General features: G+C 61.1%; 105 protein-coding genes, 1 tRNA gene and 1 riboswitch (2 of these 107 running past the window's edge). Of the genes, 49 read left to right on the forward strand and 57 right to left on the reverse strand.

Annotated features, from left to right (window positions below; genetic code table 11):
- Positions 1–629, forward strand: partial view of an SPFH domain-containing protein gene (locus tag B9A97_RS01160; protein ID WP_084363135.1) — the 3' portion only. It extends 394 nt beyond the left edge of the window; only the last 629 of its 1,023 coding nucleotides appear in the window; its start codon lies beyond the left edge, outside the window; its stop codon occupies positions 627–629.
- Between the two features lie 3 nt (positions 630–632).
- Positions 633–1,100 (forward strand): NfeD family protein, encoded by a 468-nt coding sequence (locus B9A97_RS01165; protein WP_084363136.1) that lies wholly within the window; start codon positions 633–635, stop codon positions 1,098–1,100.
- Between the two features lie 9 nt (positions 1,101–1,109).
- On the opposite strand, the gene B9A97_RS01170 is transcribed toward B9A97_RS01165, so the two are convergent.
- Positions 1,110–2,105: a KpsF/GutQ family sugar-phosphate isomerase gene (locus tag B9A97_RS01170; protein WP_084363137.1), complete on the reverse strand. Its 996-nt coding sequence runs from the start codon at positions 2,103–2,105 to the stop codon at positions 1,110–1,112.
- Between the two features lie 168 nt (positions 2,106–2,273).
- On the opposite strand from B9A97_RS01170, the gene B9A97_RS01175 reads away from it, so the two are divergent.
- Positions 2,274–3,854, forward strand: coding sequence for an outer membrane beta-barrel protein (locus B9A97_RS01175; protein ID WP_084363138.1), 1,581 nt, complete (start codon positions 2,274–2,276; stop codon positions 3,852–3,854).
- Between the two features lie 2 nt (positions 3,855–3,856).
- On the opposite strand, the gene galU is transcribed toward B9A97_RS01175, so the two are convergent.
- Positions 3,857–4,744 carry a UTP--glucose-1-phosphate uridylyltransferase GalU gene (galU, locus tag B9A97_RS01180; RefSeq protein WP_084363139.1) on the reverse strand — a complete coding sequence of 296 codons (888 nt, stop codon included), beginning with the start codon at positions 4,742–4,744 and terminating at the stop codon, positions 3,857–3,859.
- Between the two features lie 227 nt (positions 4,745–4,971).
- Between galU and B9A97_RS01185 the strand changes: the two genes are divergently transcribed.
- Positions 4,972–6,183, forward strand: a complete 1,212-nt coding sequence (locus B9A97_RS01185) for a lytic murein transglycosylase (RefSeq protein ID WP_084363140.1) — start codon at positions 4,972–4,974, stop codon at positions 6,181–6,183.
- 155 nt (positions 6,184–6,338) lie between these two features.
- Positions 6,339–7,502, forward strand: coding sequence for an SGNH/GDSL hydrolase family protein (locus tag B9A97_RS01190; protein ID WP_084363476.1), 1,164 nt, complete (start codon positions 6,339–6,341; stop codon positions 7,500–7,502).
- 77 nt (positions 7,503–7,579) lie between these two features.
- On the opposite strand, the gene B9A97_RS01195 is transcribed toward B9A97_RS01190, so the two are convergent.
- The 5 genes from B9A97_RS01195 to gltB are packed head-to-tail and all read right to left on the reverse strand — an operon-like array spanning position 7,580 to position 14,668.
- The gene (locus B9A97_RS01195; RefSeq protein WP_084363141.1) at positions 7,580–9,034 is read right to left on the reverse strand and encodes a glutamate synthase subunit beta; all 1,455 of its coding nucleotides are present in this window, start codon (positions 9,032–9,034) and stop codon (positions 7,580–7,582) included.
- 11 nt (positions 9,035–9,045) lie between these two features.
- On the reverse strand, positions 9,046–9,207 hold the full coding sequence (locus B9A97_RS29685; RefSeq protein WP_179145180.1) for a hypothetical protein: 162 nt from the start codon (positions 9,205–9,207) through the stop codon (positions 9,046–9,048).
- A complete protein-coding gene (locus B9A97_RS01200; protein WP_084363142.1) occupies positions 9,204–9,620 on the reverse strand; it encodes a type II toxin-antitoxin system VapC family toxin in 417 nt (138 codons plus the stop codon). The genes B9A97_RS29685 and B9A97_RS01200 overlap by 4 nt, the downstream gene beginning before the upstream one ends.
- The gene (locus B9A97_RS01205) at positions 9,617–9,886 is read right to left on the reverse strand and encodes an antitoxin (RefSeq protein WP_244564078.1); all 270 of its coding nucleotides are present in this window, start codon (positions 9,884–9,886) and stop codon (positions 9,617–9,619) included. The genes B9A97_RS01200 and B9A97_RS01205 overlap by 4 nt, the downstream gene beginning before the upstream one ends.
- Before the next feature lie 57 nt (positions 9,887–9,943).
- On the reverse strand, positions 9,944–14,668 hold the full coding sequence (gene gltB, locus B9A97_RS01210) for a glutamate synthase large subunit (protein WP_084363144.1): 4,725 nt from the start codon (positions 14,666–14,668) through the stop codon (positions 9,944–9,946).
- 536 nt (positions 14,669–15,204) lie between these two features.
- Between gltB and B9A97_RS01215 the strand changes: the two genes are divergently transcribed.
- Positions 15,205–16,254, forward strand: a complete 1,050-nt coding sequence (locus B9A97_RS01215) for a threonine aldolase family protein (protein ID WP_084363145.1) — start codon at positions 15,205–15,207, stop codon at positions 16,252–16,254.
- 63 nt (positions 16,255–16,317) lie between these two features.
- On the opposite strand, the gene B9A97_RS01220 is transcribed toward B9A97_RS01215, so the two are convergent.
- Complete coding sequence (locus tag B9A97_RS01220) at positions 16,318–16,785, reverse strand: Hsp20 family protein (protein WP_084363146.1); 468 nt, start codon at positions 16,783–16,785, stop codon at positions 16,318–16,320.
- Positions 16,786–17,056: 271 nt separating this feature from the next.
- Here B9A97_RS01220 and B9A97_RS01225 point away from each other — a divergent pair, with 271 nt between their 5' ends.
- Positions 17,057–18,001 carry an alpha/beta fold hydrolase gene (locus B9A97_RS01225; protein ID WP_084363147.1) on the forward strand — a complete coding sequence of 315 codons (945 nt, stop codon included), beginning with the start codon at positions 17,057–17,059 and terminating at the stop codon, positions 17,999–18,001.
- Positions 18,002–18,010: 9 nt separating this feature from the next.
- Here B9A97_RS01225 and hisN read toward each other — a convergent pair whose 3' ends face one another.
- Both hisN and B9A97_RS01235 read right to left on the reverse strand, forming a co-directional pair.
- Positions 18,011–18,787 (reverse strand): histidinol-phosphatase, encoded by a 777-nt coding sequence (gene hisN, locus B9A97_RS01230; protein ID WP_084363148.1) that lies wholly within the window; start codon positions 18,785–18,787, stop codon positions 18,011–18,013.
- 283 nt (positions 18,788–19,070) lie between these two features.
- Positions 19,071–19,955 (reverse strand): N-formylglutamate amidohydrolase, encoded by an 885-nt coding sequence (locus B9A97_RS01235; RefSeq protein WP_084363149.1) that lies wholly within the window; start codon positions 19,953–19,955, stop codon positions 19,071–19,073.
- Between the two features lie 190 nt (positions 19,956–20,145).
- Here B9A97_RS01235 and cpdR1 point away from each other — a divergent pair, with 190 nt between their 5' ends.
- On the forward strand, positions 20,146–20,508 hold the full coding sequence (cpdR1, locus tag B9A97_RS01240; RefSeq protein ID WP_084363150.1) for a response regulator CpdR1: 363 nt from the start codon (positions 20,146–20,148) through the stop codon (positions 20,506–20,508).
- Between the two features lie 93 nt (positions 20,509–20,601).
- A tRNA-Val gene (locus B9A97_RS01245) sits at positions 20,602–20,676 on the forward strand.
- 60 nt (positions 20,677–20,736) lie between these two features.
- Here B9A97_RS01245 and B9A97_RS01250 read toward each other — a convergent pair.
- The 5 genes from B9A97_RS01250 to B9A97_RS01270 all read right to left on the reverse strand — a co-directional run bounded on the left by B9A97_RS01250 (position 20,737) and on the right by B9A97_RS01270 (position 25,503).
- Complete coding sequence (locus B9A97_RS01250) at positions 20,737–21,747, reverse strand: FecCD family ABC transporter permease (protein WP_084363151.1); 1,011 nt, start codon at positions 21,745–21,747, stop codon at positions 20,737–20,739.
- Between the two features lie 70 nt (positions 21,748–21,817).
- Positions 21,818–22,780 carry an ABC transporter substrate-binding protein gene (locus tag B9A97_RS01255; RefSeq protein WP_084363477.1) on the reverse strand — a complete coding sequence of 321 codons (963 nt, stop codon included), beginning with the start codon at positions 22,778–22,780 and terminating at the stop codon, positions 21,818–21,820.
- 17 nt (positions 22,781–22,797) lie between these two features.
- Positions 22,798–23,520, reverse strand: coding sequence for an ABC transporter ATP-binding protein (locus tag B9A97_RS01260; protein WP_244564079.1), 723 nt, complete (start codon positions 23,518–23,520; stop codon positions 22,798–22,800).
- Positions 23,521–23,771: 251 nt separating this feature from the next.
- A riboswitch (cobalamin riboswitch) is annotated at positions 23,772–23,986 on the reverse strand.
- Between the two features lie 142 nt (positions 23,987–24,128).
- Positions 24,129–24,551 (reverse strand): YkgJ family cysteine cluster protein, encoded by a 423-nt coding sequence (locus B9A97_RS01265; protein ID WP_084363153.1) that lies wholly within the window; start codon positions 24,549–24,551, stop codon positions 24,129–24,131.
- 58 nt (positions 24,552–24,609) lie between these two features.
- Positions 24,610–25,503 carry a LysR family transcriptional regulator gene (locus tag B9A97_RS01270; protein ID WP_179145188.1) on the reverse strand — a complete coding sequence of 298 codons (894 nt, stop codon included), beginning with the start codon at positions 25,501–25,503 and terminating at the stop codon, positions 24,610–24,612.
- Positions 25,504–25,669: 166 nt separating this feature from the next.
- Between B9A97_RS01270 and B9A97_RS01275 the strand changes: the two genes are divergently transcribed.
- From B9A97_RS01275 to B9A97_RS01285, 3 genes are read left to right on the forward strand one after another with little or no spacing between them, the layout of a single operon-like run.
- Positions 25,670–26,494: an aldo/keto reductase gene (locus tag B9A97_RS01275; protein WP_084363155.1), complete on the forward strand. Its 825-nt coding sequence runs from the start codon at positions 25,670–25,672 to the stop codon at positions 26,492–26,494.
- Between the two features lie 38 nt (positions 26,495–26,532).
- Positions 26,533–27,315, forward strand: coding sequence for an SDR family NAD(P)-dependent oxidoreductase (locus B9A97_RS01280; protein WP_084363156.1), 783 nt, complete (start codon positions 26,533–26,535; stop codon positions 27,313–27,315).
- A gap of 36 nt (positions 27,316–27,351) precedes the next feature.
- Positions 27,352–28,251: an NAD-dependent epimerase/dehydratase family protein gene (locus B9A97_RS01285; RefSeq protein WP_084363157.1), complete on the forward strand. Its 900-nt coding sequence runs from the start codon at positions 27,352–27,354 to the stop codon at positions 28,249–28,251.
- 67 nt (positions 28,252–28,318) lie between these two features.
- Here B9A97_RS01285 and B9A97_RS01290 read toward each other — a convergent pair whose 3' ends face one another.
- Positions 28,319–29,758: a coiled-coil domain-containing protein gene (locus tag B9A97_RS01290; protein ID WP_244564080.1), complete on the reverse strand. Its 1,440-nt coding sequence runs from the start codon at positions 29,756–29,758 to the stop codon at positions 28,319–28,321.
- A 475-nt stretch (positions 29,759–30,233) separates the two neighbouring features.
- A complete protein-coding gene (locus tag B9A97_RS01295) occupies positions 30,234–30,938 on the reverse strand; it encodes a fumarylacetoacetate hydrolase family protein (RefSeq protein ID WP_084363159.1) in 705 nt (234 codons plus the stop codon).
- A gap of 187 nt (positions 30,939–31,125) precedes the next feature.
- Between B9A97_RS01295 and B9A97_RS01300 the strand changes: the two genes are divergently transcribed.
- From B9A97_RS01300 to B9A97_RS01360, 13 genes are all read left to right on the forward strand, one after another.
- On the forward strand, positions 31,126–31,581 hold the full coding sequence (locus tag B9A97_RS01300) for a MarR family winged helix-turn-helix transcriptional regulator (protein ID WP_084363160.1): 456 nt from the start codon (positions 31,126–31,128) through the stop codon (positions 31,579–31,581).
- Between the two features lie 367 nt (positions 31,582–31,948).
- Complete coding sequence (locus B9A97_RS01305) at positions 31,949–33,376, forward strand: mannose-1-phosphate guanylyltransferase/mannose-6-phosphate isomerase (RefSeq protein WP_084363161.1); 1,428 nt, start codon at positions 31,949–31,951, stop codon at positions 33,374–33,376.
- A 286-nt stretch (positions 33,377–33,662) separates the two neighbouring features.
- Positions 33,663–36,986, forward strand: a complete 3,324-nt coding sequence (locus tag B9A97_RS01310; protein WP_084363162.1) for a transglutaminase family protein — start codon at positions 33,663–33,665, stop codon at positions 36,984–36,986.
- Positions 36,987–39,407: a circularly permuted type 2 ATP-grasp protein gene (locus tag B9A97_RS01315; RefSeq protein WP_084363163.1), complete on the forward strand. Its 2,421-nt coding sequence runs from the start codon at positions 36,987–36,989 to the stop codon at positions 39,405–39,407.
- Positions 39,408–39,410: 3 nt separating this feature from the next.
- Positions 39,411–40,289 (forward strand): transglutaminase family protein, encoded by an 879-nt coding sequence (locus B9A97_RS01320; protein ID WP_084363164.1) that lies wholly within the window; start codon positions 39,411–39,413, stop codon positions 40,287–40,289.
- 127 nt (positions 40,290–40,416) lie between these two features.
- Complete coding sequence (locus B9A97_RS01325; protein ID WP_084363165.1) at positions 40,417–41,622, forward strand: vWA domain-containing protein; 1,206 nt, start codon at positions 40,417–40,419, stop codon at positions 41,620–41,622.
- 284 nt (positions 41,623–41,906) lie between these two features.
- Positions 41,907–44,369 (forward strand): glycogen/starch/alpha-glucan phosphorylase, encoded by a 2,463-nt coding sequence (locus tag B9A97_RS01330; protein ID WP_179145201.1) that lies wholly within the window; start codon positions 41,907–41,909, stop codon positions 44,367–44,369.
- On the forward strand, positions 44,369–46,582 hold the full coding sequence (gene glgB, locus B9A97_RS01335; protein WP_084363167.1) for a 1,4-alpha-glucan branching protein GlgB: 2,214 nt from the start codon (positions 44,369–44,371) through the stop codon (positions 46,580–46,582). Before B9A97_RS01330 ends, glgB begins: the two co-directional genes overlap by 1 nt.
- Before the next feature lie 18 nt (positions 46,583–46,600).
- Complete coding sequence (gene glgC, locus B9A97_RS01340; protein ID WP_084363168.1) at positions 46,601–47,860, forward strand: glucose-1-phosphate adenylyltransferase; 1,260 nt, start codon at positions 46,601–46,603, stop codon at positions 47,858–47,860.
- Positions 47,861–47,865: 5 nt separating this feature from the next.
- On the forward strand, positions 47,866–49,305 hold the full coding sequence (gene glgA, locus B9A97_RS01345; RefSeq protein ID WP_084363169.1) for a glycogen synthase GlgA: 1,440 nt from the start codon (positions 47,866–47,868) through the stop codon (positions 49,303–49,305).
- 1 nt (position 49,306) lies between these two features.
- Positions 49,307–50,935, forward strand: coding sequence for an alpha-D-glucose phosphate-specific phosphoglucomutase (locus tag B9A97_RS01350; protein WP_084363170.1), 1,629 nt, complete (start codon positions 49,307–49,309; stop codon positions 50,933–50,935).
- A 171-nt stretch (positions 50,936–51,106) separates the two neighbouring features.
- Positions 51,107–53,065, forward strand: coding sequence for a glycogen debranching protein GlgX (gene glgX, locus B9A97_RS01355; protein WP_084363171.1), 1,959 nt, complete (start codon positions 51,107–51,109; stop codon positions 53,063–53,065).
- A 121-nt stretch (positions 53,066–53,186) separates the two neighbouring features.
- Positions 53,187–53,675, forward strand: coding sequence for a MaoC family dehydratase (locus B9A97_RS01360; RefSeq protein ID WP_084363172.1), 489 nt, complete (start codon positions 53,187–53,189; stop codon positions 53,673–53,675).
- A 51-nt stretch (positions 53,676–53,726) separates the two neighbouring features.
- Here the strand turns inward: B9A97_RS01360 and B9A97_RS01365 are convergent, their stop codons facing one another.
- The 6 genes from B9A97_RS01365 to B9A97_RS01390 all read right to left on the reverse strand — a co-directional run bounded on the left by B9A97_RS01365 (position 53,727) and on the right by B9A97_RS01390 (position 59,557).
- Positions 53,727–54,047, reverse strand: a complete 321-nt coding sequence (locus tag B9A97_RS01365) for a type II toxin-antitoxin system RelE/ParE family toxin (RefSeq protein ID WP_348532389.1) — start codon at positions 54,045–54,047, stop codon at positions 53,727–53,729.
- Positions 54,028–54,327, reverse strand: a complete 300-nt coding sequence (locus B9A97_RS01370) for a hypothetical protein (RefSeq protein WP_084363173.1) — start codon at positions 54,325–54,327, stop codon at positions 54,028–54,030. Before B9A97_RS01370 ends, B9A97_RS01365 begins: the two co-directional genes overlap by 20 nt.
- A 116-nt stretch (positions 54,328–54,443) precedes the next feature.
- Positions 54,444–54,998, reverse strand: coding sequence for a sarcosine oxidase subunit gamma (locus B9A97_RS01375; protein WP_084363174.1), 555 nt, complete (start codon positions 54,996–54,998; stop codon positions 54,444–54,446).
- Entirely contained in the window at positions 54,991–57,969 is a 2,979-nt protein-coding gene (locus B9A97_RS01380; protein ID WP_084363175.1) for a sarcosine oxidase subunit alpha, read from the reverse strand. The genes B9A97_RS01375 and B9A97_RS01380 overlap by 8 nt, the downstream gene beginning before the upstream one ends.
- On the reverse strand, positions 57,966–58,286 hold the full coding sequence (locus B9A97_RS01385; RefSeq protein ID WP_084363176.1) for a sarcosine oxidase subunit delta: 321 nt from the start codon (positions 58,284–58,286) through the stop codon (positions 57,966–57,968). Before B9A97_RS01385 ends, B9A97_RS01380 begins: the two co-directional genes overlap by 4 nt.
- A gap of 17 nt (positions 58,287–58,303) precedes the next feature.
- The gene (locus B9A97_RS01390; RefSeq protein WP_084363177.1) at positions 58,304–59,557 is read right to left on the reverse strand and encodes a sarcosine oxidase subunit beta family protein; all 1,254 of its coding nucleotides are present in this window, start codon (positions 59,555–59,557) and stop codon (positions 58,304–58,306) included.
- Positions 59,558–59,869: 312 nt separating this feature from the next.
- Here B9A97_RS01390 and rpsU point away from each other — a divergent pair, with 312 nt between their 5' ends.
- A complete protein-coding gene (gene rpsU / locus B9A97_RS01395; protein WP_084363178.1) occupies positions 59,870–60,109 on the forward strand; it encodes a 30S ribosomal protein S21 in 240 nt (79 codons plus the stop codon).
- Positions 60,110–60,305: 196 nt separating this feature from the next.
- Positions 60,306–61,112: a tetratricopeptide repeat protein gene (locus tag B9A97_RS01400; RefSeq protein WP_244564081.1), complete on the forward strand. Its 807-nt coding sequence runs from the start codon at positions 60,306–60,308 to the stop codon at positions 61,110–61,112.
- Positions 61,113–61,191: 79 nt separating this feature from the next.
- On the opposite strand, the gene B9A97_RS01405 is transcribed toward B9A97_RS01400, so the two are convergent.
- From B9A97_RS01405 to B9A97_RS01420, 4 genes are all read right to left on the reverse strand, one after another.
- Positions 61,192–61,980, reverse strand: a complete 789-nt coding sequence (locus tag B9A97_RS01405) for a hypothetical protein (protein ID WP_084363180.1) — start codon at positions 61,978–61,980, stop codon at positions 61,192–61,194.
- The gene (locus B9A97_RS01410; protein ID WP_084363181.1) at positions 61,970–62,278 is read right to left on the reverse strand and encodes a hypothetical protein; all 309 of its coding nucleotides are present in this window, start codon (positions 62,276–62,278) and stop codon (positions 61,970–61,972) included. The genes B9A97_RS01405 and B9A97_RS01410 overlap by 11 nt, the downstream gene beginning before the upstream one ends.
- A 101-nt stretch (positions 62,279–62,379) precedes the next feature.
- On the reverse strand, positions 62,380–62,604 hold the full coding sequence (locus tag B9A97_RS01415) for an aa3-type cytochrome c oxidase subunit IV (protein WP_084363182.1): 225 nt from the start codon (positions 62,602–62,604) through the stop codon (positions 62,380–62,382).
- A 166-nt stretch (positions 62,605–62,770) separates the two neighbouring features.
- Complete coding sequence (locus B9A97_RS01420; protein ID WP_084363183.1) at positions 62,771–65,068, reverse strand: putative bifunctional diguanylate cyclase/phosphodiesterase; 2,298 nt, start codon at positions 65,066–65,068, stop codon at positions 62,771–62,773.
- Between the two features lie 217 nt (positions 65,069–65,285).
- Between B9A97_RS01420 and B9A97_RS01425 the strand changes: the two genes are divergently transcribed.
- The 3 genes from B9A97_RS01425 to B9A97_RS01435 all read left to right on the forward strand — a co-directional run bounded on the left by B9A97_RS01425 (position 65,286) and on the right by B9A97_RS01435 (position 68,068).
- The gene (locus tag B9A97_RS01425; protein WP_084363184.1) at positions 65,286–65,843 is read left to right on the forward strand and encodes a TRAP transporter small permease subunit; all 558 of its coding nucleotides are present in this window, start codon (positions 65,286–65,288) and stop codon (positions 65,841–65,843) included.
- A gap of 2 nt (positions 65,844–65,845) precedes the next feature.
- Complete coding sequence (locus tag B9A97_RS01430) at positions 65,846–67,696, forward strand: TRAP transporter large permease (RefSeq protein ID WP_084363185.1); 1,851 nt, start codon at positions 65,846–65,848, stop codon at positions 67,694–67,696.
- Between the two features lie 177 nt (positions 67,697–67,873).
- Positions 67,874–68,068, forward strand: coding sequence for a hypothetical protein (locus B9A97_RS01435; RefSeq protein WP_084363186.1), 195 nt, complete (start codon positions 67,874–67,876; stop codon positions 68,066–68,068).
- 86 nt (positions 68,069–68,154) lie between these two features.
- Here B9A97_RS01435 and B9A97_RS01440 read toward each other — a convergent pair whose 3' ends face one another.
- Positions 68,155–69,261, reverse strand: coding sequence for a TRAP transporter substrate-binding protein (locus tag B9A97_RS01440; RefSeq protein WP_084363187.1), 1,107 nt, complete (start codon positions 69,259–69,261; stop codon positions 68,155–68,157).
- A gap of 296 nt (positions 69,262–69,557) precedes the next feature.
- Between B9A97_RS01440 and B9A97_RS01445 the strand changes: the two genes are divergently transcribed.
- A complete protein-coding gene (locus tag B9A97_RS01445) occupies positions 69,558–70,316 on the forward strand; it encodes a gamma-glutamyl-gamma-aminobutyrate hydrolase family protein (RefSeq protein ID WP_084363188.1) in 759 nt (252 codons plus the stop codon).
- 21 nt (positions 70,317–70,337) lie between these two features.
- On the opposite strand, the gene B9A97_RS01450 is transcribed toward B9A97_RS01445, so the two are convergent.
- The 4 genes from B9A97_RS01450 to B9A97_RS01465 form a co-directional block, all read right to left on the reverse strand.
- Positions 70,338–70,796 (reverse strand): hypothetical protein, encoded by a 459-nt coding sequence (locus B9A97_RS01450; protein ID WP_084363189.1) that lies wholly within the window; start codon positions 70,794–70,796, stop codon positions 70,338–70,340.
- A gap of 103 nt (positions 70,797–70,899) precedes the next feature.
- On the reverse strand, positions 70,900–71,865 hold the full coding sequence (locus tag B9A97_RS01455; protein WP_084363190.1) for a 2-hydroxyacid dehydrogenase: 966 nt from the start codon (positions 71,863–71,865) through the stop codon (positions 70,900–70,902).
- 10 nt (positions 71,866–71,875) lie between these two features.
- Positions 71,876–72,892, reverse strand: a complete 1,017-nt coding sequence (locus B9A97_RS01460; protein ID WP_084363191.1) for a LacI family DNA-binding transcriptional regulator — start codon at positions 72,890–72,892, stop codon at positions 71,876–71,878.
- A 132-nt stretch (positions 72,893–73,024) separates the two neighbouring features.
- On the reverse strand, positions 73,025–73,522 hold the full coding sequence (locus B9A97_RS01465) for a MarR family winged helix-turn-helix transcriptional regulator (RefSeq protein ID WP_084363192.1): 498 nt from the start codon (positions 73,520–73,522) through the stop codon (positions 73,025–73,027).
- Between the two features lie 92 nt (positions 73,523–73,614).
- Between B9A97_RS01465 and B9A97_RS01470 the strand changes: the two genes are divergently transcribed.
- The 7 genes from B9A97_RS01470 (at position 73,615) to B9A97_RS01500 (ending at position 80,141) form a co-directional block, all read left to right on the forward strand.
- A complete protein-coding gene (locus B9A97_RS01470; protein ID WP_084363193.1) occupies positions 73,615–74,409 on the forward strand; it encodes a creatininase family protein in 795 nt (264 codons plus the stop codon).
- A 63-nt stretch (positions 74,410–74,472) separates the two neighbouring features.
- Positions 74,473–74,721: a type II toxin-antitoxin system VapB family antitoxin gene (locus B9A97_RS01475; protein ID WP_179145189.1), complete on the forward strand. Its 249-nt coding sequence runs from the start codon at positions 74,473–74,475 to the stop codon at positions 74,719–74,721.
- A 3-nt stretch (positions 74,722–74,724) separates the two neighbouring features.
- On the forward strand, positions 74,725–75,129 hold the full coding sequence (locus tag B9A97_RS01480) for a type II toxin-antitoxin system VapC family toxin (protein WP_084363195.1): 405 nt from the start codon (positions 74,725–74,727) through the stop codon (positions 75,127–75,129).
- A 122-nt stretch (positions 75,130–75,251) separates the two neighbouring features.
- Complete coding sequence (locus B9A97_RS01485) at positions 75,252–76,358, forward strand: CobW family GTP-binding protein (RefSeq protein ID WP_084363196.1); 1,107 nt, start codon at positions 75,252–75,254, stop codon at positions 76,356–76,358.
- A gap of 55 nt (positions 76,359–76,413) precedes the next feature.
- The gene (locus tag B9A97_RS01490; RefSeq protein WP_084363197.1) at positions 76,414–77,403 is read left to right on the forward strand and encodes a WD40 repeat domain-containing protein; all 990 of its coding nucleotides are present in this window, start codon (positions 76,414–76,416) and stop codon (positions 77,401–77,403) included.
- A 265-nt stretch (positions 77,404–77,668) separates the two neighbouring features.
- Positions 77,669–79,507, forward strand: a complete 1,839-nt coding sequence (locus tag B9A97_RS01495; protein ID WP_084363198.1) for a methyl-accepting chemotaxis protein — start codon at positions 77,669–77,671, stop codon at positions 79,505–79,507.
- Between the two features lie 127 nt (positions 79,508–79,634).
- Positions 79,635–80,141 (forward strand): chemotaxis protein CheW, encoded by a 507-nt coding sequence (locus B9A97_RS01500; protein WP_084363199.1) that lies wholly within the window; start codon positions 79,635–79,637, stop codon positions 80,139–80,141.
- A 13-nt stretch (positions 80,142–80,154) separates the two neighbouring features.
- Here B9A97_RS01500 and B9A97_RS01505 read toward each other — a convergent pair whose 3' ends face one another.
- From B9A97_RS01505 to B9A97_RS01515, 3 genes are all read right to left on the reverse strand, one after another.
- Positions 80,155–81,240: a nickel/cobalt transporter gene (locus B9A97_RS01505; RefSeq protein ID WP_084363200.1), complete on the reverse strand. Its 1,086-nt coding sequence runs from the start codon at positions 81,238–81,240 to the stop codon at positions 80,155–80,157.
- Positions 81,234–81,875, reverse strand: coding sequence for a DUF1007 family protein (locus tag B9A97_RS01510; protein WP_084363201.1), 642 nt, complete (start codon positions 81,873–81,875; stop codon positions 81,234–81,236). The genes B9A97_RS01505 and B9A97_RS01510 overlap by 7 nt, the downstream gene beginning before the upstream one ends.
- 70 nt (positions 81,876–81,945) lie before the next feature.
- On the reverse strand, positions 81,946–82,839 hold the full coding sequence (locus B9A97_RS01515; protein WP_084363202.1) for a LysR family transcriptional regulator: 894 nt from the start codon (positions 82,837–82,839) through the stop codon (positions 81,946–81,948).
- Between the two features lie 545 nt (positions 82,840–83,384).
- On the opposite strand from B9A97_RS01515, the gene odc2 reads away from it, so the two are divergent.
- The 3 genes from odc2 to B9A97_RS01530 all read left to right on the forward strand — a co-directional run bounded on the left by odc2 (position 83,385) and on the right by B9A97_RS01530 (position 86,098).
- The gene (gene odc2 / locus B9A97_RS01520) at positions 83,385–84,518 is read left to right on the forward strand and encodes an ornithine/lysine decarboxylase (RefSeq protein ID WP_084363203.1); all 1,134 of its coding nucleotides are present in this window, start codon (positions 83,385–83,387) and stop codon (positions 84,516–84,518) included.
- Between the two features lie 83 nt (positions 84,519–84,601).
- The gene (locus B9A97_RS01525; protein ID WP_084363204.1) at positions 84,602–85,195 is read left to right on the forward strand and encodes a GNAT family N-acetyltransferase; all 594 of its coding nucleotides are present in this window, start codon (positions 84,602–84,604) and stop codon (positions 85,193–85,195) included.
- 264 nt (positions 85,196–85,459) lie between these two features.
- Positions 85,460–86,098: an outer membrane protein gene (locus B9A97_RS01530; protein WP_084363205.1), complete on the forward strand. Its 639-nt coding sequence runs from the start codon at positions 85,460–85,462 to the stop codon at positions 86,096–86,098.
- Positions 86,099–86,178: 80 nt separating this feature from the next.
- On the opposite strand, the gene B9A97_RS01535 is transcribed toward B9A97_RS01530, so the two are convergent.
- The 5 genes from B9A97_RS01535 to B9A97_RS01555 form a co-directional block, all read right to left on the reverse strand.
- Complete coding sequence (locus B9A97_RS01535) at positions 86,179–86,706, reverse strand: hypothetical protein (RefSeq protein WP_084363206.1); 528 nt, start codon at positions 86,704–86,706, stop codon at positions 86,179–86,181.
- A 32-nt stretch (positions 86,707–86,738) separates the two neighbouring features.
- The gene (locus tag B9A97_RS01540) at positions 86,739–86,951 is read right to left on the reverse strand and encodes a hypothetical protein (RefSeq protein WP_084363207.1); all 213 of its coding nucleotides are present in this window, start codon (positions 86,949–86,951) and stop codon (positions 86,739–86,741) included.
- On the reverse strand, positions 86,948–87,637 hold the full coding sequence (locus B9A97_RS01545; protein WP_084363208.1) for a GNAT family N-acetyltransferase: 690 nt from the start codon (positions 87,635–87,637) through the stop codon (positions 86,948–86,950). Before B9A97_RS01545 ends, B9A97_RS01540 begins: the two co-directional genes overlap by 4 nt.
- 109 nt (positions 87,638–87,746) lie before the next feature.
- A complete protein-coding gene (locus B9A97_RS01550; protein ID WP_084363209.1) occupies positions 87,747–88,445 on the reverse strand; it encodes a tellurite resistance TerB family protein in 699 nt (232 codons plus the stop codon).
- Between the two features lie 139 nt (positions 88,446–88,584).
- Positions 88,585–89,223 (reverse strand): 2-dehydro-3-deoxy-phosphogluconate aldolase, encoded by a 639-nt coding sequence (locus B9A97_RS01555; RefSeq protein ID WP_084363210.1) that lies wholly within the window; start codon positions 89,221–89,223, stop codon positions 88,585–88,587.
- 173 nt (positions 89,224–89,396) lie between these two features.
- Here B9A97_RS01555 and B9A97_RS01560 point away from each other — a divergent pair, with 173 nt between their 5' ends.
- From B9A97_RS01560 to B9A97_RS01580, 5 genes are all read left to right on the forward strand, one after another.
- A complete protein-coding gene (locus B9A97_RS01560; protein WP_084363211.1) occupies positions 89,397–89,885 on the forward strand; it encodes a CYTH domain-containing protein in 489 nt (162 codons plus the stop codon).
- Positions 89,869–90,780 carry a CHAD domain-containing protein gene (locus B9A97_RS01565; protein ID WP_084363212.1) on the forward strand — a complete coding sequence of 304 codons (912 nt, stop codon included), beginning with the start codon at positions 89,869–89,871 and terminating at the stop codon, positions 90,778–90,780. The genes B9A97_RS01560 and B9A97_RS01565 overlap by 17 nt, the downstream gene beginning before the upstream one ends.
- 38 nt (positions 90,781–90,818) lie before the next feature.
- Entirely contained in the window at positions 90,819–91,517 is a 699-nt protein-coding gene (locus B9A97_RS01570) for a helix-turn-helix transcriptional regulator (protein ID WP_084363479.1), read from the forward strand.
- Positions 91,518–91,602: 85 nt separating this feature from the next.
- The gene (locus B9A97_RS01575) at positions 91,603–91,971 is read left to right on the forward strand and encodes a VOC family protein (RefSeq protein WP_210189671.1); all 369 of its coding nucleotides are present in this window, start codon (positions 91,603–91,605) and stop codon (positions 91,969–91,971) included.
- 93 nt (positions 91,972–92,064) lie between these two features.
- Complete coding sequence (locus tag B9A97_RS01580) at positions 92,065–93,009, forward strand: oxygen-dependent tRNA uridine(34) hydroxylase TrhO (RefSeq protein WP_084363213.1); 945 nt, start codon at positions 92,065–92,067, stop codon at positions 93,007–93,009.
- Here B9A97_RS01580 and B9A97_RS01585 read toward each other — a convergent pair.
- The gene (locus tag B9A97_RS01585) at positions 93,006–93,608 is read right to left on the reverse strand and encodes a TetR/AcrR family transcriptional regulator (RefSeq protein WP_084363214.1); all 603 of its coding nucleotides are present in this window, start codon (positions 93,606–93,608) and stop codon (positions 93,006–93,008) included. The two genes, B9A97_RS01580 and B9A97_RS01585, sit on opposite strands and share 4 nt — an antisense overlap.
- A gap of 191 nt (positions 93,609–93,799) precedes the next feature.
- Here B9A97_RS01585 and B9A97_RS01590 point away from each other — a divergent pair, with 191 nt between their 5' ends.
- A complete protein-coding gene (locus B9A97_RS01590; RefSeq protein WP_084363215.1) occupies positions 93,800–94,198 on the forward strand; it encodes a RidA family protein in 399 nt (132 codons plus the stop codon).
- Between the two features lie 311 nt (positions 94,199–94,509).
- Here B9A97_RS01590 and B9A97_RS01595 read toward each other — a convergent pair whose 3' ends face one another.
- The 6 genes from B9A97_RS01595 to B9A97_RS01620 all read right to left on the reverse strand — a co-directional run bounded on the left by B9A97_RS01595 (position 94,510) and on the right by B9A97_RS01620 (position 100,086).
- Entirely contained in the window at positions 94,510–95,289 is a 780-nt protein-coding gene (locus tag B9A97_RS01595; RefSeq protein ID WP_084363216.1) for a MetQ/NlpA family ABC transporter substrate-binding protein, read from the reverse strand.
- 42 nt (positions 95,290–95,331) lie between these two features.
- Positions 95,332–96,000 (reverse strand): methionine ABC transporter permease, encoded by a 669-nt coding sequence (locus tag B9A97_RS01600; RefSeq protein ID WP_084363217.1) that lies wholly within the window; start codon positions 95,998–96,000, stop codon positions 95,332–95,334.
- Positions 95,990–97,030, reverse strand: coding sequence for a methionine ABC transporter ATP-binding protein (locus B9A97_RS01605; RefSeq protein ID WP_084363481.1), 1,041 nt, complete (start codon positions 97,028–97,030; stop codon positions 95,990–95,992). Before B9A97_RS01605 ends, B9A97_RS01600 begins: the two co-directional genes overlap by 11 nt.
- A 343-nt stretch (positions 97,031–97,373) precedes the next feature.
- Complete coding sequence (locus tag B9A97_RS01610; protein WP_244564083.1) at positions 97,374–98,054, reverse strand: EAL domain-containing protein; 681 nt, start codon at positions 98,052–98,054, stop codon at positions 97,374–97,376.
- A 115-nt stretch (positions 98,055–98,169) separates the two neighbouring features.
- Positions 98,170–99,546 (reverse strand): GH1 family beta-glucosidase, encoded by a 1,377-nt coding sequence (locus B9A97_RS01615; protein WP_084363219.1) that lies wholly within the window; start codon positions 99,544–99,546, stop codon positions 98,170–98,172.
- A gap of 147 nt (positions 99,547–99,693) precedes the next feature.
- Positions 99,694–100,086 (reverse strand): winged helix-turn-helix transcriptional regulator, encoded by a 393-nt coding sequence (locus tag B9A97_RS01620; RefSeq protein ID WP_084363220.1) that lies wholly within the window; start codon positions 100,084–100,086, stop codon positions 99,694–99,696.
- 71 nt (positions 100,087–100,157) lie between these two features.
- Here B9A97_RS01620 and B9A97_RS01625 point away from each other — a divergent pair, with 71 nt between their 5' ends.
- Positions 100,158–100,970 (forward strand): NAD(P)H-binding protein, encoded by an 813-nt coding sequence (locus B9A97_RS01625; protein ID WP_084363221.1) that lies wholly within the window; start codon positions 100,158–100,160, stop codon positions 100,968–100,970.
- Positions 100,971–100,980: 10 nt separating this feature from the next.
- Here the strand turns inward: B9A97_RS01625 and B9A97_RS01630 are convergent, their stop codons facing one another.
- The 5 genes from B9A97_RS01630 to B9A97_RS01650 all read right to left on the reverse strand — a co-directional run bounded on the left by B9A97_RS01630 (position 100,981) and on the right by B9A97_RS01650 (position 107,217).
- Complete coding sequence (locus B9A97_RS01630) at positions 100,981–102,153, reverse strand: Gfo/Idh/MocA family protein (RefSeq protein ID WP_084363222.1); 1,173 nt, start codon at positions 102,151–102,153, stop codon at positions 100,981–100,983.
- A 185-nt stretch (positions 102,154–102,338) separates the two neighbouring features.
- Positions 102,339–103,391, reverse strand: a complete 1,053-nt coding sequence (locus tag B9A97_RS01635) for a sugar phosphate isomerase/epimerase family protein (RefSeq protein WP_084363223.1) — start codon at positions 103,389–103,391, stop codon at positions 102,339–102,341.
- 157 nt (positions 103,392–103,548) lie between these two features.
- Positions 103,549–104,493, reverse strand: coding sequence for a substrate-binding domain-containing protein (locus tag B9A97_RS01640; protein ID WP_084363224.1), 945 nt, complete (start codon positions 104,491–104,493; stop codon positions 103,549–103,551).
- Positions 104,494–104,596: 103 nt separating this feature from the next.
- Positions 104,597–105,607: an ABC transporter permease gene (locus tag B9A97_RS01645; protein WP_084363225.1), complete on the reverse strand. Its 1,011-nt coding sequence runs from the start codon at positions 105,605–105,607 to the stop codon at positions 104,597–104,599.
- Between the two features lie 83 nt (positions 105,608–105,690).
- Positions 105,691–107,217: a sugar ABC transporter ATP-binding protein gene (locus B9A97_RS01650; protein ID WP_084363226.1), complete on the reverse strand. Its 1,527-nt coding sequence runs from the start codon at positions 107,215–107,217 to the stop codon at positions 105,691–105,693.
- Positions 107,218–107,388: 171 nt separating this feature from the next.
- On the opposite strand from B9A97_RS01650, the gene B9A97_RS01655 reads away from it, so the two are divergent.
- Positions 107,389–108,429, forward strand: a complete 1,041-nt coding sequence (locus tag B9A97_RS01655) for a LacI family DNA-binding transcriptional regulator (protein WP_084363227.1) — start codon at positions 107,389–107,391, stop codon at positions 108,427–108,429.
- A 65-nt stretch (positions 108,430–108,494) separates the two neighbouring features.
- Here B9A97_RS01655 and B9A97_RS01660 read toward each other — a convergent pair whose 3' ends face one another.
- The 5 genes from B9A97_RS01660 to B9A97_RS01685 form a co-directional block, all read right to left on the reverse strand.
- Positions 108,495–109,265 carry a class I SAM-dependent methyltransferase gene (locus B9A97_RS01660; RefSeq protein ID WP_280164066.1) on the reverse strand — a complete coding sequence of 257 codons (771 nt, stop codon included), beginning with the start codon at positions 109,263–109,265 and terminating at the stop codon, positions 108,495–108,497.
- Positions 109,266–109,466: 201 nt separating this feature from the next.
- Entirely contained in the window at positions 109,467–110,777 is a 1,311-nt protein-coding gene (xylA, locus tag B9A97_RS01665) for a xylose isomerase (protein WP_084363229.1), read from the reverse strand.
- A gap of 248 nt (positions 110,778–111,025) precedes the next feature.
- On the reverse strand, positions 111,026–112,477 hold the full coding sequence (gene xylB, locus B9A97_RS01675; protein ID WP_084363231.1) for a xylulokinase: 1,452 nt from the start codon (positions 112,475–112,477) through the stop codon (positions 111,026–111,028).
- Positions 112,478–112,502: 25 nt separating this feature from the next.
- Positions 112,503–113,525, reverse strand: a complete 1,023-nt coding sequence (locus B9A97_RS01680; protein WP_084363232.1) for a LacI family DNA-binding transcriptional regulator — start codon at positions 113,523–113,525, stop codon at positions 112,503–112,505.
- Positions 113,526–113,688: 163 nt separating this feature from the next.
- Positions 113,689–114,828, reverse strand: the 3' portion of a protein-coding gene (locus B9A97_RS01685; protein ID WP_084363233.1) for a DHA2 family efflux MFS transporter permease subunit. It continues 450 nt past the right edge of the window; the window shows 1,140 of its 1,590 coding nt (coding positions 451–1,590); its start codon lies beyond the right edge, outside the window — the gene reads right to left on this strand; its stop codon occupies positions 113,689–113,691.

The following is a 114,828-nucleotide window of genomic DNA, read 5'->3' on the forward strand; positions in this document are numbered from 1 at the left end:
AGCTTCTCTCCAACCGCGAAGTGATCAACGACCGGCTGCTGCGGGTGGTGGACGATGCCGTCGGTCCCTGGGGCATCAAGGTGACCCGCGTCGAGATCAAGGACATCCAGCCCCCGACCGATCTCGTGGACGCCATGGGGCGGCAGATGAAGGCCGAGCGCGAGAAGCGCGCACAGGTGCTGGAAGCGGAAGGATTCCGCAACGCGCAGATCCTGCGGGCCGAAGGCGCCAAGCAATCCGCCATTCTGGAAGCCGAGGGGCAGCGCGAAGCCGCCTATCGCGAAGCCGAGGCGCGCGAGCGCCTGGCGGAAGCAGAGGCGAAGGCCACGAAAATGGTCTCCGAGGCGATCGCCGCCGGCGATATCAATGCGATCAACTACTTCGTTGCCCAGAAATACACCGAGGCGATGGCCTCGATCGGCACGGCCCCCAATTCCAAGATCGTGCTGATGCCGATGGAGGCCTCATCGCTAATCGGCTCGCTGGGCGGTATCGGCGCTATTGCTCGCGAGGTGTTCGGCGATGGCGCGCAGACGCCGCCCCCGCCCCCTCGCCACCGTCCGCCCGCACCTCCCCGCTCTACACCGACGGGCAATCCCTTCATCCAGCCACCCCGCCCGGAGGAATAGCCGATGCTGGCACGCATGGTGACGGAACTCGGTCCCTGGGTGTGGTGGATCCTGGGGCTCGTGCTGCTGGCAGCGGAATTGGCCCTGCCCGGCGTGTTCCTGGTCTGGATCGGCATCGCAGCACTCGCTACCGGCATCCTGTCGCTCGCCTTGTGGGAGGCATCCTATTGGACATGGCAGTTGCAGGTGTTGGTGTTTGCCGCGCTCGCGATCGTCGCCACCTTTCTCGGCAGACGCTACCTCGCCGGCACCAACAACAATGCATCAGACGAACCGCTGTTGAACCAGCGCACCGCCAGCCTTGTCGGCCGCACCGCGACCCTGCAGGAACCGATCGTCAACGGTCGGGGCCGGATCCGGCTCGACGACACATTCTGGCCGGTGAAGGGCGCTGATCTGCCGGTCGGCACCAAAGTGGAGATCGTGGAAGCGGGTGCCGGAGCCCCTCTTTCGGTACGACAGGTGCCGTGACGGATAGCGTCAGGCCACGCCAATCCGCAGGAAATCGTGGAAATGCACGATGCCAACAGGATGGTGCGCATCGTCTACCACGATCAAAGCGCCGATGCCGAGCTTGTTGATCATCGCCGCACCCGTGGTCGCCAGGGCCGAACCCTCGATCACCTTGGGATTGCGGGTCATGATGTCATCGACATTGAGGACGGAGAGATCGCGCGCCAGATTGCGGGCCATATCGCCCTCGGTGACGATGCCGCAAAGGCGTCCGTCACCATCGACCACGCCGACGCAGCCGAACCGCTTGCTGGACAAGACTTTGACCGCATCGGGCATCGACGTGCCCAGGGACACCAGCGGCACCCGATCGCCGGTATGCATGATGTCCTGCACATGGGTGAGGCTCGCGCCCAGCTTTCCGCCGGGATGGAAGGTGCGGAAGTCGTTCGCTGTAAAGCCACGCGCCTCAAGTAGGGCAACCGTCAGCACATCGCCCATGGCAAGCTGCAGCAGGGCAGACGTGGTGGGCGCCAGCCCATGCGGACAGGCCTCCTGTACGTCAGGCAGCAGCAAAACGATATCGGATGCGCGGGCGAGCGCCGATTGCGGACCTGCGGTCAAGGCGATCAGCGGAATGGAGAAGCGCCGGGTGAAATCCACGATCCCCTTGAGCTCTGCCGCTTCGCCGCTCTTGGAAATGGCCAGCACCACGTCGTCGCGCGTGACCATGCCCAGATCGCCGTGATTGGCCTCAACAGGGTGGACAAAAAACGAAGGCGTGCCGGTAGACGCGAAAGACGCGGCGATCTTCGCGCCGATATGGCCGCTCTTGCCCACGCCCGTGACGATCACCCGCCCGGCAATGCCGCCGATCATCGCCACCGCCGCACAGAAGGGACCAGCCAGCGGACCCGCAAGCGCCTCTTCCAGCGCCGCGACGCCGCTTTTCTCGGTGCTCAACGTCCGCAAGGCCGATTCGATCGCGCCCGTCTCAACCAGATTCATCGCTCTCTTGATCATGCGCTGGCTTTAGCGCTTTTGCCTTGGTCTGTCCAGAAAGACGCCACGGCCGCCTTGTGGCAGCATGCCGCGCTCTTGTGCGGCCACACACCTGCCGTCGTCAACCAAACCTTAACCACATCCCTTTACGTTTGGGTAAGCATTTCAGCGTGAAGCGGAACGGACAGCATGGACACCAGGAAGACAGGGATTGCGCCAGCAACGGCCCGACAGCGGCAGCGCGCGTTGTCGCTCGGTCTCTGCGTGGCTGCCCTGTCGCTCCTCTCCTCGACAGCGTCAGCCCAATCGACATCGACGACATCCACAACGAAGCCCCGCACCACCACTTTGCTGCCAACGCAGAGCACAACGAACTCGGCACCGGCCTCGGGCCTGCGTGGCGCTCGCGCGACCACCAGCGGCACGACTGACACCACCGCGGGGACGACGGCAACGACGACCTCCACCGATGCGTCCGAAACTGATGACGCGGCCGCAACAACGGACCCCACCGCGACCGGCAGCCTGCGCCCGGGGGAGGAGCCGCTGGCTCCAGGCGAACTCGACGATACCTCCGATCTCAGGCGTACCAATCTACGCGGCACACCGCTTGACGAGCGCCTGCCGCGTCGCGCCGAGGAAACCGAGACGCCAGGCATCCCCCTCGGCACATTCACGCTGCGTCCCTCGCTGTCGCAGTCGCTGGCAACAGAACAAACACGCAGCGGCGCCACGCGCGAGCGTCGCACCTATACGGAAACGGGTCTGAAAGGCGTGCTGTCCTCAGATTGGTCGCGGCATCAGCTCATCGTAACAGGCGAAGGCAAATGGCAGAGGAACCTGAGCGGCGACAGCGCGACGAAGCCCAGTGCCAGCATCAAGGGCGACCTGCGGCTTGATCTCTCGCGCGACATGATCGCCAGGATTACCGCCGGATACGACTTCAGCCGCGAGGACACCGACGATCCGAATGCCATCTCCGGCGCCAAGCAGCAGTCCGGAATTCACCGCTTTTCCGGCGGCCTGGCGCTAGAGCGGGATCTCGGCATCCTGCGCGGCACGGTCGCTGTCGATGCGGAACGATATCAATATTCGGACGTTCAGTTGACCAACGGCAACGTCCTGTCGCTGAAGGATCGCGACCGGATCTCCGGCACGCTGCGTGGCCGCGTCGGCTATGAAATCTCGCCGGCCCTCATTCCCTTCGTGGAAGCGTCCATCGGCCGCGTCGAATATGACCGCGGGCTTGATACCGCCGGCTATGCCCGCTCCGGTGACATTTATGGCGCCAAGGGCGGCGTGGCCGTCGATCTCGGCGACAAGCTGAAGGGTGAGCTAGGCCTCGGCTACAAGCGGCAGATTTTCGAAGACGGACGGCTGGCCGATCTGGAAGCGGTAGCCGCCGAAGGCACGTTGGCCTGGTCTCCCCAGCGCGGAACCGATATCAGCCTGGGTCTCGCCACGACGCTGGAACCGTCGACCACCGCGGGCGAGAACGGCTACATATCCCGCGCGCTCACGGCCGCCCTGTCGCATCAGCTGCGCACCGACCTGGTTGCGCGCCTGACCGGCTCGACGAAGTGGAACGATTATTCGGGGGCTTCCGCCGCCAATGACAGCACGACCTACGCCACGGGCGCTGGACTGTCTTACGGCCTGAATCGCTATATCGATCTGACCGCAGATCTCGGCTACGAATATACGAGCCGCAAGACGGGGTCCGACACGCAGGTGCTGCGTGCCGGTATCGGTATCACCACCAAACGCTGAAATTACTTCAGCGCGGCGATCATGGCCTTGAGCTGGGCCTCAACCGTCGGCCGGATATCTTCGCGCTCCAGCGCATAGGCGACGTTTGCGAGGATGAAGCCATCCTTGGCACCCGTGTCATAGGTCACGCCGCGGAACGGATAGGCGGTGAAGTCCTGCTGCTTCAGGAGCTTCAGCATGCTGTCCGTCAGCTGGATTTCGTTGCCGGCGCCCCGCTCCTGGGTTTCCAGAAGGTTGAAGATCTCCGGCTGCAGGATGTAGCGACCATTGATGAAATAGTTGGACGGCTGCGTGCCCTTGGCCGGCTTTTCCACCATGGCCGTGATGCGGAAGCCTTCGCCGATCTTGTCGCCGGGGGCAACGATGCCATAGCGATGGGCGAGTTCCGGCGCGCATTCCTCGACGGCGATGATATTGCCGCCCGCCTGGTTATACAGCTCGACCATGCCCTTCAGGCAGCCGCCACCACCGGACATGATCATGTCAGGCAGGAGAACTGCAAAGGGTTCATTGCCGACGATATCACGCGCGCACCAGACCGCATGGCCAAGTCCGAGCGGCTCCTGCTGGCGCGTGAAGCTGGCGGTGCCCGCCTTCGGCAGGATGCCCGCCAAAAGCGTGAGTTCCGCATTCTTATTGCGGCTCTTCAAGGTCTGTTCCAGCTCATACTGGATATCGAAATAGTCTTCGATGACACCCTTGCCACGACCGGTCACGAACACGAAGTGCTCGATGCCCGCTTCCGCGGCCTCGTCCACCACGTATTGGATCACCGGCTTGTCGACCACGGTGAGCATTTCCTTCGGCACGGCCTTGGTGGCCGGCAAGAAGCGGGTGCCAAGGCCCGCCACGGGAAATACGGCTTTACGAAGCTTTTTATTCTCAGTCACACATGCCTCCGGCGCCAAAACGAAAAAATCATTTATTCGTCGATTGAGCGAATTAGTATATAAATACTACTGTTTTGCAAACGGACCACGCTGCGCCGCAACACATCAACACAATGCGAACAAGCATGGTAAAGAATTTGTTGACCAAATCCGCGTAAACTGAGTGAGCACCCTCGTCGTATTGAAGACGAGTGCCTGTAGGTATGAACAGACGGATATGACAGCCAATGATCAAGCACCATGCATGGACCACCCGAGCCGCGGCTCTTTTCCTGACGGTCGCTCTGTTTCCGCTGGATGCCTATGCTGATGCCGGTTTTCAGAAGTGGATTCGCGGCTTCTACGCCACGGCGGCCAAAAGCGGTATTACCGAACAGACCTACAACGCAGCCTTCAAGGGCGTGACCACGCCGGACGCGGAAGTCTTGCGAAAGGCCAATTACCAGCCGGAATTCAAATCGCAGGTCTGGGACTATCTGGACAGCCGGGTGAACCCCTACACGGTCAAGATCGGCCGCGAAATGCTGGCCCGCCATGGCCGCACGCTGGCCGCGATCGAAAGACATTTCGGCGTCGACAAGCATATCCTGCTGGCGATCTGGTCGATGGAATCCAATTACGGCGCGGTTCTGGAAAAGGATGATCGCCTGCATCACGTGCCGACGGCGCTGGCGACCCTTGCCTATGGCGACCCCAAGCGCGCCAAATATGCCCGCACGCAGTTGATTGCCGCCCTGAAGATCCTCCAGAACGGCGATGTCAGCGCCAAGGGCCTGACCGGCTCCTGGGCCGGCGCCATGGGCCATACGCAGTTCATCCCGTCCAGCTATCTGCTGTATGCCTTCGACGCCGATGGCAACGGCCACAAGGATATCTGGAGCTCCATTCCGGACGCACTCGCGACCTCGGCCAACCTGCTGGCGAAAAATGGCTGGCAGACGGGCAAGACCTGGGGCTTTGAGGCCGTCGTACCTGCGGGCGGCAGCAAATATGCCGGCAAGACCATGACGCTGGCCGAATGGCAGAAGCTCGGCTTCAAGCGACCCAACGGCAAGGGTTTTCAGCGGCCGAACGAGCGGGCCGAACTGAAGATGATGGGTGGACCCAACGGTCCCGGCTTCCTGATGACCAAGAACTTCTTCGTCGTCAAGCGCTATAACGCCGCCGACACCTATGCCCTGGGAGTCGGTCTGCTGGCCGACGAGATCGCTGGCTATGGCGGCATGATGCAATCCTGGCCGCGTCCCAATGGAACGCTTGATATCAAGCAGAAATTCGAGCTGCAGCAGCGCATGAGCGCCCTTGGCTACTACAAGGGCGAAATCGACGGCAATTTCGGTTCTGGCTCGAAATCCGCGATCCAGGCGATCCAGCAACGCCTGGGCATGCCGGTCGACGGCAATCCCAGTGTCGACTTGCTGAACGCGCTTCGCAATTGACAAAGGACCGACCTGCCGCCACATCTAGCACATGTCCCCGAAATCACTCGCCGGTTTCGAGATAGGGACATGTGCAAGAAACTGGCGATCGAACCTCACCAGTTTGCGCCATCAGGTTCCATGAATTCAGTCTTGAGGCGGCAGGGATGCCCGGCATGCGCATAAGTCAGAACAGGCTATCTCGGATCGTTCTGGCGATGACCTTGGCGTTTGCCGTGGCCGTGCCCGACAACAGCGCCTTTGCCCAGGAGCGGCAGGAACGCCGCACCTTGCTGCAATTGCTGTTCGGAACTCCAAAACGTGTGGAAGAGCCCCCGCCGCAAAAGCGCACGCCCCGCCGGCGCAAGCCGAGCGCGGAGAGCGTGACGACCATCAATACTCTGACCAACGCCCCGGCCGGCCCGGTGGAGAAGGTCGAGAACGCCCGCAAGGTCCTGGTGATCGGCGATTTTTTTGCCGACGGCATTGCCGATGGTTTGAAAGAGGCATTTGAACAGTCTCCGGGCGTCATTGTCGAAGGTCGCAGCAACGGGTCGTCCGGCCTGGTGCGAGCGGATTACTACGACTGGCAGGCGCAGTTTCCGCTGCTGCTGGATGAGCTGAAACCGGCGGTGGCTATCGTCCAGTTGGGCGCTAATGACCGGCAACAGATGACGGTGGCCGGTGAGAAGGTGGAATTCCGCAGCGAGCCATGGCTGAGGGAATACGAGAACCGCATCATAGCCTTGACCCGGATTGCAGCCGAACGCCGCATTCCGCTGCTCTGGGTCGGCATTCCGCCGTTCCAATCGCCAAAATTGAGCTCTGATGCCATCACCCTCAACGGCATATTCCGCGCCAATGTTGAAAAGGCTGGCGGCGAGTTCATCGATATCTGGGAAGGCTTCGTCGATCAGGACGGACGCTTCGTCGTCACCGGCTCCGATATCAAGGGGCAGCAGGTGCGCCTGCGTGGCTCCGACGGCATCAACATGACGGCGGCCGGCAAGCGCAAGATGGCCTTCTATATCGAGAAATCCGCGCGACGGCATCTAGGAGAAATGGCCAGCCCCGATCTGGTGCGCCTTGATGCCAGCAACCTGCCGGCATTGGTCAGCCTGCCGCCTTCGGAAATGAAGATCATCACCAGCACGCCACCGATCGACGTATCCGATCCGAACCTTGATGGCGGCGGCGCTCTGCTCGGCGGCGCGCCGCTGACCACGATCTCCGCCATTCCCACGGCGCGGGACATGCTGGTCCAGAAGGGTGAGTCTGGCACCGCACCGCCCGGTCGCATTGACGACTATCGCGTGCTGCGAACCGGCACCACGCCATAAACTCTCACACGAAAAAAGAGAGCGGCAGTCCGTCAACGAACTGCCGCTCTCTTTTTGTCGATACTTGGCTCGCCGCGTTACCGCGGCAGGAGGCTCGTTCCCATCAGCGCTTCGTCGATGGCGCGGGCGGCCTGACGGCCTTCGCGAATAGCCCAGACTACCAGCGACTGACCACGGCGGACATCGCCTGCCGTCCAGAGCTTGTCCACCGATGTCTTGTAGGTCTTGTCGTCGGCGACGACATTGGTCGAGCCGCGGCGGTCGGTGTTCAGCGTCAGCTTGCCGTCGAGTTCCTTCAGCACGCTATCCCGGAAGGGACCGGAGAAGCCGATCGCGATGAAGGCGAGATCGGCCTTGATGATGAATTCCGTGCCAGCGATCGGCTTGCGGCGATCATCCACCTGGCAGCACTTGACGCCTGTCAGCACGCCCTCTTCGCCAACAAACTCGAGAGTTCCAACCTGGAACTCACGAACCGCGCCTTCCGCCTGGCTGGAGGAGGTGCGCATCTTGGTGGCCCAGAAAGGCCAGATCGCCAGCTTGTCCTCGGTCTCAGGCGGACGCGGACGAATATCGAGCTGGGTCACCTTGACCGCGCCCTGGCGGAAAGCCGTGCCGACGCAGTCTGACGCGGTATCGCCACCGCCGACGACGACAATGTGCTTGCCGCCGGCCAGGATCGGATCGGACGGCCAGCCGACGCTGTCGATGTTCTCGCGGCCAACGCGACGGTTCTGCTGCACCAGATAGGGCATGGCATCATGAACGCCGTGCAGGTCGACACCGGGAATGCCAGCCTCGCGCGGCGTTTCAGAGCCGCCGCAATAGAGCACGGCATCATGCTCCGAAAGCAACGTTTCTACCGCGATATCGACACCGACATTGACGCCGCAATAGAAGGTGACGCCTTCGCCCTTCATCTGCTCGACGCGACGATCGATGAAGTTCTTCTCCATCTTGAAGTCCGGGATGCCATAGCGCAGCAAGCCGCCGGGCTTGGTCTCGCGCTCATAGACATGCACGTCATGGCCAGCACGCCCGAGCTGCTGGGCAGCCGCCATGCCGGCGGGACCGGAACCGATGATCGCGACCTTCTTGCCGGTATGCACGGTGGCCGGCTGCGGCACGATGAAGCCGAGTTCATAGGCTTTGTCGGCAATCGCCTGTTCGACCGTCTTGATCGCAACCGGCGTGTCCTCGAGGTTCAGCGTGCAGGCCTCTTCGCAGGGAGCCGGACAGACGCGACCGGTGAATTCCGGGAAGTTGTTGGTCGAATGCAGGTTGCGGATCGCCTCTTCCCACTTGTTGTTGTAGACGAGGTCGTTCCAGTCCGGGATCTGGTTATGCACCGGGCAACCCGTCGGACCGTGGCAATAGGGAATGCCGCAATCCATGCAGCGCGCCGCCTGCTTGGTCACCTCGGCATCCGACATCGGGATAGTGAATTCGCGGAAATGGCGAATGCGGTCGGAGGCCGGCTGGTACTTGGCCACCTGCCGATCGATTTCCATGAAACCTGTAACCTTGCCCATGTCTTACCCTTTCAAAACGGCAGGCCCAAAGGCCTCCAATACCAGTAGGCGAGGCCGATAATCGCCCCCAGCACGATGAACTCCACTCGAACCGAGCGGCTGACCAGGTCGACAGCAACAGGAACTGCCGTTCCCAGCGTCATGGACACGGGGACAGGCATTTCGTCCATCATGCCTGATCTCCACCGCTATGTAGCCAGTTCTCGATCTTCAGTCCCGGAACCCGGGAGAACTCTCTTTCATTGTCCGTCACAAGCACCGCGTCCTGGGCAAGCGCATGAGCCGCAATCAGCATATCCATGTCACCGATCGGCTGCCCACTCCTGCTCAGACTGTTTCTGAGAGAGGCGTAGTGCACATCGGCCGGTGCTTCCCATGGCAGGACCTCGAATTGGGCCAACACTGTTTCAATCAAACGTGTCAGACGTTCGGAGCCCTTCTTAGCTGCGCCGTATCTCAGTTCGGCCGCCACGATCAGGCTGGTTCTCAACTCGCCATCCTTAAGCGCTGCCACTCTTCTCGCAGTCTGACCCTCCGGATTTCGAATGAATTCAGAAATGGCGTTAGTGTCGAATAAGTAACTCATTTGGGAAGATCCAGATCAATTTCCCTAACTGGCAAATCCTCGATCTGCAGAAAATCCCGATCAAGTGGTTCCGCCTGCCTGAGCCAATCGATCAATCCGCCCGGCGAAAGCCTCTGCCTCGCGGGCTGAATGGTTATGACACCATCGACCTCTTGACGGATAACAACTTCATCACCCGTGAGATCGAAGTCGCTCGGTATCCGAACAGCCCGGCTTCTCCCGTTCATGAATATCTTCGCTTTTCGCTCCTTTGGCATAGAAAACATCACCACCTCCATCTCGTGATATGACACTGTCATATCACGAGACACCCGACAGCAAAACTACTCCGCAGCAACACCCATGCGCATTCGCTCCATCTCCTCAAGGGCACGGCGGTATTCCACCGGCATGACTTTCCGGAACTTCGGCCGATACTCGGCCCACTGTTCCAGGATCGCCTTGGCACGGGTCGAGCCGGTGTAGTGGAGGTGGTTGGAGATCAGCTGGTAGAGCCGCTCCTCATCATGCCTGGTCATGTCGCCGGACACGTCGACACGACCTTTGTGCATGAGATCGCCGCCGTGGTGATGCAGCTTCTCCAGCATGTCATCTTCTTCCGGCACCGGCTCCAGCTCGACCATGGCCATGTTGCAGCGCTTGGCGAAATCGCCGCTTTCATCCAGCACATAGGCCACGCCGCCCGACATGCCGGCTGCGAAGTTGCGGCCGGTTTCACCCAGAACCACGACGATGCCACCGGTCATGTATTCGCAGCCATGGTCGCCCACGCCCTCGACGACGGCCACCGCACCGGAATTGCGCACGGCGAAACGTTCGCCGGCCACGCCGCGGAAGTAGCATTCGCCCGAGATGGCGCCGTAGAGCACGGTATTGCCGACGATGATCGAATTTTCCGCAAGGATGCGCGCGTTTTCCGGCGGGCGCACGATGATGCGTCCACCCGACAGGCCCTTACCGACATAGTCATTGCCGTCACCCACGAGATCGAAGGTGATGCCGCGGGCCAGGAACGCACCGAAGGACTGGCCGGCCGTGCCGTTCAGCGTCACGTGGATCGTATCGTCCTTCAGGCCCTTGTGGCCGAAGCGCTTGGCCAAGGCACCTGATAGCATGGCACCTGCCGACCGATCGACGTTCTTGATGTCGACATCGAACACCACGGGCTGGCGGTTTTCCAGCGCCGGCATGGCCTTCTCGATCAGCTTGCGATCGAGGATATCGTCGATCGGGTGCTTCTGCCTAGATGTCCAGTAGGTCTCTTCCTTGGGCGCTTCGACCTTGTGGAAGATGCGGGAGAAATCGAGACCCCTGGCCTTCCAGTGGGCCAGCATGTCGTCCTTTTCCAAGAGTTCCGAAGCGCCGATGATCTCATCCAGCTTGGCAACGCCGAGCGAAGCGAGGATCTCGCGCACTTCTTCGGCCACGAAGAAGAAGTAGTTGATGACGTGCTCGGGCGTACCCTTGAAGCGCTTGCGCAGAACCGGGTCCTGGGTGGCAACGCCAACCGGGCAGGTGTTCAGGTGGCACTTGCGCATCATGATGCAGCCCGCTGCAATCAATGGCGCCGTGGCAAAGCCGAATTCGTCGGCACCCAGCAGCGCGCCGATGATCACGTCCCGGCCGGTCTTCAACCCGCCGTCAACCTGCAGCGCGATGCGCGAACGAAGACCGTTCAGCACCAGCGTCTGCTGGGTTTCGGCGAGACCGATTTCCCAGGGGCTGCCGGCATGCTTGAGCGAGGTCAGCGGCGATGCACCGGTGCCGCCATCGAAGCCGGCAATGGTGATATGGTCGGCGCGCGCCTTGGCGACGCCGGCGGCAACCGTGCCAACGCCGACTTCCGACACCAGCTTGACCGACACGTCGGCTTCCGGGTTGACGTTCTTCAGGTCGTAGATCAGCTGCGCCAGATCTTCGATCGAGTAGATGTCATGATGCGGCGGCGGCGAGATCAGGCCGACGCCCGGCGTGGAGTGCCGGGTCTTGGCAACCGTGGCATCCACCTTGTGGCCGGGCAACTGGCCGCCCTCGCCGGGCTTGGCACCCTGCGCCACCTTGATCTGCAGCATGTCGGCATTGACGAGGTATTCCGTCGTAACGCCAAAGCGGCCTGACGCGATCTGCTTGATCGCCGAGCGCTCGGGATTGGAAGAGCCATCCGGAAGCGGCATGTAGCGATCGCTTTCCTCGCCGCCCTCGCCGGTGTTCGACTTGCCGCCGATCCGGTTCATGGCGATGGCCAGCGTTGTGTGGGCCTCGCGGCTGATCGAGCCGAAGGACATGGCACCCGTCGAGAAGCGCTTGACCAGATCGACCGCCGGTTCGACCTCATCAATCGATATCGGCTTGCGGCCGAGTGCTTCCGCCGACTTGATCTTGAACAGGCCGCGGATGGTGTTGAGCCGCAGCGAACTATCATTCACCATCTCGGCAAATTCGCGGTAGCGGTCCTGGCTGTTGCCACGCACCGCATGCTGCAGGGCCGCAATCGAATCCGGGCTCCAGGCATGGTTTTCGCCGCGCATGCGGTAGGCATATTCACCACCGATATCGAGCGTGGTCGAAAGCACCGGATCCTTGCCGAAGGCGGCATGATGACGGCGCACCGTTTCCTCTGCAATCTCGGCAATGCCGACACCTTCGATCGTGGTGGCGGTGCCGAAGAAATACTTCGCCACCAGCTCGGACGACAGGCCGACCGCGTCGAAGATTTGCGCACCGCAATAGGACTGGTAGGTGGAAATGCCCATCTTGGACATCACCTTCAGGATGCCCTTTCCGACCGCCTTGATGTAGCGATAGACGACTTCGTCCTCGGTGACTTCCTTGGGGAATTCGCCATGCTTGTGCATGTCGAGCAGCGTGTCGAAGGCGAGATAGGGGTTGATCGCCTCCGCACCGAAGCCGGCGAGACAGCAGAAATGATGGATCTCGCGCGGTTCGCCGGATTCGACGACGAGGCCGACCGAGGTGCGCAAGCCCTTGCGGATGAGGTGGTGATGGACAGCCGCCGTCGCCAGCAGCGCGGGAATGGCAATGCGATCCGGTCCGATCTGACGGTCGGACAGCACGATGATGTTGTAGCCGCCCTTGACCGCCGCCTCGGCACGCTCGCACAGCCGCTCCAGCATCTCAGGCATGCCTTCGGCGCCGCGCTCCACGTCATAGGTGAAGTCGAGCGTCTTGGTGTCGAAGCGGTCCTCGGTGTGGCCGATCGAGCGGATCTTTTCCAGGTCGCCATTGGTCAGGATCGGCTGGCGAACCTCAAGGCGCTTGGCGCGGGCGGCACCCTCATGGTCGAGGATGTTTGGCCGCGGGCCGATGAACGACACCAGGCTCATGACCAGTTCTTCGCGGATCGGGTCGATCGGCGGGTTTGTCACCTGCGCGAAGTTCTGCTTGAAATAGGTATAGAGCAGCTTGGACTTGGTGGACATGGCCGAAATCGGCGTGTCGGTGCCCATCGAGCCCACAGCTTCCTGACCGGTCGTCGCCATCGGCGACATCAGCAGCTTGGTGTCCTCGCTGGTATAGCCGAAGGCCTGCTGGCGATCGAGCAGCGAGACGTCGCGACGCAGCGCGCGGGGCTCCACCGGCTTCAGGTCTTCGAGGATCAACTGGGTACGGTCCAGCCACTCGCGATAGGGATGTGTGCCGGCCAGTTGCGACTTCACTTCCTCGTCGGAAATGATGCGCCCTTCCTGCATGTCGATCAGCAGCATCTTGCCGGGCTGCAACCGCCACTTCTTGATGATCCGCTCTTCCGGCACCGGCAGCGTGCCGGCTTCGGACGCAAGGATCACGCGGTCGTCGTCGGTCACGAGATAGCGCGCCGGACGCAGGCCGTTGCGATCGAGCGTCGCGCCGATCTGCTTGCCATCGGTGAAACACACGGCGGCCGGACCATCCCACGGCTCCATCAAGGCCGCATGATACTCGTAAAACGCCTTACGTTCCGGGCTCATCGACTGGTTGCCGGCCCAGGCTTCCGGGATCAGCATCATGACGGCCTGCGCCAGCGGGTAACCGCCGCGCATCAGGAATTCCAGCGCGTTGTCGAAGCAGGCGGTATCCGACTGGCCTTCATAGGAGATCGGCCAGAGCTTGGTGATATCGGAGCCGAACAGCGGCGAGGAAACAGATGCCTGACGCGCCGCCATCCAGTTGACGTTGCCGCGCAGCGTGTTGATTTCGCCGTTATGGGCGACCATGCGATAGGGATGCGCCAGCTTCCACGACGGGAAGGTGTTGGTCGAAAACCGCTGATGCACGAGGGCAACCGCGGATTCGAAACGCGGATCGCTCAAGTCCTTATAATAGGCGCCGACCTGGTAGGCCAGGAACATGCCCTTGTAGACGATCGTGGAGGAAGACAGCGATACCGGATAGAAGCCGGTTTCCTGGCCGCCGAACTGGTCATAGATCCGGTTGGAAATGACCTTGCGCAGCAGGAACAGCCGACGCTCGAACTGCTCCTGGGTCGCGGCATCGCGGCCAGCGCCGATGAACACCTGAATATGACGCGGCTCCGTGGCCGCGATGTCAGGCGCCTTGGATAGCGAGGCATTATCAACAGGCACATCACGATAGCCGATGAGGTGCTGCCCCTCGTCATGACAGACTTCCGAAATGACCTGCTTGAAATGGGCGATATGCTCTTCATCCTGCGGGAAGAAGAAGTGACCCACGGCATATTCGCCCGCCTTCGGCAGGGTGATGCCCTGCTTGGCCATTTCCTCGCGGAAGAACTGGTCGGGGATCTGAACCAGGATGCCGGCACCATCGCCCATCAGCGGATCGGCGCCGACAGCGCCGCGATGGGTCAGGTTCTCCAAGATGAACAGGCCGTCCTTGACGATCTGGTGCGACTTCTGCCCTTTCATATGGGCGATGAAGCCGACGCCGCAGGCATCGTGTTCGTTGGTGGGATCATAGAGACCCTGGCGCGCAGGAAGCGTGCGGGCTGCGACCGGAGCGGCTTTCGCCGGCGCTTCCACAAGCGCGCCAGACCGATCGAATGCTTCAGATGCCGTCAATTCCGTCATCGTCTTCCCTCCAGTAAATTGCCTTGGGCAGGCAGTTTCCGTGACATACGGCCGGCAGGTCGAAACCATGCCGGAAACTCAGGCTGCTATCCCGCGATGTCGCGATGACATCGCCACCATGGTTTTTCGGGAATGGGTCAGCAGCAAATGCATATTTCAATGCCTGCCTTCGACTGCCCATCTGACTTGGAACACGACTATAGCGCGGAAATCCGGCTGCGTAATAGCTCCAATCCAGAAAAACTTGGCTCTCAGGATCGAATTTTAGGTCAACTTAGCTGACCTATTTTCGGATTTTCTATGCCAGAAAGATTCCGTTTAAGCAAGGTCGCATGGAAAATAATTAAGGATGCTGGAGAAGGAAGATTACGGCCATACGTCAGATGGCGTAAGAAAATTTCGCCAATCGGGATTTGACTTGTCGTCTCTTGCGTCCTGACGGCATGCGACCGCCTTTGACGCATGCGCCAATTGATCCCGCTTTAAATATCCCTAATCTCGACCGCAGCTCTAAGGGACCAATCGGATTAGAAAAAATGTTCTTCGCATCGGACAATTGGGCAGGAGCCCATCCCTCCATCGCCGAAAGCCTGTCGCGGGAAGCCGCCGGCTATGCGGCCGCCTATGGCAATAGCGACCTGGACAAACGCATCGAGGCCAAATTCAACGAGATCTTCGAGCGTGAAGTTGCTGTGTTCTTCGTTGGAACGGGTACGGCGGCCAATTCGCTGGCACTCGCCAGCGTCGCCCGCGCCGGCGGTGTCACCTTCTGTCATTTCGATGCCCATGTGAATTGCGATGAGGGCGGCGCGCCGGAATTTCTGACAGGCGCCAGCCGTCTCTACCCTGTTGAGGGCAGTGACGGAAAAATGGATGCGGCGGCCTTGGCAGCGCATGTCGCGCGCTTCGATGTGCCGTCCGTGCATCAGGGACGGCCGATGGCGATCACCATCACCCAGGCGACCGAGGCCGGCACCATCTATAGCCTCGATGAGATTTCCGCGATCGGCGAGATCGCCCGCGCAAAGGGGCTGCCGCTGCACATGGATGGCGCCCGTTTCGCCAACGCGCTTGTCGCCTTGGACTGCACGCCGGCCGACATGACATGGAAGCGCGGCATCGACATTCTCTCCTTCGGTGGCACCAAGAACGGCTGCTGGTGCGCCGAGGCGATCGTATTCTTCAAGCCCGAGATGGCGGAGGAAGTGCCCTATATCCGCAAGCGCTCCGCCCAGCTCTTCTCCAAGACCCGCTTCGTCTCGGCCCAGTTGGGGGCTTATTTCGAGGACGACCTGTGGCTCGCCCTCGCCCGCAACGCCAACAGCATGGCCGACAGGCTGCGGCAGGGACTAGCCCGCTCCAATGTCGCCCGCCAGGCATGGCCGACGATGGCGAACGAGGTCTTTGCCGTTGTAAGCGCCGATGCCGCCAAACGCGCCGCCGACGCCGGCGCCAAGTTCTACGACTGGCCAGTGCCGCGCGAAATGCCAAAGCTGCTGGGTCCCGGCCAAAGGCTGCTACGCCTCGTCACCAGCTTCTCGACGACCTTGGCAGAAGTCGATGATTTCCTCGCCCTGATCGCCTGACCCGCACAAACGAAAACGGCCTCCCGCAGGGGAGGCCGTCCGAACCGGATAGAGAGATCCGGATCAGTTGACGTGGGCCTCGATAGCCTTCGGCGCATTGACCGGCTCGGCGGCAATCGCGATGCGGCGCGGCTTCATGGCCTCGGGAATGTTGCGCAGCAGGTCGATGTGCAACAGGCCGTTTTTCAGGGAAGCGGCCTGAACCTCGACGTGATCGGCAAGCTGGAAGCGGCGCTCGAAGGCGCGCTTGGCAATGCCGCGATAGAGGAACTCGGTCTGCTCTGCCTGCTCGTCCTCGGCCTTCTCACCCTTGACGGTCAGCACATGCGCATGGGCCTCGATCGAGAGTTCGCGCTCATCGAAACCGGCCACGGCCATGGTGATGCGATAGGTGTTTTCGCCGGTGCGCTCGATATTGTAGGGCGGATAGGCCTGTGCCTGGTCAGGCTGACCAAGGCTGTCGAGCATGGTGAAAAGCCGGTCAAAGCCGACGGTGGAACGGTAAAGGGGGGAAAAATCGACGTGACGCATGGTGTCCTCCTGTGAAGCGACGGTTTGCGGTTTCAGACTTGCGACATCCCGTTGAGGCAATGGCGCAATTCTCTTGGCGGACCCTGTCTGGCGCCCGCAGCAACAAGATGGGAACTGGCATTTTTGAATTCAAGGGGCTTCCGGCACCGCCTTGAGGACCTGCAAGCGCCAGCCGTCTTCAGTGGTTTTCCTTTGACGTTGCAGAGGCTTCCGCCTATCCCGATATCAGGAACGGACCACGAGTCCGGCTGATGATTCTCAAGTAGAGACCATGGACGCCATTCTTCACGACACACCGGGAAATCCCGTTCCCGGCAATCACATCACTGGCTTCTTCAAGGGTCATCGCGGCGTCAACCTGCGCTATGCCATCTTTCGCTCCGAAGCCTCGATGGCCAAAGGCACGGTCATCATCCTCCAAGGGCGCAACGAGAGCATCGAGAAGTATTTCGAGACCATCCGGCATATCACCGCGCGTGGTCTATGGGTCGCCACCTTCGACCTGCGCGGGCAGGGAAATTCCGACCGGCAACTACCGGACGCGCGACGCGGCCATGTGCGCCGATTTTCCGACTACGAGCGCGACCTCGATATCTTCTTGGAAGAGGTCGTTCTGCCGGATGCCAGGCTACCGTTCTTCATCCTCGCCCATTCCACCGGCGCACTCATCGCGCTCTCGGCAGCGCCGCGGCTGATCAGCCGAATTGACCGGATGGTGCTGTTGGCGCCCTTCGTAGCACTTGGCGGCCAGAAATTCTCAGGCGGCGCCATCAGGCACCTCACCCGCGCGCTAAGCTGGCTTGGGCTCGGAAGCCGCTGCCTCTCGAAGGACATGTCCGCGCGACCTTTCGAGGACAATCCCCTGACATCCGATCCGGAGCGGTTCCAGCGCAACCGCCAGATCCTGGAGGCGCATCCGGAATTGGGCCTCGGCCCGCCCACCGCGCGCTGGCTCTACGAGACGCTGACCACGATCAGGCGGGTGACACAGCCAGCGCATCTCTACGCCATCACCATTCCGACCGTGCTTCTGGCGCCGGCCCGGGACATGGTCGTGCCCTATAGCGCGCAGGAAAACCTCTCCCGCTACTTCCGCGCGGCGCAGTTCATCCCCGTCGCCGGCGCACGCCACGAACTGCTGCAGGAACGGGACAAATACCGGGCCCAGGCGCTTGCCGCCTTTGACGCCTTCATACCCGGAGGCGACGACGCGTAACTGATAGCATCAGGCGCGGGACAAGATCTCCAGCGCCTGCGCATGGACAGCCGCACTACCGGCCGCCACGATGGAGCCGCCGTTCTCGGGGCGCTCGCCCTTCCACGTGGTGATCACGCCGCCCGCCTGCTCGATGATTGGGATCAGCGCGCCAACATCGTAAGGCTTCAGCGCGCTTTCCACGACGAGATCGACATGACCGGCGGCCAGCAGGGCATAGGCATAACAATCGATACCATAGCGGAATAGCCGCACCCGGTTCTGGATCTCCATGTAGCACGCCAATTCCGAGGCATTGAACAGATGCGTTGACGTGGTGAAGAGCGTTGCATTCTCCAGGGAGCCGCAATCCCGCGTCCGGATCTGCCGCTCACCATCCGGCCCCCTGTAGGAGGCCGTCTTGCCATCGGCAAAATAGCGCTCGCCGGTGAAGGGCTGGTCCATCATGCCCATCAGCGCACGGCCGGCCTTCTGGAAACCGATCAGAGTGCCCCAAACAGGCACACCCGAAATGAAGGCCCGCGTGCCATCGATTGGATCGATGACCCAGACATGCTCGCGGTCAATACCGACATTTCCCTCTTCTTCACCGAGGATGCCATGGTCCGGAAACTGCTGCTGAATGAGCGCCCGGATCGCAACTTCCGCAGCACGGTCGCCTTCCGTCACGGGATCGAAACCACCAGCGTCCTTGTTGACAACATCGACGCCCACGCGAAACCGCGGAAGGGTTTCCGCCTTGGCCGCATCGGCCAGCCGGTCGAAGAATTGACGGTCGGGAAGCATGGATTTCGCCTCGTTCTGGATGATGCATCTCCTTAGCCGAGTTTGCCCGAATTGCAAATCCCGCATGCCGGAGACCAAAATTCATGCAACTTTGTGACCTGCATAAAAATCAACCATTAACGACTTGACAATTGTGCGTCGCAGCAATAGCCTCTTCCTTACAGTCTTCTGACTGTAAATACCCTCCTTGGGTGTTTCCTCCCTAGACTTAGCCGCGCCACTGGCGCGGTTCTTTTTTGGAGGCGATGTCGGGATAGTGAGATAGCCGCCGAGCGGCAAAGGCCTATTCGGCCGCCAAGGCCATGTCGTCGGTGAACCGATCGACGAAACGGGCCATGTTGTCCATGAACACGGAAATGGCGCCTGCCAGCACATGGAAGTCCGGACGCTTCTGAAGCGTTGCCTCGTCCACGTAGAGCGCTCTGTTAACCTCGACCTGCAGGGCATGCAGCCCGCGCGCCGGACGTCCGTAATGTTCGGTGATGAAACCACCGGCATAGGGCTTGTTGCGAACCGCGGTAAAGCCCAGTTCCTCCAGGAAACTGATCGCGGCATTTGTCAGGTCGGCCGAAGCGCTGGTCCCGTAACGGTCGCCGATGATGAAATCAGGCTTGATGCCGCTGCCCGAGAGCCGGATATTTCCCGGCATGGAATGGCAGTCGATCAATACCCCGAAGCCAAAAATCGCATGCGTGCGCGCAATCAGCTTTCGCAGCCGGGCGTGATAAGGCTTGTACACATTCTCGATACGCTCAAGCCCCTCCCCGACATTCAACCGGCCGGCATAGATCTCCATATTCTCGGCCACGATGCGTGGGATGGTTCCCAGGCCGCCGGCGACACGCACGGAATGGCTGTTGGCAAACGAGGGTAATGGCCCGCTGAACATGCGCGGATCGAGCTCATAGGGCTCGCGGTTTACGTCGATGTAAGCACGGGGGAAATGCGCAACCAGCAGAGGCGCGCCAAGCGACGGCGCAGCACCGAACAATTCATCGACGTAGTGATCTTCCGACCTGCGGATCGACTTCCCGTCCAGCCGGGAGGCCGCCAGGAACGACAGGGGATATCGTCTGCCGCTATGCGGAGAATTGTACACGAAGGGAATGGACTGCGTATCCGGTTCGCGCACTTCGAACAGTTCGGATTCTGATGTTTCCCCGTCCATCGAGTCTCTTTTTTACCAAGTCACAAACTTGTTGCGAAGCGCATGTTGCCAGTTGGGGCCCTGGAAGTCCATACTGGCAAAAATGGCAACAGCAACCCATATTACGGTTATTCACCGTATGTTTACTCGCAAATGAGTACACTCGGGCGCTGCAAAGCCTCCTTTCAAATGGATGAGTAACGGTTCGTACATGATTCAGAAAATTCTGCTCGCGGAAGACGACAACGATATGCGTCGCTTCCTGGTCAAGGCTTTGGAGAAGGCAGGGTACAAGGTCTCTTCGTTCGACAATGGCGCAAGCGCCTATGACCGGCTTCGCGAAGAGCCTTTTTCGCTCCTTCTGACGGATATCGTGATGCCGGAGATGGACGGCATCGAACTGGCGCGCCGCGCCACCGAACTCGATCCGGACCTGAAGGTCATGTTCATCACCGGTTTTGCCGCCGTTGCGCTGAACGCTGATTCGAAGGCGCCGAAGGATGCAAAGGTGCTTTCCAAGCCTTTCCACCTTCGCGACCTCGTCGACGAAGTCAACAAACTCCTTGCAGCATAAGGGCTTTCCGAGGAGCTGTAAAAAACTCTTCACAAAGACCAGAAAGCCTATTGACGCGAGCAAGGGTTTTGTGGTCTTAAGCCGCCATCGGATGGGCGTGTAGCTCAGCGGGAGAGCACTACGTTGACATCGTAGGGGTCACAAGTTCGATCCTTGTCACGCCCACCATCCCTATTAAGACAAAGGCTTAGCGAGAAATCGCTGAGCCTTTTCCTTTTTGGTCTCTGCCTATCTCCGCCTGAGGATCGCGATGAACGCAAAGCCGCCGACGAGACCCGTCACCACGCCGATCGGCATGTCCTCAGGTGCCATGACCACGCGCGCAACGATGTCTGCAAGAATGAGCGCCACAGCGCCGAAAAAGGCGGATAGCGGAATGACCCTGACATTGTCGCTGCCAGCGATCAGCCGCACGAAATGCGGCACCATCAAGCCGACAAAACCGATGGCGCCGGAAAAGGCCACCATGACGCCCGTGAGAAGCGCCGTGACCAGAAAGAGCTGATTGCGGAAGAGTGTCACCGAAACGCCGAGCGTGGCCGCCGTTTCGTCCCCCATGGCCAGCGCATTGACCTCCCGCGCCCTGAGCAACAGCCATCCAAGGCACAAGGCCAGTGCTGCCGCCGGATAGATAAGATGCTGCCACTGCGCCAGCCCCAGCCCGCCCAGCATCCAGAATACCACCGTGTGCACAGCGCGCGGATCTCCCAGGAAGATCATGAGATTGGCGAGTGCGGTGGCGACAAAGGCAATGGCGACCCCCGACAGCACCAGGCGATCGGCGGAGGCGCCAGTCATGCGCGTCACCCCGACAACGGCGAAGGTGGCGACGAGCGCACCAATGAAGGCGAAAAGCGGCACGGTCACCAGACCGAATATCAGCCCCGTATGCAGCAAGGCGATAATGGCACCGAGCGCGCCGCCGGAGGACACACCGAGCAGATGCGGATCGGCCAGCGGATTGCGGGTAACCGCCTGCAGCACAGCCCCCACCACGGCAAGACCGGCGCCGACCAGGGCGGCCAGGATGACCCGTGGAAAGCGCACATCCCAGACGATGCTTTCTCGGCCCGCCGACCAGTCGACAGCAACCAGGCCAGGAGACATCTTGTTGGCGATGATGGACCAGACCGTCGTGAAAGGCACAGAGGCCGATCCAAACGAAACCCCTGCTGTAACGCAGGCCAGAAGCGTGAGGCCCGCCAGAAGCAGGATTGGAAACAACCTGAGGGCGGTCATGGCATACTCATTTTCATGACAAAAAAGAACCGGGCGCAACTCCGCCCGGCACAACAATCCGCGCAATCAATCACATGTTGCGGGGATGGAACGCATCCGCCAGACGGCCGATCGCATCGACATTGCGCGGACCGGGCGTCGCCTCGACATAATCAAGCACCACGAAACGGTCGTTCTTCACCGCATCAATGTTCTTGAAGGCGGGGTTGTTCTTCATGAAGGCGATCTTCTGCTCAGCGGTCACCTCGCCGTAATTGACGATCACCACGACCTCCGGATTGCGCTCGATCACCGGCTCCCAGGAGACTTCGGTCCAGCTCTTCTCGACATCGTCCATAACGTTTGCGCCGCCCGCAGCCTCGATCATGGCCGTCGGGATGCCGAAGCGTCCCGAGGTGAACGGCTTTTCCTCGCCGGAGTCATAGACGAACACCCGCGTCGGGCGCTCGATGCCGCCGAGCTTGCGCACGGTTTCATCCAGCTTTGCCTTGTATCCGGACACCAGGGCCTCAGCGCGCGCCTCGATGCCAAAAATCCGGCCAAGGTTGAGGAGATCCACGAACATGTCATCCATGGTCGGCTTGGCCTTGGCCATGATGTGAATGCAGGATTCGGTCAGTTCATAGACCTTGATCTTGAAGGGTTCCAGCGTCTGCGGCGTCACCTCCCCGCCCACCTTCATGCCGTAGTTCCAACCGGCGAAGTAGAAGTCCGCATCCGCGTTCAGCAGGACTTCCTTGGTGGGGTATTTGGGCGACAATTCCGGCAGTTCCTTCACGCCCTCGCGCAGCTTTTCGTCCAGCGTCTTCCATCCGGATACGCCGGTATAGCCGGCCATATGGTCCTGCAGCCCCAGGGCCAGCATCATCTCGGTGAGGTTGACGTCATTGGAGATTGCCCGCGTCGGCGCCTTGTCGAAGGTGACCTCCCGGTCGCAGCTCTTGACGGTCACCGGATAGGCCTGCGCCTGAGCGGAAACGGCAAGCGAGAGCAGGAGAGAGGCTGCGGAAGCCACAAGTACGGAGGTTTTCATGAATGGACCTTTTTGCTTCATGACGTTGCAAGGGAAAAAGAAAAGCGCGATGCGCTCAGGCCGGGCACGGGATGGCAGATGGCATCGACACCGAAGGTGGTGGAAACCGCCTGGGAGGTCAGCACGTGATCGGGCCGCCCGAACGCCACCATGCGACCCGCCTGCATCAATGCCACATGGGTTGCGAACTCGCCGGCCAGATTGATGTCGTGCAAGGTGGTCACGACCGTCAGGCTCAAGCCTTTCAGGAGATCTAGAATCTCGAGTTGATGGCGAATGTCGAGATGGTTGGTCGGCTCGTCCAGGATGACGATCTCCGGCTCCTGGCTCAAAGCCCGGGCCACGAGCACACGCTGCTTTTCCCCACCGGACAGGGTGGAGAATTGCCTGCTGGCCAGATGCGTGAGGTCCAGGTGCTCCAGCGAATGCGCCACCTTCGCGCGGTCCACATCCGACCAGCCACCAAGGCCGGTCCGACGCGGAATACGCCCCATCATCACCACATCGCGGACGCTGAACGGGAAATCGGCCGGCATTTCCTGGAGCACAACGCCGATCCGCCGGGCACTATCCCGGGGGGACATGCGGCCGAGGTCTTCGCCACCCACCATCACCCGCCCTTCGACGGGCGCAACGCCCCGATACAGGCAGCGTAGCAACGAGGTCTTGCCGGCGCCATTCGGACCGACGATCGCCAGCCGCTCGCCGGCCGTAATCGAAAAATTGACGTCGCGTACCAATAACAGGTCCGGTCTCGGACCCCAACCAAGATTGGATGCCGAGAGACTTGCGCCAGTCGCCGAGCAGCTCATAACTGACCTCCCCGGCACAAACGCGAGCGGCAGGTCAAAGGCGCTAAATGTCGAATGGGATGTCTTGCCATGTCGGCCCTCCCGAGGCATTGCCGGGACACCACATGGCAAAGATAAGAGGCGACGCGCAGGCGCGGCCCTCACGCCAGATTTTATCCATCGGAACACCCCGTCCGTTGCGGTTTATCAACTTTGATGGCAGGTCTCCTGGCTCGCGGGTCGATGCGCATTGGCCCCTTCCCGGCTCATGCCAGTGGGATATTGCCGATGCACTCTCCGCTTACAGTTGCGGGGGCAGCCACGGTTTAGGCCCCGATTGGGTCGTCCGCACCGTGTTCCCTTTTCAGCCGCGCCGGACTTCCGTCCAGGCAGCACCATCGCCACAACATCTGACACACTTCACAGCACCTGACAACCGGATCACGAAGCGACCACCCCCTTGGGAGCGGACGTTTCATTTCACTCAATCGATAATGTAATGTTATTTAGTTACATATCCGACGTCAAGGGCTTATCTTGATGACCGACACGAATGCTCAGGCAGAGCGTCGCGGCTCGATCTTTGTGAGATGATCGCCGAAATAGACGATGACATAGCCGCCCGACGATTCGGCTTCCAAGGCCCAGCGCTCGAGTTCCTCTAGGTAGGGCGAACTACCCCAGATCGCCTGGTGATCAGGGTCCACCAGAACAGTGATCTGCGGCCCCTGGTCATAGACCATCATATGGGAGATCTCCGGCGCCCAGATCTCGCTCATACCGGCATCCGTGATGTAACGGCAGAAGAAGTCACGGCAGAGCCCCGGCCGAGTATCGTAGATGCGACACCCGCGACCCGGCTCGCAATGCCCGCACCAGTCATTGGCAGGCTTTGAAAATTCTTCGATCTCCGGCAGCCGGCAACAAAGGGTGCAGCTTCCACAGGCTCGCCCCGGCACGGTTTGGATCAAGGCGGACATGGAAACGCTCCGGAATATGGGCCGCCGGACGCAGCCAGCGAAACCCTTGATCTCACGACTATTCGATGACCGGCAACATGTCGAGGAAGCGTTGAGGTGCCGCATCCGTCAGGCGCTCCTGCTCCATGGCCCGCTGCGAACAGGCCACCACCAGCTCCCAGCAGATTTCCGCATCGGCGAGTTCGCTGACGCTGATTCGCCCGCCAAATGCGGCAGCAACCGTCTCCGGAACAAGGGCAACACCCAGCCCATGCGCCACCAGTTCCATCAGGCTGTCGAGATCGCTGACCTCGAAGGCGGTTCGCCGCTCGATTCGACCCGCGTCGAAGGCATTGTCGATGAGGGATCGGGTGCCGCGATCATATTCGAAATCGACAAAGGCATGGACGGCAAGGTCCCGCATGGAGACCGATTTGCGCCCGGCCAGCGGATGCTCCAGCCCGGTCACGACCACAAGCGCCTCGCAGGCGATCATGCGCGTCATGATATCCGAGGGCATGTCGCCCATCGGCAGGAAGGCGATATCCAGCAATCCGTTGCGCAGCTTGTCGATGAGATGGGCGGAGCCGGCCTGGCACAGCCGCACCTCGATCATGGGATGGCGCTTGTGATAGCGCGCCAGAAGCGCCGGCAGGTCGAGAAAGGCCGGCAGACCTTGCACAGTGCCGATCGCGAGCTTGCCGCGCTCCGCACCCTGGACCGCCGCCACGCTATCGCGCGCTTCCCGCGCTGCATCCAGCACGATCGCCGCCTTTTCCAGCAGCACCCGCCCCGCCGCCGTCAACCTGACCTGGCGGGTCGTGCGGATGAAGAGCTTCGCCTGCAACTCTTCTTCCAAGCCCTTGATCGCGCTCGAAAGAGCCGACTGAACGATATTGAGCTGGCGTGCAGCCACCGTGAAGTGCTCGGCCTTCGCGGCCGCCACGAAATACTGCAGCTGCCTCAGTTCCACGCTCGACCTCAATTATTCTGTCCTTCAGATGAATTCGATCTATATCTTCCGTTTGACAGATGAAAGCCCCGTCACCATTGTCCGCTGACGATTTGGCAGCGCCAGCGTCGTGCGTGGAGTGATGGCGCCGCAGATACGGCTAAAAATCCTGCAAGGAGGAGGAAACATGCATCCGCAAAGCGAATTGGCACCGATACCCAGGATTGGCTACGGAACCTGGAACAGGTCCAGCGAGGAGGCCTATCAGGGATCACTTTGGGCGCTGGAGGCAGGTTACCGCCATATCGACACCGCGCAGGGCTACGAAAACGAACAGGATGTCGGTCGGGCGATCCGCGATAGCGGACTTGATCCACGCGAGGTCTTCCTCACGACCAAGGTGAAACCTGGGAACTTCGCCCCGGGCCGGATCATGCCCTCCGTACGGGAAAGCCTCGACAAGCTCGGCATGGACAAGGTCGACCTGCTCTTGCTGCATTGGCCGGCGATCAAAAACCAGTTTGCGCTGGAAGACTATATTAGTCAGTTCGCCGAGGTTTATGACGCCGGCCTTGCCGACCGCATCGGCGTATCAAACTTCACCATACCGCTGCTCACCAGGACGATCGAACTGCTGGGCGACAGGCCGCTCGCCACCAACCAGGTGGAGTGCCATGTCTATATGCAGAACCGCCCGATCGTCGATCACTGCCGGTCGATCGGCCTGTCGATAACAGCCTATTCACCCTTGGCTCGCGGCCGCGTGGCGGATGATGCGCTGCTCCGTGACATCGGCAAGGCCCATGATGCGGGCCCGGATCAGGTGGCACTGGCCTTCCTGCTCCACGAAGGCCACATCGTCATCCCCTCCTCTGCCCGCAAGGAGCGCATCGTGACAAACCTGAAGGCCGGCGAGATCAGGCTTAGCGACGACGAGATCGCCCGCATCCGCACGCTGGAGAAAGGCATGCGGCTGGTCAACGGCGACTGGTGCCCCGTCTGGGATACCTGATCCTGGCGACAACAACAGAAGACATAAAGGATACCACCATGACCCAGACGATCGCATCCATTCCGGATCTCCAAGGCAAGGCCGTGCTGATCACCGGCGCCTCGACAGGAATAGGCGCCGCCCTGGCACGCGCCTTTGCCGATCAGGGTTGCTCCGTCGGATTGCATTACAATTCCAGCGTCGAGGCCGCGGAGAAGCTGGGCGAGGAAATCCGCGCCGCCGGCGGCAAGGTGACCCTGGTGCGCGCGGATGCCACCAGCGCCTCGGCGATGGCCGGCGCCGTTGAAGAAACCGCGGCCGCTTTCGGTCGGCTGGATGGGTTGATCAACAATGCCGGCGGCATGGTCGCACGCCTTGATTATGCTGACATGACCGAGGAGCATTACGACGCGGTCATGGATCTCAACGCCCGCTCCGTGCTGCTAGCCTGCAAGGCCGCTCTTCCGCATTTGAAACGCCAGGGCGGCGGCTTCATCATCAACACCACCTCGATCGCCGCGCGCAACGGCGCCAGCGGTGGCGCCGGCCTCTACGGCTCTTCCAAGGCCTTCATTTCCAATGTCACCCGCGGCATGGCCAAGGAGTTCATCGCCCACAATATCAGGGCAAATGCGGTGGCTCCGGGCATCGTGCTGACGCCGTTCCACGAGCGCTATTCCAGCGAGGCGCAGATGCAGGCAGCCCTCAGAACCATTCCGCAGGGACGGTTCGGCACCGTTGAGGACTGCATCGGCACCTATCTCTTCCTCGCTTCCGAACGCCTCTCGCCCTACATCATCGGCCAGACAATCGAGGTCAATGGCGGCCAGTTGATGCCGTGAGGGCCGAGCCCAACAACTCCATGAAAGGACATAACCATGAGCAAACGCATCGTCTTCACCGGCGGCAGCGGCAAGGCCGGCCGTCATGTCGTGCCCTATCTGCTGGACCGCGGCCACAAGGTCTTGAACCTCGACCTCGTACCGCTTGCGGATTCCAGGGTGAACACGCTCCTCACTGACGTCACCAACAGCGGCGAAGTCTTCAATGCGCTGTCCATGCATTTCGGATTCGACGGCTATGAAACCGGCAAGGGACCGGCACCGGTCGATGCCGTCGTGCATTTCGCCGCCGTCCCGCGCGTGCTGATGCGCCCCGACAACACCACCTTCGCCGCCAATGTGACATCGACCTACAATGTCATCGAGGCTGCCGTGAAGCTCGGCATCCGCAAGGTGATCATTGCCTCAAGCGAGACGACCTATGGCGTCTGCTTTGCCGAGGGCGACAAGGACTATCACAGCTTTCCGCTGGAAGAAGACTACGACATCGATCCCATGGACAGCTACGGCCTGTCCAAGCTGGTCAACGAAAAAACGGCGCGTGCCTTCGCCATGCGCAGCGGCATCGATATCTATGCCCTGCGCATCGGCAATGTCATCGAACCCCATGAATACGAGCGATTCCCGGGCTTCTTTGCCGACCCGCCGTCGCGCAAGCGCAATGCCTGGAGCTATATCGACGCCCGCGATCTTGGCCAGATCGTTGATCTCTGCGTGGCCAAGGACGGTCTCGGCTTCCAGGTCTTCAATGCCGTGAACGACACCATCACGGCCCACGAGCCGACCCAGGAATTCCTGGCCAAATGGGCTCCGAACACGCCCCTCACCCGGCCGATGCAGGGCAACGAGGCGCCGCTGTCGAATCGTAAGATCCGCGAGGTCCTCGGCTTCAAGGAAGAGCACGACTGGCGCAAATACGTGCCGGCCGAAGGCTGAACCACCCGTCGAAACGCAAGAAGCCGCCCAAGGGCGGCTTCTTCAAATCATATGGAGCCGGTGTCGATCAATAATCGACCGACGGACGGGGATTGCGCAGCGACTTCTCGGAAATGTCGATTATCGGCTTTGCAACGCCTTCGGTGGATGCACGCGGCATCGGCACCGAACCGCTCAGTGATGAGGCTGACGGCGAACCATAGTCCATGGTCGAGGAGACCGAACCCGGCGCGGTGGACGTCGTCGTCGTTGCCCGCTCGCCGCGATCCATGCGGTCGTTGCGCTGGAATTCGAGCTGGCCCGTCAGGATCGCGATCTCGGTGCGAAGCTGCTGGATCTCGGCCTTGGCCACCTCGGCGCTCGTCCGCAGCTGGCGGATTTCTTCCTGGTCGGCGTAGCCGCGCTGGTCGAAGTCCTGCTTCATCGCCTCGGCGTCGCGTTCCTTCTTCATGCGCATGTTTTCGGAGTCGCGCAGGCGCATGGTCAGTTCGCTGACCTGCATCTGCAGTTCCCGGCGCTGGGCCTCGCCATCGGCGCTGGTGGAACGGGCTGTGTTGAGCTCCTGGCCAAGACGATCTGCACGCAGCGCCACGGTGGAAAGCTCCGCCTTGGTCTGCTTCAGTTCCGCACGCACGGCCTGCAATTCGTCTTCCGCCAGCTTGCTGCGGCCGCGGGCCGTCACAAGCAGCTTTTCGACAAGCTCGACCTTGGAATTGATCGCCTCGTTCTTGGTCTGCAACTGCGACATCTCGATCGAGGTGGCAGTCTGCTGGTTATCCAGCTCGTTCTGCAGCCGCTTCAGCTTTTCCTCGGCGAAGGACAGCTCCTGCTTCAGGCCCATGACTTCACTTGCCAGGGTCCGTGCCTGGTTTTCGTGATGGGACAGAGAATTCTTTAGCTGCTTCTTTTCTTCGTTCAGCCGGGCGATCTCGCGAGACTGGGCCTCGGCCTCACGACGCGCGGTTTCAGTAAAGACCTGATGCGAGGTCTTCTCGTTCTCGTAACGCTCGCGCATCGATGCGTATTCGCGGTTACGCTGATCGAGGTCCTGGTGTGCCCGCTTCAGCAGCGCTGCGGTCTCGTCATACTGGTCGATGCGTTCGTCGAGTTCGCGACCAACATCCCGCAGGCGAGCCTGGATGACCTGCAGGTCCTGGGCATTGGCATCGAACATCGCCTGAAGCTTGATCAGCTTCTCGCGCGCATCTTCGCTTTCACCACGCAGGTGGAAGTTTTCCGCCTTCAATTCCTTGTTTTCAGCGGCAATGCGCAGGCTCTCGCTATCAAGCTTGCGCCGGACGCCGCTTTCATATTCCAGCAGCGAGGCGATGCGCGCACGCTCCGCCCGAAGCGTGGTCAACTCGTTGAGTGCCTCCCCATGGGCGCCCAACAAGGACGAGACGCGATCCTGAAGATAGCCAAGACCGGAAATGAGGTCTTCGGACGAGAGATGGCTCTCCTCGATGACCGAACCGAACTGCTGGCTCTCGTTCAAATCGCTACGCATCTGCGGCGCTCGCGGCATGCCGCTGTTTCCGCTCCTCACCTGTTCATCTGTACGACGGAAAAAGCTCATGACCATCTAGGCCCCCACACCGGCTTTACACGTTTAATCTGCTGCTACGGATCTGCACATTACAACTGCACTCGCCGAAACCCCGAACACCTTTAAGTGCATGCGGTGCAGGATGGATTCCCGCATCAGGTTCGTCAAAGCAAAGTTTCGTCGCAAAGAGGGCATTCCACAATAACCAACAGATTTTTTTCACATCAGCTCATAGATGGCATTGACGATGGCAACAGCCGCAACGGAGCCACGGCAAAAGCGAGTGCCAAAAGGACTTTCACCACCTAGATACGCGGTTTTTGCATATCTAGGCGGTTGCGACATGCGACTGGGAGCGAATCGAGCGCTGACGGCCTCGCCACCAGAAGACCGTTCCCAATGGCACGGCACTACGCGTTGCAGCCCGTCTCCGACATCATTCGGCAGCCCCCAGGACCAGGGTAATCGGCGACAGTCCCTCTACCTCGCCACTGATGCGGTCGCCTGCCACCACGGGGCCCACACCGGCAGGCGTTCCCGTATAGATCAGGTCGCCTGGCACGAGATGATAGTATTGCGAGAGGTGGCTGATGAGCTCCGCAACGGACCAGACCATGTCGGACAAGTGCGCGTCCTGCTTCACCACATCGCCGACCTTCAGCGAGATCCGCTGCGGACCGACGGTCCCGAAGACCGCCTTTGGCGTGATCTCACCGATGACGGCCGAATTCTCGAACGCCTTGCCCAGAGACCAGGGGCGCTGCTTGGCCTTGGCTGCGTTCTGCAGATCCCGGCGGGTCATATCGAGGCCCGCGGCATAGCCGTAGACAATGCTACCGGCATCCTCGGTAGAGATACGAAAGGCCGGCGCGCCGATGGCGACCACGAATTCCATCTCGTAATGAAGATTGCTCGTTCCCGGGGGATAGGGGATTTCGCTGCCGCTCGGCACGATGGCGGAGGCCGGCTTGGTGAAATAAAACGGCGCCTCGCGATCCACTTCATGGCCCATCTCGGCGGCGTGGTCGGCATAGTTGCGCCCGACGCAGAAGATGCGATGGACCGGGAAAGCCGCGGCTTCGCCCTTGACTGGCACCAGCGGCGTCGCGGGAACCTCGAATAATGCCTTGGTCGTGCTCAATGTCTTGCTCCTCTTCGCGTCCGTGTCGTGTTCTCTAATCGGACGGCGGGACCATAGACGAGGAATTCTCGCAAGTCGCGCGTGCCCTCGCGGGTTCACGGCCGCACATGCTCTTCCAGCGCCTCTTTTTTCTTGGCTCGATTGCCGCTAGTGATGACGACACGACAAACGAAGGGGGAGGTTCGGTATGTTGGAAATCTACGAAATGCCCGGACACCTGATTCGCAGGCTGAACCAGGTCTCGGTCTCACTCTTCATGGAAGAGACGTCCAAGAAGGGCTTCGACCTCACCCCCGTGCAATATGCAGCGCTGAGCGCGATTGACACCCGGCCCGGGCTGGACCAGGCCACCCTCGCCAACCATATCGCCTATGATCGCGTGACCATCGGCGGTGTCGTCGACCGCCTGGTGCAGAAAGACCTGGTGAGGCGGGAAACCAATGCCAAAGATCGCCGCGCCCGCGAACTTTACCTGACCGACAAGGGCAAGCAGACCCTCAAGGATATCAGGCCGATCGTCTGGCACATGCAGACACTGCTGCTGGAAGGTCTTGATGAGAAAGAGCGGGAGGTGTTCGTGGCGCTCTTGCGCAAGGCGGCCGACGCCGGGAACGAGATGAGCCGCGCACCCCTTAGGCTCTAGCGCCACTGCCCCGAAAGCGACCACCGTTCGCTATATCAAACAGTCACATCAATGGCTTAGTGTGCCCGGCCTGAGAGGCGACTGTGGGCGGCGGCCGATCGGCCACCTGCCTCCCGATGGCACGCCTTTGTCCCGTTAAGACTGCCGATTAGCCGAATTTTCATACTTCAAGGCTTAAAGGGAGCGTAAGAGCGACCGACACCGCGCGGAAATACTTCAACCAGCTCTGGCTTGCCTGCTTTAGACGTAGATGTTTATTTGGAACGTCATGTCTCGATGCAAATGGATTTCAGAAGACGAGGGAGCCCGGCGCGAGCGCTGCGGTATCCGTTCACGCGAAGCCAAGTTAACCGAAAGGGCATAACTGATGACGAACAAGATCGTACCCGTGATTTTGGCGGGCGGTAAGGGAACGAGATTGTGGCCGCTCTCACGTGCCACGGCAGCCAAGCAGTTCATCCGTTTCATCGGCGACCAGACACTCTTCCAGATGACCCTGGAGCGGGTGGGAGACCCCGCCCTGTATGAGCCGCCCGTTGTCGTGACCAATGAGGAATTCCGCTTCCTGGTCGCCGAACAGGCGCGCGAACAGTCAATGCCCTTGTCGATGATCGTGCTGGAGCCGTCTGCCCGCAACACCGCAGCGGCGGTCGCGGCCGCAGCTGCCATCGTCTCCAAGCAGTATGGCGATGATGCCGTGATGTTCGTCCTCCCATCCGACCACAGCATAACAGTGGACGACGCCTACAAGACCTGCGTCCGGATCGCGGCCGATGCGGCCCGCACCGGAAAGCTGGTGACCTTCGGCATTAGCCCGACCGAGCCAGCCACCGGCTATGGCTATATCGAGCTCGGCGATGCCCTGCCCGGCGGTGCACACAAGGTCAATCGCTTCGTCGAAAAGCCGAAGGCCGAGGCCGCCCAGAAGATGGTCGATGCCGGCAATTACTACTGGAACTCCGGCATGTTCCTGTTTACTGCAGGCCGCATTGCCGCTGAAATGACCACGCACGCCCCCGAGGTCGTGGCAGCAGCCACAAACGCGGTTGCCAAGGCGCAGAAGGATCTGGACTTCACGCGCCTCGACGCGCAGGCCTTCGCCGAGAGCCCCAGCATCTCCATCGACTACGCCGTGATGGAAAAGACCGCCAATGCAGCCGTCGTTCCGGCCGCCATCAACTGGTCCGACCTCGGCAGCTGGGATGCCATCTGGAAGACCGGCAGTTCGGATGACAACGGCAATGTGGTCTCGGGCAATGCCACGCTGATTGGCACCAAGAATTCTCTCGTGATGTCCCGTTTCAGCCACCTGGCGGTCCAGGGCATGGAAAATGTCGCCGTCATCGCCAGCGAAGATGCCGTCTATGTCGGCAAGCTGGAGAACAGCCAGCAGGTCGGCGATCTGGTCAAGCACCTGGCCAGCTCCAAGAAGACGGAATACCTGACGGAAACCCACCCGACTTCGTTGCGCCCGTGGGGCGGCTATACATCGGTGCTGAATGGCGAGCGGTTCCAGGTGAAGCGCCTGTTCGTGCAGCCCGGCAAGAAGCTCTCGCTGCAGAAGCACCACCACCGTTCCGAGCACTGGATCGTCGTGAAGGGCGCTGCCGAAGTGACCATCGACGACAGCATCACCATGCTGCACGAAAACCAGTCGATCTACATCCCGCAGGGCGCGGTGCATCGCCTGCATAACCCCGGCAAGATCCTGCTCGAACTCATCGAAATCCAGACCGGCTCCTATCTCGGCGAAGACGATATCATCCGTCTCGTCGACGAGTTCGGACGAAGCTGAGCCGAACGGCACTCCCGCAGTATTACTTAGTACCGCCCCCGTGCATTCCCATGCGCGGGGGTCCGCATTTCAGCGCATTGGCGCGGGCTCATAAACTCCAGCCGCCCATCGACGCGCCCCCAGAGCCCCTCCGGGTAAAACGACCCACCTATGCTTAGGGAATGCCGACACCCCAGCGCCGGTTTGTATATCGTCAGTTCGTTCTTGCTTTATCTGCGTGCATTGCACAAGATCGCGGCAGCGTCCAAAAAAGCATAAGGTTCGGGCATTCCGGCCAAGGGGTGACATGTCGATCAAAGCCAGCATCTATCATCTGACCCATTATCGCTATGACAAGCCCGTCAGGCTCGGACCCCAGATCATAAGGCTGAAGCCGGCGGCCCATTCACGAACCAAGGTTCTCAGCCATTCGCTGAAAGTCACGCCCTCCAACCACTTCGTGAACCTGCAGCAAGACCCCTACGGCAACTACCAGGCCCGCTTCGTTTTTCCGGATCCCGTCACGGAGTTCAAGATCGAGGTCGACCTGATCGCCGACATGACGGTCTACAACCCCTTCGACTTCTTCGTCGAGGAGGAGGCCACCACCTGGCCATTCCAATATCCCGCCGACCTTCGCGACGACCTGGCCATCTATATGAAGCCTGAGCCGACCGGCCCGGCTCTCGAAGCTTTCATGGCATCCGTCGACAATTCGAAGGACCAGAAGACCGTCGACATGGTGGTCGAGCTGAACGCCCGGCTGCAGCGCGAGATCGGCTATATCATCCGGCTGGAACCCGGCGTGCAGACGCCGGAGGACACGCTGACGCTCGCCAAGGGCTCCTGCCGCGATACCAGCTGGCTTCTGGTGCAGGTGCTGCGGCATCTGGGTTTCGCCGCGCGCTTCGTGTCCGGCTATCTGATCCAGCTGACCCCGGATCTCAAGGCGCTGGACGGCCCCTCCGGCACGGAGGTGGATTTCACCGACCTGCATGCCTGGTGCGAGGTCTATCTGCCCGGCGCCGGTTGGGTCGGCCTCGACCCGACCTCGGGCCTTCTGACGGGCGAAAGCCATATCCCGCTCGCCGCCACGCCGCATTATCGCAACGCCGCGCCGATCACCGGTGGTTTTTTCGGCCATGCCAATACGGAATTCGACTTCGCGATGAAGGTGAACCGGGTTGCCGAGCACCCGCGCATCACCAAGCCCTTTTCCGAGGAATCCTGGCAGGCGCTTGATGCGCTGGGCCACAAGGTGGACGGCATTTTGCAGGCGGAAGACGTGCGCCTGACCATGGGGGGTGAACCGACCTTCGTATCCATCGACGACTTCCAGTCGGGCGAGTGGAATACCGATGCCGTTGGCCCGACCAAGCGGGCCAAGGCCGATGTGCTGATCCGCCGCCTGCGCGAGCGCTTCGCCCCCGGTGGCTTCCTGCATTACGGCCAGGGCAAGTGGTATCCCGGCGAAAGCCTGCCGCGCTGGACCTTCTCGCTCTATTGGCGCAAGGACGGCATTCCGATCTGGTCCAATCCGGACCTGATTGCCGTCGAGGCGCGCGATCACAAGGTCACTCATGAGGATGCAGCCCAGTTGCTCCAGGCCATCGCCGTCGAACTCGACATTCCCACTGAGAACGTGGCGCCCGCCTACGAGGATCCAGCGGAATGGATCGTCAAGGAGGCCAATCTTCCTGAAAATGTCGATCCATCCAATTCGAAGCTCAAGGATCCGGAAGAGCGCAACCGCATCGCCAAGGTGTTTTCAGCAGGCCTGACCGAGCCGGCGGGCTATGTGCTGCCGGTGCAGGCCTGGCAGGCGCGGGTCTCGGGCCGCACCTGGGTCAGCGAGAAGTGGCGCACCCGGCGCGGCCGCCTCTACCTCGTTCCGGGAGACAGCCCCGTCGGCTTCCGCCTGCCGCTGAACTCGCTGCCCTATATCTCGCCGTCCTGGTACCCCTATATCAATCCGACCGACACCACCGTGGCAAAACCGCCGCTGCCTGATTTCTCCGCGGAGAAAGGTCGTGTCATGCCGGAACATTCGCTGCGGCGCGACATCGCGCAGCAGCAGCAGATGGGTCAGTCCTACGAGGAGATCGGCGGCAGGGTCCGCACCGCCATTTCGGTGGAAGTGCGCGATGGCAGGCTTTGCGTCTTCATGCCGCCGACCGCTGCCCTGGAAGACTATCTCGACCTCGTCGCGTCTGCCGAGCGTGCCGCAGCCGCCATCGGCCTGCCCGTTCATATCGAGGGATATGCGCCGCCCCATGACGAGCGCATCAATGTCATCCGCGTCGCGCCTGATCCTGGTGTCATCGAGGTGAACATCCATCCGGCCTCCAATTGGAGCGACTGCGTCGCGACAACGGAGGCGATCTACGAAGAGGCACGGCAGTCGCGGCTGGGTGCCGACAAGTTCATGATCGACGGACGCCACACCGGCACCGGCGGTGGCAACCATGTCGTCGTCGGCGGCGCCAACACGAATGACAGCCCGTTCCTGCGGCGTCCGGACCTGTTGAAGAGCATTGTTCTGCACTGGCAGCGGCACCCCTCGCTCTCCTACCTGTTCGCCGGCCTGTTCATCGGCCCGACAAGCCAGGCGCCGCGCATCGATGAAGCACGCCATGACAGCCTGTACGAACTGGAAATCGCGCTGGCTCAGGTGCCGATGCCGGGTCAGGGCGTCCCTCCCCTGCCATGGCTGGTCGACCGGCTGTTCCGCAACCTGCTGATCGACGTAACCGGCAATACCCATCGCTCGGAAATCTGCATCGACAAGCTGTTTTCGCCCGATGGACCGACCGGTCGGCTTGGCCTTATCGAGTTCCGCGGCTTCGAAATGCCGCCGAACGCCCGCATGAGTCTTGCCCAGCAATTGCTGGTGCGCGCCCTGATCGCCCGGTTCTGGCAGAACCCGGTCGGCGGACGCTTTGTCCGCTGGGGCACGGCGCTGCACGATCGCTTCATGTTACCGCATTTCGTCTGGCAGGATTTCCTGGAGGTGCTGGCGGACTTGCGCGACCATGGCTTCGACTTCCGTCCGGAATGGTTCGCCGCCCAACTTGAATTCCGATTCCCCTTCTTCGGCGAGGTGGAATATGGCGGCGCGAAGCTGGAACTGCGCCAGGCGCTGGAGCCCTGGCACGTGATGGGCGAACAAGGCGCCATTGGCGGCACCGTGCGCTATGTCGATTCCTCTGTCGAGCGACTGCAGGTGCGCCTCGAAACCGGCAATCCTGAGCGTTACAAGGTTGCCTGCAACGGCCGTGCGGTGCCCCTCGCTTCCACCGGCGAGAACGGCGTTGCGGTCGGCGGCGTGCGCTACAAGGCCTGGCAGCCGGCATCGGGCCTGCATCCGGTCCTGCCCGTCAACACTCCGCTTACTTTCGACATTTATGATACATGGTCAAACCGCTCCATCGGAGGCTGCATCTATCATGTCGCCCATCCCGGAGGTCGCAACTATGATACTTTCCCTGTGAACGGGAACGAAGCCGAGGCCCGTCGCCTTGCACGTTTCGAACCATGGGGGCACACTGCGGGAATCTATTCGCTCTGGCCAGAACAGGCCTCGGCGGAATTTCCCCATACGCTGGATTTGCGGCGGCCGCAGGGTATGTAAATGTCGATTAAAACAGCAGCGGAAAAAACCGCCGCGAGAGCAAAACCGGAAACACCGAAAGCCTTGGGTTATCAGGCGATGAAAGGTGTGGCCGACGAAATGCTCGACACCAACGGCATGATCAGGCCTGTCTGGCAAAAATTCGTCAACGGCCTGTCTGACCTGTCGGAGCACCAACTGCATGAACGCTTCGCCCGGGCGGAACGCTATCTGCGCGATGCCGGCGTGTTTTACCGCGCCTATGGCGCTTCCGACAATTCAGAACGCGCCTGGCCGCTGTCGCATATTCCCGTCCTGATCGACGACAAGGAATGGGCCGAGCTTTCGGCAGGGCTGGTGCAGCGGGCAAACCTGCTGGAAGCGATCGTTTCGGACATCTACAGCGACAACCGGCTGGTGCAGGAAGGCTATCTTCCCCCGGCCCTCATCGCCTCCAATCCGGAGTTCCTGCGGCCACTGGTGGGCGTGAAGCCTGCCGGCGGCCATTACCTGCATTTCTGTTCCTTCGAGATCGGCCGCGGCCCTGACGGCAACTGGTGGGTGCTGGCCGATCGCACGCAGGCCCCTTCCGGCGCCGGTTTTGCGCTGGAGAACCGGGTGGCGACCACCCGCGCCTTCTCCGATATCTATGCCGATATGCATGTGCATCGCCTCGCCTCGTTCTTCGGGGCTTTTCGCGATGCGCTTCAGGGCAGCAAGCAGAACAATGACGACCGCATCGGCGTCCTGACGCCGGGCCCGGCCAACGAGACCTATTTCGAACACGCCTATATCGCCCGTTATCTCGGCTTCATGCTGCTGGAAGGCGAAGACCTTGCCGTGCACAAGGGCCGGGTCATGGTGCGGACGGTCGCCGGCCTGAAGCCCGTCAGCGTCTTGTGGCGGCGCCTCGATGCCAATTACACCGATCCTCTGGAACTGAACCAGCATTCCCATCTGGGCACGCCGGGCATGGTACAGGCCCTGCGCGAAGGCGCGGTCACCTTCGTCAATGCCCTGGGCTCGGGCATTCTGGAAACCCGCGCGCTGCTTGCCTTCATGCCGACGGTCTGTCGCCATCTCCTAGGAGAAGACCTGGCGCTGCCCTCGATCGCCACCTGGTGGTGCGGCCAGAAGGCGGAACGCGAGCATGTCGCTCGCAATATTGGTAAGATGGTCATCGGCCCCGCCTATTCGCGCATGCCGTTCTTTGACGACAACAGCCAGTCGGTCCTCGGCTCGTCACTGCGCTCGAATGCCAAGACCTCGATTGCGGAATGGCTGGAGACCGACGGCGCCAAGCTCGTCGGCCAGGAAGTCGTGACGCTGTCCACGACACCCGCCTTCGTCGATGGCAAACTGGTGCCGCGGCCGATGAGCTTGCGTGTCTTTGCCGCGCGGACCAAGGATGGCTGGCAGATCATGCCGGGCGGCTTTGCCCGCATCGGCTCCGGCGACGACGTGGCGGCGATTGCCATGCAGTCCGGTGGCAGCGCCGCCGATGTCTGGATCGTTTCCGACAAGCCCGTCCCGGTCACCACCCTGCTGCCGCCCGAGGAAAGCTTCGAGCGCAACATGCCGGGCAGCCTGCCGAGCCGGGCGGCCGACAACCTGTTCTGGCTGGGGCGCTATATCGAGCGGGCCGAAGGCGCATTGCGCATCCTGCGCGCCTGGCATTCCCGATATGCCGAGACCGCCAACCGCAAGATGCCGCTGCTCGCCGATGTCAGCAGCTACCTCGCTGCGCTCGATATCGACATGGAGAGCGACCGCGGCGTGCCGGACAGCCTGCTGCGCAACATCGACAGCGCCGTCTATTCCGCCAGCAACATTCGCGACCGGTTCTCGCCCGATGGCTGGCTGGCTCTGAAGGACCTGTCCAAGACGGCACGCCGGTTCCACGACAACGTCAAGCCCGGCGACGACGCCTCCCATGCCATGACCATCCTGCTGCGCAAGCTCGCGGGCTTTGCCGGTCTCGTGCATGAAAACATGTATCGCTTCACCGGATGGCGCTTCCTGTCGATCGGTCGCTATCTGGAGCGCGGCCTGCACATGACGCGCCTGCTCGGGCACATGTCCGGCAACGAGGCACCCGACGGTGCGCTCGACATGCTGCTGGAGATCGGCGACAACGTCATGACCCATCGACGCCGCTACAACGTCAACACCGCCCGCCTGACCGTGACCGATCTGCTCGCGCTCGACCCGCTCAACCCGCGCTCGATCCTGTTCCAGTTGAACGAGATCCGCACGGAGGTCGAACAACTGCCAAACGCCTTCGTCAACGGCCAGATGTCGCCGTTCTACCGGGAAGCCATGCGGCTGCATTCGGGACTGGCGGTGATGACGCCGGAAGCCATGTCGGTCGAGGTCTACAAGAAGCTGGAAACAGAGATGGAGAAGCTCTCCGACCTCCTCTCCCAGACCTATCTGGGATAACCGATGATCTACGATCTCTCCCTGCACATGGGCTATGTCTACGACACACCGGCCTCCGGCGCGCATCACATCCTGCGGCTGATGCCGCTGTCGCTTCCCGATCGCCAGCGGCTTGTCGCCGGTGCCCTGAAGATCGAGCCGCAGCCGGAGGAAACCTCGAGTTTCACGGATTTTTTCGAGCATCCGGCGACCCATATCCACCTGCGCTCCCATCACGAGCGGCTGGATATCCGCATGCAGGCCCGCGTGATGATGCAGAGCCAGCCCATCGCAGTGGATTTCTCGCCGCTTCTGGAGCAGCTGCCTGACGACCTCGAAGACTACTGGACACTGGACGCGGCCTCGCCCCATCATTTCCTCGGCTCAAGCCCGCGCACCGGCATCGAGCCTGACATAGCCGCCTATGCCCGCAAGGGCCTGAAGCCCGGCATGACGGTGCGCCAGATTGCAGAAACGATCTGCAGGCGTATTCACACTGACTTCAAATACGATCCCGACGCCACGACCGTGGACACGACGCCTAGGGAAGCCTTCCTGCTGAAGCGCGGCGTCTGCCAGGATTTCTCCCACATCATGATCATTGCCCTGCGCAGTCTCGGCATTCCCGCCGGCTATGTCAGTGGCTTCCTGCGGACCATCCCACCACCGGGCAAGGAACGCCTTGAAGGGGCCGATGCCATGCATGCCTGGGTGCGGGTCTGGTGCGGCAAGATCATGGGCTGGATCGAACTCGACCCGACCAACAACATCCCCGCTGGTACCGATCATGTCGTCGTCGCCTATGGCCGCGACTACTCCGATGTAGCCCCCGTGATCGGTGTGCTGAAAAGCTACGGCAGCCACACCATCATCCAGGCCGTCGACGTAATCCCGGTCAAATGACCATGAAAACGGCCTGAAGTCCGGGTTTTCCGCGCTATTCACTAAAATTGTAGCACGCGGCTTAAGCTGAAACAGACACTTCCTCGATAGGCTGTCGGCATCGAATTCCAATTTCGGGATGGATGCAATGACTGGCAGCCACAGAAAATACAATCTGTTGACGCGGCTCATGAAGAGCGACGGCGGCAACTTCGGCATCATGACGGCGATCCTCTTGCCGGTAACCCTGGCAACCGCCGGCGTCGCGATCGACCTGACCCGCATGGTCGAGGTCAGGTCCGAATTGCAGAACGCAGCCGATTCCGCGGCACTGGCCGCAGCCTCCGCCATGTCGGAAAAGAGCCTGACCAAGGACGAGGCCATCAAGCTTGCGCAGGAATATCTCGCTGCGCAAATGGTCAATCAGGCCCAAGGCGGCGGCGGGGACGAGGCGGTTTCCGACAGCATGAAGGACGAGCTGGAAAAGGCGACGGTCGTCACGGCAACCGAGACGGCGAACGGCCCCACCGGCAAGATCTACGACATCAAGGTGACGGCCACCTACAATGTCGCCATGAACGGCATGACGCGCCTTCTGGGCTTCAACTCCATGCCGGTGTCTGTGACCAGTTCCACCAAGAGCGCCACAGAAAGCAAGAATGCGCTTTCCATGTATCTGGTGCTGGATCGGTCCGGCTCCATGGCTTGGGTGACCGAATCCCTGAACACGAGCAAAACCCGTTGCAACAACTATACCGAAGCCGCTTGGCCGGATGTCGCCTTCCGGAGGCCTTGCTATATAAGCAAGATCGAGACGCTGAAGACCGCGGTGCAGAACCTGGCAGACGTGCTGGAGGAAGCAGATCCGGACCACATGTATGCCCGCACCGGGGCAGTTTCGTATAACTCCTCTATGCAGACCCCCAGCAGCTTTACCTGGGGAACAGCGTCGACGGTTGCCTATGTCGATGCGCTTCCGGCGGATGGCGGCACGGATTCCGCCGCCGCTATGGCCGAGGCCTTTGCGCGGGTCAGCGCCGCCACTGAAACGACGGCGCATAAGAACAAGAATGGCCAGGTTCCAAGCCGCTACATCGTCTTCATGACCGACGGCGACAACAACTATAGCAGCGCCGACGTGGCCACCAAGAAGACCTGCGATGACGCCAAGAAGGCCGGCATCGAAATCTATACGGTGGCATTCATGGCGCCGAGCCGAGGCAAGACACTGCTGAAGGACTGCGCCTCGTCCGACGACCACTACTCCGAGGCCGAATCGGCGGCGGAACTGGTGGCCGAGTTCAAGGCGATCGGGGAAAAGGCCTCCGCCGCCATGACCCGCCTGACAAACTGAGCAACCGGCAAGACGCTGCAAGCGGCATCTTCATCCCTTGAACCCCGCACCTGAGCCCCAGGTGCGGGGTTTTTGCCACTATCTTAGCCCTGGTGAAAAAGAGAGTTTTTTCAGCACATTACTGTGTCCTTGAGCAAATGTGGCGGAAATTTGCCTTTGCTCCATTCCCTTGTTGCAAGTGTTTCGTATCGATGCATAAACTGCATCAAATTGAGTGCGTCGCGGTGTCGCAAGCAGCACCCGGCGTCCCCGAAACAACGAGCGAAGCGGTGGCACGAAACATGATCGACACAGTCAGCAAGGCCGATATTCCCCTGCCAAAACCCCGCGCCTTCGAGCCGGAGGTGCTGGCCGCAGAAATCATCGAGAAGCTGACCTATGCCATCGGCAAGGACACAAAGGTTGCAAAGCCGCATGACTGGCTGACAGCAACGATCCTCGTGGTGCGCGAACGCGTGATCGACAAGTGGATGGAAGCCACACGCGCCGCCTATGTGGCCAATGCCAAGCGGGTCTACTATCTCTCGCTCGAATTCCTGATCGGCCGCCTGATGCGGGACGCCATGTCCAACCTGCAGATGATGGACGAGATCAAGGAAGCCCTGGCGTCTCTCGGCGTCGATATCAACGTCATTGCCGGCCTGGAACCGGATGCGGCACTCGGAAATGGTGGCCTCGGCCGCCTCGCGGCCTGCTTCATGGAGAGCATGGCCACCGTCAACATTCCCGCCTATGGCTATGGCATCCGCTATGTCCACGGCCTGTTCCGCCAGCAGATGGCGGAAGGTTGGCAGGTGGAGCTGCCGGAAAACTGGCTCGCCCACGGAAATCCCTGGGAATTCGAGCGCCGTGAAAGCTCCTACGAAATCGGCTTCGGCGGCGGGGTCGAAACCGTCAACAACAGCTCGGGCGAGGACGTGCGCTTCGTCTGGAAGCCAAGCGAGCGGGTGATCGCGACCGCCTTCGATACGCCCGTGGTCGGCTGGCGGGCGGAGCGCGTCAACACGCTGCGCCTCTGGTCGGCCCAGCCGATCGACCCGATCCTTCTCGACGCCTTCAATGCCGGCGATCACATCGGCGCCTTGCGCGAAAGCAACAAGGCCGAAACCCTGACCCGCGTGCTCTATCCAGCCGACGCCACATCGGCCGGCCAGGAACTGCGCCTGCGCCAGGAGTATTTCTTCTGTTCGGCATCGCTGCAGGACATCCTGCGCCGCCATGTCCAGCATGGCAATTCGCTCGATACGCTTCCGGACAAGGTGGCGATCCAGTTGAACGACACCCACCCTGCCGTGTCGGTCTGCGAATTGATGCGCCTGCTCTGCGATATCCACGGCATGGATTTCGATGCCGCATGGGATATCACCTGGCGCACCTTCTCCTACACCAACCACACACTGCTGCCGGAAGCGCTGGAAAGCTGGCCGGTGCCACTGTTCGAGCGCCTGCTGCCGCGCCACATGCAGCTCGTCTATGCGATCAACGCCAAGATCCTGATCGAGGCCCGCCGCCAGAAGGGCATGAACGACCAGGAGATCAGCAAGATCTCGCTGATCGACGAGAGCGGCGACCGCCGCGTGCGCATGGGCAATCTCGCCTTCATCGGCTCCCACTCGGTCAACGGCGTCTCCGCCCTGCATACCGAGCTGATGAAGGAAACGGTGTTTGCCGACCTGCACAAGCTCTATCCGACCCGGATCAACAACAAGACCAATGGCATCACGCCCCGCCGCTGGCTGATGCAGTGCAATCCGAAGCTGACGGCGCTGATCCGCGAAGCCATCGGCGATGCGTTCCTCGATGACGCCGAGAAGCTGACCGCGCTCGACGCCTTCGCCGATGACAAGGCCTTCCAGGAAAAGTTCGCGGCAGTGAAACGCGCCAACAAGGAGCAACTCGCCAACCTCGTTGCAAGCCGCATGGGCATCCGCCTTGATCCCTCCGCGATGTTCGACATCCAGATCAAGCGCATCCACGAATACAAGCGCCAGCTGCTGAACATCATCGAGACGGTGGCGCTCTATGACCAGATGCGCTCGCATCCCGAGCGCGACTGGGCGCCGCGCGTCAAGCTCTTCGCCGGCAAGGCGGCGCCGAGCTATCACAACGCCAAGCTGATCATCAAGCTGGCCAACGACGTGGCCCGCGTGATCAACAACGACCCGTCGGTACGCGGCCTGCTGAAGGTGGTCTTCGTGCCGAACTACAATGTGACGCTGGCGGAAACGATGGTTCCCGCAGCCGACCTCTCCGAACAAATTTCCACCGCCGGCATGGAAGCCTCGGGAACCGGCAACATGAAGTTCGCGTTGAACGGTGCCTTGACGATTGGCACGCTAGACGGCGCCAATGTCGAGATGCGCGACCATGTGGGAGAAGACAACATCGTGATCTTCGGGATGACGGCAGCGGAAGTGGGCAAGTTGAGAGCCGAAGGCCACAATCCCCGCGCTGTGATTGAGCGGTCGCGCGAGCTGTCGCAGGCGCTGTCGGCCATCGCGACAGGTGTCTTCTCGCCGGATGATCGCGGCCGTTTCGGCGGACTCGTCGATGGCCTCTACAATCATGACTGGTTCATGGTCGCAGCCGATTTCGACGCCTATGCCAAGGCGCAGCGCCAGGTCGATGGCATCTGGGCCAATCCGACGGACTGGTTCGGCAAGACCATCAGAAACACCGCCCGCATGGGCTGGTTCTCGTCAGACCGTACCATTCGCCAATACACCAACGACATCTGGAGAGCCTGATGACCAAACCACCGAAACCGGTCGGTGAGGAGCGGCAGCCCGAGCATCCCTCGGCTGCCGAAATCGAGGCGGTGGTTGCAGGTCAGCATTCCGATCCCTTTGCGATCCTGGGCGTTCATAAAACGGCCAAGGGCTATGTTGCCCGCTGCTTCATTCCCGGCGCGGAAAAGGTTGCGGTCCACTCCCTCGACGGCAAACCACTGGGGGAGATGACATGCCTTCATCCCGCCGGGTTCTTTGTCGGCGAGATTGCGGTGTCGTCCATCCGCCCGGTGCGTTATCGCGCTGAGCGCGGCGATGCCGAATGGACGGTCACGGACACCTATTCCTTCGGTCCGGTGCTCGGCCCCATGGACGATTATTTCGTCCGGGAAGGATCGCATCTCAGGCTGTTCGACAAGATGGGGGCGCATCCGCTGCGTCATGAAGGGGCCGACGGATTTCATTTTGCCGTATGGGCGCCCAATGCTCGTCGTGTCTCCGTCGTTGGCGACTTTAACGAGTGGGATGGGCGCAGACACGTGATGCGGCTGCGCCAGGACACCGGCATCTGGGAGATATTCGCGCCCGACATTCGCGCGGGCGCCACCTACAAGTTCGAGATCGTCGGACCCCATGGCGAAGTGCTGCCTTTGAAGGCGGATCCCTATGCCCGCCGTGCGGAATTGCGGCCGAAAACCGCTTCGGTCGCGGCGCCCGAACTGATCCAGGATTGGGAAGACGAGGCCCATCGGGCGCATTGGGCGAGCGTCGACCAGCGCCGGCAGCCGATCAGCATCTACGAAGTTCACGCCAGTTCTTGGCAGCGCCGAGACGATGGCTCCATGCTCACATGGGACGAAATCGCAGCACGCCTGATCCCCTACTGCGTCGATATGGGCTTCACCCACATCGAGTTCCTGCCGATCACCGAGCATCCCTATGATCCGTCCTGGGGCTACCAGACCACAGGCCTTTACGCGCCGACGGCCCGTTTTGGGGAGCCGGAGGGCTTTGCACGCTTCGTCAACGGCTGCCACAAGGTCGGCATCGGGGTCATCCTTGACTGGGTGCCAGCGCATTTTCCGACCGACGAACACGGTTTGCGCTGGTTCGACGGCACCGCCCTCTACGAGCACGCCGATCCCCGCCAGGGTTTCCATCCCGACTGGAACACGGCCATCTACAATTTCGGCCGCGACGAGGTCGTGTCATACCTGGTCAACAACGCGCTGTACTGGTCGGAAAAATTCCACCTGGATGGCCTGCGCGTCGATGCCGTGGCCTCGATGCTCTATCTCGACTATTCGCGCAAGGAAGGCGAGTGGATCCCGAACGAATATGGCGGCCGGGAAAATCTGGAAGCCGTGCGCTTCCTGCAGAAGCTCAACAAGATCGTCTATGGCAACCATCCCGGCGTGATGACAATCGCCGAGGAATCCACCTCTTGGCCCAAGGTGTCGCATCCGGTGCATGAAGGCGGGCTCGGCTTCGGCTTCAAGTGGAACATGGGTTTCATGCACGACACGCTGAGCTATTTCAGCCGCGATCCCGTGCACCGCCGGTTCCACCACCAGGAAATAACCTTCGGCCTGCTCTATGCCTTCTCGGAAAACTTCGTGCTGCCGCTGTCCCATGACGAGGTGGTTCACGGCAAGGGCTCGCTTATCGCCAAGATGCCCGGTGACGACTGGCAGAAATTTGCCAATCTGCGGGCCTATTACGGCATGATGTGGGGCTATCCGGGCAAGAAGCTGCTGTTCATGGGCCAGGAATTTGCCCAGTGGAGCGAGTGGAGCGAAAGCCGCCAGTTGGACTGGAACCTGCTGCAGTATCCGCTGCACGAGGGCATGCGACGCCTGGTCCGCGACCTGAACCTGACCTATCGCAGCAAGCCATCGCTGCATGGACGCGATTGCGAGGGCGAAGGCTTCGAATGGCTGATTGCCGACGATCAGGATAATTCTGTCTTCGCCTTCCTGCGAAAGACACCGGGCGAGAAGCCGGTCGCCGTGATCAGCAATCTGACGCCGGTCTATCACGAACACTATGCCGTGCCGCTGCCGACCGAAGGCCGGTGGCGCGAGATATTGAATACCGATGCCGAGATCTATGGCGGCAGCGGAAAGGGGAATGGCGGTCGGGTCACGGCAACAAAAAAGGCAGACGGGAGTATCCGCGCGGACCTTACTCTGCCACCGTTGGCAACGATCATGCTGGAGCAGGAAAACTAGTCGGGAGGAAGATCAACAATGGAAAAACGCATCCAGCCACTCGCGCGCGACGCAATGGCCTATGTTCTGGCGGGCGGTCGGGGAAGCCGCCTGAAGGAACTGACGGATCGCCGCGCCAAGCCTGCGGTCTATTTCGGCGGCAAGGCGCGCATCATCGATTTCGCGCTATCCAATGCGCTGAATTCCGGCATCCGCCGCATTGGCGTGGCCACGCAATACAAGGCGCATTCCCTGATCCGCCACCTGCAGCACGGCTGGAACTTTTTCCGTCCCGAGCGCAACGAGAGTTTCGACGTCCTGCCGGCAAGCCAGCGCGTTTCCGAAACCCAGTGGTATGAGGGCACCGCCGACGCGGTCTACCAGAACATCGACATCATCGAGTCCTATGGTCCGGAATACATGGTCATCCTGGCGGGCGACCACATCTATAAAATGGACTACGAATTGATGCTGCAGCAGCACGTCGATTCTGGTGCCGATGTCACCATCGGCTGCCTGGAAGTGCCGCGCATGGATGCGGTCGCCTTCGGCGTCATGCATGTGAACGAGAAGGACGAGATCATTGCCTTCGTCGAAAAGCCGGCCGACCCGCCGGGCATTCCCGGCGACGAAGACAAGGCGCTTGCCTCCATGGGCATCTATGTCTTCCAGACCAAGTTCCTGATGGAGATGCTGAAGCGCGACGCGGCCGATCCGAATTCCAGCCGCGACTTCGGCAAGGACATCATTCCGCATATCGTCGCGAATGGCAAAGCCGTGGCCCATCGTTTCGCGCAATCCTGCGTTCGCTCCGATTTCGAGCGCACCCCCTACTGGCGCGATGTCGGGACCATCGATGCCTACTGGCAGGCCAATATCGACCTGACGGACATCGTCCCGGAACTCGACATCTACGACAAGACCTGGCCGATCTGGACCTATTCCGAGATCACCCCGCCGGCAAAATTTGTTCACGACGACGAGGGTCGGCGCGGCTCGGCCATTTCCTCGCTTGTTTCAGGCGACTGCATCATCTCCGGTTCGGCCCTCTACAAGAGCCTGCTGTTCACCGGTGTGCGGGCCAATTCCTACTCTCGACTGGAGGGTGCGGTGATCCTACCCAAGGTCTGGATCGGCCGACATGCGAGGCTCACCAATGTCGTGATCGATAGCGGCGTCACCATCCCCGAAGGCCTCGTGGTCGGCGAGGATCCGGAGATTGACGCCAAGCGCTTCCGCCGCAGCGAGGGCGGAATTTGCCTGATCACCCAGGCCATGATCGACAAGCTGGACCTGTAAGTCAGATGAAGGTTCTCTCGGTAGCATCGGAAATGTATCCGTTGGTGAAAACCGGCGGATTGGCGGATGTCGTTGGCGCGCTTCCGCTGTCGCTGCGCCTGCACGGCGTGGAAACCAGAACCCTGCTGCCAGGATATCCTGCGGTCATGAAGGCGATCCGCGATACGGTCGTCGCCGCAACCCTGCCGGACCTGCTGGGCGTCGAGGCAAGGATACTTGCTGTCCAGCATGAGGGTCTCGATCTCTTGGTGCTGGATGCGCCGGCCTATTTCGACCGTCCCGGCGGCCCCTATATCGATACCGGTGGCAAGGATCACCCCGACAACTGGAAGCGCTTCGCGGCGCTCTCCAAGGCAGGGGCGGAAATTGCGGCAGGCGCCTTGCGTGGCTGGCGCCCCGATCTGGTGCATGTGCACGACTGGCAGAGCGCCCTGACCCCGATCTACATGCGCTATGCCGAAACGCCGGAACTGCCGAGCCTGATCACGATCCACAACATCGCCTTCCAGGGGCAGTTTCCCGCGACCATCTTTCCCGAACTCGGGCTGCCGCAGCATGCCTATTGGGAAGCGCTCGAGTATTACGGCACCATCAGCTACCTGAAGGCAGGCCTGACAGTGTCCCACGCCTTGAGCACGGTCAGCCCCTCCTATGCCGAGGAAATCCTGACGCCGGAATTCGGCATGGGACTGGAAGGCGTCATCGCCAGCCGCGCCGCCGACCTCTACGGCATCGTCAACGGCATCGACGCCGTGGCCTGGAACCCCGCCGGCGACGGCCTGATTGCCTCTGACTTCAATGGTGCCAACCTGAAAAAGCGTGCCGCCAACAAGGTGGCGCTGACACGGCATTTCGGACTGGATGAGGATGACGGACCGCTGTTCTCCATCGTCTCGCGCCTCACCTGGCAAAAGGGCATCGACCTTCTGGCAGAGGTCGTGGACGAGTTGGTGGCGCAAGGCGGTCGGCTTGCCGTGCTGGGCACCGGCGACCCGGAACTGGAAACGGCCTTGCTGGACGCCGCGTCCCGCCACCGCGGCCGCGTCGCCATGACCGTGGCCTATAACGAACCCCTGTCACATCTGATGCAGGCCGGCAGCGACGCTCTGATCGTGCCGTCGCGCTTCGAACCCTGCGGCCTTACCCAGCTTTATGCCCTGCGCTATGGCTGCATTCCGATCGTGGCCCGCACCGGGGGCCTCAACGACACCATCATCGACGCGAACGAGGCGGCCATTGCCGCCAAGGCCGCGACCGGCATCCAGTTCTCCCCCGTGACTGCGGATGGTCTGCGCCAGGCGCTGCGGCGCGCCTTCCGGCTCTACCGGGACGAGAAGACCTGGAGCCAGATGCAGAAGCAAGGCATGAAATCCGACGTCTCCTGGGGCAGGAGTGCGGAACGCTACGTCTCTCTTTATGAACGCCTAGTCTCGAAAGGCCAGTAACATGATCGTCACGATCGCCACCAAACCCTATGATGACCAGAAGCCGGGCACATCTGGCCTGCGCAAGAAGGTCCCGGTGTTCCAGCAGAAGGACTATGCGGAAAACTTCATCCAGTCGATCTTTGACAGTCTGGAAGGGTTTGCCGGCAAGACGCTGGTCATCGGTGGCGATGGCCGCTTCTACAATCGCGAAGTCATTCAGACCGCCATCCGCATGGCAGCCGCCAACGGTTTTGGCCGCGTGCTGGTGGGCAAGGGCGGCATCCTCTCGACGCCGGCAGCCTCGCATGTGATCCGCAAATACGAAGCCTTTGGCGGGATCGTGCTCTCGGCCAGCCACAATCCCGGCGGCCCGACGGAAGACTTTGGCATCAAGTACAATATCGGCAATGGTGGCCCGGCGCCGGAGAAGATCACCGACGCCATCTTTGCCCGGACGAAGAGCATCGACAGCTACAAGACAGTCGAAACGCCGGATCTCGACCTCGACAGCATCGGCCGCCAGGAGGTTGCCGGCATGGTCGTCGAGGTGATCGATCCCGTCAGCGACTATGCCGACCTGATGGAAGAACTATTCGATTTCGCCGCCATTCGCGACCTGATCAAGTCGGGCTTCCGCGTCGTCATGGATTCCATGAGTGCCGTCACAGGCCCCTATGCGGTTGAGATCCTCGAAAAGCGGCTCGGCGCGCCCGCAGGTTCGGTGCGCAATGCCGAACCCCTCCCGGATTTCGGCCACCACCATCCCGACCCGAACCTCGTTCACGCCAAGGAACTTTATGACGACGTCATGAGCCCCGGCGGCCCCGATTTTGGCGCGGCCTCCGATGGCGATGGTGACCGCAACATGGTGGTTGGCAAGGGGATGTTCGTCACGCCCTCCGACAGCCTGGCCGTGATTGCCGCCAACGCCACCTGCGCACCCGGCTATGCCAAGGGCATCGCCGGCATCGCCCGTTCCATGCCGACAAGTGCGGCCTCGGACCGCGTGGCGGAAAAGCTCGGCATCGGCATGTACGAGACACCAACCGGCTGGAAATTCTTCGGCAACCTCATGGATGCCGGCAAGGTCACCGTCTGCGGCGAAGAAAGCTTCGGCACCGGCTCAAGCCATGTGCGCGAAAAAGATGGCCTCTGGGCGGTGCTGTTCTGGCTGAACATCATTGCCGCACGCAAGGAAAGCGTGAAGGACATCGTCGTCAAGCACTGGGCCGAATACGGCCGCAACTACTATTCCCGCCATGATTACGAAGGTATCGACACCGAAAAGGCGAACGGCCTGATCGTGGCGCTGCGCGACAAGCTTGCCAGCCTGCCCGGCACAAAAATCGGCAGCCTCGTGGTCAACGCCGCCGACGATTTTGCCTATACCGATCCGGTCGACCACTCCGTCTCAAAGAATCAGGGCGTCCGTGTCCTGTTCGAAGGCGGCAGCCGTGTGGTCTTCCGCCTTTCCGGAACGGGCACGTCAGGCGCCACGCTGCGCGTCTATGTCGAGCGCTATGAGCCCGATCCGAGCCGCCACGATATCGAGACCCAGACGGCCCTGGCCGACCTGATCGCCGCCGCCGAAACGCTGGCAGAGATCAAGTCCCGCACCGGCATGGACGAGCCGACCGTCATCACGTGAGTGCCATCGGAAGTTTAGGTCGGGAGAGAAGCGCGGCTTGAACGCCGCGCTTCTTGGCATTTACCGGGTGTCGACAAATAGCGCTATAGTTGAAGTTTCGCTCGCTCAGCCCGCTGAGTTACGGCAAAATGCGACATCGAACGGATTCGCGAACCTCGGTGAAGGAGCCCCATGAGCCAGATGAAGCTTGGAGCGACCCTTACCAAGACTGGCGCCGATTTCGCCGTCTGGTCCCACCATGCCGAGACCGTTGAACTCTGCCTCTTCGATGCAGGTGGGCAGGAATACCAACGTGTTGCGATGGCGCGGGATGCTGACGGCGTGCATTCGGCATCTCTTGCCGGCATACGGCAGGGCACACGCTATGGCTACCGTACCCACGGTCGCTATGCCCCGGATGAGGGTCTCTGGTTTGACCCTGCCAAGCTCCTGGTCGACCCCTATGCAAGGGAACTGGACCGTCCATTCGTCCATGATCAGCGACTGACTCTATTTGGCGAGGAAACCGCCGACCTCGTTCCGAAGGCTCTGGTCGTTAGCGACATCAAGGCCAAGGTGATGATGCCCTTCTTTCAGCCGGGCGCCTTCATCTATGAGGTGGCGGTCAAGCCGTTCACCATGCTGCATCCTGATGTGCCGGAGGAGAAGCGCGGCACGGTTGCGGCACTTGCCCATCCCTCCGTCCTCACCCATCTCAAGACGCTGGGCGTGGATGCTATCGAGCTGATGCCGATCACCGCCTGGATCGACGAGCGCCATCTGCCGCCGCTGGGGCTGAGCAACAGCTGGGGCTATAACCCGATCGCGCTAATGGCGCTTGATCCGCTCCTTGTGCCCGGCGGCGTGGCGGAACTGCGCGACACCGTGGCTGCCCTGCACGCCGAAGGCATCGGCGTCATCCTGGATCTGGTGTTCAACCACAGCGGCGAAAGCGATCGCCATGGCACCACGCTCTCCATGCGCGGCCTCGACAATCTGGGCTACTACAGGCATGTGCCGGGCGAGCGAGGAAACCTCGTCAACGACACCGGCTGCGGCAATACGCTGGCCTGCGATCATCCGCGCATGCGCCAGTTGATCATCGACAGCCTGCGCCATTTCGTTCTGGCAGCCGGCGTCGATGGCTTCCGTTTCGACCTCGCGCCGATTCTCGGCCGTACCCAGGATGGCTTCGATCCCGCATCGGAAACGCTGGCGGCAATCTTGAAGGATGAGGTGCTCGAAGATCGCATCATGATTGCAGAGCCCTGGGACATCGGCCCTGGCGGCTATCAGCTCGGGAACTTCCCGGCCCCCTTCCTGGAATGGAACGACCGGGCACGCGACACGATCCGCCGCTTCTGGCGCGGAGATAGCCATATGACCGGCGCGCTGGCCACCGCGCTCGCCGGCTCGTCGGACATGTTTGCCCGCCACGGCCTGCGCTCAACGCGCACGGTCAATTTCGTTGCCGCCCATGATGGCTTCACGCTGATGGACCTCGTGTCCTACAGCCACAAGCACAACGAGCGGAACGGCGAAGACAATCGCGACGGCCATAACGAGAACTACTCCTGGAACAACGGCGCGGAAGGCGAGACCGCGGACAAGGCGATCAAGCGGCAGCGGATCGCCGATGTCTCGGCCCTTCTCTCCACCCTGTTTGCCACCCGCGGCGCGATCATGCTGACGGCCGGCGACGAGGGCGGCCGCAGCCAGCAGGGCAACAACAACGCCTATTGCCAGGACAATGAGATCACCTGGCTCGACTGGAGCCGGATGAATGCGGATCTGGTCCAGCTGACGTCGGATCTGGCCGCCATGCGCAAGCGCTTCTCCGTATTCTCTGAGACCGGCTTCTTCACCGGCGATGACGGCGACGTCGAGTGGGTGTCGGGCAGCGGTGATCCCATGACCGTGCCGGAATGGGAGGCGCCGGATGGCAGGCTGTTCGCCATGATCCTGAAAACGAAAGACGGCGAGACCGGACGCCCCGCAAGACTGGCCATCCTGTTCAACCGCGGCCGGGAGGCGCACGAGTTCACCCTGCCACTGAGGGCCGGTATCAAGTGGCACCGGCTGTCATCCGACCGCGCGATCAAGTCGCTCAGCCTAAAGCCACGCTCGGTGGCCTTTTTGGTCGGTTCCTGATTGCGCCGCAAGACAACGATCCAATTGAAAAATTTCATGGAGGCGCCATATCCATGGCGTATTCGCTACCGCGCACTCGGCGTATAAGTTGCGGGAAAAACACAGAATTCAGCGAGGGCGGATGCCGGTCGAGATTTCACTAGCAGAGGTTCAGGGGCTTGTCGGCCAACGTGTCGGCCTCTCGGACTGGATTACCGTCGACCAGACCATGATCGACGCTTTTGCCGGCGCCACCAACGACCACCAGTTCATTCACACCGACCCCGTGCGCGCCGCCGCCGAAACCCCCTTCGGCGGCACCATCGCCCATGGCTTCCTGACGCTCTCGCTGCTTTCGGCGATGAACTACAATTGTCTGCCGATCATCCGCGAACAGACTATGGGCATCAATTACGGCTTCGACAAGCTGCGCTTCCTGTCGCCAGTTCGCTGCGGCAAGCGCGTGCGCGGCCATTTCTCCCTATCCGAAGCCCGCTTCCGCGGCGCCGGCATGATGATGACGAGCTACGATGTCGAGGTCGAGATCGAGGAAGAAAAGAAGCCTGCCCTGACCGCCACCTGGATCACCATCATCCAGTTCGACCCAAAGGATCGGCCTGAGGGGGTGTGAGCGCCGCTGGCCGATAGATGGGAAGCAGATTTTGGCTGAAGAGCGTCCATCCTACTGCTCGTCGCGGTAAAGCGCCTCATAATCCCGCCGTCCGAAGAAGACATTCGTAACCAGGACAATGCCGTTTTCGACCTTGTAAGCGATGACAGCGCTACGCTCGAACGGGACGATGCGAAGACCCGGCAACAAGTCATAGCGTGGACGGCCTGCATTGGGTGCGTGTGCTATGCTTTCACAACGCCGACGTATCCGGCCAACATACCCTCGAGCCACGGCGGGAGATTGGCTCACTGTCAATATGAAGTAGAAGATATCTTGCAGATCACGCAAGGACTCGGGCCGGAAACGAACCTCAGCCCGTTGCACGACCACCAACCCGCATCGCTTCGTCCATCAAAGCGTCGAGAGCGTCATCGACCTCAGTGATCGTAAGGTCGGGCCGTGGATCCTGCAGCGAAGCGGTTATGCGTTGGCGGATTGATTGAAGCCGGTTCTCGCTCGCGTTATCGCCCTGCCAGACCCGAACAGCTGCCGCAATCGCCTCATTGGCCGAGGGAAAGTTTCCCACCGCCATGACATCGCGCAGTGCATTCATCGTCTCCGAACTGACGGGAACGCTGATCGTATCGTCGACTATGTCCCTGCTGCTCATCGCTGACCTCGCACTACGTCGCTCCAATGTAGCACGAATGTCAGCAGGCGCGAAGCCTTGGCCTGCTGAAGCCAACACGCGGCAGAAACGGTCGGCTGGGGCCGACCACTCTCTTCTCAGAGCGCTGCGTCCTCAGCGCCTTCGCTCAGCATCCCGAACGCGTAATCCGCGAACGAGCGCCAGCATTCGACCCGGAATGTATCCGCGTCCACCCGGTGCAGCACCATTTCGATCTTGCCGAACACCGTGCGGGCGGCGGAGCCGACCGGGAAGCCGGTGAGCGAGAGGTCCAGCGGGCAAGCGGCGTTGATGGTGGCCGCTGCGCCGGGGCCGGAAACCATGATGCCGATATTGCGGTGGGAGACGTCGGTTGCGGCATGGACCACGCCTGAGCCGGCGCAAAGCGCCATCAGGTCCGCGCCCGTCTGGTCGATGACCAGCCATTCGTCGGGCCCGAGCCACAGTGCCATGCGCTCGCCTTGGCTTGCGGAAGTCTTCGGACGAACCGGAAGCTGCAGGCCGAGGGCGGTGGACAGGGCCGCCACTTCCGCTGCACCAGACCGGAGCGAGATGCGGCTTGCCGGCAGACAAGGCGTGATGCGCACCACGCCATTGCCACCCTTCAGCCCTGCAAGGACCGGTTTGCGCTGTGCTGTCGCGATATCAGCCATGGATCCGGCCCCCTTCCTTGTCAAAGAACACCATGTCGGTCACTTCGACCGCGATGGTCTTGTCGGCCATCGGCACGTAAAGCGTCTGGCCCATGCGTGCCTGACCTCCGGCGACCAGCGCCATGGCGATCGAGCGTCCGCAGTTTTCTGACCAGTAGGACGAGGTCACATGGCCCAGCATGGTCATCGGCTTCGGCTGGTTCGGGTCGGCGACGATCTGCGCGCCTTCTTCCAGCACGGTATGCGGATCCTTGGTTTTCAGGCCCACCAGCTGCTTGCGGCCCTCGCGGACAAGGTCCGGTCGCTTCAGGCCGCGAATGCCGACGAAATCCGTCTTCTTCTTGGAGACGGCCCAGGCAAGACCGGCGTCATAGGGCGTCACCGTGCCGTCCGTATCCTGGCCGACGATGATATAGCCCTTTTCAGCACGCAGCACGTGCATGGTCTCCGTGCCGTAGAGGCAGGCCCCCATCTCCGACGCCCGCGCCCAGACAGCTTCCAGAACCGACTGGCCGTAGTCCGCCGGCACGTTGATTTCGAAGCCGAGTTCACCGGTAAAGGACATGCGGAACAGCCGCGTCGGCACGCCGCAGAACTTGCCTTCCGCAACGCTCATATGCGGGAAGGCCTCGTTTGAGATATCGATACCATCGACGAACGGCGCGATGATATCGCGCGCCTTCGGTCCCTGCACCGCGATCACAGCCCATTGCTCGGTGGTGGAGGTCAGCCATACCTTGAGATGCGGGAACTCCGTCTGCAGATAGTCTTCCATGTGATGCAGCACACGCGGCGCACCGCCGGTCGTGGTGGTCACATGGAAGCGATCTTCTGCCAGCCGTCCGACGACGCCGTCGTCATAGATGAAACCGTCTTCGCGGGTCATGATACCGTAGCGGCATTTGCCCGGCTTCAGGGTTTCCCAGCCATTGGTATAGAGCAGGTTGAGGAAGGCTGCGGCATCGGGGCCGACCACCTCGATCTTGCCGAGCGTCGAGGCATCGAACAGGCCGGCGACCTCGCGAACGGTCTTGCATTCGCGGTTGACGGCCTTATGCATGTCTTCGCCGGGGCGCGGATAGTACCAGGCGCGCTTCCAGTTGCCGACATCCTCGAAATCGGCACCGTTGGCGACGGCAAAGCCATGCATCGGCGTCTTGCGGGCCGGGTCGAACAGGTCGCCGCGCGAATGGTTGATCAGCGTACCATAGGTAACGGGCGTATAGGGCGCGCGGAAGGTGGTGAGACCCACCTGCGGGATTTCCTTGCCCAGCATTTCCGCTGCGATGGCGAGGCCATGCATATTGGACAGCTTGCCCTGGTCGGAGGCCATGCCATTGGTGGTGAAGCGCTTGATATGCTCCACCGAATGCATGCCCTCGCGCACGGCAAGGCGGATATCCTTGGCGCAGACATCGTGCTGGAAGTCGATGAAGGCCTTGACACTGGCCTCACGCCCCGCCCCCTCGGCCGCACCGAGCATGCCTCCGGTCCAGGCAAAGGCATTGGCACCGCCTAGACCTTCACCGGGCGCACCGCCAGCCGCAACCGCGCCAGCCGAGGCGGCTTCCGCCAGAAGCGCCTGGAGGTCGTCGGTGCCATTGCAGGCGCCGATGCACATGCTGTCCTGAGCATAGACATCCGGCAGGAAGCGCTCATTGGCGGCATCATATTTCAGCTTGCCGCGCGACTGCGAGAACAGGTGAACCGACGGCGTCCAGCCGGCCGAGACCAGCAGCGCGTCGATATCGAAGCGGGTCTTGCCGCCACCGCCATTGCGCTCGACGGTCATGGAGCGCACGCGCAGGCGGCCCGACGTATCCATCACGGAATGCCCTGTCAGAACCTGGATGCCGGCCGCACGCGCCGCAGCCAGCACCGCCTCGCCCGGCTGGGTGCGGCAATCGACGATCGCCACGATCTTGACGCCAGCCTTGTGCAGGTCGATCGCCGCTTCATAGGCGCTGTCATGCGCCGTATAGACACCGACCTTGGCGCCGACGGCAACGCCGAAGTGATTGAGGTAGGTACGGCCTGCCGAAGCCAGCATGATGCCGGGGCGGTCGTTGTTGGCAAACACCATCGGCCGTTCGATTGCGCCCGTCGCGATGATCACCTTCTTCGCCCTGACCTGCCACAGCCGCTCGCGCGGCTGGCGCTTGTCGGGCTTGGCGACATGGTCGGTGACGCGTTCGACAAGCGCCACGAAATTGTGGTTGTAGTATCCGAAGGCCGTTGTGCGCGTCAGCAGCGTCACATTGTCCATGGCCGACAACCTGGCCGCGGTCGCCTGCGCCCAGTCATAGCCATTGACGCTGCCGATCACGGCACCCGTATCGAAATGCAAGGCACCGCCCGCCTCCGGCTGCTCGTCGCAGATCACGACCTTGGCGCCGGCTTCGGCCGCAGCCAAAGCGGCGGCGAGACCAGCAGCACCTGCACCGACCACCAGCACGTCGCAATGGGCGTAACGGTTGGCATAATGGTCCGGATCCGCCTCCTCAGGCGCAACACCGAGGCCTGCTGCCCGGCGGATGAAGGGCTCGTAGACCTTGTGCCAGAAGGATTTCGGCCACATGAAGGTCTTGTAGTAGAACCCGGCGGCAAAGAAGGGCGACAGCACATCATTGATGGCGCTGACGTCGAAGGAGAGAGACGGCCAGCGGTTCTGCGTCTGCACGCGCATGCCGTCGAACACTTCCTGCACCGTGGCGCGCACATTCGGCTGGCGACGAGCGGCATCGCGGGAAATGTCGAGCAACGCATTCGGCTCTTCCGGACCCGCGGTCAGGATGCCGCGCGGGCGGTGATACTTGAACGAGCGACCGACGAGATGAATGCCGTTGGCCAGTAGCGCCGAGGCGACGGTATCGCCTTCGATCGCGGTCAGGCTGCGACCATCGACGGTGAAGCGTGCGGTCCTTGCGGGGGTCAGCCGGCCCTTGCCGGCAATGCGATTGGCGCCGCTCATTTCGACGCTTCCTTCCGTTCACGGGCGGCCAGCACGACAGCCATATCGGGCTGCGGCTCTCCTGCCTTGTAGGTCATGTAGATCTTGTCGCTGACGGTATCGCGGGCGGCATTGAAGAAACGTCCGCACCCATGGATATGGCGCCAGCGCTCGAACAGCATCCCTTTCGGGTTCTCGCGAAGGAAGAAGTATTCCGCGAAGTCCTCGTCCGAGATCTCGGCAATGTTGGTTGGCCGCGCAATATGCGCCTCGCCAGCCGCACGGAATTCGAGTTCCGAGCGCTCTTCCTCGCAATAGGGGCATCTGATCAGTAGCATCGTCTCAAATCCTTCCGTCAGTGCGCCACGGCAGCCGCAGCCGCCTCGTCAATCAGTCGACCGGTGCGGAAGCGGTCCAGCGTCAGCCCCGCCGCGAGCCGGTGCGGCTCGCCCTTGGCAATCAGATGCGCGAACAGATTGGCCGATCCCGGCGTTGCCTTGAAGCCGCCGGTGCCCCAACCGCAGTTCACGAACAGGTTCTTGACCGGCGTCACGCTCTGGATCGGCGAACGGTCGGGCGTGTTGTCGGTGATCCCGCCCCACTGGCGCATCATCTTGACCCGGCGGAAGATCGGGAACAGCTCGCAGATGGCATCCAGAGTATGGGTGATGATCTGCAACCCACCGGTCTGGGAATAGGAATTGTACTGGTCGGTGCCGGCGCCGATGACCAACTCGCCCTTGTCGGACTGCGAGATATAGGCATGGACGGTGTTGGACATGACCACGCAAGGAAAGATCGGCTTCAGCGGCTCCGAAACCAGCGCCTGCAGCGGCACGGAATGCAGCGGAAGTCGCACATCCGCCATGCCCAGCACGACCGAGGAGTGGCCGGCAGCCGACACGCCGATCTTCTTGGCGCCGATGAAGCCGCGCGAGGTTTCGACGCCGATAACCGCTCCGTCAGGACCGCGGCGAATGCCCGTCACCTCGGTGTTCTGGATCACATGCACGCCGCGATCGGAGGCCGCACGGGCATAGCCCCAGGCAACAGCATCATGACGCGCCGTGCCGCCACGCCGCTGCAGGGCCGCACCATTGATCGGGTAACGCGCGGTCTTGGAGATATCGAGCGGCGGGCAATAGGCCTTGGCCTGCTCCGGCGTCAGCCACTCGTTGTCGATACCATAGAGCCGGTTGGCATTCACGTGGCGCTTGAACGACTGGATGTCGTGGACGTTGTGCGACAGCATCATCACGCCGCGCGGGGAATACATCACGTTGTAATTGAGGTCCTGGGACAGGCCCTCCCAGAGCTTCAGGGAGTGCTCGTAGATGTCCATGCTCTCTTCATAGAGATAGTTGGACCGGATGATCGTGGTGTTGCGGCCGGTATTGCCGCCACCCAGCCAGCCGCGCTCGATCACCGCGACATTGGTAATGCCGTGCTCCTTGGCTAGATAGTATGCGGCACCTAGTCCATGACCGCCGGCGCCGATGATGATGACGTCATAGGATGCCCGCGGCTCTGGCGAAGTCCATTGGGCGTCCCAGCCTTTGTGTCCGCGCAATGCCTCGCGCGCCACGGCAAAAACCGAATATTTGCGCATTCGCCTCTTCGCTCCTGTCGGTCCGGCAAAACTCCGGATAATCCTTGGCTATGGTGTTACACGTCGCAGATCAATAGACGACAGGTCGGCTCTTTTGCGACGCCGCGACATGTCGCTTTCGACACCGTCGCAAATATTTCGATTGTCCGCTAAATTTGTCGGACCATGGGCACACACCGGCTGGACTTCAAGGGGGCAATCTGCTAATTGCCCACGCTAATCGCCGGGCGCTGGCCCTTCGAAACCATATCGTATTTCCGCCGATGGCACACATCTGCTGAAATCAACCGCAACCAAAGGAACGGGATAGACGTGCAGGTACTTGTCCGCGACAACAACGTTGATCAGGCGCTCCGCGCCCTCAAGAAGAAGATGCAGCGCGAAGGCATCTTCCGTGAAATGAAAATGCGTGACTACTATGAAAAGCCGTCGCAGAAGCGCGCTCGCGAAAAGGCCGAAGCCGTTCGCCGCGTTCGCAAGCTGGCCCGCAAGCGCATGCAGCGCGAAGGCCTGATTGCCGCTCCGAAGGCACCTGCACGGGCTGCTCGCTAAGCGGCCCCTATTTTGTCGTTTTCCGATGTTCTATGAGCGGGGGCGATCGATTCGCCGCCGCTTTTTCACATTTTGATCGGCATTCGGCCATGTAGAGGCCCCTGCCCCCACGGAAAGCTTGCAAGCAGCAATGATTGAACTGTTTCCGCCCGTCCTTGCCAAGTCGCAAACCGTCAGAGCCCGACATAGCCGTCATATGCGCCCGGCCCTTGCCTTGGCCGCACTGCTGGCATTATCAGCCTGCGCGACCGTCGAGACGGACGACATGATCCGCATCGACAGGGCTCAGGGGTCGGAAGAGAACATTGCCTCGCTCTCGTCCGTCATTGCCGCCAATCCGCAGGATCCGGAAGGCTACAATGTGCGCGGCTCGGCCTATGGCAGGGCCGGCGAGTTCCGCAAGGCGCTTGACGACTTCAACCGCGCAATCCAGCTCAATCCACGCTTCTACCAGGCCTATGCCAACCGCGGTCTGGTCTATCGCAACATGGGACAGCCGGTCGAAGCCGCAAACGACTACAACACGGCGCTCAAGCTCAATCCGAATTACGACGTGGCCTATATCGGCCGTGGTAACATCTACCGCCAGGCAGGCCGCATCAACGAGGCGTTTGGCGATTTCAACCGTGCAATCGAACTCGACACCACGGACGGGCGTGCCTATCACAATCGCGGGCTGATCTATCAGGTGCGCGGACAGCACGACAAGGCGATCGAAGACTTTTCGAAGGCCATCTCGCTGTCGCCCTCGTCGCCCGAGCCTCATAACGGCCGCGGCCTGTCCTATGTCGCGCTCAACAATGATGAAAACGCCTTTGCCGATTTCAACCACGCCATTGAACTCGATGGCAAGGTGGCGGAATCCTGGGCCAATCAGGCCCTGATCTACGAGCGTCGCGGCGACAAGGCCAAGGCCGCAAAGTCTTACGCCCATGCTCTCGGGCTTGATCCGAAGTACCAGCCCGCACGAGACGGTCTCGCCCGGACACGCACCGGCGCCTGAGACACTCAGACCCGGCACCAATTTGCAAAAGCGTCCGCTTCATCAAAAGCGGGCGCTTTCTACCTTTTGCGCGTCAGACCTATCGCCGGTGAGCGCGGTGCGCGATCCCCAGCAGGGCCGCTGCGGCAAAGCCACCGGCGATGATGGCAATCGGCTCCCCAAGCGCTATGCCGATCATGCCCATGGCGACTGCCGCACTCGCATCCATAACGGCGTTGTGCGCCAGGCGTGCCGTGTCATCGCGTGAAACGGTGTAGAGCGCGCCGCAAAGCGCAGCTATGCCTGCGGAGAGCCAGAGCAGCGGCAGACTCGCCATGCTGGCCGCGAATGCTGACAACATCACCACGATCGCCAAGCCGACGGTAAGCAGAACACGTGGCGTGGAGCGACGGGCGAAAGATTGAAGGCGGGGTGTAACAACGCGCGGCATCGCCATCAGTGCAAAGCCGCCAAAAGCCAGTGCCGAAAAGCCGGCGGCCAGGAGCAGCGCGACGAATGCGGCATGATCTGTGGCCGCCACCGCCATATTCCCGTTCGACCTGGCGAATGCTGCGGCGACGATCCAGAGACACCCGCCTGCACCCGCGGCTCGTGCCGCTGCAAAACCCGTGTTTGTGGTTTCAGCGGAAGCCTGCCTTGCCATCCATCCGCCGGCGCTGCCGCCAAAGGAGAGACCCAGTATGAGCAACACCACGCCGCCAAAGTCCGGCGGAGCCATGATGAGGGCCACGACGGCGCTTAACCCCACAAGGCCGATGACAAGGCTGAATGCCGGCCCAGTATCCCCAAGCCTGCGAAGACCTCCGATCTTCACGGCCACAAAGACGAACGAAATGAGCCAGGCAAGGAATGCGGCGCTAGCGATCATCAGCCGCTCCCGGGCGCCCTGCCAAATGACGCTTCGCGACCAAGACACCAGCGACTATGCAGAAGCCGAGCAGAGCCAGGCTGACAAGCCCGAATGCGCCGGCCGCACTGCCATCGGAAACGCGAACCACGGCAAAGGCACCAACCACCAGGATGCCAGGAAGAAGCGCCAGTATCACCCAGAGATTTTTCAGAAGAGAGAAGCGGAGGCCGATGACTGCGAACCAACCGGCAAGGCCGGCCATCGCAAACAAGCCAATCCGCATCAGGTAGGAGATCTCGCTCAAGTCCATGGACATAGGCTTCGAGGTCCCTGTTGACCATTCCCACATGAAAAAGGGGCCGGATCGACATCCAGCCCCCTGATGCAACGCATGACGCGAAACCCTTGAAGGGTCGATCAGCGCATGAAGAAGACGCCGACGATGCTCAGGACGATGAACAGGAAGGTGCCACCGATCGCACCGGCCGTTGTGAAGAAGCCGGCAGCCATAGCGATCATCAGGGCGATCAAAATGACCGTGCCGTATTTCGTGCCGGCGATGAAAGCATCATAGGTCTTTTCGTGCTCGCGATAATCCATCGGCGCACCCGTTTCGACCGGACCGGTGTGGTGTTCGCTCATCCTTGTCTCCCATTGGCAGGCCGGACGCCGCTGGGTCTGGCGGCACACGGCACGATCTCAAATCTGTGGTCGGCGCATGCTGCACCGTTTCAGCTTAAGGAATTACACAAACCGCCGTTCAAGCGCAATCCGGCAGGTGGCGATCCTGATGTCGCAGGCACGTTTTTCAGGCAACCTTGCTCTGCCCGCTCCGTGACCTCAAGGCTTGCGCCCTGTCGCTGAGCACCGAAATCCGGTCGGTGGAAACAGGCGTCGAGAAAACATAACCCTGGATCAGGTCGGCGCAGCGATACTCGCGAATCCGCTCAAGTTGCGCCTCTGTCTCCACGCCCTCCAGCACGATTTCCAGGTCAAGCTGCCGCGACAGCGTCACGATGCCCCGCAGCAGCTTGAAGCGCCGGGCATCCGTCGTGATATCGCGAACGAAGGAGCGGTCGATCTTGACGATATCCACCGGCAACCGATCGAGATAGCTCAGGCTGGAGAAGCCCGTCCCGAAATCGTCGATGGCAATGCTCACGCCCAGCGCGCGCAGATCGCCCAGCAGCAGGCTGACGGTCGAGAGCTCCTCGATAAGGCTGCTTTCGGTGACTTCCAGATGCAGCCGGGACGGCGACAGGCCGCTGTCTGCCAGCGCGGCCTCAACCGTCCTGACGATATCGCAATTGCGCAAATCATGTTCGGAGAGATTGACCGAAACGCTGATATGCTCGGGCCAGTCAACGCAATCCCGGCAGGCCCGATCGATCATGAAGCGGGTGATATCGGAGACGATTCCCATTTCCTCGGCAATCTCGATGAAGATATTGGGCGCAATTGGTCCCTTCTCCGGATGGGTCCATCGTGCCAATGCCTCGCAGCAGGAGAGTTGCGACCCATCAGGCACATACATGGGCTGATAGAGAGCGCTGAGACGCCAGTTTTCAACTGCGTCGCGCAAATCCACCTTCAATCGCTGGCGCTCGAGATAGCGCGCATCCATTTCCTCGGCAAAAAGCGCGAGCGTGCCCTTGCCCCGTGACTTTGAATCGTAGAGCGCAAGGTCTGCCTTGATCTGCCAGTCTTCGACACACAATTGCCCGGCCGGCAGAATCACGCCGCCGGCATTCATCGTGATCCGGAATGTCGTGCCGTCGACGTCGTAACTGCCGGCTGCCTTTGCATGAACATCCCGCATGGCCTCGTCAACGCGTCCGTCCCGGGGCGCAAAGAGGAATACAAAGCGATCACCCAGGAGATGGGCTAGCAGCACGTCGTTGCCGGCGAGCGTTGACAGCCGATCGGCCACGGCCGCCAGCAGCCGATCACCTGTCGCATGCCCCTTCATGTCGTTCACATGCTTGAAATCGTTGATATCCAGCAGCAGGATGCCGGTCTCGGCTTCCGGCGGCAGGACGCCCGCCCTCTCCTTGACCAGATCGGCAAAATAGCTCCGATTAGGCAGGCCGGTGAGGCTATCATAGCGCACCATGTGCAGGATCTTGCGCTCGCTATGAATGCGGCCGGTGACATCCTCGAAGATCAGGACTACGCCACCGCCGGCCTGATGGCTTGCCGAGAATTCCAGCACCAGGTCTTCGGAAAAATGCAGCACCGCGCGCGCCACCGAACCGCCGACCAACTGGCGCAACTGCTTCTGGATCAGGTCCGGCATGCTTCCATCGGCGATGGCATGGCGCACACCGAACTTGAGCACCACATCCAGATCGCAATTCTTCAGTCGATAATGCTCGCCCAGTTGCAGCAATTCGCAGGCCTTGCGATTGATGACCTGGATGCGATTGTAGCGATCCAGCATCAGCAGCCCATGGGTCATGTTGTTGAGGGCGGTGTCGAAACTGTCGGCGATGAGCGACACGGCCCGCGACGCATGCACGTTGCGCGACAGGACATCGCGAATGCCGGCCGCCATGCGCAGGGTGGCAAGCACCAGCCCCATTAGCAGCAGCGAGAGGATGATCATAGCCGGATCGCCGACAACGAGGCTAGCGATGACTATGGGCAGGCTGAGCGACAGGCTTTGCAGAATGACAGCCTTGCGCGAACCATAGTTGCGGCCGACGACCGACACGACTGTCACCATGGCGACGGAGATACAGACAAGCTCCGCAAAGGATCCATGCGACGTGGCAACGGCATAACCCGCTGCAAGCCCCAGAATGCAGGTGGAGGAGATGGCGCCCGAGAGATACCAGCGCTCCCATCGTGCAAGCGTCGCCGGCGTCAAAAGTGAGCAATCCGCCCGGTCGAACCAGGCGAGCGTGGCGGTCCGGTAGAGCCCGACGATCATGAAGGCGGCAGCAAGGCAAAGATAGACCGGCAACCCGCTCTGCCACCAGACCAGCAACAGGCACCCGGTCTGCAGACCAAGGCTCACGAACAGTGTCCGTCGATTGCCGAACAACGACCTGACGAGGGACAGATATACCTCTGTCGTCACTGCTCCCGGAGCACGCGTTGCCATCTCATGCCTCCTCTTTTGCCAGGAGACTAACTTCAAACGATTAAAGGAGCCTTGTGATCATTGAGCCTACTTGCCGCACAGTCGTTAAGCATTGGCTAACCATGGCATTCCCAAGCCGTCCAATACGCCTTTGGTCTTATACCAAAGCGCTAAAGTGCGCTGTTGCGCGCCGTCAGCGCTTGCTCTATGCACGAAGACACGTCCAGGGGAGAAAAAAATGCACCTTTTGTTAACGCTTAGCAGGGTGATCGACGCGATCACCGGCGCTATCGGGCGGTGGGTATCTTGGCTGTTGCTCGCCGCCGTAGTGATCAGCGCCGGAAACGCGATTATCCGCAAAGCCTTTGATATCTCATCGAATGCCTGGCTTGAGCTCCAATGGTATCTGTACGGCGTCGTGTTCATGCTCGCCGCCGCCTACACACTCCAGAAGAATGACCACATCCGCATCGACATCGTCTCCTCGTCCTGGTCGAAGCGGACCCGGGACTGGATCGACCTCATCCTGCATATCATCTTCCTGACGCCTTTTGCCTTCCTCTTGACCTATCTCTCCTGGTCCTGGTTCTGGCGGTCGTATTTCAGTGGAGAAATCTCCTCCAGCGCCGGTGGCCTGCCGATCTGGCCCGCCAAGGGCGCCGTGCTCGCAGGCTTTATCCTGCTGAGCGCCCAGGCAATTTCTGAAATCATCAAGCGCGCCGCCGTTCTGACTGGCCATCTCGAGGATCCTGTGCCAGTCGGCGAACAGGATGGCGACGAAGTAGCGGGGCGATAACAATGATTGACCTTATTGCCCACAACCTCGCGCCGATCATGTTCGTGACGGTTATGTCCCTGTTGATCCTGGGATATCCCGTGGCCTTCACCTTGGCGGCCGGCGGCCTCATCTTCTTCGTCATCGGCGTCGAGCTATCGCACATCTCCCCCGAGATCACGCTGTTCTGGCCGCTGCTGCAAAGCCATCCCGACCGTATCTACGGCAGCAGCATCATGTCGAACGAGACACTGCTTGCTATCCCGTTCTTTACATTCATGGGATTGATCCTCGAGCGATCCGGCATGGCCGAGGATCTGCTCGACACGATCGGCCAGTTGTTCGGCCCGATCCGTGGCGGCCTGGCCTATGCGGTCATTTTCGTCGGTGCGCTGCTTGGAGCAACCACCGGCGTCGTGGCTGCATCCGTCATCGCCATGGGTCTGATCTCGCTGCCGATCATGCTGCGCTACGGCTACAACCGTCCTCTGGTCGCAGGCACCATTGCCGCGTCGGGTACGCTTGCCCAGATCGTGCCGCCTTCGCTGGTCCTGATCGTCATGGCGGACCAGCTCGGCCGCTCCGTCGGCGACATGTATGTCGGCGCGCTATATCCGGCGATCCTGATCGTTCTCTCTTACTGCGCCTATGTCTTTATCGTCTCCCTGATCAAGCCTGAATGGGCGCCTGCCCTGCCAAAGGAAGCCCGCACACTAGGCGGCGGCGTCTGGTCGCTTCTGGCCATGCTGGTGCTGGGAACCGCACTTTACTTCCTCGGCCAGCACGTGCTGTTTACCGGCATCGAAAGCCCCGAATGGCAGGAAGTCTCGGCGCTCAGCTTCTCCGTCGGCGTGCTCTACGCGATTGCGCTTGCAAACCGGCAGTTCTCTCTCAACTGGATTTCGCGCCTGACGCAGCAGGTCATCATCGTGATGATACCGCCGCTTGCCCTGATCTTCCTGGTTCTGGGAACGATCTTCCTCGGCATTGCCACGCCGACCGAGGGCGGCGCCATGGGCGCTGCCGGTGCTCTGCTGATGGCTTTGGCGAAGCGTCGGCTTGACATGACAACCCTTCGCAGTGCCCTGGATGCAACGACGAAGCTCTCGGCCTTCGTCATGATGATCCTGATCGGCTCCCGTGTCTTCGGCCTGACCTTTTACGGCATCAACGGCAATGTCTGGGTCGAGGATCTGATGTTGGCACTTCCAGGCGGCGAATATGGCTTCCTGATCGTCGTCACCATCATCATCTTCATCCTCGGCTGCTTCCTCGATTTCTTCGAGATCGCCTTCATCATGGTGCCGCTCTTGGCACCAGTTGCCGATGCGCTCGGCATCGACCTGGTCTGGTTCGGCGTTATCCTCGGCATCAACCTGCAGACCTCGTTCCTGACGCCACCCTTTGGTTTCTCGCTGTTCTATCTGCGGTCGGTTGCGCCGTCCGGCAGGTGGAAGGACAAGGTCACCGGGCGGACGATGGAAGGCATGAAGACCGCCGACATCTATCGCGGCGTCTTCCCTTACATCGTGATCCAGTTCGTCATGATCATGGTCGTCATTGCCTTCCCGCAACTGGTAATGCGCTACAAGGGCGATGCGCCTACCGTAGACCCGAACACCATCAATATCCAGATACCCGGATTTGGTGGACAGGGCGGCGGCATGAGCCTGCCTCCACTCGGCCAGGGAACCGGCGGCAATCAGGCGCCAAACCTCGGGCTGCCGCCGCTTGGCGCCCCGGGTCAGGCACCAGCCTTCGGCCTACCGCCGATCAACACCGAAGGCGGCCTTCCGGGCGCGGCACCTGCCGCTCCGGCAGCACCGGCTCCTGCACCAGCTATTGACCTAAGCCAGCCACCGGTCATTCGCTGATCGATCGAAATCGAAATCAAAGGCGGCGCCCACTGACGCCGCCTTTTTTCATGCCCGGACCAGCATTCAAAACGTCATCACGTCATGCGGTTATGGTTAACCGGAGATAAACGAATAGGGGCCTAAGAGGGAACGAAATCAATTCGGCGTCGTTTCCGCTGGAAAGGGAGGCCTACAATGTTTACACTGCTCAACGCCGTCCGTTCCAACCCCATCGACACGCCAGATACGGGCACCTTTGCGGACGGCGCCTTCCAGATGTCTCGAATCGAACTTCATTCAATGGCCAAGCAGGAGCGGACGTCGAACGCCCATGCGCGCGATTATGGTGGTGACCGCACGGTGCGCCCCGCACTCATCGGCTATGCCTGATAGCGGGCCTCACCGGAAAGATGTCCACCCAACAAAAAACCCAGGCTTTTCAGCCTGGGTTTCTGTTTTAAGAGGCGGCTGTAAGCTCAGAGCTTGCCGGCGCGCTGCTGGATCATCATGAAGGTATCGAAGGTGTATTCGCCGAGCTGTGCCCAGAGATAGGCGTCCTTCTTGAAGGCCAACTGATCTTCGTAGGTCTTCTTGAAATAGGGGCTCTGTGCCGACAGCTCCGCATAGATGCCGATGGCGGCATTGTAGCAGGCTTCCATGATTTCCTGGCTGAACGGACGCAGCACCGTGCCTTCGGCGACAAGCTGCTTCAGCGAAGCCGGGTTCTTGGCATCGTACTTCGCCATCATGTTAGTGTTGGCATAGGCGCAGGCATCCGTGAGGATCGCCTGGTAATGCTTCGGCAGGTTGTTGTACTTCTCCAGGTTGAAGAAGCCGTGCACAACAGGACCGCCTTCCCAGAAGCCCGGATAGTAGTAGTACTTGGCGACCTTGTGGAAGCCGAGCTTGGAATCGTCATATGGACCGACGAATTCGGCAGCGTCGATGGTGCCCTTTTCCAGCGCCGGATAGATATCGCCGCCGGCGAGCTGCTGCGGAACGACGCCGACCTTTTCCAGAACCTTGCCAGCCAGGCCGGCAATACGCATCTTCAGACCCTTGAGGTCGTCGACGGTGTTGATTTCCTTGCGGAACCAGCCGCCCATCTGCACGCCGGTATTGCCGGCCGGCAGACCGTAAAGGCCCTGGGTCGCGAAGAACTCGTTCATCAGCTTGTTGCCGTTGCCCTGGTTGAACCAGGCGTTCGACATGCGGGCGTTGAGACCGAAAGGAAGCGCCGTGCCGATGGCAAAGGTCGGCTCTTTGCCCCAGAAATAGTAGGAGGTGGTGTGCGCGGCTTCGACCGTGCCGGCGGCAACGGCGTCAACCGCCTGCAGACCGGGAACGATTTCGCCAGCGGCAAAAACCTGAATGGCGAAGTTACCATCGGTGGCTGCAGATACGCGCTCGGCGATATCAGTTGCGCCGCCGTAAATGGTGTCCAGCGACTTCGGGAACGACGACGTCAGGCGCCAGGTGATCTTGGGGTTTTCCTGCGCAATGGCTGGAGCGGCCAGAACGGTAGCGGCAGCAGCGCCTGCACCCGTCACGCCCGCCTTCTTGATAAATGAACGACGATCCATGTAGTACCTCCCATCATGGTTTGCTCTGCGCGCGGAAAACCAGCGCCCTCCCCGGCAGCAATGGGGCGAGATAATCATGTTGCCCAAAGCGTTTCAAGCGCTTTGGCACTATTCTTTCGGCTTATTTGAAATGCCTGCAAACACACGAGATTTTGCCTTCGGGATTGCACAAAACTTATGCGAATCCTGCCACTGACCTTGTATCGGCCAGCCCGCACAACAGGCCCGCAATGGATTGACGAAAAGCCATTGCCAAGCGACAAAGCAGGCAGCAAATCATGCCCGCCGGAGATACCATGAAGCCGATCATCGCCATTCCCGCCGATATCCGGGTTTTTGACGGCACCACATGGCATGCCGCGCAGAACCAGTATGTCAGCGCAGCCTTGAAGGTTGCCGATGTCATGAGCTTCATCGTGCCGGCCTTCGAGCACGGCAACGACCCCGAGGCGATCCTCGACCGGGTCGACGGGCTGCTGGTCTCCGGCTCCGCCACCAATGTGCATCCCTCGCTCTACGGCGCCGAGGCCAGGGAAAGCGATGGCCCCTTCGACCCCGCCCGCGACGCGACCACCCTGCCCCTTATCCGGGCGGCCCTGGAACGCGGCATACCGATGCTGGCCATCTGCCGTGGCATTCAGGAGCTCAACGTCGCGCTGGGCGGGACCCTGGAAAGCGAAATACAGGAAAAGCCCGGCGTCTGGGACCATCGCAAGCCGGCCGATGTCGAGCGCGATGTCGCCTTTTCGATCCGCCAGAGCGTCAAGGTCAAGGAAGGGTCCTGCATCGCAGCCGTAGTCGGCGCGGGCGAGATCATGGTGAACTCCCTGCATCGGCAGGCGATTTCCAAGGCTGCACCACGCCTGCAGATCGAAGCCGTGGCCGATGACGGCACGATCGAAGCGGTATCGGTGATCGATGCCAAGGGCTTTGCCGTCGGCGTCCAGTGGCATCCGGAATACTGGGCCGAGACGGACAGGCCCTCGCGCGCCTTGTTCGAGGCCTTTGGCACAGCCGTCAGGGACTACGCCGCAGCCAAGCAGTTGGCCCGGTAAATCTTCACACTCAGACTGGCGTCAGGGCAATTGCAGCCAGGTGATATCGACGCCGCTGGGCTCGATCGTCGCATAGTCGAAACCGCGTGCTGTTCCCATCGTCAGCACGGCCGTGCCGCGCTCATCCGTTAAGGTCACCGAGCCGTCGCCGTTCTCGATCCAGCTTCGCGCCGCCGCGAGACCCGGCCAGACGGCCTCACAATCTGCTTCGGCTGAGAAATCGGTCCCTCGTCCGAGGGCTGACTTGCCGCGTTCCACGAGGCAAACGGTGTCCGTATCCAGGTTCGAGACGGTAAACCGCGTGATCGCGTCATCCGCCAACTGGTCCGTGGGCTGTGCCGACGGCACGGATGCCGAGGTGATCGGATCGATATCGGGCATGGCAGGGCTCGACTTGGTGCCGTCCCACGCCAGCAAGGCTATTGCGGCGCCAAGAGCCGCGAACATGCTGACCGCACCAACAGTTGCATAAGATTTCATCGGCCTCTCTCCTGCCGCGAAACTGCGAATGTCAGGAGAGCTTGCGCCTCAAAGCTTGCCGAAAGCTGAACAAATAGCCAGTTTTACAGACTATATTAGCAAATTATGCACCAACAACTGGCGTTTCCGGAACCGGCGTCAGCACCTGGCGACGGTCAAACCAGCCGATGATGTTGTCCGCCACGAGATCTGCCATCGCATTTCGGGTCGGCACGGAGGCCGAGGCCACATGCGGCAGGAGCGAAGTATTGGGCGCATCAAGCAGGGATTGCGGAACCGTCGGCTCGTCCTGGAAGACATCCAGGCCAGCGGCCGCAATCGTGCCCTCGTTGAGCGCCGCAACCAGCGCCTCCTCATCGACACTCCAGCCGCGGCCGACATTGATGAGCACCCCATTCGGGCCAAGGGCCTTGAGGATCTTGGCGTCGATGGCCTTGAAGGTCTCGGGCGTCTTGGGCACGATGCAGATCAGCGTATCGACGGCTTCAGCCAGTGCCTCGAGCGAGTCATGATGCGCATAGTCGATACCGCTGCGCGGGCTGCGCGTGTGGTAGCTGATCTTGACCTTGAACGGCTCCAACCGCTTGGCGATCTCCAGCCCAATCCGCCCCAGGCCATAGAGGCCGACATGACGGCCACGCAAGGAAAGCGGCGTCAAGCGATAAGGGCCTTCACTTACCCACCGGCCATCACGCAGATATCGCTCGGCGGTGTAGAACTCGCGCAGCGTATTCAGCAGAAGGGCGATGGTGGTATCGGCGACCTCATCGTTCAGCACATCGGGCGTATTGGTGACGATGATGCCGCGTCGGGCAGCCGCGCCGGCATCCACGCCGTCGTAACCCACACCGAAGTTGGCGATGATCTCCAGCGCCGGCAGACGCTCCATCCAGGCTTCGCTGACGGAACCGGAAACCGCGATCCCGCGCACCCGCGCAGCATCCTCGGCGGAGAGGTCGGGATATTCACCAACCGGCACGTTCAAGATCTCAAAACGGTCCTGAAGACGCTCCAATACGCGCGGATGAATGCGTCCGGGGACAAGGATGGTCGCCCTGGTGTCGGTCATGTAGAATTCCTCAGCGATTAATGGGGCCCGTCGACTGGCGGATGCGCATCTCCGGCTTGATCAGATGCATGCCGTCGGGTTCGTGACTGCCGGCCAGTTTATCAAGAAGGGCTCGTGCTGCAAGACGGCCAACCTCCGCCTGCCCGTTCCAGACGGTGGTCAAGGCTGGGGTGGCGATCGAGGCTTCCTCCAGGTCGTCATAGCCGGTGACGGAAATGTCCCGCCCGACGATCAGGCCGGCACGCGCCACCCCGTTCATAAGGCCGATCGCGACCAGGTCATTCCAGCAGACGGCGGCCGTCGGCTTTTGCGGCAGCGACAGGAAATGCACTGCCGCCTCGAAGCCGCCCTGCTTGGAGCGCGGGCCGGGAATGCGCAGATTGGGATCGACCTCGATGCCGGCCTTGCGCAGGGCATTGACATAGCCCTGGTAGCGGTCGCGTCCGGTCGAGGTCTGGTCCGTGCCGCCGATAAAGGCAATCACGCGATGGCCAAGGCCGATCAGGTGGTTGGTGGCGAGCGAAATGCCGTAGCTGTCATCACCGCGATAGATCGGCAGTTCCACGCCCTCCATTGAGCGTGCGACCAGGATGGCCGGCATGCCATTGTCTTCCGCCAGCATCACATCTTCCGCCGGTGTGCCAATGGCCGGCGACAGGATGACACCATCACCACCCAGTTGCAGCAGCGTCTCGATAAAGGTCCGCTGCTTGTCGACGGAATCATAATGGTTGGAGAGGATGAAGGTATGGCGGCTGCGATCGAGCTCGCTTTCGATCGCCTTGAGAATTTCGCCGTAGAACGGGTTCATGATGTCATGCACCACGACACCGATGATCCCGGATCTCGAGGTTCTGAGGCTGGCGGCGCGGCGGTTATAGATATAGCCGAGCGCCCTCGCCTGCTCCTTAATCCGCTCTCGCGTATCAGCCGCAACGAGCGGGCTGTCGCGCAATGCCAATGAGATTGTCGCAGTGGAAAGCCCGAGCGACTCTGCAATTGTGGAAAGCTTGATTTTCTGCGCCACGTGTCCCCCTCGCACACGACCGCCGACATCCTCAGCCTTGTTCCATACTGAATACAGTCGATTAAAAGTTTTAATTAAACAATTTAACGCGGCTTTGCAACCTCCCGACGGCAGCAACCCGTTATCCGGCACTTACGGCTCCAGGTTTTCCGCCTGGAGATTTTCCTCGATGACGGACAGAAGCTTTACCAATTGCCGCACATCCTTGCCGGAAAGGCCGCGCGTCGCCTGCTGCTCGCAGCGTTCATTGGCGGCATGGATCGTATCGAGGCTGGTGCGACCCGCATCTGTCAGGAACACCTTGGTCAGCCGCCCATCCCCGCCATCGCCCCGGCGTTCGACGAAGCCCTGCGCCTCCATGCGGCCGATGGTGCGCGTCATCGTCGGCGCCTTGACGCCGAGCTTGGCGGCCAGCAATCCGGGGGTCAGCCCATCCTCCTCCGCCAGCGCCTGGATCACGCCGTCCTGCCCGGCATAGAGCCCGCTTTCGGCAAGGCTGTGCGACATGGCGGTCCTGAGCGAACGAGCGGCCTGAATGATGGCCGGGCCAAGCTCTCGCAGCGCCGCCTCGTTTGCGTCCTTCTTCTTGCCAGCCTTGTTTTTCTTGTCGCCTTTGTCTTTTTTCGACATTGTCCCCCCAAGACCCGGCCGCCCGGCGGCTTGGACGCCTGATGGTCGGCATCGCCGCCTGATCCTTAAACAATCTTTGAAAGAAGTGCCAGATGGCCCTGCCACGACCGCGATTTGAGGACAACGACCCGGCCCTCGGGCCGAGACACCGGCGGAACTGGATTGCTGTCCTTCCGATGGGCGCGCATGAGCAGCACGGCCCGCACCTGCCCTTTGATACCGACACATTGATCGCAAAGGGCGTGGTCGATCGCCTCATCGATCGACTGCCGGCGCCCTTGCCCGTGACATTTCTGCCCGTCGAGCCCGTCGGCTATTCCGTCGAACATCTCGATGTCGCCGGCACAAAATCGCTCGGCTTCGACGAGGCGATCAACCGGTGGCTTGATATTGCCAAGAGCCTGCATGACATGGGCATTGGCAAGCTCGTGATGCTGAACGCCCACGGCGGCAACTCGCCCTTGATGACCATCGTCGCGACCGAGGCGCGGGTGCGGTTCAACATGCTCGCGGTCGCCACCAGTTGGACCCGCTTCGGCCTGCCTGACGGCATCATCTCGCCAGAGGCCAAGGCGATCGATATCCATGGCGGCCTGATCGAAACCTCCGTGATGCTGGCGCTCGATCCCGACAGGGTCGATAGGTCCAGCGCAAGAGACTTCCCTTCGCGCCAGACCGAATTTGCGCACCGCTTCAAACATCTCCGAGCCTATGGCCCCCATGCTTTCGGATGGAAGATGTCCGACCTCAATCCTGACGGCGTCGCCGGAAACGCGGCCGCGGCAACGGCAGAGGCAGGAGAGCGCCTCCTGGATCATGCAGTCTCAGGACTGCTGGAATTGCTGGCGGATGTGGCGGCGTTTGATCTGTCGGACACTTGGGAGTAGGCCCTGCGTCCTTGTGGATAGCTACATGATCAACTAAATTGAGCTACACACGGAGCAATGGCGATGACCCTGAACATCAGAAATGAGCAGGCTGATACGCTTGCAAGGCAATTGGCCGAGATTGATCGATCCACGATTACCGAAGCGGTCATTTCCGCATTGCGGGAAACCATTGCAAAACGCTTGCAGCAGGAACGTCCCCGGGACACCGCCGCGAGAATCCTTGCCAACCGCGGCCTTGCCTTCAAAAAGGCGCGCGCGCCTGTGCCACAGGAAGCCTATCACGATCTCGACCACGACTTGGGCGCGTGATCGATGTTTGTCGATGCCTGTGCGATCGTTTCGATGATGACAGGGGAAGACAGTGCTGACGCGTATGAAACGGCACTGCTCACCGCCGCGTCACCCTTTACCTCAGCAATGGCAGCCTGGGAGGCAATCATCGTGCTGTCGCGGCCGGACCAACTGGATTGCACCTTCAGCGAGGCTGAAGGTGCCGTCGTCGAATGGCTGGAAGCACGCGGCATAGACCTGCGAGAGGCGGAGAACCCTCGGCAAATCCTGCGGCATGCCATTGCGGTTGCCGAGCGCCATGGCATTGGTCGCCGCCATCTCAGCAACTTCGATTGCTTTCACTATGCCTATGCCAAGGTTCTGGCGCAGCCTCTGTTGACGACCGATCAACTGTTGAAGCAGACGGACGTTGCAACGCTTCCATGATAGCCATCCCCGCCTGATTTCGCGGCCCCTAACAAAATCTTTGAACTGACGCGCGGCACAGCCTATATGGGGTAACACCATAACATGGCGGTATCCGCCGCATTCCCTAGACAGAGGTTTTCATGACCGAAGCTGCAGCGAAACCCATTCCCGTGACCGTGCTGACCGGCTATCTCGGCGCAGGCAAGACCACGCTTCTCAACCGCATTCTGTCCGACAATCACGGCAAGCGCTATGCGGTCATCGTCAACGAGTTCGGCGAGATCGGCATCGACAACGACCTCATCGTCGAGTCGGACGAAGAGATCTACGAAATGAACAACGGCTGCGTCTGCTGCACCGTGCGCGGAGACCTGATCCGCGTTGTGGAAGGCCTGATGCGTCGCCCCGGCCGTTTCGACGGCATCATCGTCGAGACCACGGGCCTTGCCGACCCTGTGCCGGTGGCGCAGACATTCTTCATGGATGACGATGTGCGCTCCAAGACCGAGCTCGATGCCGTCGTGGCCCTCGTCGATGCCAAGCATCTGCCGCTGCGGCTGAAGGACAGCCGCGAAGCCGAGGACCAGATCGCCTTTGCCGATGTGGTGGTCATCAACAAGACCGACCTCGTGTCCCATGAAGAACTGCATCGGGTGGAAGATGTCGTTCGCGCCATCAACCCCTCGGCGCGCATCTACACCACGACCCGCTCCGGCGTTGATCTGGCGAAGGTGTTGAACCAGGGCGCGTTCAACCTGGAGCGCGCGCTGGAAAACGATCCGCACTTCCTGACCCATGGCGACGACCATGTCTGCGGCCCCGATTGCGACCACGACCACGGGCACGATCATCATCACCACCACCATGATCATGACCACCATCACCACGATCACGACCATGATCACGGGCACCATCACCATGATCACGCGCCGTCGCCGATCCATGATGTGACGGTGACCTCCGTGTCGCTGCGCGGCGGCGAGATGAACCCGGACCGCTTCTTCCCCTGGATCCAGAAGGTCACGCAGACCGATGGCCCGAACATCCTGCGTTTGAAGGGCATCATCGCCTTCAAGGGCGACGAAGAGCGCTATGTCGTACAGGGCGTGCATATGATCGTCGAAGGCGATCACCAGCGTCCGTGGAAGGAAGGCGAGAAGCATGAAAGCCGCCTGGTTTTCATCGGCCGCAACCTGGATCGCGAAAAGCTGGAAAAGAGCTTCCACGCCTGCGAAGCGGCTGCCTGAGGTCTGTCCTCAGGCCATTCCCTGATCCCGACTTGCAGTTAAGAAAGACTATCTGATGCCATCAGTTGCTCCGCTCGATCTCGAAGGCCACGTCATTGCCGCGGCCTTTCTGGGCGATATTCCCGTGTTCGCCACGGCGGCCGGGACCATCCATCGCCTTGACGGAGGGGAGAAGGTGACGGAAGCGCATCAGGGCCTGCTGACCTGCATCAAGGACCCGGCGACCCAAACGCTGCTGACAGGCGGTGAGGACGGCAAGGTCCTGAGGATTGCCCATGACGGCTCAGTCACCGAATTGGCCTCGGTGCCGCGCAAGTGGATTTCCGTCGTCGCTTGCGGCCCGCAGGGCGCCGTTGCCTATGCCTATGGGAAATCCGCCTTCGTTCGCTTGGGCGATGGCTCCGTGAAGGAATTCACCGAGGAGCGAACCATCGAAGGGCTGGATTTCGCCCCGAAGGGCCTGCGGATCGCGGCTGCGCGCTATAACGGCGTCACCCTGCATTGGGTCGGCACGGCAGGTGCTCCTGTCGATCTGGAGTGGAAAGGCGCCCATAACGGCGTCACCTTCTCTCCGGACGGCCGCTTCATCGTGACCACAATGCAGGAAAACGCACTGCATGGCTGGAAGCTGGATGGCAAGGCCAGCGGCGACACCCGGCATATGCGCATGACCGGCTATCCCGCGAAAGTGAAGTCGATGTCCTGGTCCAACAAGGGCAAGTGGCTGGCATCGTCAGGCGCACCGGCCGCGATCGTCTGGCCCTTTGCCGGCAAGGACGGCCCCATGGGCAAGGCGCCGCTGGAACTCGGCACTCGCGCCAATATCCTCGTCACCCATGTCGCCTTCCATCCTGTCGAGGAGGTGCTGGCGATCGGTTTCATCGACGGGATGATCCTTGCCGTACGTCTGGCGGATGGCAAGGAAGCCTTGCTGCGCCGTCCAGGTAAGGGCGCGATTACCTCGATGGGCTGGAGCGCGACGGGCAAACTGGTCGCCTATGCCTCCGACGCAGGCGACTGCGGTGTGATTGATATCTCCGCCTGAGGCACCAATGCCGACCCAATAGCGTATGCGGTCGGCCCTTCCGTCATTTTCAGTTCAAGTTACGTTATACTTAATATATCGGTAAGCCTTAAGCCTTAGGGTAAACGATGTTCCAGTCGGTCCGCGCTTCAATCTCGTAAAGCGTCAAACGCCGACCACTGGAACGCAGCATTCTTTTCGAGGGTCTTACACCAGACAAAGGCATTGGCAGCATTATGCTGCCGGTATTACATGCCCGCGTCGATTTTTTGAGCGCGCTACTGTGATGCATTTGAAAATCTCGCATATCGTGACAGCCTCTGGTCTCGCCCTGGCATTGGGATTGTTGGCAACCGTGGGCCTGGGCATGCAGACCCTGCAAACACTCAAGATCAACGGGCCGATCTACAAGCAGATCGTGGATGGCAAGGATCTCATCGCCGACATCCTGCCGCCGCCGCTCTACCTGATCGAGACCTATGCGCTGGCAAACGAGTCAGCACTTCATCCTGACACGGCGGAGGCGAACGCCGCGCGCATCAGCGCCCTGCATGGCCTTTACGCCGAGCGCTATCAGTATTGGAAAAACTCGACCCTCACCGATGATCTCAGCAAAAAGCTCTATGCTGACGTGCTGGTGAAAGGCGATGAATTCTGGAAACATATGGATGCCGCCTATCTGCCAGCCCTAACGGCCGGCGACGGCGACGCTGTAAAAGCGGCCCTGCCGGGCCTCAGAGAGCGATTCCATACGCATGAGACCGCGGTCAATGAACTGGTCGAAATGTCGAATGCCTATCTCAAGAGCCGCGAGGAATTTGCCGCCACTGAGAGCGCAAGCCGCGAGAGGATTGCCCTCGTCGGCGGCGCGGTCTTGATCCTGATGGCGCTGGGGGCGGTGGTCTTTGTCCGCTTCCGCGCGCTTGGCCCGCTGAACAGGATCGCAGGCTTCATGACGGAGATGGCGGAAGGCGATCTGGAGCGTCAGGTCCCTTATGCCACCCGCCCGGACGAAGTGGGCGAAATCGCCCGCGCCGTCGAAGTGTTTCGCATAGCGGGCCTCGAAAAGCGCCAGTTGGAGGGTGAGACGGAAGCCTCGCGCGCCATGACGGACCACGAGCGCGCCGTGCGCGAGGCACAGGCCCGCGTGGATGCAGAGGCCTTGCAGCGGGTCGTGGATACGCTGGGCGCCGGCCTCAACCGACTGGCCGACAGCAATATGCGCATGACGATCGAGGAGCCATTCGATCCGCGCTTCGAGCCTCTCAGGCACGATTTCAACATCTCGATCACCACCTTCCAGCAAACCCTGGAAGCGGTCATGACCGAGATCAAAACGCTCCACGAAAACGGCATGGAGATGCGCGAGGCGTCCGACAACCTGGCCAAGCGCACCGAGCAGCAAGCCGCATCCCTGGAAGAAACAGCCGCAGCGCTGGAAGAAGTGACCGCCACCGTACGTTCGTCCAGCGAGCGGACCCAAGACACCCACAAGCTGGTCATCGAAGCCAAAACCTGCGCCGACGCCTCCGGGGATGTTGTCCGCAATGCGGTCAGCGCCATGCAGCGCATCGAAAAATCCTCCGCGGAAATCGGCAAGATCATTGGCGCGATCGACGAAATCGCGTTCCAGACCAATCTTCTGGCCTTGAACGCCGGCGTCGAGGCCGCCCGTGCGGGCGATGCCGGAAAGGGGTTCGCGGTCGTCGCCCAGGAAGTCCGCGCGCTCGCCCAGCGCTCCGCCGACGCGGCAAGCGAGATCAAGAAGCTCATCGGCAATTCGGAAGCCGAGGTCAGTTCCGGCGTGCGCCTCGTCGGCGAAACCGGCACCGTGCTGAACCAGATCGGCGACTATGTCGCGCGCATCGATAGCAACATCGAAGCGATCGCTACGGCGGCCCGCGAGCAGTCGGTCGGCTTGCAGCAGATCAGCGCCGCGGTGCACGAGATCGACCTCATGACGCAGCAGAATGCCGCGATGGTGGAGGAGACGACAGCCGTAAGCCATGCCCTGGCTGAGGGTGCGGCACATCTGACATCTCTGGTCAGCCGCTTCAAGCTCAATCAGAGCGAAACTGCGGTTAGGTCGAAGCGAGTCGCTTCACATCGGCGAAGCGCAGCGTGACATCGACAATGACATCCTGGCTCATGGTCTGGAAATTTTCCCTGACATTCGTCTTGGAGGCCAGCCTTGCGACAGCTTTCCCTTATAAAGAGAAGCGCTCAACACCCATAAACGCGAGGATCCTGGCGTGAACATCAATGCGAATACCAGCGCCAATGCATTTCTGGAAATCATCGCCTTTCGGCTGAATGATCAATCCTTTTGCGTCAAGACGCGTTCGATCCGGGAAATCCGCGGATGGGCGCCTGTCACGCCAATCCCCCATGCGCCCTATGAAGTACTCGGGGTGATCAACCTGCGTGGAACGGTGATCCCGATCATCGATCTTGCCGTGAAGCTCGGCATGCCGGGCACAGAGGCGTCCGAACGCAGCGCCATCATCGTCACTGATGTCAACAAGATGACCCTTGGTCTGCTTGTCGAAGGCGTATCCGATATACTGACGGTTCCCGCGGAAAGCCTGCAGCCCGTTCCGCAAAGCGCCGGCCAGGCCGCCACCTTCGCAGAGGGCATCCTGGCGCATCAAGGCACCATGATCTGCTTCCTGAACCTGGAAGAGCTGTTTGCCGCAAGCCTCAGCTATGCGGGTGGTGGCGGCGGCGGTGCAGCCGCCGGCGGCTGGCAGGAATTCTGATCCGGACACGTTCTCAGAGTGCTGCGGCGAGCAGGATCGCGCCGAGCACGATAATGAGGATTGCCCCGCCAATCTCGATGACGCTGCCGGTGACCCTGGCAGCCGTCGTACCAGGTCCCGACAGCCGCAAGGCCAGGGACTTTGCCGAAACGGCAACACCAGCGAGAACGGAGACGGTGATGGCCGTCCCCAGCGCCATGGCGAGAACCGACAGGATGCCGCCGAGATAAAGACCGTTCAGCAGTGAGAACGTCATCACGAGCAATGCGCCGGAACATGGTCTTAGACCAACGGCAAGCACGGCCGTCCATGCCTCCCGCCAGCTGAAATGCTCTGCCCGGACCAGACCGGGATCCGGCAGATGGGTCATGCCGCATTCCGCACAAACGCCGCCGGCGGAAATCCCCAAATGGCTGTGGTCGAGCGCCTTCGCCTTAAAGCGCAGGCCTCTGGCACTTTGGCGAACAAGCGGCGCTGATGGTATCGAAGCAAGCTGCGGACTATCAAACAGGGATGACGTTGCGCCGCCGGATGAAACGTGCGCGGGCATCATATGCCGTGCCTTACGGATCAGCAGCCACACGCCAAACGCGATAATCAAGCCGTAGCTGGCAATCTCCATGGCGCCGGTCGCATCGCTGAGCGAGATGGTGCTGCCGCGCAGGACGAGATAGGCAAACCCGACAAGGCCGATGGCCACCGCCCCCTGCAACAGCGCGGATATGAAGGAAATCGCGATGCCCCGCCGAAGCTCGACCTCATTGGCCAGCAAGTAGGAGGAAATGACCGCCTTGCCATGGCCCGGACCCGCGGCATGGAAAACGCCATAAGCAAAGGACAGGCCGATAAGGCCACCGAGCGCACCCGGATCCTCGCGCATGGCCTTCAAGGCCGTCGTCAGGGCGCGGTAGAATTCCTGCTGATGCTGGTTGACCCAGGCAAGGAAGCCGGCGAACGGACCTGACGCCTGGAAGGCCGGTTCCGCCGTACCCACGCCAAGCGGCGATGCCGCATGAGCGGCGCTGCATCCCATGACAACCGATAGCGCCAAAACGGCCGCGGCCAAGGCCAGCCCGCCAATGCGCCGCTCGATCAGCATGTCACTTCAAGCCGTGTCGCAAACAGCTTTCCCATATCTGTCCCGGCAGGATCGTTGAAGAAGGCTTCCGTTAGGTTGGCCTGGTTCTGGGCGATGACCTCATCAGGATTAGGCCGAACCACCGCATGCTTGCAGCCCGCGAACCCCTCGCCCTCCGTCAGCATGTCCTCGTCCTTGGCGAAGTCGATGGCGGTGTAGAGCGTCGGATCGTAGACGCCGAAGCCAAGCTTGCCCTTGAGCGGCAGCTTGTCCTTGGTGGTGATGGTAAAGAACACCAGAAGCTGGTTGTCCTTGAAGTCCACATGGAAGGCCCCGGGCTTGGCGACATCAACCGGCTTGCCATCATGCGTGATGAAGGTGAAATAGGTGTAGTCCGCCAGGGATTCATGGATCGTGTGGGCGATCTCGGTCAGTTCCTTGTCGTCGAGCTTCAGGTCGGTGTTGGCGTCGAAATCCATCAGCACGCTGGAGGAAAAGATGTCGTCGAACCTCCATACGTTCCGCAACTCCTGGAGATTGCCGTCAGCCCCGCTGATCACCTCCAGCCGCGCCTCCGCAAACACATGCGGATGCGCCACGGCAACAGCCGGCGAAAGCAGTGCGGATGCCAGGACCAGAGAGCGCACACATTTCATGGAGAAAGTCCTTCACGATTCGCCGCCATTCTATCCCGATCCATTGAGGCCGAAATGGGACAATCTGTCCTCAGTCGTTCTTGCGGAACCAGGCCGTCAGGTAGTCGACAAAGGCCCGCACCTTGGCCGGCAGATAACGGCGATGCGGATAGACTGCATAGATCCCGCGATCGCGGGGCAGGAAGTCGTCGAACAGGGAGATCAGTTCTCCCGATTCGATATACGGCCGCACGATGAAGTCCGGCACCATGGCGACGCCAAGCCCGGCACGGGCCGCCCGCACCGTGGCCTGCGGGCTGTTCACTTCAATTGGCCCGCTGACCGCGACCGAGATCGTGCTACCATCCGTATCCATGAAGCGCACGCTGTTGTGAGAGCGTGAATTGGTGTCGATGATGAACGGAACGCGGGAGAGTTCCTGCGGGTGGATGAAGGGTCCATATTTCAGCACGAAGGAAGGCGCGGCACAGGCATAGATGCGGAAGTCCGACAGCTTGCGGGCAATGAGGCCGGAATCATCGAGCTTGGTGACACGGATCGCCAGGTCGAAGCCTTCTTCGATCATGTCGACGAATCGGTCGTCTGCCACGATTTCCAGCGTCAGATCGGGATTCGCTGTGGCGAAATCGATGAGTGATTGGCCGACTTCGGCATCGACAAAGGTTCGAGGCACCGTGATCCGCAGCTTGCCCTTGAGATCCGCATTGTTCTCGCGCACCAGGTCCGCAAGATTGTCGATCTCCTTCAGGATGTCGGCTGCCGTCCTGTAATAGGTGTGTCCGGCCTCCGTCAGGGAGAACTGCCGCGTCGTGCGGTTCAGCAATAGCGCCCCAAGCTCATCTTCCAGTTCACGCACATACTTCGACAAAAGAGCCTTGGAACGCCCGGTTTTCCGGGCCGCGGCGGAAAATCCCTCCGCCTCCACCACGTCAATGAAGGCCCTGATCCGGGTAAGGGTATCCATGCTGCGCTCCCTGTGCTTCGTTCCAATAATCTGAACAATTGGCCAAATTCGTTCAATGAATTTTTTGAAGTCGGGCGGCAAAAAACGCTTGATTATGACGTCGATTGTTCTTATCTCCGTGGCTGCCCAAAGTCGCACGTGCCTGTGGGTGTCCGCCGACCCTCGAACTGGGATTTATCCCTAAGGTGAGGTCATCGGTAAGGTACCTGGAACTAACCCCTCCAGTCGCTATTCCGGCCAACCGGGAAATGCGAGGACATCTTGAAGCAACGACGGTGCGGGCCTTTCTGGTTCTCTGCCGGCTTTCCATCAGCCGGGGTACTGAAGAGGCACACCATCATTGCCGGAAGTGCGGTAGGGTCCCCCTCCAATCCATGGCAGACAAAGCCGAACCGATTGCCTTGGCAGGCGTTGGTTCACCAACTGTGCATCAGGCGCGTGTTGAGGTTCCGGGGTCTCCACCGGCTGGTTCCTTGATCGCACGTCTGTAGCCCTTTGTCCTCCGGGAGATTTCCGGAGCTTTGGAACTATAGGGGAATTCGACCATGACCACTGCCCGTATCCTCGACTTCATCAAGACCCGTCGTCCCGAAGGTCCGTGCCTGGTGGTGGACCTGGACGTTGTGCGCGACAACTACGGCGCCTTCCGCCATGCCCTGCCCGACAGCGCGATCTACTACGCCGTGAAGGCTAACCCGGCTCCGGAAATCCTGTCGCTGCTCGCCTCGCTGGGCTCGAACTTCGACTGCGCTTCGGTTGCGGAAATCCAGATGGCGCTCGACGCCGGTGCGACGCCTGCCCGCATCTCCTTCGGCAACACCATCAAGAAGGAACGCGACATCGCGCGCGCCCATGCGCTCGGCATCAACCTCTTCGCCGTGGATAGCCACGAAGAAGTGGAAAAGATCGCCCGTGCCGCTCCCGGTGCCCGTGTGTTCTGCCGCGTCCTGACCGATGGCGAAGGCGCCGAATGGCCGCTCAGCCGCAAGTTCGGCTGTGTGCCGCAGATGGCCGTCGACGTACTTGTCTATGCCCACCAGCTGGGCCTGGAAAGCTTCGGCGTGTCCTTCCATGTCGGCTCGCAGATGACCAAGGTCGACGCCTGGGATGCGGCTCTGGCCGATGCCAAGCGCGTCTTCGGCTCGCTTGCCAAGCAGGGCATCGTGCTCAAGATGGTCAACATGGGTGGTGGTTTCCCGACCAAGTACCTGCGCGACATCCCGTCCGCAGAAGCCTACGGTCAGGCAATCAATGCGTCGCTGAAGAAGCACTTCGGCAACAACATCCCGCAGACCATCATCGAGCCCGGCCGCGGCATGGTCGGCAATGCCGGTGTCATCAAGGCGGAAGTCGTGCTGATCTCGAAGAAGTCGGACAACGACGCCCATCGCTGGGTGTTCCTCGACATCGGCAAGTTCGGCGGCCTCGCCGAAACCATGGACGAGGCGATCCGCTACCCGATCCGCACCATTCATGACGCCGACGAGATGGAAGTCTGCGTGATCGCCGGCCCGACCTGCGATTCCGCTGACGTGCTCTACGAGAAGAACATGTATCCGCTGCCGCTGTCCCTGACGATCGGCGACGAGGTTCTGATCGAAGGCACGGGCGCCTACACCACGACCTACTCGGCGGTTGCCTTCAACGGCTTCGATCCGCTGAAGGCCTACGTGATCTAAGCACCGTCTGACGACCGCGCCGGAGAACCGGCGCGGCGAAAACAAACAATTATTGGAAACACTTCTTGGTACGGGAGGCCAACATGGCCGCTGTTCTTGATTCCGTGCGCGCGTTTTTCGCAGCAGCACCTGCCTTTGTCATCGACCACGAAACGCCGGCCGACGTCGTTGCGCGCGAAACCCTGCTCGACCGCGCCATGGGCGCCGACCGACGCACGAAGTCCTCGGAAAAGATCCGCTACGGCCGCGTTCCGGCCGAAGGGCTGGCGCTCGTTGCCCGCGATCGCGCAGGTCATGTGATCGGCACGATCAGGCTGTGGAACATTGAGGCTGGCGTCACCCGTGACGGCCATGCCATCGACGCGCTGCTTCTCGGACCTTTGGCTGTGGATGGCGCACATGAGGGCAAGGGCATCGGCTCGGCTCTCATGCGGGCTGCCCTTCTGGAAGCCCGTAAGCGCGGACATGGCGCAGTCCTGCTCGTCGGCGATGCCAGCTACTACGAGCGTTTTGGCTTCTCCGCCTCCAAGGCACAGCATCTCGTGATGCCCGGCCCCTTCGCCCGCGATCGTTTCCTGGGGCTGGAACTGAAAGCCGGCTGGCTTGAAGGCGCTGCCGGCATGATCGTGGCAACAGGTCGCAAACTGAGCCAGCCGCGATCAATTCGCGCCGCCTGAGCCTTATTCAAGGCCCATCAACACGACATTAAGCTTCTTCCCGGAAACGGGTTGAAGCTTTTCCTATTTGCTGCAAAACACGCGTTTGTGAGGCCATTCGTGTCATTTTTGCCGCATTGCTGGCTAGTGTTTTATTGCCTGGCAAAAAATCGCCTCAGGCCCCGGAACAAAACGTAGGTGTTTTGCTTTGGGCAGCAGCGACGCAGTGGTCGCGTCGATGGGAATGTCCGTGGGGCGTTCCTTGCTAACAGGGGAGTACATTCCATGATTAAGAAAATCCTGCTCGGTACCGTGGCGATCTTCGCAACCTCGTCCGTAGCATTCGCTGCTGACGCAGTGTTTGAACCCATTCCGGAAGCACCGGCAGCCGTGGTATCGGCACCTGCCTTCTCCTGGGCCGGTGGATACGCGGGTGCGTTCGGTGGCTACGGCTGGGGCGACGCCGATTTCTATAACGGTACAGGCGCCGCCTCGGACGATTTCGACGGCGCACGGTTCGGTGGCTTTGTTGGTTATAACTGGGAAGTCAGCTCCGGCTTCGTTGCAGGTCTGGAAGCAGACCTGAACTATGACTGGAACGAAAACAGCTATCCGGGCGGCACGATCGACACCGGCCTGAACGGCGGCGTACGCGCCCGCGTTGGTGCGACCTTCGACCGCGCCCTGTTCTACGTTGCCGGCGGCTGGACGGCCACCGACTTCAACGTTGAAGGCGGCGGCGTGAACATCAACGAAACGCTGCATGGCTGGACCGTCGGCACCGGCGTTGATTACGCCCTCACCGACCGCATCTTTACGCGTCTCGAATATCGCTACAACGATTACGGCGAGCGAAACATCCAGGGCGTCAACACCGACTTCAACCAGCACGTCATCGGCGTCGGCCTCGGTGTGAAGTTCTAAGCGGCTTTGGCATATCGATAAAGAGAAATAGCCGGCCTTGTGCAAAGGTCGGCTATTTGCACAAGGCGCAGGAAAGACGCTCAATATCGAACTGAGTTAATGACGTTGACCGAGCGGTCATGTCTGGAAGCGTCCGCAGTTGCAGCAACGTGCCGGAAAGACCAGTCGGCGGCGATGCATTCGAACGTCTCGTCTTTCAAATAGAAGAGGAAATGGCGATAGCCTTCGCCAGCATCGGCAAGCTCATGCCAGTCATCAGGCATATCCCGCAAGCTGTCGCGGCCCGTAATTTCGTAGAACTCACCCCATCTCGGCGCAATCTTGCTATAGCGGCACTGGCCTAGGTACCAGCCTTCGTCATTCGGACTACCAAGGCGCCAACGGCTGCACCCAACGAATGTGAGGCAACCGGCTTCATCATCTCCAGCAACAATTCCTGCCCCCAGTGTCATCAGGAAGTGGAGTTCTATCGTAGAGCCACAAAGCGCGACATGGGGATGCGGCGCGCCATTATTCGCGTTCCATCCAGCATTAAGCTGCCTGAAATTGATACCGCGGTCGCCGCTGCGATCTCCTGTGACCCATGACCTGATGAATGAAGGCAACATTTGAGGTCTCCCAGCCCCTCATACTCCAATCCTCATTCCACCTTCCGATGCTGGCGCTGATAGCGCGCCCGCAGCCAGAAGACGGCAAAGAAGGAGAGGATGATAGCGCCGCCGGCGACGGCTGCGAGAGCCGGGGAATAGTCACCGATCCACAGCACCACCTTGGGCAGGATCAGCAGGGCAACCGTGGCACCCACGAGGATCAGCGCCGCTGCGATAGCGGAATTGCGGGTGCTGCCATTCATGCTGCGGTCTCCCCTGCGAGCTCGGCGCGGATATCGTCCATGCGCCGCAATTGATGGCCGCTTTCATCGAAATTTCCCGGCGACAGCCACGTCTCGAAGGCCGCCTTAACGACGGGCCATTCCGAATCGATGATGGAAAACCAGGCGGTGTCGCGATTGCCACCCTTGGACACCATGTGCTGGCGGAACACACCTTCGAAGGTGAAACCGTAGCGACGGGCGGCCGTCTTGCTCGCGGCATTGTCGTTGTGGCATTTCCATTCGTAACGGCGATATCCGAGATCGTCGAAGACGTGACGTGCCATGAGGTAATGGACCTCCGTGGCGATCGGTGTGCGGCTCATGGCCGAACCATGGGCCACCCCGCCGACCTCCACCACGCCATTGGCCGGATCAGCGCGCATATAGCTCGCCATGCCCAGCACCTCGCCGGATGCCTTGCTGCGGAACACATGCACGAGCCAACCGCCCTGCACGGCATCCAGCCAGGCCCCGAAGGCCGCGACATCGGCAAATTCCGGGCAGGCAAAGTATTTGAGCAAGGGATTGATGCCGAGTCCACCCAGCGCATCCCATAGCGGCTGGAGGTGGCTGGCCTTGTCATAGGGCTCGATGATGACGAAACGCCCTGACAGCGTCACCGGCTGAGGCGCCGGGCAGCCCTTGAATGTGGATAAATCGCGCATGCGTGCCTCGCTTCTTTTGCAAGAGGAGTAGGCCAGCCGCCCCGCAAAGGCAACTGGCCCTCGACATGCCGCGCGGTAGTGACAGACTAACGCATTCGGGCGAGGCCGGTCAGACCTTGGCGGAAGCAACCGTAGCTTCGATGTGGTCGACCAGGGCATCAGCAAGGCCGAGACGACCGGCCAGCAGGTCGAGATAGCCGCGCTCTGCCCGGTTGTCCGGCTCGATGGCGAGACGGGACGCAGTGTAGATTTCGACCTTCTGCTCTTCCGTCCGGGCTGCCGCCACCAAGGCATCGATATCGGTGGGATTGGCCAGTTCGCGCTCGATGAAGTCTTCGGCTTCGGAACCAAGGCCCGACAGCTTGATCTTGTCCATGATCAGCGCGCGCTCGCTGTTATCGATATGGCCATCGGCCTTGGCTGCGGCGATCATCGCCCGCACCAGCGCCAGCGCGAAGTCATTGGTGACTGTCGAAGCCTGGGGGCTGAATGGCGAATCGGTCGGCGGCGGCAGGAGCTCCGGCAGCGCGGGGATGCTGGTATTGGCCGGATCCTTGCCAGCCTGGTAATTCTTGTAGGCGGTGTAGCCCAGGCCGGCTATGGCAGCGAGCCCACCGATGGTCAGCGCATTGCCGGCCAGGTTGCGGCCGGTCTTGGTGCCCAGCAGCACGGCCGCCAGGCCAGCCGTCTTCAAGGGATTGTTCTTCGCGATGTCGCCGAATTGGCCCGCCCGGTCGCGCACGCTTCCGGACATGCCGGGCACTTGCGATCCGAGGAACTGGTCAAGCAGCTTTTTGGCGTCAAACATAAATCTCTCCTGATGGTCGATCACATCAAGGAGATAGGAAGTCCGCCGCGGAAATACAAAAACATGACGAAAATTTCATGTTTCAGGCCGCTTTTGCAGTGTCCCGGTCAGTGGCCGGGACACTGCCTAGCAGACAAATTTACGCCTTGAGCGCGGCGGCCTCTGCGGCAAGCTTGGTGATGCCAGCCCAGTCGCCGGCAGCAACCAGTTCCTTCGGCGCCACCCAGGACCCGCCGACGCAGATGACGTTGGGCAGGGACAGGTAATCCCTGGCATTCTTGAGAGAAATGCCGCCTGTGGGGCAGAACATCGTGCCGGCCAGCGGGGAGGACAGTGCCTTCAGGTAGGCGGCACCACCGGCCTGCTCTGCCGGGAAGAACTTCAACACCTGGAAGCCCTCTTCGCGCAGGGCCATGACCTCGCTTGCGGTTGCCGCGCCGGGCAACAGCGGAATATCGGAATTGCGCACCGTCTTGAGCAGTTCATGCGTGGTGCCAGGGCTGACGATGAACTGCGAACCCGCTTCGACGGCGGCGGCGAAATGCCCGGAGTTGAGAATGGTGCCGGCTCCGACCACAGCCCCCTCCACCTCGGCGGCAACCAGGCGCACGGCTTCGAGCGCCGCGTCGGTGCGCATGGTGATCTCGATCGCCTTCAATCCGCCGGCGACCAGAGCCCGTGCCAGCGGCACGGCCGTCTTGGCATCGTCGATGATCAGAACCGGCACCACCGGCTGCAGCTTCAGGACGGACAGAAGTTTTTCGGTTTTCGTGCTCATGGCCAGCACCTTTCTAAACGATTGAATTAGAGCAAGGAGTAGCGCGCGACGCCGGCATTGTCGAGACGGCAAGCCGCATCACGGCGCTCAAACTCAAGCGGTAAAAACGCGGTTTGAATGGACGACTTCATCGGCTAGTCTTGCCGCGCCGGAAATGGACATAGCGGAGCCCTATGGCAAAAGAGATCGAAAGAAAGTTCCTGGTGGCGAATGACGATTGGAGGGCCGTCGTCAAGAAATCCATCAGCATCCGCCAGGCCTATATCGCATCCATGGATGACAGGTCGGTCAGAATCCGCATTCGCGACGGAGACTCGGCGCGGCTGACCATCAAGATCGGCACGAACATGCTGGTGCGGGACGAGTTCGAATACGCCATTCCGGTCGCGGATGCCGAGGAAATGATGACACTGGCGATAGGCCGCGTCATCGAAAAGACCCGCCATCACGTGGAGTTCGGCGGCTTCCTCTGGGAAGTCGATGTGTTTTCCGGCGCCCATCTCGGGATTGTCATTGCCGAGGTGGAACTGCAGGATCAAAGCGATTCCCCTGCCTTGCCGGCTTGGCTTGGGCGCGAGGTGACCGGCGAGCGCCGCTATTCGAACCAATGGCTGGCCATCGAAGACCTCCCGACAGGAGCCCTGGATGGCCTATCGAATTGATGCATCCGCTTCCTTCGATCGGGAGGTGAAGACGGTCGCGGCAGAGCAGCTGTCCCGCGCGATAGCCGCTCTCGAAACCCAGCCAGATGGCTTGCATGAAGCAATCCACGAGGCCCGCAAGAAACTGAAGCGCGTGCGCGGCCTTTACCGGCTTGTAGCCCGCGACAGGAAGGAATTCCGGCAAACGGAGAATGCCCGGTTGCGCGATGCTGCCCGCTCGCTGTCCGCCGTGCGCGACGCCACGGCGTTGATCGAGACCGTGGCCTATCTGGAGCGCCACACCGAATCGCCTGATGAGATCGCTGCCCTGCAACAGACGCTGGCGGCACTGACCGAACGGCGCGATGCCATCGCTGCGGCAGAAACTGGACTGGCAGACAAGGCAAATGCCGCCATCGAGGCCTGTCGGATCGCCACCGCCGCCGTTGAAGCCGAAACTTTCCCAACGAGCCCACGCAAAGTGGCCAAGGCGCTGTCAAAGGCCTGGAAGAATGCATCGCTCAAGACGCGGCATGTCCTTGAGGCCTGCCATACAGATGCCCATGCAGAACGCTTCCACGATCTTCGCAAGGCAGCCCAGCTCTATTGGATGCACCTCTCCCTGCTGCGCGATCTCTGGCCCTCCGCATTTGCCGCCAAGCGATCGCAAGCCAAGCAACTCGTCGATATCCTTGGCCACGAACACGACATCTCGCTGCTTGTGGAACTGCTGGATGACGAGCCCGGCATTTGCGGCAGTGGGGAAGTGCAATCCCATCTGCTCGGGGTGATCATCAGGCGGCAGCAGGCGCTTCGAACCGAGGCGCTTGACCTTGCCGATCAGGTTTTCGCAGACGCTCCCTCTCGCGAGGCGAAGGTCATCCGTGCGCTTTGGATGGAAGCGGCAACTGCCTGACTGCTGACAACGGATGGCAGCAAGTCTATGCTTCCTCCATGAGCCGCTCGGAACGCCTTCTCTCCCTGTTGCAGATTTTGCGCCGATACCGCCAGCCGGTGAGCGGGGCGACGCTTGCCGCCGAACTCGGAATTTCGTTGCGCACCCTTTATCGCGATATCGCCAGCCTGCAGGCCCAAGGGGCTGACATTGAAGGCGAGGCCGGCATCGGCTTCGTCTTGCGCCCCGGCTATATGCTGCCGCCGCTCATGTTTACGCGCGATGAGATCGAAGCGCTGATGCTGGGGTTCCGCTTCGTGACCCAACGAACGGATGAGGCCTTGTCCGCGGCGGCCGGCGAGGCGCTCGCCAAGATCAACTCCGTCCTGCCCGAGGACCTCAGGCGGGATATGGCGGATATCGGGCTGCTGGTCGGTCCGGGTCCCGCGCTTCCCGTCCATCGCGTCGATCTGGCTTTGCTGCGGCAGGCGCTGCGGGCAGAGCGACCGCTTGATATAGACTACCGCGATCAAAACGGAACGGTGTCGCAGCGAACCATCTGGCCCTGCGCGCTCGGCTATTTCGATGGCGTGCGCGTCTTGATTGCCTGGTGCACGCTGCGCCAGGGCTTCCGCCATTTTCGCACCGACAGGCTGGAAAAGGCGATGCTTGGCGAAGGGCGCTATCCCATGCGCCGGGCAGCCCTTCTGAAGGAGTGGCGCCGCGTCAGCGCCGTACCGGATCGCCTCGTGAAGTAGCATCACAAACATGCTGACAGTTTTTGGCAGCATGGGCGGCTATCTTGGCTTCGTCAACAAAGGAGACAAAGCCATGACAATCACGATGACGCCGACCATGACCATTCTGTATGTGGAATCGCCTCGGACCAGTGCCGCCTTCTATGCGCAGCTGTTTGGCCTGGAGCCGGTGGAAACCTCCGATACCTTCGCATTGTTCGCCCTGCCCGGCGGCCTTGTGCTCGGCCTTTGGTCGCGCCACACGGTAGAGCCGCGCGCGTTGGCCTTAGGGGGCGGGTGTGAACTCGCCATTCGTGCGCCCTCGCCCGAAACGGTCGATGCCCTGCATGCGCAGTGGCAGACACAGGAAGTTTCCATGCTGCAACCGCCGCAGGACATGGAATTCGGCCGAACCTTTACCGCCACCGATCCCGACGGCCACCGCATTCGTGTCTTCACGCCGCCCGCATCCTGAGCGGCGGCGGGAAGCCGACTTGACGAATTTCAAACTTCCGGTCCACCACGGAAAATCGTTGCGTCGCAGGGGGCGAAGCAGTATTTCCGCCCCATGACCGAAGATCTGAAAATTCCTCGCCATGAAGAGGGCGGCGCGTTCTGCGTCGCCGCGCTCTATCATTTTGCCCGCTTCCCGCGTTTCGAGAGCTTTCGCGAGCCGCTGTTGGCGCTGCTGCAGGAGAACGGCATCAAGGGCACGCTGCTGCTGGCCCATGAAGGCATTAACGGCACGATTGCCGGCACCGATGCGGGCATAGCCGCCGTGCTGGCCTTCCTCCGGGCGCAGCCGGAATTTACAGGCCTTGAGCACAAGGAAAGCCGCGCCTCCAAGATGCCCTTCGTGCGGCTGAAGGTGAAGCTGAAGAAGGAAATTGTGACCATGGGCGTCGAGAACATCGACCCCAATGAGATCGTCGGCACCTATGTCGATCCGAAGGATTGGAATGCGCTGATCTCCGACCCGGAGACCATCGTCATCGACACACGCAACGACTACGAAACCGCCATTGGTATCTTCAAGGGCGCGGTCGATCCCAATACCAAGACCTTCCGGGAATTCCCAGACTGGGTCCAGAACAACCCCGGCCTGCACAACAAGCCGAAGATCGCGATGTATTGCACCGGCGGCATTCGCTGCGAAAAGGCCACCGCATACATGAAGCAACAGGGCTTCGACGAGGTCTACCACCTCAAGGGCGGCATTCTGAAATATCTGGAGGAAGTGCCGGCCGAGGAAAGCCTGTGGGAAGGCGCCTGCTTCGTCTTCGACGAGCGGGTGTCGATCGAGCACGGGCTGAAGCAGGGCAATCACAAGCTCTGCCACGCCTGCCGCAACCCGATCACGGCGGAAGAAATCACGTCGCCCTATTACGAAGAAGGCGTGTCCTGCTCCAACTGCTATGAGAGCCGGACGGAAGCCGATCGCGACCGCTATCGGCAACGGCAATTGCAGATCAGGCTGGCCAGGGAACGCGGCGAAAAGCACATCGGCAGCTAGGCCAAATTCCTCCGTGCCAGAAACCCCTCGCACATGCAGGTGAAGGCATCGATCGCCTTCGGCAGCACAGTCTGCGGATCGTCGCTCGCCGCCACCCAGAGCGCCGCGTTTAGCGCCGCACCGCTCATCAGGCGCGCGGCGGCCTCGGCATCGACGGGCCGCATGATACCGTCGGCGATGAAGCCCCTCACCTTCTCCAAAGTCGACTGAAGGCACAGGTTCTGGCTCGGCCAGCGTGACGGATCGCCCAGGAAGGCAGGACCATCGAGCAGCACGATGCGCTGCACGTCGGGCTCCAGAGCCATTTCAATATAGGCGCGCCCCTCGGCAAGAAGGCCATTCCAGGCACTGTCCGCGCTTGACCCGCTCATCTGGGCACGCCCCGCCATTTCCACATCGATCTGATGCACGACGGCGGCAAGCAGGCCGAGTTTATCGCCGAAGTTATGATAGAGCGCACCGCGAGTCAGGCCGACCTCAGCCGTCAGGTCGTCCATGGACGCGGCCGCGAACCCCTTTTCGGCGAAGGCCTTTCGCGCAGCGCCGATCAGCTTCGCCTTCGTCTCCTCCATCATTTCAATACGGGTTCTTCGGGCCATCCTTGCCTCGTCATTCACACACGCGACGCATGTCAATTGACATACGAGCCGTATCTATATAATAGACATACGCGGCGTATATCAAACTTCGCCCCGTGAGTGAACAGCAAAACCCAAAGCGTCCGCGCCGGCCTCTTCCAGATGGCCGAACGGATACCCGTGTGCGCGCGTCAGCGCCGGAAGGACAAACCATGCATGTGAGAGAACCGATTTTTCCCGCAAACCGTCACGCCTTATACGAGGCGCACAAATACTCCGCTGCCATCCGGTCCGGCGACCTGATTTTCGTGTCCGGCCAGGTGGGCAGCCGCGACGACGGATCCCAGGAGCCCGATTTCGAAAAACAGGTCCAGCTTGCCTTCGACAATCTCAATGCCGTGCTGAAGGCCGCGGGCTGCACGCTGCGGGACGTGATCGACGTCACCACGTTTCACACCGATCCGGAGCGTCAGGTCGAAACGGTCATGGCCGTCCGGGAGCGCAATATCGGCGCGGCGCCCTATCCGAACTGGACGGCGGTCGGGGTAAACTGGCTGGCCGGCTTCGACTTCGAGATCAAGGTCATCGCCCGCATTCCGCAGGAAAACTAGCCTCGATACGCAAAACCCGCCGGCAGGCCGGCGGGTTCGATGGCTGCTAAAAACTCTCGTCCCAGGTCTTTCGACGTTGGCTTTGACCGAAAACCTCACCGTCATGCCGGCCGCCGAGCCGGCATCCAGCGCAATCAAGTCCTTGATTGCGAGAGACTCTTTTCACGGCGCAGACGCGCCGTGGCTGGATTCCGGCCTTCGCCGGAATGACGGCTGAATAAAGTTTTGCGGAAAACCCATCTTTGTCAGCAGTCCAAAACCCGCCGACAGGCCGGCGGGTTCGATGGCAACCTTAAAAGGCAGGGGCGAGGTTACCAGGACGGGATGACCGCGCCCTTTAACTCCTCAGCGATAAAGGCCTTGACCTGATCGCTATGGTAGGACTCGACAAGTGTCTTGACCCAGGGGGCATCCTTGTCGGCCGACTTTACGGCGATCACGTTGATATAGGGGGCCTTTTCGCTTTCGCGGCCGATCGGGTCCTTGCCCGGATCGAGACCGGCTTCCAGCGCGTAGTTGGTATTGATGACTGACGCATCGACGTCATCAAGCGCGCGCGGCAGCTGGGCGGCATCAAGTTCGGCGAAGTTCAGGTTCTTCGGGTTTTCGACAACATCAGCGGGACCGACCTTCAGGCCGGCATCCGGCTTGAACTTGATCAGGCCCTTGTCGGCGAGGATGAGCAGCGCACGGCCGCCATTGGTCGGATCATTCGGGATGGCAATAGTCGCACCGTCAGCCAGTTCCTCCAGGCTCTTCACCTTCTTGGAATAGATGCCCATGGGGAAGTTCACGGACTGGCCGACACTGACGAGGTCAAAGCCGCGGTCCTTCACCTGGTTGTCCAGATAGGGCTGGTGCTGGAAGGAATTGGCGTTGAGGTCCCCATCGGCCAGCGCCTGGTTGGGCACGACGTAGTCGGAGAATTCCAGGATCTCGATCTCCAGGCCTTTGCCGGCAGCCACTTCCTTAACCTTCTCCATGATCTGGGCGTGCGGGCCGGGCGTCACGCCGATCTTGATGGTTTCGGCGAGCGCGGCACCGGCCGAGAACAGAGCGGCAAGCGAGGCCGCGAGGATCAGTTTCTTCATGGGTACTCTCCTTTGATGTCCCTGGATGTTCCTTGGGAGGAATTAGTTTTTGCGGCTGCGCTTGTCGAAGCGTCGGGCGAGCGCGTCGCCGACGCTCTGGACCGCCTGCACCAGCACGATAAGCACCACGACCACCGCCAGCATCACATCAGGCATGAAGCGCTGGTAGCCATAGCGAATACCGAGATCGCCAAGCCCACCTCCGCCCACGGCACCGACCATCGCGGAATAGCCGATGAGGCTGACCGCGGTCATGGTGAGCGCCAGCACGATGCCCGGCCGCGCCTCGGCCAGCAGCACCTTGGTGACGATCTGCAGCGGCGTCGCGCCCATGGCGCGGGCTGCCTCGATCAGCCCCTTGTCCACTTCGCGGATCGCCGCCTCGATCAGACGCGCGACAAAGGGAACGGTGGCGACCGTCAGCGGAACGATGGCCGCGGAGGTGCCGATCGATGTTCCCGTCACGAAGCGAGTAAATGGAATGATGGCCACTACGAGGATGATGAACGGCGTCGAGCGAACTGCGTTCACCACAAGCCCGAAGACCCGGTTGACCGTGGGTGCAGAAAACAGCTCGCCCCGGCCGCTTGTGGCCAGAAACACGCCGATCGGCAGGCCGATGACGGTGCCTATGACGCCGGCAATGGCGACCATCTGCAGGGTCTGCAGCAAGGCCTTGAGGATCAGGTTGAACAGCATGTCAGGCGCCATAGCCGAGCACCTCCGTTGCAAGTCCCGTCTGCTGGTAGAACGTATTCGCCCGTGCAAGCGTCTGGGGATCGGCCGGGTAGGCAACGACCAGCGACCCGAAGGGTTCGCCGGAGATCTCATCGATGGCGCCGGCGAGAATGTTGACCTCGGGGCCAAGCTCTGCCACCAGCCGCGCTGTAAGCGGCTGAAACGCCGTATCGCCAAAGAAGATCAACCGCACGAAGGCGCGGTCGCCTGCCGCCGGAACCGGCTTCAGATCGGAGCTGATCCACTCCGGCAGCTTGGCGCCGATGCTGGCGGAGAGCAGCGCCTGGGTGGTTTCGTGCCGCGGCCGGGTGAAGATGTCGAAGGTCCGCCCCTCCTCCACGATCAGGCCCTTGTCGATCACCGCGACGCGCGAGGCGATGGTCTTCACCACCTCCATCTCGTGGGTGATCAAAAGAACCGTCAGCCCGAGGTCACGATTGATCGTCTTCAACAGGTCCAGGATCGATTGCGTCGTTTCCGGATCGAGTGCCGAGGTCGCCTCGTCCGACAACAGCAGGCTGGGCTCTGTCGCCAAGGCCCGGGCAATGCCGACACGCTGCTTCTGGCCGCCCGACAATTCCGCCGGATAGCGGCCAGCCTTGTCGGAGAGGCCGACGAGTTCCATCAACGGGCCAACCTTGGCCTCGATCGCCTTGCGGTCATGGCCTGCTATCTCCAGCGGCAGGCCGATATTATCGGCAACGGTGCGCGACGAGAGAAGATTGAAGTGCTGGAAGATCATGCCGACCGAACGGCGAAGCGTGCGCAACCCGGCATCGTCAAGCGCCCCGACATCCACGCCATCGACCAGCACCTGGCCGGATGTCGGCTTTTCAAGTCCGTTGACCAAGCGGATCAGCGTCGACTTGCCGGCACCGGAACGGCCGATAATGCCGGTGATCACGCCTTTTGGCACGGAATAATCGATACCGGCGAGCGCGGTAAATCCGGTTTGATCTCCCGTGCCGCCGAAATGCTTGGTCACGCCGGCAAAGGCGACCATGGGCCGTTCGGCATTCGCCGGGTTGTTGACAGTCGCGGTCACAGGGCGGCTCCGGACATGGGGCTGCTGAGACGGGTTATGGCATTCATGATAGGCTCTCGGTCACGGCGCCCGGCAGATCCGGGCAAGATGGATGGCACTCGCAATCTAGTGCGAGATACACATTCGACGGTCGGTGGGCCGCTCTATCATTTCAATCCGTGCCTTTTCAAACCCTGGAAGCGCAGGTCAGCCATGCGCCTGAGGAAACTGATGCTGTTATGGCGCCAGCTTCCGCAAAAACGGAGAGAAAAAATTCCAGAATTTGGCTTAGGTGTGAAAAATTACGCTGATCGACCTGTCGCTACGCCGCGACAGGCAGCACGAACTCTTCGAAGGCCGGGCGGGCGATCAGATAGCCCTGGATCAGGTTCACGCCAAGATCGCGCAGCACCTTCATCTCGTCTGCGGTCTCGACACCCTCGCACACGGCGATGATGCCGAATTCCCGGAGCATGTTCAGCGTATGGGAGACGACAATCCGCTTGGACTTGCTCGTATCGATGCCGCGCACCAGATCCATGTCGAGCTTGACGATATCGGGCTGGAACATGGCGAGCAGATTGAGACCCGCATGTCCGGCGCCGAAATCATCGATGGCCGTGCTGAAGCCGATATCCTTGTAGGTTTTGAGGATATTCAGCAGATGGGCGGTATCGATCTTCTCGCTTTCGGTGAACTCGAAGATGATCCGGTTCAGCGGAAACCCGACGCGGTCGGCCGTGGCCAGCGTCATGCGAATGCAGGCACGCGGTTCGTAGACCGCGTTTGGCATGAAATTGATGGAGAGCTTGGAGCCTTCCGGCGCCCGCGCCGCCGCAAGCTCGATGGCCTTCACCCGGCACTGCTGGTCGAAGGCATAGCGGTTGTGCTCGTTGACCTGGGCAATGATCGTACCGGCGCCGGCGCCGTCGACGCCGCGCACCAGCGCCTCATAGGCGAAAACCTGGCCGTTACTGACATCCACGATGGGCTGGAACGCCATCGAAAATGGCGTTTCAAATCCCTTGCCATCACGACACCCAGCACACGCCATCTCGCTTCTCCTAGCCGAAAACGAGAGGGTAACCGAGCTGTCTTAAAAAGACGTCTACCGGACGCTATGCCGACTTGTAGTTTCCGGCCGGGAATTGAGCCGCAAGCTCACTATACCACTTCCCGCTCTTCTTCACCGTCCGCACCTGCGTGTCGTAATCGACATGAACGAGCCCGAACCGCATGCGGTAGCCCTCAGCCCATTCGAAATTGTCCATCAGGCTCCAGGCGAAATAGCCGCGCATCGGGAAGCCATCCTTGATCAGGTCCGCCACCACGCCGAGATGTTCGCTGTAGTAGTCCAGGCGCGGCTGGTCATCCACCTCGCCCTTGGCATCCAGACCCATATTGTAGCAGGCGCCGTTTTCAGTGATGTAGCAGACGGGCAACTCGTAGCGATCGTACAGCGTCTCGACCAAGGACTTCAGCGCCGGGGCATAGACTTCCCAGCCGATATCGGTCTTGACCTTGGAAACGGGCGGTGCGTCCTTGGTGGCAGGGTAGTCGGCCGAGGCATCCGGATTGGCGGAGACGCGCATCGGCGTGTAGTAGTTGAGGCCCCACCAGTCGAGCTTCTGGCTGATGATTTCGAGGTCGCCATCCTCCACCTTGGGCATCTTGTCCCCCAGTGCTTCCATCATATCTGCAGGATATTCGCCCTTGAAGACCGGCCCGAAGAAGGCACCGTTGTGGAACTGGAAGGCGCGCTCGGCGGCGGCCTTGTCCTCGGCACTGTCGGAACCGGGGATCACGGAATGGGCGTTCAAGACGAGGCCCGCCGGCACCTGCGGCGCGACCTGGCGGATGGCATCGACACCAAGGCCATGGGCAAGATTGGTATAGTGCATGGCATGGAGTGCCGCTTCCATATTGCGCTCTCCCGGCGCGTGCACGCCATAGAGATGGCTGAGCCAGACCGAGCACCACGGCTCGTTGAAGGTCGCAACCGCATCCAGCCGGTCACCGAGACGCGCCATGACCACCTTGGCATAACGCTGGAAGGCATAGGCCGTGGACCGCGCCGTCCAGCCCCCGTCGCCCATCAGCGCCAACGGCAGGTCCCAATGATAGAGCGTCGCGAAAGCCTTGATGTTGCGCGCCTTCAGGCCGTCCACGAGCTTGTCGTAAAAGTCGAGGCCCGGCTCGTTGATGCGGCCGGTGCCTTCAGGAATGATCCGCGGCCAGGCGATCGAGAACCGGTAGGCGGAAACACCCATTTCCGCGATCAGGTCGAGATCCTGCTCCCACCTGTTGTAGTGATCGCAGGCGATGTCGCCATTGTGCCGGCCAAACACCCGGCCGGGCATGTTGGAAAACGCATCCCAGATCGACGGCTTGCGGCCATCGGCTTTCGACGCACCCTCGATCTGGAAGGAGGCTGTGGCCACACCGAATACGAAATCGCCGGGAAAACGCGCGGCAAGGGTCTTGGGATCGGTCATGGTCTTGGTCTCACACGCTAGGCATCCGGCACATGACCTGCGCCAGACTGCTGAAATTGGGTCCAAAGCGGTTTAAACCATGTGCGTGCGGGGGTGAAGACCCCCTCGTCATATTCTGCAACGTTGCAGCGAACGAGGGTACATCGGCTAACCAGCGTCGAAATCGGCACGCGCCAGAGCGATCTGCGACTTGTGGCGCCTGGACCAGTCCACAAGCGATATCACCATCTCGGCAAACTCCCTGCCGAGCGGCGTCAGCTCATAGGTCACGGATGGCGGCACGGTCGGCTCCACCAGACGGCTGACCATTCCATCCCGCTCCAAGCGTCGCACCGTCAGCGTCATCATTCGCTGGGAAATGCCTGGAAGTGCCCGCTCCAGCTGCCGAAATCGCCTCGGACCCCGGGCGAGTTCGGCAATCGCCATCACGGTCCAGCGCTCGCCCAGTCTGTCGAGCACATCGCGCAAGCCGCAGTCCTCGTGATCTGGTTGCCCGCAAGGTTCCAGGTCAAGGGTCACATCCGTGTTCGCGACTGACATCAAAGTGCCTCCTTACATCAGGCTCCGGGCCTGCCTAACCTATGCGCATCATCACGCAAAGGAAACGCATCATGATCCTGATTACCGGCATTTCCGGACGGCTTGGCTCCCTCATTCACGCCGGTGCCATTGCCAGGGGCCTGGCGCCGATGGCCGGAAGCAGCAAGCCGCAGGGCATCGGCGAGCGAACACGGCGCATCGACTTCGACGACCCGGACTCTCTCGACCTCGGTGGTGTCTCGACCCTGATGATCGTATCGGCGGGTTACGGCGAAGACGACGTGGTGATCGGCCGCCACGAGAGGATCATCTCCGCCGCCGAGCAAAAGGGCGTGCAACACATCGTCTATACGAGCCTTGCAGGTGAAGGAGATCACCTGGCCTTCGCGCTGGCCCATAGATGGACCGAACGGCGGCTTCAGCGCAGCAGCGCCGATCGGACCATCCTGCGCAATGGCCTCTATGCCGAGTTGATCGCGGACCTGTCTGCCCCCGTGGATGGCATCATCACCGCGCCATTTGGCACAGGCAGGATCTCGGCGGTGGCCCGCGCCGACCTTGCCGAAGCGGCCGTGACGGTCTTGGCCAATCCCGCCGCGCACCGGAACCGTATCTATGAACTGTCAGGAACGGACGCATGGAGCATAGGCGAGCTGGCGGATGCCGTCGGCGTCGTGTACCGGCCGATCGGTCTCGGCGCCCAGCGCGAACACCTCGCCACCCTGCCCCTGCTTCCCTTCCAGCCGGCGATGCTGATGTCGATCTATAGCGCCGCGGCCCATGGCTTTCTAGAAAGCCATCGCTCCGATCTGCAGGCACTGCTGGAGAGGCCACCGCGGCCATCTCTGGCCGAGGCTCTGAAACACCTCGGCCAGGCACGCTGATGATCTGATGTCAGACCTTGACCCAGGCGCCATTCTGCTTGGACGACGCCACGCAGGCTTCGACGAAGGCAACGCCGCGAACACCGTCGTCGATGGTCGGGAAGGTCACGGCGCGATCAACGGCTGAGCCGGCGCGGAAGGCCTGGATGGCAAGGGCGGCTTCGGTATAGATCGTTGCGAAGGCTTCCAGGTAACCCTCGGGGTGACCGCCCGGAATGCGGCTGACGCGGGCAGCCGCAGCACCCGCGCCGGCACCATTGCGCGTGATCAGCCGCTTCGGCTCGCCAAACGGCGTGTACCAGAGGTAATTCGGGTTTTCCTGCTCCCATTCCAGGCCGCCCTTCTCGCCGTAGATGCGCAGGCGCAAACCGTTTTCATTGCCCGGCGCCACTTGGCTGCACCACAGCATGCCCTTGGCACCGCCCTGGAAACGCAGCATCACATGGGCATTGTCGTCAACGCGGCGCCCCTCGACAAAGGCATCGAGATCCGCTGCCAGGCTATCCAGCGTCAGGCCGCTGACGAAGCAGGCGAGGTTATAGGCATGGGTGCCGATGTCACCGGTCGAGCCGCCGGCGCCGGACTGGTTGGGATCGGTGCGCCAGACCGCCTGCTTGGCACCGGTCTGCTCCACCGCGGTCGTCAGCCAGTCCTGAGCATATTCCACCTGGATCACGCGGATCTTACCGAGTTGCCCGCCGGCGATCATCTCGCGCGCCTGTCGGATCATCGGATAGCCGGTATAGTTATGCGTGAGGATGAACAGCGACTTACTGGCGTCCGCAGCTTCCTTGAACTTGCGGGCATCCTCAAGGTTGGAGGTTAGCGGCTTGTCGCAGATGACATGGATGCCGCGCTCCAGGAAGGGCTTGGCCGCGGCGAAGTGCACATGGTTCGGCGTGACTATGGAAACCGCCTCAATGCCATCAGGCCGGGCCGATTCCTTTTCCGCCATCTCTTCGTAGGAGCCGTAGCTGCGGGCCGGATCAAGGCCGAGATCCTTGGCAGAGGCCAGCGCCTTTTCCGGCGAGGACGACAGCGCGCCTGCCACCAGCTCGAAATGGTCGTCCAGACGGGCCGCCATCCGGTGCACGCCGCCGATAAAGGCGCCCTGCCCGCCACCAATCATCCCAAGACGGATACGCCTGCCGCGAATACCCTCGTCCTTGCCTTCAATTGCCATGATGTTTTTCTCCCATAAATCCGTTGTTCGTGCCCGCCCCTCATCCCCCTGCCGGGACCTTCTCCCCGTGAACGGGGAGAAGGGAGACGCCGCACCGTCTGGCCAATGCGACCTGGATGTGTCTAAGTCCCCTCTCCCCGCTTGCGGGGAGAGGGCTAGGGTGAGGGGCTGACCTCACAGCCTGATCACAACCCCAGCATGCGCCGGTTGGCGGCCTGGTCGGTGCCAGCGCCGGCGAAATCGTCGAACGCCTTTTCCGTCACGCGAATGATATGCGACCGCACGAACTCAGCCCCCTCCCGGGCGCCGTCTTCCGGATGCTTCAGGGCGCATTCCCATTCGACCACGGCCCAGCCGTCGAAGTCATTGGCGGCCATCTTCGAGAAGATCGCGCCGAAATCCACCTGGCCATCGCCCAGCGAACGGAAGCGGCCGGCGCGCTGCACCCAGCCCTGATATCCACCATAGACGCCCTGCCGGCCGGTCGGGTTGAATTCCGCGTCCTTGACGTGGAACATCTTGATCCGGTCCTTGTAGATGTCGATGTTATCGAGATAATCGAGGCATTGCAGCACGTAATGCGAGGGATCGTAGAGCATGTTGGCTCTTGCGTGATTGCCGACGCGCTCGAGGAACATCTCGAACGTCACGCCGTCATGCAGGTCTTCGCCCGGATGGATTTCGTAGCAGACATCGACGCCGTTCTCTTCGGCATGATCGAGGATCGGCTTCCAACGCCGCGCCAGTTCGTCGAAGGCCGTCTCGACCAATCCGGCCGGCCGCTGCGGCCAGGGATAGATGAAGGGCCAGGCCAGTGCGCCCGAGAAGGTCGCATGGGCCTTGATGCCGAGATGGCGCGAGGCGGTGATGGCCATCTTGACCTGCTCGACCGCCCATTCCTGCCGGGCCTTCGGGTTGCCCCGCACTTCCGGCGCCGCAAAGCCGTCAAAGGCTTCATCATAGGCCGGATGCACGGCAACCAACTGCCCCTGCAGATGGGTCGAGAGCTCGGTAACTTCGATGCCGTTGGCGCGCGCCTGGCCGGCGAAATCATCGCAATAGGTCTTGGAGGAGGCTGCCTGCTTCAGATCGAACAGCTGGCCGGCCCAGGTCGGGACCTGAACCCCGACATAACCCTTGTCCGCGGCCCATTTGGTGATGCCATCCCATGTGTTGAACGGTGCCGCATCGCCCGCAAACTGGCCGAGAAAGATCGCCGGCCCCTTGATCGTCTTCATGTTGTTGTCTCCTCCTCAATATTTACTGCAACGTTGCCGTTTTTGCTTTTCTAGCACGCCGCGCTCGCGGAGCAATTGCAAAAGCTGATAGCGGGTGGGGTTGTAAGCAGAAAGAAGGTGGCGGCGCCTGCTGGGCATGAGGCGCCGCCGTCCCGGATCAGAATGGAGAATCCGGGAAGTAGTAATTGGCGGCATTTTCCTTGGTGATCAGCGTCGCATCCAGCGTATAGGTGCCGTGAACCGGAACCTGGTTGAACACGGCGGCAGCCGTCAGTTCCATGGCCGTACCCACCATTGCTGGCGGATAGAGAACGTCGACCGGAACCATCTTGTCGCCATCCATGACCTTCTTGATCATGTCCTTGGAGCCGGCACCGGCCACGATATACTGGATGTCGGTACGCTTGGCCTGCTCGATGGCCTGCAGCACGCCGACGGCCATGTCATCGTCCTGGCACCAGACCACGTCGATCTTCGGATACTTGGTCAGGTAGTCCTGCATCACCTTGAAGGCATCGTCACGGTTCCAGTTGCCGAACTGGCGGTCCAGAATCTTGACGTTGGAGCCGGCAATGCCCTTGTCGAAACCATCCTGGCGCTGCTGATCGATCGGGATCGGCATGCCGCGGATCACGACGACCTGGGCGTCCGGCGTGGTCTTCTTGATGTATTCGCCGGCGACTTCGCCCAGCGCCGGGTTGTTGCCAGCGACATAGAGGTCGCGAACCGAGCTGTCATTGACGGACGGAGCACGGTCGACGATCGCGACGAAGGTTCCCTTGGCCTTGACTTCCTTGATGGCGTTGACGAGCGGATCCGGATCGGTCGGCAGGATGACCAGGGCGTCGAGGCCCTGGATTGCCAGGTCCTGCAGCGCGTTCGCCTGGCTTGCCGGATCCGGCGAGGTTTTGACGATGACGGTCGCGTTCGGATGTTCCTTGCGGATCTGCTCGGCCACGCGCTCGGCGTGGTAGACGACACCCGCGGTCCAGCCATGGTCGGCAGCCGGAATGGACACGCCAATGGTCTTCGCATCCTGTGCCATGGCGGTCGAGGCCATGGCCGCAGCGATAAAGGCTGCGCCTATCAGTTTCTTCAGCATTCTCTCTCTCCCTAGGTATGACCGAGGCCTTGAATTGTCTGGGAACGGGCGCCCCGATGACCCGCTCCGAACTTGGGCGCCAAGCTGCGACCCGTGCCAGCCCTCAGGTCTTGCGGACCAGCGAGCGCTGCACGAGCATGGCGATGATGATGATCGAGCCCTGAATGGTGCCGATCAGGTATTCGCTGATGAAGTTCGACAGCAGCATGATGTTGCCGACGAGTTCCAGGATGAAGGCACCGCAGATCGTGCCCCAGACCCGGCCGGCTCCACCCTTCAAGGCTGTACCGCCGACCACAACGGCAGTGATCGCCTGCAATTCCCACAGAATGCCGGTGGTCGCCGACGTCGATCCGAGCCGCGGCACATAGAGGAGGACCGCGATCGCGACGCAGAGGCCCTGGATCACGAAGGCGATGGTGCGGACCTTGTCGACGCTGATACCCGAATAGCGGGCGACGTCGCGGTTGGAGCCGACGGCTACCACATGGCGTCCATAGCGGGTGCGATACAGCACGAAGGCAGCAATCGCCGTGACGATGAGAATGACCAGGATCGGGAACGGAATGCCCAGCACGCTGCCGAAATAGGCCGGCCGGTAGAGCGCCTGCAGGTCGGGCGACTTCAGTGTGATCGCCCCGCCCTGCGACAGCCAGGTGGTGAGCCCGCGGTAAATGCCCATGGTGCCGAGCGTCGCGATGAACGGCTCAATGCGGCCGACCGTGGTGATCAGGCCGTTGGCCAGGCCGCAGAGCCCGCCGATGACGAGCGTCATGACAACAGCGCAGGCCAACATCAACCCGCTGTCACCGATCACGCCCGAATTCATGAAGAGGATCATCAGGCTCGCCACGAAGGCGACCATGGAGCCGACGGAAAGATCGAGATCGCCTGACGAGATGACGAAGGTGGCACCGACCGCAATGATGGCGATGAAGGCAGAGCGGGTCGCGACATTGGCCAGATTGGTCAGGCCGATGAAATTCGGATTGACCAGGGCACCGACGATCAGAAGCAATGCCAAGGCGGCGAAGGGCGCAACCGCTCGCAGATCCACGTCCCGCCAACTACGGCTTGAACGCGCCCTGCCCTTGGCGTCTTCATGCGTGCTCATCTCCAATTTCGACCTCCCCTGGATACCGTATCGAAGCGGGTGCATCGCCCGCCCTTTGCATGCCGCCGAAACCAGCTTGGGTTTCAGGCGGCTTCTCTTGTCTTCAATCCCGCCGCGTAGCGCATGATCTCCTGCTCGGAGATCTCTTCGCCCTCAAGCACACCGACGATCCGCCCCTCGCGCATCACGGCCACGCGTGTGCAAAGCCCAATCACTTCAGGCATTTCCGAGGAAACGACGATGATCGACCGCCCCTCGCGCGCCAGCGCTGAAATGAAATGGTAGATCTGCTGCTTGGTGCCGACATCGATGCCGCGGGTGGGTTCGTCGATGATGATGATCTGCGGTTCGATCTCCATGACCTTGGCCAGCAGGAGCTTCTGCTGGTTGCCGCCGGACATGCGCCCGACCAGCACATTGCCGTCACGCACGCGGATATCGAAACGCCGCTTGGCCCTGTCCATCGCCTCGGCCTCGCTGGCCGGATCGAGATAGCCATACCTGCTATGCTGCCCGAGCGACTGCAGCGTCAGGTTTGTTGTCATGCCGGAATCGAGCAGCAATCCCTTGTGCTTGCGATCCTTGGTCATATAGGCGAGGCCGCATTGCGTGGCAGCCTTCGCGTCACCCGACGGCAGCGGCTGACCGCGCACCAGCACCTCACCCGACACGCGCGACCGCAAGCCCACCACGGCCTCCATCAACTCGGTCCGGCCGGAGCCGATCAGGCCGGAAAACCCAAAAACCTCGCCACGGCGCACCTCGAAACCGGCATTCTTGACGTAGCCGGTATTGAGGCCCGCCACCGACAAAACCACCTCTTCATCGACATCTGGCTCGTGCTTGGCGGGGTACAGGCTGGACAGTTCGCGACCAACCATCAGCTGCGCGATGGATTCGCCGTCGAGAATGGATGTCGGCGAGGTCTTGACCCACTGCCCGTCGCGCAACACTGTCACGCGGTCGGTCAGCTCCATCACCTCGTCCAGCTTGTGGGAGACGAAGACGAAACTGGTGCCCTGGTCGCGCAACTTGCGCACCTGCTGGAAAAGGACCCGGGTTTCCTCGCGCGACAGCACGGCGGTCGGCTCATCCATGAAGACCACGCGCGCATCGCGGCTGATCGCCTTTGCGATCTCGACCATCTGCTTGTCGGCCACCGCCAGCGAGCTGATCAGGGCGTTTTCATCCACATGCGAGCCGAGCTGGTCCAGCACGCGGCGGGTTTCCGCCCGCATGAAGGCGCGATCCAGCACGCCGAAACGCGTGACTTCCCGCCCCAGAAACAGGCTCTCGTAAACGGTCAGATGCTCTGCTAGGTTGAATTCCTGATGGATGATGACGATGCCCAACGCTTCCGCAGCACCATTGGCCGGCAGCCGGACCGGCTTGCCATCCAGCAGGATCTCGCCCGAGGTAGGCTGCTCGAAGCCGGATAGGATCTTGACCAGGGTGGACTTGCCGGCGCCGTTTTCGCCCATGAGCGCATGAATCTCACCGGCTCTCAGATCGAAGTTTACGCTGAAAAGAACCTGCACGCCGCTGAACGACTTGCTGATCCCCCTGGCTGACAACACCATGGCGCCAGCCTCAGACTTCCCCGGATTCATGCTTCTCTCCCCACGGTTCTCCCGACCGCATGAAACGTGGTGTAAACCTTTACATTATCGATGTAAAGGTTTACATGGGACTGCAATATCAAATTTCTCGCAGGATGGTTTGACCGACGGGCGAGTCTGTGTAGTGTCGCGCCAAGTCACATAGACCAAGGCAGGCCCCGAGTGTCGAATTCAACTCCAGCCACAATCGAGGACGTTGCGCGGATCGCCGAAGTGTCGATCGCGACGGTGAGCCGCGCCATTCACACGCCGGAAAAGGTTGCCAATTCAACACGGCTCAAGGTGAGCCAGGCGATCGCCATCACGGGCTATACGACAAACGCCATGGCGCGCAGCCTGAGGCTCGGCCGCTCTAACATGATTCTCGTCGTGGCGCCCGACATCGGCGATCCGAATTTCTCCAATATCCTTGTTGGCCTGGAAAACGAGGCGCGCGCCCATGGCTATGGCATCCTGATCGGCCACACCCAGAACGACGCCCAGCGCGGCCTGGAATACCTGAAATTCCTGAATTCCAACCAGGCGGCTGGCCTGATCCTGTTCACCGGCATCCTGCCCTTCGGTCACCAGACCATGACCGCCCGCCTGCCGCCGTCGGTCGGCGTCTTCGAACCCGTCTATAACGGTGGCATTCCCTATGTCGGCGTGGACGATATTGCCGGCGCGCGAAAGGCCGTGGACCTGCTGATCGCGGAGGGCCATCGCAAGATCGCCTTCATCGGCGACAGCCGCACGCGCCTGGCCTATGCCCGCCGCCGCCAGGGTTATGACGCCGGACTGGATGCAGCACGGGTGCCGCAGGACATGCGGATCGTTCTCGAAGGTGACGGCACGATCGAAAGCGGGCGCCTGGCGCTGGAACAGCTTTTCATGCGCGACACGCTGCCGACGGCCTTCATGTGCGTCAACGACCAGACGGCCATCGGCGTCATGCTGGGCCTGACCGCCCGCGGCTACGATATGCCGCGCGATTTCTCGGTCACCGGCTTCGACGACGTGCCGCAGGCGAGCTACATGACGCCGTCCCTCACGACAGTGCGCCAGCCGCGCACCATGATCGGCAAGCATGCCATGGCGTTGTTGCTGGAACTCTTGAGCGACAACCAGCCCGCGGAAACGGAAATCCTTCTGGTTCCCGATCTGGTCGTGCGGAATTCGGTGGGACCTCCGGGCTTCAAGCCAGGTGGCAAACCCGCACGATAGGCCAAAGACCGCGCCTCAACGAAGATCGCTCGTCTTCGGGTTAGCTTTGGTCGTTGCCACGCAATTTAAGACACACGCGGTTTCAGTTTGAACATATGACATGCGCTCCCAAGCACATGAGAAACCCGTCGACGTCGTTCAATTGACCATTTTTCGTTGAAGACCATGTTGCCTGTGTAGAACAGGCCGATCGGCGCCTCATCGACGATATCAAATCTGTTGTCACGGAAGTTTTTCCGCCACCAGCCCGGACGGAATAACCACGTCTCAGAGAAGATATTGCCGCGTTCACCATGCCTCGTCTGCTTGAAGGGCGCCAGCACGTGCTTGCCCGCATTATACCACGCCACAACCGCCCGCTTCAAATCATCGAGACTAATAGGCCGTCGCGGGAAAAGCTGCTCCTCCAGCGTCCATGCATATTGTAGGCCCGCAGGAAAAGCCGACAACGTCGTCCAGAAGCGCCAAGAATGCGTCGGCAACACATGAAGTGCGTATCCACCCGGCTTCAACACCCGCCGGATCTCACTATGCATCTGGACGAGGTTCGGGACGTGTTCCAGGACATTGGACGAGAAAACGATATCGAAGCTGTGGTCCGGAAACGGAATATGGGAACCGTCAAAATCCACAATCGGGAACACCCGATCCGCCGCATAATTGGATGTCGGCATTTCAATGGCAACCATGTCATATCCGCGCGCGGATAGCGCCGCTGCCTGCTGGCCCGTCCCCGCCCCGATTTCGAGCACGCGTGCCCCGGCCGGCTGAAGCTGAGCAGCGATTACCTCGATCTCTGCAGCGCGTATGGTGTTAAGATGAGATATTGAGAACACAAGCAACCTTCCGAAAAACTTATGCTTACTGTCCGGCTGTGCAAACTTAAAGTCTTATGTCGGCGCTACAAAGATTATTTCACACTTAGAAGCCTGAGAGGACAAGCGGCTTCGAAGAGCCCTTGGCACTAAGGTGTACGCAAGCTTGAGGGCCGAAGCGACGTGCCGCCTCGGCCCTCGCTTATGCTACTCCTACCGCAATCAAACGTAGCGGTTGACCACGTTTTCCAGCAGTTCCTGCTTGCCCGATTTCGGCTGCGGATTGATGTTCTGGCTTTCAACCCAGCCGGCGATCTCTTCCAGCGAGAAGCCGCCGTCCAGCATCTTGGCCGCTTCCGGCACCTTCCAACCGGCATAACGATCTTCGAGCGGCTTCGACAGCGCCTTGTCCTCGATCATCTTGGCAGCAGCCTTCAGACCGCGGGCGCAGCAATCCATGCCGCCGATATGACCGATCAGCAGGTCTTCCGGGTCGAGCGACTGGCGGCGCAGCTTGGCGTCGAAATTGGTGCCACCTGTGGTGAAGCCACCGCCGGCCAGAACCTGGTAATAGGCCAGCGCCATTTCAGGCACATTGTTGGGGAACTGGTCGGTATCCCAGCCGGACTGGTAGTCGTTGCGGTTCATGTCGATCGAGCCGAAGATGCCGAGCGCGTTGGCCAGCGCCAGTTCGTGCTCAAAGGAATGGCCCGCCAGGATCGCATGGCCCTGCTCGATATTGACCTTCACTTCCTTCTCAAGGCCGTAGTTCTTGAGGAAGCCATAGACCGTCGCAACGTCGTAGTCATACTGGTGCTTGGTCGGCTCCTGTGGCTTCGGCTCGATCAGGATCGTGCCCTTGAAGCCGATCTTGTGCTTGTACTCCACCACCAGATTGATGAAGCGGCCGAGCTGGTCCAGTTCCTTCTTGAGGTCGGTGTTGAGCAGGGTCTCATAGCCTTCGCGGCCACCCCACAGCACGTAGTTTTCGCCACCAAGCTTCTGCGTGGCGTCGATGCAGGTCTTCACGGTCGCGGCAGCGAAGGCAAAGACATCCGGATCCGGATTGGTTGCGGCACCCGACATGAAGCGGCGGTGCGAGAACAGGTTCGCCGTGCCCCAGAGCAGCTTGACGCCAGTCTCCGACTGCTTCTGCGCAAAGTAGTCGACGATCTCGTTGAGGTTGCGGGTATTCTCGGCGAAACTGTCGCCTTCCGGACGCACATCGGCATCGTGGAAGCAATAATAGGGCGTGCCGAGCAGGCTGAACATTTCGAAGGCGACATCCGCCTTCAGCTTGGCCTTTTCCATGCCGCTGCCATACCACGGACGGTCGAAGGTGCGTCCGCCAAAGGGATCGCCACCCTCCCAGGCCAGCGTGTGCCAATAGGCGACGGCGAAGCGCAGGTGGTCTTCCATGCGCTTGCCGGCGACGATTTCGTCCGGGTTGTAGTGGCGATAAGCCAGCGGATTGGTGCTCTCAGGCCCCTCATATTTGATCTTGGCGATATCGCCGAAAAAACCTGTTTTCATGGGATGCTCCTCTCGTGGTGTCGATAGTTGTAGAAATTGGTGAGGAAGGGGGCCTACCCCCCTCTGTCCTGCCGGACATCTCCCCCTCAAGGGGGGAGATCACAAGTGGCACCCTCTCGCCCAGCCAGCCCACGATCTCCCCAGTGCACACCTATTGGTTGGTGCGGGATCAGATTCTTGCCGATCTCCCCCCTTGAGGGGGAGATGTCCGGCAGGACAGAGGGGGGTTCAGATACGAACCATATCTGTTAGTTCAGCGCTTTGATCGCCGGATAGAGCGCGCGGTAGCGGCCATAGGCCTGCTCGTAGTCGCTGGTCAGCCCGGCGACCGGCTCAATCGTCTCTGCTGTTTCAGGGGCGGTGAAGACCGATAGCGGATCGGCGCCTGTGGCCGCGACGAGGCCAAGACGGGCGGCACCGAAGGCCGCGCCAAAATCGCCATCGGCGGGTATATCCACCGGCACGCCGAGCGCGGTTGCGATCGAGCCCAACCAGTAGCGTGAGCGGGAGCCGCCGCCGATCGCGGTGACCCGCGACACGGATGTGCCCGCCGATTTCAGCGCCTCCAGATTGTCCCTGATGGCAAAGGTCACGCCTTCCAGCACCGCCTGGGTTAGCACGGCGCGGCTCGATTCATGCCCTAGGCCGATAAAGGCGCCGCGAATGGCGGCATCATTGTGCGGCGTGCGCTCGCCGGAGAGATAGGGCAGAAATGTCACGCTTCCGGGCGCCTTCAGGTCATCTCCAAGTTCGCTGGTCAGGTCAGCGGCCGATTTGCCGGTCACATGGCTGTGCCAGTTCAACGCATCGGTGGCCGAGAGAATGACGCCCATCTGGTGCCATGTGTTGGGAAGAGCGTGGCAGAAGGCATGGACAGCGCTTTCCGGCTTCGGCAGATAGGAACCATTGGCGACGAACAGCACACCTGACGTCCCGAGCGAGACAAAGGCCTGGCCAGGCGCTACGGTGCCCATGCCGCAGGCCGAGGCGGCGTTGTCCCCTGCTCCGCCGGCAACAACCGTTCCGGCCGCCATGCCCCAATCGGCGGCGAGTTCCGGGCGCAGGCCACCAGCGCGATCCGTACCCTCGACCAGCGAGGGCATCTGCGCCTCGGTGAGCCCAGTCGCTTCCAGCAGTTCCGACGACCAGGCGCGCTTGCCGGTGTCGAGCCAGGAGGTGCCGGCCGAGTCTGACATTTCCGAGATGTGCTCACCCGTCAGCCACAGGCGCAGGTAGTCCTTGGGCAGCAAGACCTTGGCAACCTTGGCGAAGATGCCGGGCTCGTTCTTGGCGACCCAGGCAAGCTTGGGTGCCGTAAAGCCCGGGAAAACGATATTGCCTGTCAGCGCCCGAAACCGTGGGTCAGCGTCAAGCGCCGCCGCTTCCTTATGGCTGCGGGTGTCGTTCCAGAGGATGCAGGGGCGCAGCACCTGATCACGCGCATCGATCAGCGTGGCACCATGCATGTGACCCGATAGCCCGATGCCCTTCACCGCGGCCAGCTCTGCCGGAAACTTAGCTTTCAGCCCGGCCACCGCCTCCTGGGTGGCGCTGATCCAGTCGGCCGGATCCTGCTCCGACCAGCCGGGATGCGGGCGCGAGACATCCAGAGCGCCGTGACCTGAACCGATGACCTTCTGGTCCTGATCGATCAGCATCGCCTTGACGCCTGACGTCCCCAAGTCGAGACCTAGATACATATGATACTCCCTGCCATTCCTGCCTTCACGGCATGTTGTCTCTGAGAAAGATGTCGAGCCGGATGCGCTCCTGCGCGGCGATCACCGGCAGCCCATCGGCCTTGGCCTTCAGCACACGTACGGCGCTGCGCACCTCGTGGCCGGCATCCTGATGCAGCACCGCGTCGATCGTGCCCTCGATCAGCGCCCTGCGGGTCGTTTCCGTCAGTTCATGGGCAATGACCGCAAGGCGGGCGCTGTCGGTGCGGGTTTTCAAGGCGCGCATAAGGCCACGATTGCCGGCGCCGGCGCTGTAGATGCCGCGGATATAGGGATGGGCGGCAATGGCAGCGGTGACAAGCTCCTCGGCCCGATCCGGCTCGTCACGCCCCTCCAGCACCGGCATGACGGGCAGATGCGGAAAATCGCTCTCCATGACCTGCTTGAAGCCTTCCAACCGCTCCTTGTGGTCGCGGACCAGCATCGAGCCTGCGAGCACGGCAACCGGTCCGGCGCGCACGCCGACGAAACGTCCAAGCAGGCTGGCGGCCGTCCGACCGGCCGCAATATTGTCGATCCCGGCATAATGATCCCGCGCATCGCTGAGATCGGAAACCAGCGTCACGACGGGAATGCCCGCAGCCCGCAGCCGCAGAGCGGCGGCGACCACTTCAGGCGCCTCGATCGCCACAAAAGCCACGCCGGCGGGTTCCTTCTCCCGCGCGCGGTCCAATGCTTCCACCAGCGCCACGGCATCGAAGGCCTTGATCGCCACGATCTGGATCTGCGTGCGCTCGGTGGCGGACCTGTTGATGGCTTCCTGCACTTCTGCATGCAGGTTGCGCATGAAGGAATTATCATTGTCAGGAAGGATGAAGATCAGCGGGTAAATCCGGCTCTTGGCCAGATTGGCAGCCGCGACATCGCGTACATAGCCCAGCGTGTCGATTGTCGCCTCGACCTTGGCCCGCGTCGCCTCCTTGACGCCGGGGCGCCGGTTCAGGACGCGATCGACGGTGGCAAGGCTGACGCCCGCATGGGCGGCTATATCGTGAACTGTCGGCTTCATGCTCTCCTCCGGGGAGAACCACTAGCCCAATTTCTGAGGTACGTAAATCATTTCTCGTCTGTCACGGTTATTTTTTCTTTACCACTTCCAATGGCAGAAAAGATGAACGCCGCCCCTTGGGAAAGAGGCGGCGTTCGGCAGGCACGGCGGTGGATTTCGAAATTTAGTGGCCGCTTCCTGCGGGTGCGGCACCGGACGGTTTCCGGATCAGGAAGGTCAGGAACACCAGCGACGCAAACAGCAATGTCAGAACCAGGAAGACGTCGATGAACGACATCACCCAAGCCTGCTGTGTGATAACCCCGGAAAGCTTGCGCAACGCTATCGATGCGCCATCCAGGCCGAAGGAATTGTAATTGGCGCCGACATTGTCCAGCCAGTTCAGTGCTGCCGGATTGCTCCAGCTCGCCTGTTCGGCCAGGCGGGCATAGTGTTCGTCGGTGCGCTGGGTCAGGAGTGAGTTTATCAGCGCGAGGCCGACGGCACCCCCGAGGTTTCGGGTCAAGTTGAACAGGCCCGATGCATTCTTGATGCGGTCCGGCGGCAGGGTGCCAAGCGCAATATTGTTGATCGGCACCATGCACAGCATCAGCGAGCAGCCGCGCAGGATCTGCGGCACGAGCAATTCGTAGAAATCCCAATCCGCCGTCATCTGCGTCATCAGGAATGTGCCTGACGCAAATCCGGCAAAGCCGATCATCATCATGACCCGCGGGTCGAGCTTGCTCGACAGGAAGCCCGCGACCGGTGCCGTCAGGAACATCGCGGCACCCGAGACGAACATGGTCTCGCCGATCATCATCGAATCATATCCCCGGATGCGCCCCAGGAACAACGGATAGAGATAGGTGAGCCCGTAGAGGCCGACCCCCATGATGAAGGAAAACAGCGAGCCGAACGCGAAGTTTCTGTTGGCGAAGGCCCGGAGATCGACCACCGGCAGTTCCACCTTGAAGACCCGGTAGAAGAACACCAGACCGGCAATCACCATGATGGCAGTCCCGACGACGATATGGCCGTCGTTGAACCAGTCCTTGTTGTTGCCCTCCTCCAGCACATATTCCATCGTGCCGAGGAACAGCGCCATGGAGATGAGCCCCCACCAGTCAAACTTCTTGAGAAGCTTGAGATCGGGTTTGTCGAAGTCGATAAAGCTCCAGGCCGCTGCGGTGACGAGAACGCCTGGGATCACATTGATCAGGAACAGCCAGTGCCAGGACATGGCGTGGCTGATATAGCCGCCAATCGTCGGCCCGATGGTTGGCGCGAGCGTGGCGACGAGACCGACGATCGGCGAGACGAT

It is taken from the genome of Rhizobium sp. RU36D (genome assembly GCF_900176345.1).
Classification (GTDB): Bacteria; Pseudomonadota; Alphaproteobacteria; order Rhizobiales; family Rhizobiaceae; genus Allorhizobium.

Coding starts and splice junctions, on each gene's coding strand:
- B9A97_RS01475 (WP_179145189.1), top strand. CDS start 74,473: ATGACCCTGAACATCAGAAATGAGCAGGCTGATACGCTTGCAAGGCAA.
- B9A97_RS01585 (WP_084363214.1), bottom strand. CDS start 93,608: ATGGCCCGAAGAACCCGTATTGAAATGATGGAGGAGACGAAGGCGAAG.
- B9A97_RS01440 (WP_084363187.1), bottom strand. CDS start 69,261: ATGGATCGTCGTTCATTTATCAAGAAGGCGGGCGTGACGGGTGCAGGC.
- B9A97_RS01250 (WP_084363151.1), bottom strand. CDS start 21,747: ATGACCGCCCTCAGGTTGTTTCCAATCCTGCTTCTGGCGGGCCTCACG.
- B9A97_RS01420 (WP_084363183.1), bottom strand. CDS start 65,068: ATGGCAACGCGTGCTCCGGGAGCAGTGACGACAGAGGTATATCTGTCC.
- B9A97_RS01605 (WP_084363481.1), bottom strand. CDS start 97,030: ATGGTCGCCTTTGCCGGCGTGACCAAGCATTTCGGCGGCACGGGAGAT.
- B9A97_RS01220 (WP_084363146.1), bottom strand. CDS start 16,785: ATGCGTCACGTCGATTTTTCCCCCCTTTACCGTTCCACCGTCGGCTTT.
- B9A97_RS01380 (WP_084363175.1), bottom strand. CDS start 57,969: ATGAGCGGCGCCAATCGCATTGCCGGCAAGGGCCGGCTGACCCCCGCA.
- B9A97_RS01620 (WP_084363220.1), bottom strand. CDS start 100,086: ATGTCAGTCGCGAACACGGATGTGACCCTTGACCTGGAACCTTGCGGG.
- B9A97_RS01300 (WP_084363160.1), top strand. CDS start 31,126: ATGTTGGAAATCTACGAAATGCCCGGACACCTGATTCGCAGGCTGAAC.
- B9A97_RS01375 (WP_084363174.1), bottom strand. CDS start 54,998: ATGGCTGATATCGCGACAGCACAGCGCAAACCGGTCCTTGCAGGGCTG.
- B9A97_RS01625 (WP_084363221.1), top strand. CDS start 100,158: ATGATCCTGATTACCGGCATTTCCGGACGGCTTGGCTCCCTCATTCAC.
- xylB (WP_084363231.1), bottom strand. CDS start 112,477: ATGTATCTAGGTCTCGACTTGGGGACGTCAGGCGTCAAGGCGATGCTG.
- B9A97_RS01200 (WP_084363142.1), bottom strand. CDS start 9,620: ATGAGTTACTTATTCGACACTAACGCCATTTCTGAATTCATTCGAAAT.
- B9A97_RS01215 (WP_084363145.1), top strand. CDS start 15,205: ATGTTCTTCGCATCGGACAATTGGGCAGGAGCCCATCCCTCCATCGCC.
- B9A97_RS01310 (WP_084363162.1), top strand. CDS start 33,663: ATGTCGATCAAAGCCAGCATCTATCATCTGACCCATTATCGCTATGAC.
- B9A97_RS01595 (WP_084363216.1), bottom strand. CDS start 95,289: ATGAAGAAACTGATCCTCGCGGCCTCGCTTGCCGCTCTGTTCTCGGCC.
- B9A97_RS01455 (WP_084363190.1), bottom strand. CDS start 71,865: ATGACCGACACCAGGGCGACCATCCTTGTCCCCGGACGCATTCATCCG.
- B9A97_RS01315 (WP_084363163.1), top strand. CDS start 36,987: ATGTCGATTAAAACAGCAGCGGAAAAAACCGCCGCGAGAGCAAAACCG.
- B9A97_RS01540 (WP_084363207.1), bottom strand. CDS start 86,951: ATGAATGGCAGCACCCGCAATTCCGCTATCGCAGCGGCGCTGATCCTC.
- B9A97_RS01225 (WP_084363147.1), top strand. CDS start 17,057: ATGGACGCCATTCTTCACGACACACCGGGAAATCCCGTTCCCGGCAAT.
- B9A97_RS01185 (WP_084363140.1), top strand. CDS start 4,972: ATGATCAAGCACCATGCATGGACCACCCGAGCCGCGGCTCTTTTCCTG.
- B9A97_RS01505 (WP_084363200.1), bottom strand. CDS start 81,240: ATGCTGATCGAGCGGCGCATTGGCGGGCTGGCCTTGGCCGCGGCCGTT.
- B9A97_RS01575 (WP_210189671.1), top strand. CDS start 91,603: ATGACGCCGACCATGACCATTCTGTATGTGGAATCGCCTCGGACCAGT.
- B9A97_RS01435 (WP_084363186.1), top strand. CDS start 67,874: ATGTTTACACTGCTCAACGCCGTCCGTTCCAACCCCATCGACACGCCA.
- B9A97_RS01430 (WP_084363185.1), top strand. CDS start 65,846: ATGATTGACCTTATTGCCCACAACCTCGCGCCGATCATGTTCGTGACG.
- B9A97_RS01590 (WP_084363215.1), top strand. CDS start 93,800: ATGCATGTGAGAGAACCGATTTTTCCCGCAAACCGTCACGCCTTATAC.
- glgC (WP_084363168.1), top strand. CDS start 46,601: ATGGAAAAACGCATCCAGCCACTCGCGCGCGACGCAATGGCCTATGTT.
- B9A97_RS01680 (WP_084363232.1), bottom strand. CDS start 113,525: ATGAAGCCGACAGTTCACGATATAGCCGCCCATGCGGGCGTCAGCCTT.
- B9A97_RS01165 (WP_084363136.1), top strand. CDS start 633: ATGCTGGCACGCATGGTGACGGAACTCGGTCCCTGGGTGTGGTGGATC.
- B9A97_RS01410 (WP_084363181.1), bottom strand. CDS start 62,278: ATGTCCATGGACTTGAGCGAGATCTCCTACCTGATGCGGATTGGCTTG.
- glgB (WP_084363167.1), top strand. CDS start 44,369: ATGACCAAACCACCGAAACCGGTCGGTGAGGAGCGGCAGCCCGAGCAT.
- B9A97_RS01640 (WP_084363224.1), bottom strand. CDS start 104,493: ATGCTGAAGAAACTGATAGGCGCAGCCTTTATCGCTGCGGCCATGGCC.
- B9A97_RS01445 (WP_084363188.1), top strand. CDS start 69,558: ATGAAGCCGATCATCGCCATTCCCGCCGATATCCGGGTTTTTGACGGC.
- B9A97_RS01360 (WP_084363172.1), top strand. CDS start 53,187: ATGCCGGTCGAGATTTCACTAGCAGAGGTTCAGGGGCTTGTCGGCCAA.
- B9A97_RS01515 (WP_084363202.1), bottom strand. CDS start 82,839: ATGGATACCCTTACCCGGATCAGGGCCTTCATTGACGTGGTGGAGGCG.
- B9A97_RS01550 (WP_084363209.1), bottom strand. CDS start 88,445: ATGTTTGACGCCAAAAAGCTGCTTGACCAGTTCCTCGGATCGCAAGTG.
- B9A97_RS01635 (WP_084363223.1), bottom strand. CDS start 103,391: ATGAAGACGATCAAGGGGCCGGCGATCTTTCTCGGCCAGTTTGCGGGC.
- B9A97_RS01525 (WP_084363204.1), top strand. CDS start 84,602: ATGGCCGCTGTTCTTGATTCCGTGCGCGCGTTTTTCGCAGCAGCACCT.
- B9A97_RS01370 (WP_084363173.1), bottom strand. CDS start 54,327: ATGAGCAGCAGGGACATAGTCGACGATACGATCAGCGTTCCCGTCAGT.
- B9A97_RS01530 (WP_084363205.1), top strand. CDS start 85,460: ATGATTAAGAAAATCCTGCTCGGTACCGTGGCGATCTTCGCAACCTCG.
- B9A97_RS01450 (WP_084363189.1), bottom strand. CDS start 70,796: ATGAAATCTTATGCAACTGTTGGTGCGGTCAGCATGTTCGCGGCTCTT.
- B9A97_RS01285 (WP_084363157.1), top strand. CDS start 27,352: ATGAGCAAACGCATCGTCTTCACCGGCGGCAGCGGCAAGGCCGGCCGT.
- hisN (WP_084363148.1), bottom strand. CDS start 18,787: ATGCTTCCCGACCGTCAATTCTTCGACCGGCTGGCCGATGCGGCCAAG.
- B9A97_RS01405 (WP_084363180.1), bottom strand. CDS start 61,980: ATGATCGCTAGCGCCGCATTCCTTGCCTGGCTCATTTCGTTCGTCTTT.
- B9A97_RS01560 (WP_084363211.1), top strand. CDS start 89,397: ATGGCAAAAGAGATCGAAAGAAAGTTCCTGGTGGCGAATGACGATTGG.
- B9A97_RS01650 (WP_084363226.1), bottom strand. CDS start 107,217: ATGAATCCGGGGAAGTCTGAGGCTGGCGCCATGGTGTTGTCAGCCAGG.
- B9A97_RS01570 (WP_084363479.1), top strand. CDS start 90,819: ATGAGCCGCTCGGAACGCCTTCTCTCCCTGTTGCAGATTTTGCGCCGA.
- B9A97_RS01615 (WP_084363219.1), bottom strand. CDS start 99,546: ATGACCGATCCCAAGACCCTTGCCGCGCGTTTTCCCGGCGATTTCGTA.
- glgA (WP_084363169.1), top strand. CDS start 47,866: ATGAAGGTTCTCTCGGTAGCATCGGAAATGTATCCGTTGGTGAAAACC.
- B9A97_RS01630 (WP_084363222.1), bottom strand. CDS start 102,153: ATGGCAATTGAAGGCAAGGACGAGGGTATTCGCGGCAGGCGTATCCGT.
- B9A97_RS01320 (WP_084363164.1), top strand. CDS start 39,411: ATGATCTACGATCTCTCCCTGCACATGGGCTATGTCTACGACACACCG.
- B9A97_RS01565 (WP_084363212.1), top strand. CDS start 89,869: ATGGCCTATCGAATTGATGCATCCGCTTCCTTCGATCGGGAGGTGAAG.
- B9A97_RS01400 (WP_244564081.1), top strand. CDS start 60,306: ATGCGCCCGGCCCTTGCCTTGGCCGCACTGCTGGCATTATCAGCCTGC.
- B9A97_RS01390 (WP_084363177.1), bottom strand. CDS start 59,557: ATGCGCAAATATTCGGTTTTTGCCGTGGCGCGCGAGGCATTGCGCGGA.
- B9A97_RS01385 (WP_084363176.1), bottom strand. CDS start 58,286: ATGCTACTGATCAGATGCCCCTATTGCGAGGAAGAGCGCTCGGAACTC.
- B9A97_RS01305 (WP_084363161.1), top strand. CDS start 31,949: ATGACGAACAAGATCGTACCCGTGATTTTGGCGGGCGGTAAGGGAACG.
- B9A97_RS01485 (WP_084363196.1), top strand. CDS start 75,252: ATGACCGAAGCTGCAGCGAAACCCATTCCCGTGACCGTGCTGACCGGC.
- B9A97_RS01195 (WP_084363141.1), bottom strand. CDS start 9,034: ATGGGCAAGGTTACAGGTTTCATGGAAATCGATCGGCAGGTGGCCAAG.
- B9A97_RS01645 (WP_084363225.1), bottom strand. CDS start 105,607: ATGAGCACGCATGAAGACGCCAAGGGCAGGGCGCGTTCAAGCCGTAGT.
- B9A97_RS01175 (WP_084363138.1), top strand. CDS start 2,274: ATGGACACCAGGAAGACAGGGATTGCGCCAGCAACGGCCCGACAGCGG.
- B9A97_RS01290 (WP_244564080.1), bottom strand. CDS start 29,758: ATGCGTAGCGATTTGAACGAGAGCCAGCAGTTCGGTTCGGTCATCGAG.
- glgX (WP_084363171.1), top strand. CDS start 51,107: ATGAGCCAGATGAAGCTTGGAGCGACCCTTACCAAGACTGGCGCCGAT.
- B9A97_RS01325 (WP_084363165.1), top strand. CDS start 40,417: ATGACTGGCAGCCACAGAAAATACAATCTGTTGACGCGGCTCATGAAG.
- B9A97_RS01190 (WP_084363476.1), top strand. CDS start 6,339: ATGCGCATAAGTCAGAACAGGCTATCTCGGATCGTTCTGGCGATGACC.
- B9A97_RS29685 (WP_179145180.1), bottom strand. CDS start 9,207: ATGATGGACGAAATGCCTGTCCCCGTGTCCATGACGCTGGGAACGGCA.
- B9A97_RS01275 (WP_084363155.1), top strand. CDS start 25,670: ATGCATCCGCAAAGCGAATTGGCACCGATACCCAGGATTGGCTACGGA.
- B9A97_RS01555 (WP_084363210.1), bottom strand. CDS start 89,223: ATGAGCACGAAAACCGAAAAACTTCTGTCCGTCCTGAAGCTGCAGCCG.
- B9A97_RS01480 (WP_084363195.1), top strand. CDS start 74,725: ATGTTTGTCGATGCCTGTGCGATCGTTTCGATGATGACAGGGGAAGAC.
- xylA (WP_084363229.1), bottom strand. CDS start 110,777: ATGAAAACAGGTTTTTTCGGCGATATCGCCAAGATCAAATATGAGGGG.
- B9A97_RS01415 (WP_084363182.1), bottom strand. CDS start 62,604: ATGAGCGAACACCACACCGGTCCGGTCGAAACGGGTGCGCCGATGGAT.
- B9A97_RS01425 (WP_084363184.1), top strand. CDS start 65,286: ATGCACCTTTTGTTAACGCTTAGCAGGGTGATCGACGCGATCACCGGC.
- cpdR1 (WP_084363150.1), top strand. CDS start 20,146: ATGATTCAGAAAATTCTGCTCGCGGAAGACGACAACGATATGCGTCGC.
- B9A97_RS01255 (WP_084363477.1), bottom strand. CDS start 22,780: ATGAAAACCTCCGTACTTGTGGCTTCCGCAGCCTCTCTCCTGCTCTCG.
- B9A97_RS01495 (WP_084363198.1), top strand. CDS start 77,669: ATGCATTTGAAAATCTCGCATATCGTGACAGCCTCTGGTCTCGCCCTG.
- B9A97_RS01535 (WP_084363206.1), bottom strand. CDS start 86,706: ATGTTGCCTTCATTCATCAGGTCATGGGTCACAGGAGATCGCAGCGGC.
- B9A97_RS01350 (WP_084363170.1), top strand. CDS start 49,307: ATGATCGTCACGATCGCCACCAAACCCTATGATGACCAGAAGCCGGGC.
- B9A97_RS01235 (WP_084363149.1), bottom strand. CDS start 19,955: ATGGACGGGGAAACATCAGAATCCGAACTGTTCGAAGTGCGCGAACCG.
- B9A97_RS01280 (WP_084363156.1), top strand. CDS start 26,533: ATGACCCAGACGATCGCATCCATTCCGGATCTCCAAGGCAAGGCCGTG.
- B9A97_RS01600 (WP_084363217.1), bottom strand. CDS start 96,000: ATGGCGCCTGACATGCTGTTCAACCTGATCCTCAAGGCCTTGCTGCAG.
- B9A97_RS01490 (WP_084363197.1), top strand. CDS start 76,414: ATGCCATCAGTTGCTCCGCTCGATCTCGAAGGCCACGTCATTGCCGCG.
- B9A97_RS01510 (WP_084363201.1), bottom strand. CDS start 81,875: ATGAAATGTGTGCGCTCTCTGGTCCTGGCATCCGCACTGCTTTCGCCG.
- B9A97_RS01545 (WP_084363208.1), bottom strand. CDS start 87,637: ATGCGCGATTTATCCACATTCAAGGGCTGCCCGGCGCCTCAGCCGGTG.
- B9A97_RS01580 (WP_084363213.1), top strand. CDS start 92,065: ATGACCGAAGATCTGAAAATTCCTCGCCATGAAGAGGGCGGCGCGTTC.
- B9A97_RS01470 (WP_084363193.1), top strand. CDS start 73,615: ATGGCCCTGCCACGACCGCGATTTGAGGACAACGACCCGGCCCTCGGG.
- B9A97_RS01610 (WP_244564083.1), bottom strand. CDS start 98,054: ATGGCGTTCCAGCCCATCGTGGATGTCAGTAACGGCCAGGTTTTCGCC.
- B9A97_RS01465 (WP_084363192.1), bottom strand. CDS start 73,522: ATGTCGAAAAAAGACAAAGGCGACAAGAAAAACAAGGCTGGCAAGAAG.
- gltB (WP_084363144.1), bottom strand. CDS start 14,668: ATGACGGAATTGACGGCATCTGAAGCATTCGATCGGTCTGGCGCGCTT.
- B9A97_RS01205 (WP_244564078.1), bottom strand. CDS start 9,886: ATGTTTTCTATGCCAAAGGAGCGAAAAGCGAAGATATTCATGAACGGG.
- B9A97_RS01170 (WP_084363137.1), bottom strand. CDS start 2,105: ATGATCAAGAGAGCGATGAATCTGGTTGAGACGGGCGCGATCGAATCG.
- B9A97_RS01265 (WP_084363153.1), bottom strand. CDS start 24,551: ATGTCCGCCTTGATCCAAACCGTGCCGGGGCGAGCCTGTGGAAGCTGC.
- odc2 (WP_084363203.1), top strand. CDS start 83,385: ATGACCACTGCCCGTATCCTCGACTTCATCAAGACCCGTCGTCCCGAA.